Below are 115,343 nucleotides of genomic sequence, written 5' to 3'. Positions count from 1 at the left end.
CGCATGACGCGCCTGCAAGGCTTGCCGTTTCAATGGGCCATGACGTTGCGCATGGGCGCCGTCGTGCTGGCGCTGACCGGCGCCTTCCTGTGGTTCGTCCTGGGGCGCGCGCAAGGCCGGATCGAGCAGAGCGGGCGGGAGAACTTCCGCCACCTCGCCAGCCACGCCTTTGATCAGTTCGAAGCGCGGACGCAATCGCACCTGCACTACCTCGACATCCTGGCGCAGTTGCTGCCGCAGTTGACCGACCTCGATGCCGAATCGACCGTCAGGGCGCTCGGATTCACGTTTCTCACCCACCCCGGCGCCAACGCACTGGCAATCACAAGCCCGTCGGACGACATGCTGTACTTCCTCAAGCACGACATCGAAGCGCCGCCGGAAAGTCGCCTCACGATCGGGCGCCGCCACCCACAGGCCGACGACGGCCGTGCAATCGACGCCACGTACTACGCCGCCGACGGCCGCGTCGTCGAGCGCCGGCATTTCGTCGTTCCGGCGCGCGACGGCCCGCAATCCGAGTGGCACCAAGGCGCGCTGCGCCTGCGCGGACCGTACATGAGCCCGCCACACCGCATTCCCGGCCGTGATTCTCTGGGCATCTCGCTGGCCGTTCCGTCCGACGGCAGCGTCGTCAAGCTGGTCACGCCGATAGAGCTGCTCGACGACTTTCTCGCCGGCCTCAACATCAGCGCCAACGGTGCGGCGCTGCTGCTCGACGATCGTCTGCGCGTCGTGGCGGCCAACACGCGCGGTGCGCTGGCAAAGCCCGAAATCGCCATCGACAGCCAGCGCCTGGTGTCGCTCGGAGAACTCGGCGATCCAGTGCTCTCCGAGGCGGCCGGCGCGACCGCCCGCCTCGCAGAAAACGAAACCAGCATGGTCCAGCTCGGTGGTTCGCCTTACCTGCTGGCCTGGCACGGCACAACGCCGACCTTCGGCACGCGCTATCGCCTGCTGCTGATCGCACCGCTCAGCGATCTGTCCATCGTCGCAGAAAGCGCGCGCCGCGAGGCCTGGCTGATCGCGCTCGCCGGCCTGGTGGTCCTGTTGCCGCTGAGCTGGTTCGGCGCCGCGCGCATGGCCCATGTGCTGCAGCAACTGGTCCACAGCTCACAGCGCATCGCGCGGATGGATTTCACCGCGCCGGAGCAGCTCCATTCAGCGGTGCGCGAGGTGCAGGCGCTGGTCCAGGCCCAGGATGTGATGCGCGACGCCCTCGCCGATCACGCCCGCGCACTGGAACGCGTCTCCGCGCATCTCGCCCGGCTGGTCGATACCGGCATCCGCCTCGGCAGGGAGAAGCATCGCAAGGCCTTGCTCAATGAAGTGCTCAGCGCCGCGTGCAATATGGCCGGCGCCTCGGCGGCCATCGTGTTCATCCGCCATGACAACCTGCTGCAGCCGGTGGCAACGCTCGGCCTGCCGTACCCGGAGCGGCTGGTGGAGCTCGACCTGAATCAGGTCGAGGCGCAGCGGCGGACCATCGCCGCCAACACCGTGCTGCATGGCGCGACGATCGTCATCGACGACATCCAGACCGACAGCCGCGAAGAGCTGCAGGGGTTCCGCGAGGTCAGCCACCACTTCGGCCTCGACATCAGCACGGCAGTCTCGCTGCCGCTGCGCACGCCGGACCGGCGCATCATCGGCGCCATGCAGGTCGTCAACGCCTGCGACCCGGAGACGGGTGCCGTCGCTGCGTTTTCCGCGACGCAGCTGCGTTACCTGGAGGCGCTCGCCTCGCAGGCCGCGGTCGCGCTGGACAACCAGCAGCTGATCACATCGCAGACACAGCTGCTCGAGACGCTGGTTCGCACACTCGGCGACGCCGTCGATGCCAAGAGCGCCTATACCGGCCGCCACTGCGCGCGCGTGCCGGAACTGGCGATGATGCTCGCGCGGGAAGCACACGCCGAGAGCAGCGGACCGTTGGCGACATTCGCATTCCGCAGCGAAAACGAATGGCGCGAGTTCCGCACCGGCGCCTGGCTGCACGACTGCGGCAAGATCACCAGCCCCGAGCACGTCATGGACAAGGCGACCAAGCTCGAAACGGTCTACAACCGCCTGCACGAGGTCCGCATGCGCTTCGAAGTGCTGCTGCGCGACGCGCGCATCGAGGCACTGCAGGCGCGGCTCGACGGCACGATGGACGCGGCTGCGGCGGAGGCCTTCGTGACACGCCGAGAGAAGACCCTGCGCGATGATTTCGCGTTCATCGCCGGCTGCAACGTCGGCGGCGAGAAGATGGCGGCGGCGGACATCGCTCGAATCCGCGACATCGGCCGGCAACAATGGTGGCGACACTTCGACGATCGCCTCGGCCTGTCCCACGAGGAGCTTGAACGCCGGCAACGCATTGACGAGCCCGCGCTACCCGCCGTCGAAACGCTGCTGGCCGATCAGCCCTGGCACCGCATCGAACGACCCGACGAGCAACGCGCGCTGCTCACGCAGGGCTTCCGCATGAAGGTGCCGGAGCTGCTGTATCACCACGGCGAGCTGTACAACCTTTGCGTGGAGCGCGGCACGCTCAATGCCGAGGAGCGCTTCAAGATCAACGAGCACATCATCCACACGATCCGCATGCTCGAAGGCGCGAACTTTCCGCCGCACCTGCGGCGCGTCCCCGAGTACGCCGGCACGCACCACGAGACGCTGGACGGCAAGGGCTATCCGCGCGGGCTGACGGCCGCCGAGCTGTCGATCCCGGCGCGCATCATGTCGATCGCCGACATCTTCGAGGCGCTGACCGCGTCGGACCGCCTGTACAAGCCGGCCAAGCCGCTGTCCGAGTCGCTCTCGATTCTGCAGCGCATGAAACAGAAGGGCCTGATCGACCCGGACCTGTTCGAGCTGTTCCTGCGCAAGGGCGTGTACCTGCGCTACGCGCAGCGCTTTCTGACGCCCGAGCAGATGGACGTCACCGACGTGACGCCGTATCTGTCGTGAGGCCCGAGGGCCTGTTAACGCTATTCGGGTCGTCGGGCGATCCGAATAGCGTTAACAGGCCCTAACGGGCGCGCTCGCGCTCGCGGCCGATCAACACCGGCGCCGCTACAGCGCCCGGCGCCGCCGGCTTGCCGCTGCCGCGCGGATAGACGCTGAACTGCATCATGCGCAGGCGCAGCTGCGCACCCGGCTTGAAGTGAGGCACATCGTGGTGCAGATGCGGCAGCTCGATCGACAGCGGCGCCGGCGTACCCGAGAACTGCGCGCTCGCGCGCACAATCGGCCCGGTGCGCTGCACCGTCTGCACCTGCACATCGAAGCCCGGCAGGCCGCCCTCGGTCACGCGCAGGTCGCCCGGCCGCACATAGACATCGACCGGCCCACTGGCACGGCCGCTGTCCGCCAGCGTCGCGATCTCGGCCTCGCCAAGAACAACCTTGCTTCCGCGCAGCTCCGCGGGGATGACGTTGGTGCTGCCAAGGAAATCGAAGACGAACGGCGTGGCGGGATGTTCGTAGACCTGATCGACCGTGCCGACCTGCTCGATCGCACCACGGTTCATGATGACGACGCGGTCGGCGAGTTCCAGCGCCTCTTCCTGGTCGTGGGTCACGAAGATCGTCGTGTAACCGGTGCGATTGTGCAGATCGCGCAGCCAGCGGCGCAGGTCCTTGCGCACCTTGGCATCGAGCGCGCCGAACGGTTCGTCGAGCAGCAGCACGCGCGGGTCGATCGCCAGCGCACGCGCCAGCGCGACGCGCTGACGCTGGCCGCCGGACAGCTGGGTCGGATAGCGCGATTCGAGGCCGTTGAGCTGCACCAGTTCGATCAGCTCCAGCACCTTGCGCTTGATCTCGGTCTCCGACGGCCGCTCCTTGCGTTCGCGGACGCGCAGGCCGAAGGCGACGTTCTCGAACACGGTCATGTGCTTGAACAAGGCGTAGTGCTGGAACACGAAGCCGACGCGGCGCTCGCGGATCGGATGCAGCGCGATATCTTCCTGACCGAACAGGATCTGGCCGTGGTCGGGGAACTCCAGACCGGCGATCACGCGCAGCAGCGTCGTCTTGCCCGAACCGGACGGCCCGAGCAGCGCGATCAGTTCACCCGACTCGATGTCGAGGTTGACCTGATTGAGCGCCTGGAAGCTGCCGAAGAGCTTGTTGATGCTGCGGATGTGGATATCCATGTTCTGAAAACCTGCTGTCTGCCGCTTGTTTTTGAGTAGCGCGACCATCGACGGCCGCGTTCTTTATCAGAGGACGAATCAGTGCCGGCGCGTTGCGGCGAGCTCGTCGCCATGCCGCCATTCGAGATAGCTCTTCAAGGCCAGCGTGATCAGTGCGAACAGCGCCAGTACGGAGGCCACCGCGAACGCGCCGGCAAACTGATACTCGTTGTAGAGAATCTCGACGTGCAGCGGCATCGTATTGGTCTGGCCGCGGATGTGACCGGACACGACGCTGACGGCGCCGAACTCGCCCATCGCGCGCGCCGTGCACAGCAGCACGCCGTACAGCAGCGCCCACTTGACGCTCGGCAGCGTGACTTTCCAGAAGGTCTGCCAGCCGGTCGCGCCGAGCGACATCGACGCCTGCTCGTACTCGGTGCCTTGCTCCTGCATCAGCGGAATCAGCTCGCGGGCGATGAACGGGAAGGTCACGAACACGGTCGCCAGCACGATGCCCGGCAATGCGAACACCACCTTGATTTCGTGCGCTTCGAGGAACGGCGCGGCCCAGCCCTGGCGGCCGAAGATCATGATGTAGATCACGCCGGCGACGACCGGCGACACCGAGAACGGCAGGTCGATCAGCGTGATCAGCATCGACTTGCCGCGGAACTCGAACTTGGTGATCGCCCACGCCGCGCAGACGCCGAACACCAGATTGAGCGGCACCGCGATCGCGGCCGCGACCAGGGTCAGGCGGATCGCCGCCAAGGCGTCGGGTTCCAGCAGCGCGTCCTTGTACGTCACCCAGCCGTTGCGCAGCGCCTCGGCGAACACCGAGATCAGCGGCAGCAGCAGGAAGCCGACGAGAAACAGCAAGGCAATCGCGATCAGCGTGTTCTGCGCCCAACGGCTTTCGCTGATCGCCGAGTTGCGGCGGATCAGCGGGCCTTCCGGCGAGAACTCGGGCGGCAGCGGCCGGTTGTTGTCGTCGGTCGATGAATGATTCGAGGTGCTCATGGTCCTAGCTCTTCTCGCGGCGGCTGCGCGCCCAGATCTGCAGCGCGTTGATCGTCAGCAGCAGCACCAGCGACAGCGACAGCATCGCGACCGCGACCGCACTGGCGCCGGCGTAATCGAATTCCTCAAGCTTGATGATGATCAGCAGCGGCGCGATCTCGCTGACCATCGGCATGTTGCCGGCGATGAAGATGATCGAACCGTACTCACCGGCGGCGCGCGCGAACGCGAGCGTGAAGCCGGTCAGGATGCCCGGCAGGATCGTCGGGCCAATGACCTTGAGGATCGTCTGCAGGCGCGTTGCGCCCAGAGAAGCCGCGGCTTCTTCAAGCTCCTTCTCGGCTTCCTCAAGTACCGGCTGCACGGTGCGCACGACGAACGGCAGGCCGATGAAGGTGCAGGCGACGATCACGCCCAGCGGCGTGTACGCGACCTTGACGCCGAGCGGTTCGAGGAACTGGCCGATCCAGCCATTACCGGCGTACAGCGCGGTCAGCGCGATGCCGGCGACCGCGGTCGGCAATGCGAACGGCAGATCGATGATCGCATCGAAAAAGCGCTTGGCCGGAAACTTGTAGCGCACGAACACCCAGGCGACCAGCGTGCCGAACACGGCGTTGATCAACGCGCCGATCAGTGCCGCGCCGAAGCTGAGCTTGAGCGCGGCGAGCACGCGCGGCGCGGTGACGACGTGCCAGAAGCCGGCCAAGCCGAGGTCCGCTGATTTGAAGAACACGCCGGCGAGCGGGATCAGCACGATCAGGCTCAGATAGAAGATCGTGAAGCCCAGGGTCAGCCCGAAACCGGGAATGACCGATGCGCGTCGCGGCAGCCGTGTACCGGCGGGTAGGGACTGTGAAGTCATGGCAAACGATGGGGTTGAAAAGGCCTGGCAGCAGCCGTCGGGCGCGTATTCTGACCTGATTCGGGTCGTCGGGCGATCAGCTGGAGAAATTGACGTCCTGTGCGCTGTAGTCGCGGGCCTGTGGCTGCGGCGCGTCGTGCAACGGGAACAGGCCACGGTCGATCCAGCGGGTGCTGCTGAGCCACAGCCCCTCGAACTCCGCGCCATGAGCGCGATTGATCAGGACGATGCGGCGCTGCAAGCGGTCCAGCAGCGCGGCCTTGTTCTGCGGCTGCAGACCCAGCTCCAGCACGCGGACGAAAGCCTGGTCGCTGAGCAGGCCCGGATGGCGCTGCGCCAGCGGGCGCAGCACGTCATGGACGAAGTGCCAGGTATCGGAACGGCCGGGCACACGCTCGGACAGATCCAGCGTGCCGTTGTGCATCAGCTCGATGCCGTTGATGACGCGGAACGGATGGACGTTGTCGAGCCCGCTGCCGCCGCGGGTCTGCTTGCGCAGGTGCAGCGCGTACTCGGCGTCGCGGTACTGCGCCTCAAGGTCGAGCAGGGAATCGATGTCGACGATCGCTTCCTTGCGCACGAAGACCCGGCCGTTGCGCTCGAAGCCCATCACGCCCCAGCCGTCCGCGTTATGCAGGACTGCGGCGCGCAGCAGTTCCTGCGGAATCCGCAGGCCGGCGGGTTTGTGGATGATCAGGCACATGGGAGCAGGAATCTTTGCAGCCGGAAACCGGGTTAAAGACCGTGCCGGCGGGACTCCAGCTTTTGGGCGCTGCCTGGAAGACAGAACTGGAATCCCGCCCGCACGGGAGGAGAGAGGCTTGGGCTCAGGTCGCCAGCTTGGCGACCATCACCTCGGTGGCCTTGAACAGCGCGAGCGCTTCGTCGCCGACGCGCAGGGACATCCGCTCGATGGAGCTGGTCGTGACGATCGCGCTGACGATGCCGCCGGCGGTTTCGATCTCGATCTCGGAAACGACCGGGCTGCGGTTGATCGCAACGACGCGGCCCTTGAACTGGTTGCGGGTGTTGATGCTGGAAATCGTCATGCTGCTGGCCTTCCTTGAAATGCCGCTGCGGCGCGGGGGCGCCGTGCGGACTATTGCTTTGTATAGATGCGGTCGAAGGTGCCGCCGTCGGCGAAGTGGCGCTTGAAGGTCTCGTCCCAGTTGTCGACGCTGAACAACTTGACGTTGGCGAAGTCCGGATGCCGTGCCAGCACCTTCTCATCGACCGGACGCAGACCGTTGGCCGCGAAGATCTCCTGCGCGGCTTCGGTGAAGTGGAACTGCGCATAGGCCTGCGCCGCTTCGCTGGTCTTCTTCTTCGCCGCGACTTTGTCGACGACCGCGACCGGGTTGTCGGCACGGATCGACAGCGAAGGCACGACGATCTCGTAATCGCTGGCGCCGAATTCCTTGCGCAGCAGCACCAGTTCGTTCTCGAAGGTCAGCAGCACGTCGCCGATGCCGCGCTGGATGAAGGTCGTCGTCGCGCCGCGACCGCCGGTGTCGAGCACCGGCACGTTGCCGATCAGCGACGTGACGAAGGCCAGCGCCTTGTCGTCGTTGCCGGCAGGCTGCCCGAGTGCGTACTGCCACGCGGCCAGATAGCTGTAGCGGCCGTTGCCCGAGGTCTTCGGATTCGGCAGCACGACGCCGATTCCAGGCTTGACCAGATCGTTCCAGTCCTTGATGCCCTTGGGGTTGCCCTTGCGAACCAGGAACAGGATCGTCGACCACGACGGGCTGGCCTGGTGCGGCAGCTTGGTCGCCCAGTCGGCACCGAGCAGCTTGGCCTTGGCCACCGCATCGACATCGAGCGGGTTGTTGGTCGCGAGGAAATCCGCTTCCAGCCCGTCAATCACTGCGCGCGCCTGCTTGCTCGATCCGCCATGCGACTGGTCGACCTTGATCGTCTTGCCCGGATGGGCCTTTTCCCAGCTGGCAATGAATGCCGGGTTCAGATCCTTGTAGACGTCGCGCGACACGTCGTACGCGGCGTTGAGCAGATTGACATCCGCGGCGTGGCCGGTCGCGCTCAGCGCGAGCAGAGAGAGTGCCGTCAGGCGGCGCAGTGACTGAAGATGCTTCATCGGGTTCCCTTCCTTGAGATTTTGTTTGTGTCGTTTAGTTTTTCAGGTAGATCTGGTCGAAGTAGCCGCCGTCGGAGAAGTGTTCCTTCTGCGCCTTGGTCCAGCCGCCGAAGGCCTGATCGATCGTGAACAGCTCTACCTTGGTGAACTGGCTGTCGTACTTGGCCTTGGCCTTGGCACCGGTCGGACGATAGAAATTGCGACCGGCGATGTCCTGGCCTTCGTCGGAGTACAGGTACTGCAGATAGGCTTCGGCCACCTTGGCGGTGCCCTTCTTCTTGGCCACCTTGTCGACGACCGAAACGGTCGGCTCGGCGAGGATGCTCAGCGACGGCACGACGATCTCGAACTTGTCGTCGCCGAATTCCTTGAGCGCGAGGAAGGCTTCGTTTTCCCAGCTCAGGAAGACGTCGCCGATGCCGCGCTGGACGAAGGTCGTCGTCGAACCGCGGGCGCCGGTATCCAGCACCGGCACGTTGGCGAACAGCTGCTTGACGAAGTCTCGTGCTTTTTCATCGCTGCCGAACTTGCGCTTGCCGTATTCCCAGGCCGCGAGGTAATTCCAGCGCGCGCCGCCGGAGGTCTTCGGGTTGGGCGTGATCACCGACACGCCGGACTTGGTCAGATCGTTCCAGTCCTTGATGCCCTTGGGGTTGCCCTTGCGCACGAGGAAAACGATCGTGCTCGTGTACGGGGCGGAATTGTGCGGCAGGCGCTTCTGCCAGTCGGCCGGGATCAGCTTGTTGGTCGCGAGCGCGTCGACGTCGCCGGCGAGCGCCAGCGTCACGACGTCGGCGTCGAGGCCGTCGACAACCGCACGCGCCTGCTTGCCGGAACCGCCATGCGACTGGCTGATCGTCACGGTGTCGCCGGTGGTTTCCTTGTAGTGCTTGGAAAACGCGGCGTTGTAGTCCTTGTACAGCTCGCGGGTCGGATCGTACGACACGTTGAGCAGCTCATAGCTGGCAGCGTGCGCGGACACCGACAGTGTGAGCGGCGCCGCGAAAGCGGCTGCAGCGATGAGCGATTTGAGTTTCATGACAATCTCCAAATTCCTTGGTTGATCTGCTGAAGGTATTGCCTGACGCGGCGCATGGTGCCGCGACGCGCCAGGCTTGGTAAGGGATATCCTTAGAACGAGAGCTGCAGACGGGCGAAGATCGACTTGTCGTCGTCCGGATCGGTGCCCGAGAACGCCTCGTACGAGGTCAGGTTGTAGTTCAGGACGGCCTTGACGTTGCTGTTCAGGTACCAGTTCACGCCGAGGCCGATGTTCTGGATCGACTGGACCGCGGTCTTGACGAACAGCTTGTCGGCTTCGATCGCCGCATCGTCGGCTTCGAGCTCGCCGATGCGCGCTGCAACTTCGAAGGCGCCCCAGCCCGGCTCGCCGATGACAAACGGCTTCTTCGGCTTGACGCCCTTGTAGCTCGCGTCTTCACCGGTCAGCACGTAGGTGGTCACGACCTGCCAGGCGGTGTTGCTGATGCTGCCTTCGGTCGCGATGGCCGGCGCCGTGTCGGTCGCAGCGACATTGCGGGCCAGTTCCTGGTCGGCGATCACGTATTCCGCGAGTGCGCCGAACGAACCGACGTACGCATAGCCCTGCGGCGAGATGCGCGTCTGGGTGCCGTCGTAGACGGTGCCCGACTGGTACGAGATGCGGCTGATGCGATCCGGCGTCGAGTAGCTGCGCGGGGTTTCCGCACCGCCACGCTTGCTGCCGTACGAACCAGCAACGCCAAAACCAATGCCCGGCGTCGGTTCGTAGAAGATGCGCGCAGCGACTTCCTTGCGGCCGTCGTTGTCGTTGTCGTTGGCGTCGGCACCGTCACGCGTGCCGTTGAAGTAGCCAACGGCGTAGCTCAAGGTCTTCTCGGCGAACACACCCTGCAGCTGGACGCCGATGTCGCGGTTCGACACCAGTTCGGTCGGCAGGCCGCGCTCGACGAAGGTGATCGCGCCGCCGCTCTGCAGGCGCTCGAGGCCGACCGGGCTCTTGAACTTACCGACGCGCACCGAAGCCGCCGGATCGAAATTCAGGTCGAAGTAGGCATCGACAATCGTCGCGTTGCCGACCGACGTGCTGTTGCCGCCGGCGAATTCCGGCGTCAGGCGCCAGTTGACGAGCTTGCCGAGCGAACCCTGGAACGTCGGGCGCAGGCGGCGCAGCAGGAAGGTGTCGCTGGTCTGCGGGACGGTGTCGCCGGTGAACCAGCGGCCGTCAAACTGCACGAGGCCGTTGAACTTGATTTCGTAGTCGCCGAGCTTGATGCCGTAGCCCTTCTCGGAAGCCGCCGGCACTGCCGTCGTCTTCGCCTTGGCGTCGGCCGCTTCCTTTTCGATCTCGAGCTTGCGCTCGAGGATGCGGATGCGCTGATCGAGATCCTGCGTCGTCACGGTTTCAGCCGCAGCGGCGGCGGACCAGAGACCCAACAAGCTACCCCCAATAACTGCGGCTCCAGCCAAGCCAGCGCCCTTGAAACCCGTGATGTTCATTAAAGCTTCCCTGAAGAAAAAGTGATTGATGTGTTGCAGGAGCTGCCGTGGTTCCGGTCAGCCGATCTCTTGTGCGGTGCTGCGGTCAGCAGATGCGGAATTCGATGCGCGGCCCGGACCGGAATCCGGAATGCGCAACTTCTCGCGGCGCTCGATCTGTACGATGCGGCCGTGGTGGACAGTGATTTCTACGGTGCCGAATGACAGTCCCTCCAGCGCCTGCTGGATGTGCTCGATGGCGCGAGCCGGACCGGCGTCGGGCGTGCTCTGACGGCTATTCAGTGCTGTGGTCATCGTGTGGTTCCCCGTTTGGCAAAACGCCTGCTCATGCAAACGTTATGGAATAACTAATTCCACGATCCGTGCCAATTTGGAATAAACAGACAAGCCTATGAATAAACTGTTTATTCCATCCCAGGCTTTGTATAGTTCGGACCTGATCCGTCATATATTGCGTCTATTCCGTTAAATACCGCGTGCGTTTCCACCAAATATGACGAACTCTGAACGCGACATTCAGCCTGAAGAGCAGGCCGAGGCCCGCTGGCGCGCTGCGGAAGCAGATCGGCAGTCGCTGCTCGCGCGCCTCGGCCGCGCCACGCTCAACGAAAACGTCATCGGCGCGGACCTGGGCCTGCGCCGCGTCATGCAGCGCGTCGACCAGGTCGCGCCCAGCGACGCGACGGTGCTGATCCTTGGCGAGACCGGCGCCGGCAAGGAGGTGATCGCCCGCGCGATCCACGAACGCTCGGCGCGCGCGCAAGGGCCGTTCGTTCGCGTCAACTGCGGCGCGGTGCCGCCGGATCTGATCGACTCGGAATTGTTCGGCCACGAGAAAGGCAGCTTCACCGGCGCCCTCGCGACCCGGCGCGGCTGGTTCGAACGCGCGGACGGCGGCACGCTGTTCCTCGACGAGATCGGCGAGCTGACGCCCGCGGTGCAGATCCGCCTGCTGCGGGTGCTGCAGGACGGCATCGTCCAGCGCGTCGGCAGCGAGCGCGACATCGGAGTCAACGTGCGCGTCATCGCCGCGACGCACCGCGACCTGCCGCTGATGGCGCAGGAAGGCCGCTTCCGCGAAGACCTCTGGTATCGCCTCGCGATCTTCCCGGTGATCCTGCCGCCGCTGCGCGAACATCCTGAGGACATTCCGCAGCTCGCTCTGCATTTCATCCAGCGCGCCGCCAACCGCCTCGGCGTGACGGTGCCGCCGCTCAAGCCGCGCGATATCGAGCTGCTGCAGGCCTACCGCTGGCCCGGCAACGTGCGCGAACTCGGCGCCGTGCTCGAACGCGCGGTGATTCTCGGCCAGGGCCTCACGCTGGACCTCGAAGCGGCACTCGGCATCGCGCCGGCGTACGGCGCACGACCGCGGATGCCGGCCTTCGACGAGCCGCTGCGCCGCAGTGGCGAGGCCGTGCTGCCGACGGAGATCCAGCCGCTCGATGTCGTCATCGCCGAGCATCTGCGCCGCGCCCTGCAGGCAACCCGCGGCCGTATCGACGGCCCGCAGGGTGCCGCCCGCATGCTCGGCCTCAACCCGAGCACGCTGCGGGCGAAGCTGCGCAAGCTGGGCATTAGGGCCTGACGACGCCTGCCCGGCAACCAGAGAGACACAATCCGGCACTAGAATCCGCGACCCACCGCGCACAGGTTCGGCACCCATGGCATCGCGTCGCGACATCCTCAAAGGCATCGGCGCCGTCGGCGCCAGCAGTTTGCTGCCGGCCTGCGGCAGCAGCGACGGCTCTGGCGATGGAAGCACGCCGCCGCCCGGCGCCGAGTTCGACTACCCCACAGGGCACGCCCTGCCCTTTGCGCATGGCGTCGCCAGCGGCGATCCGCTCGCCGACCGCGTGATCCTGTGGACCCGCATCACCGAGATCGCGCCGAGCGCGGCCGCCATTCCGGTGAGCTGGACCGTGTCGCTCGCGCCGGACATGAGCCAGCCGCTTGCGAGCGGCACGCAGAACGCCGTGGCCGCGCATGACTGGACGATCAAGGTCGATGCGATCGGCCTGACACCGGCGACGACGTACTACTACCAGTTCAGCGCGCTCGGCGCCGTCTCGGCGATCGGCCGCACGCGCACCGCGCCGGCGACCGATGTCGGCCAGATCCGTCTCGCGGTGCTCGCCTGCTCCAGCTACTGGTCCTCGCACTGGAGCGGCCTGTCGCACATCGCCGCGCGCAACGATCTTGACCTCGTCATTCACTGCGGCGACTACATCTACGACTTCGTCGACGAGGACGAGACCGTCCGCGCGCGCGGCGATCGCTTCGACACCGGCTACGTCGACTATCGGGACTGGCTCAACCTCGACGAATGCCGGCGCCGTTACGCGCTGTGGCACAGCGATCCGAACCTGCTGCGCGCGCACCAGCAGCATCCCTGGATGATCGTCTGGGACAACCACGACATCTCGACCGGCTTCGGCAACGAACTGCCGGTCACTGCCGAACTGCCGCCGGAAACGACGACACTCGATGACGTCTGCCGCGCGTTCTACGAGTGGACGCCGACGCGACCGGTCAAGGCCGACGGCAGCGGCGAATTCCATCTCGTCGACGACGGCAGCTATCCGGAGCCGCCGGACGTGCGTCTGGTCTGGCGCAAGCTCGACTATGGCCCGATGCTCGACATCTATGGCATCGACACGCAGATCAACCTGCGCGACGACGTGGCGATCGACAGCAGCCATCTGCCGGAAGGCACGCCGAGTCTGTTCGGCCGCGCGCAGTACGAATGGCTGACAACGCAGATGCTCGCTTCGCAGCAGGCCGGCAAACGCTGGCGTCTGGTCAACAACCAGACCTGGATCGCACCGTGGAACATCCCCGGCGTGCTGCAGGACATGCCACTCAACTCGCCGATCGCGACGCGCTGGTCGGACTATCGCGGCGAACGCGCGCAGCTGTTCCGCTTCCTGCGCGGCGACAACGATGCGGGGCTGCGCATCCGCAATAACGTCTTCGTCTCCGGCGACATGCACGGCAACTGGGCGTCCGACCTGATCGAGGACAACGCGCTCGTCAGCGGCTACGTCTCCGGCCTGCCGCTGCCGAACCTGCGCGCCGGCTCGACGATCGAGAACCAGCTCGCCGGCTACGTGCGAGCAACGACCGCCAACGTCGGCCCGCTGAACCTGCGCGCCGATTCGGTCGGCGTCGAGTTCGCGCCGTCATCGATGGGCCGCGGCGGCGGCGACGAGATCATCGCGAACGCGGCGCCCGGCACGCCGTTCGCCGCAACGGTGCTGGCGACGCGCGTGCTGGAACTTGCGAGCCTCACGGCCAACAAGAACGTCCAGTTCCAGGAATGGGTCGACCACGGCTACGGCATCGTCCATCTCGAAGCCGGGCGCGCGCTGTTCGAGTTCTGGTGGCAGGACAAGCTCACGCCCGATTCGCCGGACGTGCTCGGCTGCCAGATGGTGTGCTTCACCGAAGATCAGCCGCTGGCATTGCCGTCGCCGCACTACGCCGATCAGATCGACGTTGTCACGCTGCATGGATTGGCAACGACGCCGAGCACCGGCACCCGTATTGCCGAGCCGGCGCCCGCGGCGGAGTTTGTCGCCGCCTAGAAGCCGGTCGGCTCGGGCACGCCTTTGGAGCGCAGCGCCTTCTCGGCCGGCGCCTTTACCGGGCAGCTGTAGCCGCGCCAGTGCGCGGCGCGAATCCTGCTGCTCTTCGGATCGACGATGAAATACGTCACGCAGTTCGGGTCCGAGGACTTCGCGAACGCAAGGTCGAGTTCCGCGTTCGACGGCCCGGCCGCCTTGGGAATCCGCTGCTGATAAACCTGATACTCGTAGCCGTTGCTGGCCTTCTCCGTCCGCGCCGGCGGCCCCCACGACTCCCATAGCGCCGACACGTCCTGGCCGACCCAGGTATTGATCACCTGCGTCTGGTAAGCCTGCGGATATGGCGTGGTCATCGTGGCGCAGGCGCTGGACAGGCCGGCGCACAGCAGCGCAATCATCGTCTTGTAGCTGTTCACAGAACCCCCATCGATCGCACTCGCGAAACAGCGTGGCGCGCATAGGCTACGCCAGGCACCGGGGCAGCAAGTGAGACGTACCTCTCGGACGTCCGCCGCAGCCGGCGCCGGGCGATCAGTCCGCGCTGCGCTCGCCGCATCCTGCTTGCCGGAACGCTTCGATGTCCAGCGCGTCGGCGATCGCCGCATAACCCTGCGGATTCGGGTGCGTGAAGTCGCCGGAGTTATATGCCGGATTCCACAATTGCTCGCTGAGCGGCAAGCTGACCGCGCGATTGATGTCCAGCACGCCATCGATCGCCGGACTGCTGCGCACCCACTCGTTGACCCGCGCGGCGGCTGCAGTGCCCGGCAGGCCGCTGCGCGGCACGATCGTCGTCACGAGGACGCGCAAGCCGCGTGCATGGAACTGTTCGATCAAGCCTTCGATGTTCTCGATGATCTGCGCGGCGCTGTTCAGCCGCGTGGCATCGTTGGTGCCGACGCCGAGGATCACGTCGGTGATGCCGGCCAGGTCGAACACGTCGTGCTCGATGCGTGCGCGAACGCCGGTGGCGGTATCGCCGTTGACGCCCTGGTTGATCACCGCCGCCGCGATGCCGGCTTCGGCGAGACGGCGCGCCAGCGCATCGGGGTAGCGCTGATAGCGGTCCATCATCGGATCATCGAGCGCACCGGCCAGATCGCCGTCGGTGATCGAGTCACCGATCGCCACGATCGCGCGAGGCGCCGTCGTCCGCACTTCAACAGCATCGAGCCAGGGCAGCGGTTCCTGGACTTCCGTATAGGCCGCGCCGGATTCGTCGGCGCTGCGATCGCCCGCATTGGCGCGCGTGTGAAACTGCGTGACCAGCGATTGCGCGTGCATCGTCAGCGCGCTCGGCTCCGGCACGTGCAGACTCACGGCGAGATCTTCGAGTGCCACGACTTCGTAGCTCAGAGGATCGCTGCGCGCACTCCCACCGGGCGGGATGACCAGATCCGCCTGCCCGGCAAAGAACACCTGGCGTTGACTACCCGCCACGACGTCGGCACCGGATATCGCTCCGGCCAGATTCGATGCCGCCTCGCCCTGACGACGGCCGACGTAAACACTGGCGATATGCAGAGGCTCGCGGCCATCTGCGTTGTTGAATCGCAGGCGCAGCGCATCGCCCGACACCGTCGGCCGCACGATCAACCGGTAGCTGGCATCGACGGGAGACGGGATGCCGACGATGGACGGATGCTGCGCCCAAGGCGTGAGCACAATGTCGCCCGCCGGTGAGTTCGCCCATGCGGCCCGCCACGCGGGGCCCTGCGCGCAGCTCTGACCCAGCGGCGGCGAATCGCCGCATGCGATCAGCAGCAGCGTCAGCGCCAGGCATGCCAATCGCAGCGGCCTTATCCATTGGCCTGCGCCGGCGCCAACTTCGCATGTGAAGTCCCGGACCGGCTCCACGACGACGCCCGGGTCGCCCTGCATGGATTTGTGATGGCCATCTTTCATGTCAGGACATACTGACAATGATGCCCGGCGTTTACAACCGGATCACGGGCAAAAAGGGCCTCGCCCGAATGCCTCTGTATATCCGACCTCACCCCGTAGTCGAGCAGTGCCGTCTTGTGGAATGTCCGCTTTGGAGCGGCAAATCCACGAAGGCGTACGACCGCTTAAGGCTGATCAGTGACGGCCACCCATCAATCACTCGCGTTCAAAATCACCGTGCATGACTACTGCCAGGCATCGTTGGTGACGCGCACGACATAAAATCCGCTGTAAGTGTCGGTGTACCAAATCTCTTTGCGCTCCGGCACAAACGCGGGGCTCGATAACGCCCAATTGCTGGCGTCGGGCGGAAACCCGAGAGGCGGGACACCTGGCAGCAGCCTGGGCTGCACCGGGGCATTGAAGTAGGCAATCTCCTTGGGCCGCCGCGGATCGCGGATATCGAAAATGCGCAGCCCCGACAGGCTCATCGAGCAAGCGACGATGCCGGGGTCGGTACGGCTCGGCACGTTGCAATAGTGGGCGCAGTAGCCGCCTGAAAGATTGTCGGCGCCGGGATCATCGCGGATGGCATCGAAGTTTTCGGCGTTATGAACTTCGAGACGCAAGTTCGCAACGACCTCTGGCTGGGTCTCGTCGGCGATATCGATGATGCGCGCGGCCCCGACCTCCCTCAGCGAGCCGAATTCGTCGAACTCGATGACATAAGGATGGCCCTGAATGGTGACTGGAATGACACCCTGCGGAACCGAGATGGGTCTCCAGGTAAAGCGACTGACCTCACGAATCGCCGGAAGCGGCTTCTCGCGGGCTTGGACCTCGGAGGTATCGAGGATGAGCATCACCGGCGGCGGAATGTTGAGCGGCGTGTAGCTCAATACGTTCGTTGCGCCGGCCACGTAGGCGCGATTGCCGTCGTCGCTCAGTTCAAGCCCATGCGTGTAGTAGTTGGTGATGTTCAAGGTTGCCGGCTGCGAGGGATTCGAGATGTCCACTGCCGTCAACGTGGAAATGAAGTTGGACGAGGAATAGAACGTCTTGCCGTCTTTCGACAGGCCGCTCTCATGGCCCAGAAAGCCCGTCAACGATGAAGACTGCCGTTCCGGATAGCGGCAGTCCTGACTGACGTCGTAGACGTCCAGCACACCCGGCGCTGTGATCGGATTCCCCATGACGGCCACCAGCAGTCCGCGCTCCTGGTTCAGCACCAAGGATTCATGCGGCGACAGCATGGCTGGACTGATCAGCCGGGTGGTCAGAACCGGATGCGCTGGATCGGCCATGTCCAGTACGTTGACGCCGGCCTCGCCGCTGACGGCATTGAGGGGGAACAACAGCGTGGTGTCGTAGTACGCGCATTCGTGGCCGGCGGCATCCACGTAGCGAAGCACCTTGATGCCGCCGACCATGCCAATCGGGTTGGGAACGACGCGGCTGCCAACCAGTTCCGTATTGCAGGTGAAGCCCTCCGCGGCCCGGCCGCTCTCATGATCTGCACGGCTCACTTGTCCCTGAAGCCCGGACTCCGGTCGTGAGCCTGGGCCGCACGTTGCTCTGGGCGTGGCGTCGACCACGGAGGGCGGAGAGACGACGACTGGCGTCTGCTCGGGAGCTTGCGAGTTGCCGCAGGCCACCAGACAGCACGCCCATGCGATGACGGCGGCAGGACCTTTGCGGTGCATGGCGAAACAGCTCTCGAGGTGGATGTCGGTCAGATCATTAGAACTCACCGATTTTTCGAGTTCGACTGACCCGTTTGGGAGGGGCGTCCGCGCGCCGACAGCGCCACGAGCCTGGCGGCGCCGTCAGTTCAGAAAGTCGAGCACTGCGGCGTTGAAGACGGAGGGCGCCGACAAGTTCATTGCGTGACGTGCGCCGGAGATCATGACGCGGCGCGAGTCCGGCAGATGGCGTTCGAGCAGCTCCAGCAGTTGCGGGAACGGCTTCGGGGACAGGGCTCCACCGATGAGCAGCGTCGGTGTGCGCATGGATTCGAGATCCGCGCGGGACACCTCCTTGCGGTGCTCTCGCGCTTGCCCGAGCAGCGTGTAAGCGTTGTCCAGAGCCATGCGCTTGAAGGCCGGCACCGTTCTTTTCCAGATATCAATGCCGCTGACGCCATCGATGAACAGCTGTACGCCGCCTTCCACATCGCCGGCAGCGATCCGCGATGCCGCCGTGCGAGTCCAGGTTTCGGCTTGCTCGCGGTCCAAGCCCGCAATCTCGACAAACGATGCGTCGGGTATCGTCCCGGGCTCCGCAAGCACCAGCTTTCGCACCAGCTTCGGCTGCTCCTGAGCAAGCCGGAACGCAACGAGCCCACCCCGCGAATGGCCAATCAGATCGATCTCGCCGGCATCGAGACTTTCCATGAAGGACACAATATCTTCGACGTGCCGCTCAATGCTGTACCCATCTCCGGCGCCATCCCATTGCTCTGGCCAACACCGGCGAAGACTCACCGCAATGGCTCGGCGATGGGCCGCGAAAGCGGACATCTGGGGCGCCCAGTAGCGGTAGTCGCAGAGAGAGCCATGAATCATCAACAACGGCCTGCCGCTGCCCGCCGCTGAGAAAGCGAGACCATCGCGACTGAAACTATGAAGGAGCATCTGGACGACTATACCGTCTGGACATCCGACGAGCTAAGTCACTCGAACCCTCGCGAGCGCAGATGTGCCCCATGAGGACGCGAGTCTGCGCTGCCGCGCAGCACGCGCACTCATCGCGCGACGGCTCGGGCGCGATCGACATCCGGGCTGCGATAGGTCGCCTCCTCGATCTTGCCCAGGCGCGACGGGTGCACCTGGCCACGAGCAAGACCGTAGAACTTCTGAAAGCTCATGATCAACGGATTCCAGCGATCGGGATCGATGCGGTTCTCGTGGCCCTCCATGAGCAGCGTCGGGTGCACGTGCACGCGCTGGATGCGCACCTCGAAAACATGAATGCCGACCTTCCAGACCGGGTCGTCGGCCATGAATCCGTTCTGCGCGACGAGCACGGCTTCGAGTTGCACCGGGCATTCCAGCGCGCGAGGCGGAGCGATCGTTTCGGACGGGACCGGCGTCAGGCCCGAGGCCTCCCACTTCTGCTTCTCGTGCGTATAGCCGCGCATCTGCTTGGCGTCGGGAATGGGATTGGACCCCGTGGTCCGCGCGATGCGATCCACGGCGCCAACCTCGTTGACCGAGGGCAGATTGAGGACGCACTCACGGGTGCGGATCAGGTTCTCGGTGGTCTTCGAAGAGGCGTCCAGGCCAAGGATGCAGCGCCAGCCGAGCCAGAAGGCGGATGACATCGGTGCGAGATTCGACGTGCCGTCGTCATTGAGCGTGCTGATGAGCACGACCGGGGTCCCGAAATAAAGGATGGCGGGTTCTATGGAGACGGTGCCGGGATGGCTCATGGCGGACTGCCGATCGGAGATGGAGTCCACAGCTTGCCGCCGCAACGCTCAGTGGGAACTCCGGTTCTTGCGGACAAACTCGACGGGTGGCCAACAAGGCTGCGAAGTGGCGGCCCGCCCAACGACGAGGCGAAACGCGAACGCCCCGCACTGGGCGGGGCGTTTGCGTTGGACAAGCAGCGCAGATTTACTTCTTCGATTCCTGCGCCAGCATGCCCGCCATACCCTGCTTCGGCGCTTCGCCCGCCGCCGGTGCAGCCGGACGCGGTGGCATGCGCGGCATGCCGGCGAAGCCGATCGCGAACTGCTCTTCCATGGTCTTTACCTGTTCTTCGGTGTAGCCCATGTCGGCGAGGATCGTCTTGGTGTGCTCGCCGACCAGCAGCGGCCGGCCCTGGATCACGCCCGGCGTATCCGACAAATCGACGAGCAGGCCGATCTGGTCGAGCTTGCCGACGACCGGGTGCGGATAGCTCACAACCCACTTGCGCTTCTGGAACTCGGCGTTGTCGTGGAGCTTGCGCGAGAACTCTTCGTCGACAATTTCGACCGGCACGCCGGCCGCATCGAGTTCGGCGAACCACTCCGCCGCGCTCTTGGTCTGCAGACGTCCGGCGATGAACGACGCGAGCTGCTTGTCGTTCTTGGTGCGCGCTTCAAAGGTCGCGAAGTGTTCGTCGATCGTCAGGCGCGGCGCGCGCAGGACGGTGAACAGTTCGTCCCAGTGCGACTGCTCGACGAGGACGAAGCACAGCCAGCGGCCGTCCTTCGCGGGGTAGATGCGATGGCCGGGCGAGTAGCCGACCTGGTCGCCGCCGATGCGCGGGCGCTCGAAGCTCTTGCCGTCCGGTGTCGCCACCGCGTAGCTGGTGTTGAGCAGCGCGGCGTTGATGATCGACGTGTCGACGAACTGGCCTTCGCCGGTGCGGTCGCGGTGGTAGATCGCGTTGATGATTGCGGTCGCCGACAGGAAACCATTTCCCGTATCACCGAAGCTCGTGAAGCTCCACAGCGGACGGCCGACTTCGCCGTGCTCGCCCGGACGCGCCATGCCGCCGTCCTCGAACTGGATGCCGGACAGGCAGGCGCCGGTCTGGTCGTTGCCCGGCAGGCCGGCGCGCACGCCGCGCTCGAAGCCGCGCGAGTGGGCGTAGATCAGCTTGGGGTTGAGCTTCTTCAGCGATTCGTAATCGATCTTCAGGCGCTCGGCGGCGTCGTAGCGCATGTTGTGCTGCACGACGTCGGCCTTGGCGACGAGATCGAGCAGGATCTTCATCGCACGCGGGTCCTTGAGGTTCAGCGTGATCGACTGCTTGCCGCGGTTCGCCATGTAGGCGATGTGCACGCGATGCCAGAACAGATCGAACAGGCCGTTGACCTTGATGACCGTCGCGCCCAGATCGCTGAGCAGCTGCGTACCGAACGGACCGGCGATCGCGAGGCCCAGGTCGAGCACGACGATGCCTTCGAGCGGCGCTTTGATCTTCTTGCCGCTCGCAGCCGTTGCAGCCTTGGCCTCGGCGATGATCTTCGCCGCTTCCGCCTTCACTTCAGCGGTGTTCGCACCGACAGCGACCGGCGCGTGGCCGGGCTTGCCCTGCGTGAGGCTCATGTTGAACGCGTTGCCAACGGTGCGGATCGTGCCGAGTTCGCTGTCCTTCACTTCGGTGACGCAGCCGTCTTCGAGGAAGGCCGGATCGGCGAGCGATTCTTCGATGCTGCGCACCGGCTGCATCGTCATCTCGGCGGTCACCGCGGCGTCGATCCAGTCCTTGACCGGGAATTTCGCGACGGCTTCGGCGAGGATCGGCTGGTAGTGCGACATCACGAGGATTTCTTCCGGGCCCGTGCCGAAGCGATCCGGATCGTTCTGCACCGTGAGGTCCGGCGAGGCATTCAGCGTGTCGCCTTCGGCGGCTTGCAGGATGAAGCGCGGGTTCGGCACCCAGTTGTGCAGCCAGTGTCCGTCCTTCGCCTGGAAGTGGCCCTTGGGCGAACGGTTGCCGAGAATCCAGGTGTCGAATCCCGGCGCGTCGATCTTCTCGGCGCGCTGCCAGACACCGGCGGCGCCCGCGAGGGCGCCCTGCAGCAGCGAGGCTTCGACCCACTGTCCCTTGCCGGTCAGCTCACGCGCACGCAGCGCAGCGGCAATGCCCATCGACGCGGTGAAGAACGCACCGAGGCTCGGCCAGTGCGAGGCGACGAACAGCGGGCCTTCACGATCAGCACCCTGCACCCAGTCGTTCGGGATTTCGAGATCCGGATACGGGTCCGGCTCGCCGTTCATGTGATTGAGCGCGCCTTCCGCCCAGCCGCGCTGTTCGAACATCAGGCCGGTGCGCGCCTGCACGAGCGCGTCGTAGGCCGGACGGTTGCTCAGCTCATTGTCGCGACCGTAGCCGGTGATCGAGCAATAGACCAAGCGCGGATTGAGCTTCGACAGCGTCGCGAAATCGATACCGAGCTTGGTCGTCGTGCCCGGCGCATACGATTCGACGAGCACGTCGGCAACGCTGGCGAGCGCGAGGAAAGCCTTCTTGTCGTCGGCATTCTTCAGATCGAGGATCGCGCTCTTCTTGCCGCGCTGCCAGACCTTGTAGCCGAGCTGGTTGCGGAACGGATCGCCGCCCGGCGGTTCGATCTTGGTGACCTGCGCGCCGTTGTCGGCGAGCAGCATCGTCGCCATCGGACCGGCGATGCCCCAGGTCAGGTCGAGAACTTTGAGATCTTTGAAAACAGCAGCCATTTGAAACTCCGTAGATAAATCAGCCGAGACCAAAGGTCCGCAGCGCGTTGCCGGAAGTGATTTTCATGCGATCGGCGGCCGGAATGCCGGCCTCCTTGAACTGCGACACCACCTGCTTGCGCGAGTTCGGCCAGCAGGTCGCCGGATGCGGAAAGTCGGTCGACCAGTACAGGCAGTCGGGACCAAAGTAGTCGTAGCAGGCCTTGAGGCCGGTCGGCTCGTACATGAACGTCGCGCCGCACTGCTTCTTGAAGGTTTCCGACGGCGGCTGCTTCACGCCGGGGAACTGGTAGTGCTGGTGCATGCGCGGATCGAGCAGCGTCTCGAAGAACCACGGCAGCCAGCCCAGGCCCGGCTCGACGAACAGCACCTTCATCTTCGGGTACTTCTCCAGCGTGCCGGTCAGAATCCACATGCAGATCGACTCGGCGAGCGGCGCCCACGGCAGCGCGGTGAAGATGCCCTTCTGCGGCGTCGGATCGCGGCGGAAGACGTCCCACAGCTCTTTCTTCAGATCGAGATGATTGAGGATCGTCAGGCCGGTTTCCTCGATCAGCGACCACAGTGGCGCATAGCGCTCGTGATAGAAATCCGGCAGGTCGAGATCCGACGGGAACGGCGTCAGCTGCACGCAGCGCGCCTTCTTGTCGCGTGCGAGGCGCTCGACTTCCTTCATCGCGAAATCGATGTCGTACAGCGGCAGCTGATACGCCGTCATCAGGCGCACCGGATCATGCGCGGCGAAATCGGCCATCGCGTTGTTGTAGCCCTGGAAGACTTCCTTCCAGTCGTTGCCCATCAGGTTCGGGTTGATGATCTTGGCGCCGGCCAGCTCGGGAAAGATCACCTCGGCATAAACGCCGTCGAGGTCCATGGCTTTCAACTTGCCTTCCGGATTGAAATGCCCCGGGTCCTTGGACGCTTCCGGATCGACGAAGTCTTCCAGCTCCAGCTGCTTCTGCCCGCCGCGCAGCACCTTCGCCGCATAGACCTCGGCCTTGGCATTGGCCTCGTCCCAGACCGCGTGCATATCCTTGCGCAGCCGCGCTTTCACCCATTCGTCGGTGAAATGGACATGCGAGTCCACGGATACCAGCTTTTCGGTGGCCAGCTCGCTCATGACAGGGCTCCTCGAATCTTTTTTAGTCTGCCGACCTTAGGCGGCAGACTGGCGTGGCGCCTGCTTCAAATGGGTGAGTTTGTGAAAGGGCTTCGGGAACTCGGCGTCGGCCCCATGAAAAAGGGCGCCTCGCGGCGCCCTTTTACTCCCTGACGCTCCCCAGAACTCAGGCCGCGGACTGCTTGCGGAAGAACCAGGCACCGAGCGCCGGCAACAGGCAGATGGCGCCGAGCATGTTGACGAGGAACATGAAGGCCAGCAGCAGACCCATGTCGGCCTGCAGCTTGAGGGCCGACAGGGTCCAGGTGCCGACGCCGATCGCCATCGTGATCGCGGTGAACACCGCGGCACTGCCGCGTTCGCGCATTGCCGCCTCGAAGGCTTCGGCGAAGCTCGCCCCGCGATCGCGCATCTCGTGCTGAATCTGCTCGAACAGGTAGATGCCGTAGTCGACACCGACGCCGACGCCGAGCGCTACGACCGGCAGGGTCGCAACCTTGAGACCGATGCCAAGCAGCGCCATCAGCGCGTTGCAGGCGATCGACACCAGCGCCAGCGGCACCAGCACGCACAGCGTCGCCTTGAACGAGCGGAACGTGATCAGGCACAGCAGCGCCAGGGCGCCGAAGATCGCCAGCAGCATCGTCTCCTCGGCCTGGGCAACGGCTTCGTTGGTCGCCGCCATGACGCCGACGTTGCCGGTCGCCAGACGCAGGTTCACGCCCGGCGTCGGATTGTCGGCGATGAAGCGCTTGATCTCGCTGACCACGTGCGCCACGGTCGTGCCGTCGTGGTTGTTGGTGAAGATCATCACCTGGATCGCCTTGCAGCCGTCGTTGTTGAGGCCGAGGTTCGGATCGAAAGCCTTGGAACCGGTCGACAGCCCGGTCTGCGAACGCGGCAGCGCGCGGTAGCGCGGATTGCCTTCGTTGAATGCCGAGATCACCAGCTTGCCGATGCCGGCGACACTGGTCACCGAGCGCACGCCTTCGACGCCGCGCAGGTACAGCTCGAAGCGATCGATCAGGCCGGTGACTTCATAGTGCAGGCAGGAGTCGCCCTGGAAATCCTTGGCCTCGGCGATCACGGTCAAGAGATCCGTGCCGATGTCGTAATTGCTGCCGATGACGTCGTTGTCGAGGTTGTAGCGCGAGTCGGGACGCAGTTCCGGCACGCCGCGGCCGAGATCGCCGATCACCATGTCGCGTGACAGGATCGTCGCGCCGAGCAGCAGCACGAGGCTGATCGCGAACACGCCCAGCGCCGGCTTCGGCTCCGCGCACTTGGCAATCAGCTTGAAGACGCCGCCGAATGGACCGCTGCCCATCTGCTTCTTGGTCGCGTGATGGCGCTTGCAGCTTTCCTCGAGTGCCACGCGCGTCAGGATGATCGGCAGGATCATCTTGTTGGTGATGATCATCAGCAGCACGCCGATGCACGCCGTGATGCCGAGTTCATGGACGATCGGAATGTCGATGAACATGATCACCGCGAAGCCGAGCGCGTTGGTCAGCAGCGCGACGGCGCCGGGAATGAACAGCTTGCGGAACGCCGAGTGCGCGGCCTGCACCGAATCGGCACCGTGAACGACCTCGTGGCGCCAGGCGCTGGTCATCTGCACTGCATGCGAGACGCCGATCGAGAAGATCAGGAACGGCACCAGGATCGACATCGGGTCGACACCAAAGCCAATCAGCGGCAGCGTGCCGAGCAGCCACAGCACCGGCAGCAGCGCAACGACCAGCGCGACGACGGTCAGGCGCACCGAGCGCGAGTAGTAGTACAGCAGCACCAGCGTGATCAGGAACGCGAGGCCGAAGAACGCGAAGACGCCGAGCAGGCCCTTGATCACGTCGCCGAGCAGGCGCGCGAAGCCGATGATGTTGACCTCGATGTCGGCGCTGTACTCGGGGTTATCGACCACTTCGATGTCGACATCGCCGCCGGCTACCGTGACGACCTGCGCCGAATCCGAGCCCTCGGCCTTGACCTTGGTCTTGAAGGTCTGCATCGCCTGCATCAGGCCGTGATCGACATAGCCCTCCGCAACGACATCGCCGGCTTTCAATGGCGCCTGGTCGGCCTTGAGCTTGTAGACGTACTTCTTCGGATTCTCGAAGCGCCCGCGAATCTCCTCCAGGCGGTTCTGCACTTCCCAGTAGTCGACGCGCTGCTCTTCCTGCGGCTTGTCCGGGTCGTAGTCGAGCAGGTTCGCGCGGATCAGCGCGGACTTGCCATTGTTGGCGACCAGCAGGCCGATCTGGCCCGACAGCTTGACGTTGTGGCGGACGCGGTCGAGCTCTTCCTGCTGGTTCGAGAACTTCGCCGGCACGACCGGCTCGCCCTTGAAGCCATCTTCGGTGATCTCGATGAAGTAGGTGCTCGGCGTGAAGATCGACGACACCGCGGTGCGATTGATGCCGGGGATGAAGAACACTTCATCGGTGGCCTTGCGCATCGCATCCATGAAGACCGGATTGTAGATGTCGCCCTCGCCCTTCCAGCGCAGGTTAACGAGCACCATGTTCGCGCCCGAGAAGTCCTTCATGTAGGACATCATCGTCTGCATGTACGGGTGCTTGATCGGGATCAGCTTGAGGAATCCCGGATCGAGGCGGATGCTCGTCGCGCTCCACGCGAAGAACAGCGTCATGGCGATGAACAGCGCCGACAGCGGCTTGCGCCAGCCGAGCAGGATCTCGGAGCTGCGATTGACGAAACGTTCCATGCCGCTCATGAAGCGTCTCCGGTGGCATTGGCGGCAACGGGCGCAATGACGAGCACGCCGCCGTCACCGGCGGTGAGCCAGCTGCCGGACGGCAGCTCGATCAGGTCGGCAAGGCCGTTGCGGGACAGTTCCGCGGCGACCGTGAACGTTGCGCCGTCGTCGGCCGAGCGCAGCACGGTGTTGCCGGCACCGGCCAGCACGGCGTTGCCTTTCGTATCGACGGTGCCGCCGAACAGCGAGTTCTCCAGCGGCACGGTCGATTTCTGCCAGCTTTCGCCCAGATCGGTGCTGCGGAACACATTGCCGCGCATGCCGAAGGCGATCAGCGTCTTCGACGGCAGCGACAGCACGCCGAAGAACGAACCGCCGTAGACCTCGGGCAGGCGCTTCCAGGTCTGGCCCTTGTCGGCGGACTTCAGCAGCAGGCCGCGTTCACCGACGAGGATCAGTGAACCGTCGGCGGCCTGCGTCATCGCGTTGAGGTGGCCGGCACCGCCGACCGCATCGCCGTCGAAGTTGGCGAACGGATCTTCGCCGGCATTGGCGAACGGATCGGCAAACGGATCCGCGTTCGGATCGACCGGCGGCGCTGTGGCTTCGCCAGCACCCTGGCCAGCGCTTCCAGCGGCAGTCTCACCGGCAATGTTCAGCTCGATCTTCTGCCAGGTCTGGCCCTGGTCGTCGGAAGCCATCAGCAGGCCGAACGCGCCGTAGGCGTAGTAGCGGCCATCGAACGGACCGGCAATGCCGAGCAGCGGATCGCTCTCGGCAGCGAAGGCGGCTTCCTTCCAGGTCTTGCCGCCGTCGGTGCTGCGCAGGATCCAGCCGTCATGGCCGACGGCGATCGCCAGATCGGCCTGCGGGAATACAAGATGGGTCAGCGTCGAGCCGCGCTGATTTTCGACCGTCGCGCCGGTCCAGGGACCCTCGGCAGCGTTCGCCAGCAGAATCTGGCCCTGCTCGCCGACGACGACAAATTGCGTGCCCTGCTGGGCCACGCCGTTGGCGAGTACCCGCGTCGCGGAAACCTGCGTCGCCGGAAACTCCGGCTGCGAGCGCGGCGAAAATGCATAGACCGCCGAGCCGATCACGAGGACCGCCACCAGCAGCGAAGGCCAGCCATCGAGCACCGAGGTCGATGTGGCCGAATTCCCCGCCCCCGCCGTCGTGGTGTTTCCCTTGTTGTTCATTCTTCTTCTCCTCTCTTGCTGGCGCGCCCGATCTGTCGCCGGACTGCGGTGAATCCGCGGCGCTGAAGGCGCCGTCGGAAGAATGTGACGGGTCAGTGCCTCAGCCGAGATTGACCTCGAACAGGCCAGCCGCACCCATGCCGCCGCCGATGCACATCGTGACGACGACATAGCGCACGCCGCGACGGCGGCCTTCGATCAGTGCGTGCATCACCATGCGCGCACCGGACATGCCGAACGGATGGCCGATCGCAATCGCGCCGCCATCGACGTTGAGACGGTCATGCGGAATGCCGAGCTTGTCGGCGCAGTAGATCACCTGTACCGCGAACGCTTCGTTGAGCTCCCACAGGCCGATGTCTTCCATCTTCAGCCCGGTCTGCTTGAGCAGCTTGGGAATCGCGAACACCGGGCCGATGCCCATCTCGTCCGGCTTGCAGCCGGCAACGGCGCAACCGCGGTAATAACCCAGTGGCTTGATGCCGCGCGCCTTGGCCTGGCCGGCGTTCATCAGCGTGACGACGGCGGCGCCATCCGACAGCTGCGAGGCATTGCCGGCAGTGATGTGCTGGCCCTGCTTCACGAAAGCACCGTCCTTCCAGACCGGCTTGAGCGAGGCCAGGCTCTCCAGCGTCGTGCCGCGGCGGTTGCCTTCGTCGAGCTCCAGCGTGACGCTCTGCTTCTCGGTCGGATTGCCTTCCTTGTCGAACAGCTGCTTGTCGACCGTGAGCGGAACGATCTCGTCCTTGTAGCGGCCGGCCGCCTGCGCAACCTCGGTACGGCGCTGGCTCTCGACCGAATATTCGTCCTGACGCGCCCGCGAAATGCCGTAACGCTCGGCGACGATCTCGGCGGTCTCGATCATCTGGATGTACGCGGTCGGCTGCGCCGCGAGCACCGCCTGCGAGATGAAGCGGTAGCTGTTCTTGTGCTTGTTCTGCACCAGCGAGATCGATTCCAGACCGCCGGCGACGACGACGTTCTGCTCGCCGGCCATGATGTTCTTGGCGCCGATCGCGATGCTCATCAGACCCGACGAGCACTGGCGGTCGAGCGTCATGCCGGACACGGTATCCGGCAGACCGCCGGTATACGCACACAGCCGGCCGAGGTTGTAGGCCTGGGTGCCCTGCTGCGCGGCGCAGCCGAGGATGACGTCATCGACCTCCGCCGGATCGACCCCGGCGCGGGCAACCGCCGCGCGCACCACATGTCCCCCGAGCACCGGCGCCTCGGTATCGTTGAACGCGCCACGGAAAGCTTTGCCGATTGCAGTGCGTGCAACGGACACGATGGCGGCTTCGTTCATGCTGGCTCCGGTTCTGATGCTGGGACGGGGACCGGCGCGCACGGCGACCGGGTCTCCCCTAATTCCTGGCTAGGCTAGCCCCTGGTGCGGCGCAGCACTTCATTCAAAAGTAGTAGCGCGACACCGTATCGGCCACACAGGCCGGCTTGGCCTCGCCCTCGATCTCCACCGTAACCCGGATGACCGCCTGCACGCCGCCATCCTTGGTCGCCTCGGCGGCCACCAGCTGGCCCACACCGCGGACGCGGCTGTTGACCTTCACCGGCGACGGAAAGCGCACCTTGTCGCAGCCGTAGTTGACGCCCATCTTGATCCGCGCGTCGATGATCTGCGGCAGGAAGTCAGAGATCAGCGACAGCGTCAGGTAGCCGTGGGCGATGGGGGCGCCGAACGGCCCTTCCTTGGCCTTGACCGGATCGACATGGATCCACTGATGATCGTTGGTCGCATCGGCGAACTGGTTGATGCGCTCCTGCTCGATCTTCAGCCAGTTGCTGGTGCCGAGCTGCTGGCCGACGGCGGCGACGATCTGTTCGACGGATGTGAAAACCTGGCTCATCGTGGGCTCTCTATGCGTGTTGTGAAGATGCGGAGAGCGTCTCTCCGACGAGGTACGAAGCGTAGTCCGACGCCAGGAAGACCATGATGTTGGCAATCTCCCAGGCTTCGGCACCACGGCCGAAAGCCTCGCGTGCGGCCAGCTCCTTGAGCAGCGCTTCCGGCGCGCTCTTGCGCAGGTGATCGTGGAACACGATCGACGGCGACACCGCGTTGATGCGCACGCCGAAGTCCGCAGCCTCCAGCGCGCTGCAGCGCGTCAGCGCCATCACGCCGGCCTTGGCCGCCGCGTAATGCGCCTGTTCCTTCTGCGCGCGCCAGCCGAGCACCGATGCGTTGTTGACGATTGCGCCGCGCCCGCGCGGCTGCATCTTTCTGAGCATCGCGCGGGTCATGCGGAAGGTGCCGGTCAGCGTCACGTCGAGCACCTTCTGCCACTCGTCGTCGGTCATGTCGACGACGCGCTTGCTGCCGCCGAGACCGGCGTTGTTGATCAGCACGTCGACGCCACCGAGCTGGTTTTCGGCCGCGTCGATCAGCGCCTGCACATCGGCCTCGACCGCGACGTTGCCGACCTGGCCGAACACCTGCGCCTGCGGAAATTCCTTCGCCAGCGTTTCGGCGGCCTCGGCGGTGCGGCGCGGATGAATGTCCGACAGCATCAGCGCCCGCGCGCCTTCCTCAAGGCAGCGCTTGGCCGCGGCGAAACCAATGCCGCCACCGGCAGCGGCGGTGATCAGGACCGATTTGCCCTTGAGCAAGCCGTGGGCAGGCACATACGGCGGCGCGGCGGTGGGTGAACTCATACGCGGATCATCCTTCGGATTCGATGAGCGCAGAGTGTCACGAAATCAGGGGTTTGTGACTTCGCCCGGAAAGACTAGGGCTGCAACTCCCGCCCCTGGGGACATCGTAGGCTGGGATGCAATCCCAGCACACTGCCGGCTGACGGGCTCTGCTGCTGGGATTCGCTACGCTTCATCCCAGCCTACGGCGTCAGCCCTCATTCCGCGAGAGACGGGAAGGGCCGTCAGGCCGGCCTTACTTCCCTCGGCATCCCCAATCCACGTTCCGCGATCAGGTTCAGCTGGATCTCGTTCGTCCCCGCATAGATCGTGTCGGCACGCGAGAAGAAGAACAGCTGCTGCAGCGGGCGGATAGCGTCGTCTTCGGACATCACATCGCCTTCGGCACCGAGCACGTCCATCGCCAGCTTGCCGAGGTCGCGATGCCAGTTGGACCAGTAGTACTTGTAGATCAGCGCCTCGCGGCGCAGGCCGGCATCGGCACTGTCGGCCAGCATGCGCACGGCGTTGTAGCGCATCACACGCAAGCCGCACCAGGCCTGCGCGATGCGCGCGCGAATGGCGCTGTCCCTGATCGCGCCGTTGCGTGCTGCCGCGGCGATGACCAGATCGAGTTCATGGGTGAAATGCATCTGCTGGCCGAGCGTCGAGACGCCACGCTCGGACTCAAGCAGACCCATCGCGACCTTCCAGCCGTCGCCGGGCGCCCCGACGATGTGATCCGCCGCCGCGACGGCACCGTCGAAGAACACTTCATTGAACTCGGACCCGCCGCCAAGCTGGCGAATCGGCCGAATCTCGATACCCGGCTGATCCAGCGGCAGCAACAGGAAGGCCAAGCCCTTGTTGCCCTTCGAGCCGGGCTCGCAGCGCGCGAGCACGAAGATCCATTCCGACTCGTGCGCCAGCGAGGTCCAGATCTTCTGCCCCTGCACGCGCCAGCTGCCGTCGGCCTCTTGCCAGCAACGGGTCTGCACATTGGCCAGATCGGAACCGGCGCCGGGCTCGGAATAGCCCTGCGCCCAATACTCCTGACCGGCAACGATCTGCGGCAGGAAGCGTTGCTGCTGCTGTGCGCTGCCGAAGCGGATCAGCGCCGGACCGATCAGGCCTTCGCCGATATGACCCATGCGCCCGGGCCCGCCGGCGCGTGCGTACTCCTCGTGGAAGATCACCTGCTGGGCGATCGACAGACCGCGCCCGCCATGCGCCTGCGGCCAGCCGACGCAGGTCCAGCCGCCGGCCGCGAGCTCGCGCTCCCAGTCCTTGCGCAGCGCCGGATCGGCCTCTTCATCGCCGGGGCCGCCGCGATGCTTGATCGCTGCGTAGCGACCGGTCAGGTGTTGCTGCATCCAGCCGGCAATCTCGGCACGGAAAGCCCGGTCCGCCGGATCGGCATCGGGTGTTGTTGCCTTCGCCTCGTTTCCGCCGACCAGTGCGGTGGCCAGTTGTTCGCGCAGCGCATCGGCATTGCCGAGCCAGTGGCTCGAAGCCTGCGCGCGCTTGAAGTACAGCTGCGGATCGTATTCCCAGGTGAAGCCCACGCCGCCATGCAGCTGGATCGCTTCCTGCGCACAGTAGAAGAAGGTTTCGGCGGCAAGCACACGCGCCGCGGCGCATTCCATGACCAGCGCTGCATCGTCGCCAGCGCCGGCCGCCGTCGCTGCGGCGCCGGCGACCATCGAGCGCAGCGCTTCGATGCGCACCATCATCTCGGCGCAACGATGCTTGACCGCCTGGAAGCCGGCGACCGCGCGACCGAACTGTTTGCGCGTCGCGGTGTAGGCCACCGTCAGATCGAGGCACTGCTGGGCGCCACCGAGCTGCTCGGCGGCGAGGTAGAGCTGCGACAGCGCGAAAGCGCGCAGCCATCCGGCCTGAGCCGACGCGGGGTCATCGACACGGATGGCAGCGTCGACCTTCTTCAGCGATACGCGGCCAAAGCGCCGCGTCGCATCCCAGGTCTGCGCCGGCGTCACCGTGACGCCGCCAGCATCGCTCGGCACCGCGAACAGACCTTGGCGGCCTTCGGCAACGGTGGCGGCAATCAGCAACCATGGCGCCGACGCCGCATCCACCAGCAAGCCGGCATCGCCATCGAGCTGGCCGGCAGCATCGGCCTGCACCGACGACGGCGCCGCGCTCAGCGATACCGCCATGCGCAGATTGCCAGCGGCGATCTCCGGCAGAAACCGCGCCTGCGCGGCTTGATTGCCGAGCTGCTGCAGCCAGCTGGCGGCCACGCAGACCGTGGCAAAGAACGGTGCGCACAACAGGTGACGCCCGGCCTGCTCCTGAATCAGCGCCAGTTCAACCGGCCCCAGGCCCATACCGCCATGCGCTTCGTCGATCGCGATACCGCACCAGCCGAGCTCGGAGCCCAGGCGCTGCCAGACCGCTTCGTCGTAACCCAGCGGCGACTCCATCGCCTTGCGCACGGCCGCGCTCGCGCTGACATCGCCGAGAAAGCTCTCGGCGGCGTCGCGGATCATGATCTGGTCTTCGGTCAGGCTGAGATTCATGCCGGCATTATTCCGGCACGTCTCTCTGGAGGCTTCATCCGTTGGGAGTAACGCCGCCGCGCAGCTATTTGAACAGCTGCAACAGGATCAGGATTTCACCGGCAGTCCCGGCAAAGAACGCCAGTGTGCGCAGATACACCAGGCCGCTGGCGTAGATCAGCGTGTGGGCGATACGCGCATAGAAGAACAGCGAAGCGCCGAGCGCGGTCATCTCATTGGCCTTGCCGGCAACATGGGCAACGAGCACAAGGATCGCGAACAGCGCGAGGTTCTCGGTCAGGTTCTGGTGGGCACGCACGGTGCGCTCCACCCACGGTGCGGCCGGCAACGGCGTCTCGCGATTGCCGAAGGCCCAGCCGATGCCGCCCGGCACCTGGAAGCGCCCTACCGCGTAAATCATCGGGATCAAGGCGCCCCAGAAACCGGTTGCCACCAGCATCCACAGATCAGTCGTCATCGCGATTCCCCCTGTTGTCCTGCCGTCGTTCCGAGCTGAAATCCTTCAATGCACTTCAAGCGTCCTGAGATGCTCGAGCTTGGAGGCGTAGATCGCGCGCTGGCTGCGACTGCCGCTGTTGCGCATTGCCAGTGTCAGATGCTCCCGCGCTTCCGGCACTTCGCCTTGCTTCAGCTCCGCGAGCGCGATGGCGAAGTGCAGCTCGTGATCGTAGGGGATGCGCTTGAGCTCCTTGCGGAACAGGGCGAGCGCCGCATTGGCGTCATCTGCGGCAAGCGCATCCTTACCGCGGTCAAGGAAGAAGAACGGCGGATACTGCTCAAGGGTCGCAAGGCGCTGCCTGACCCCATCGGCGTCGCTGTCGCGCCCCGCCAGCGTCAAGACCTTGACCAGGTTTGTCAGCATCTGCGGATTGGCCGGCTCGCGTGCAAGCGCCACATCCAGCACCCGTTCTGCCGCGCGGAGTTCGCCCTTGCGCAGGTAGATGACCGCGAGGGTGTTGTAGGCGCTGAGATAGCGTGGATCACGCCGCATCGCCGCACGAACGAACCAATACGCAGCGTCGAGATGACCGGACACCATCAGCTCGGCGGCACGGTTGTTGAGAAACATCGCGACGATCGTGTTCTCGTCGATAGGGCGTGCGTGCGAAACCGTCTTGCGCGCGTCTTCTACAAAATCGATGACCATCTCGCGCTCGAAGGCCGCGACACCGAAGCCATCCAGACGTGGATGCGTATCGAGCACCAGATTGACGTGCCCGCTGAGAAACGCCGTGCCTTCACTGCGGCTCCAGGTCTCAAAGCCGGAGATGCTCTGATAGGTGGTCGGCAGCTCGAGCTCGCGGGCCAGGGCGCCAGTCAGCACCACCAGGGACAAGCAGTTCCCGGCGCGGGCTTCGAAGGCCTGCTGGGCAGTGCGCGTGACCGCAGTGTCGTAGTCGAGCTTGAGATCGTTGTGGACGATGTCGTAGAGCGCGAAGGCCGGACTGCGATTCCCGCGCAGACGGCGACCGACTGCTTCCTTCAGGTACTCGCGCATCTCCGGCGTCAGCGCGAAGATCTCGTCGGCATCCGGCACTTCGACTCGGGCCGGGAATTGCCGGTCGACAAACAGGCGCTCGGCATCGACAACCGGCGCCGTCGTCGCGCAGGCAGTCAGGCCCAAGGCAGCAAGCAGAATCAGTCCGCGCTTCATGGCATCCCCTCCAGCGGCGCTATCGGCCTACTGTACGCCTGCGCCCTTGCCGCCGGAAGCGGCCCCGATCGGGCCTGGATTCAAGCCAGGAAAGGGCTCAGCGCCGCGCGCTCTTCATCGTTGAGGGCGACCTTCTGGCGGGTCTGCGCGTCGATGCGGACGACGACCGTCAGCGCCGTGGCGTGGCAGGTCTCGCCGCTGAAGATGCCCAGCCCGACCGTGAACGAGCTGCCGCCGACGCTGAGCACGCGCAGGCCGACGCGGATGTCGGCCGGGTAGTTCAGCTCCTGCAGGTAATTGATCTCCAGCCGGATCACCACGCCCTGCCGGCGCGACTGCATATCCCACAGGCCGGTGTGACGCAGAAACGCCGCACGGCAGCTCTCTGCGTAGGTGCAGTAGGCCTTGTTGTTGACGTGACCGATCAGGTCGAGGTCAGCAAAGCGCACACGCTCATCGACCCAATAGCGGTAGCTGTCCTGCTGCGTTGCGCTGAGATCGGTTTCTGCCATCAGAACTTTGAGCCTGAGAGGGGTAAATCCCCGCTTTCGCGGGGATGCATGGCCCCTTCGCGAAGCTCAGGTGCCATACACCTTCTGCGCCGGCGGTTCCGTTGCGATCAGGCCTTCGATGACCTCGGTCAGATCGGCCGGATTCCAGCGCGCCTTGTTGTCGCGGATCGTGCCGGTCTTCCAGCCGTTGCCGATCGACACCTTGCCGCCCTCGACCTCGAACACCTTGCCAGTCGCCTTCGCCGACAGCGGGCTGCACAGCCAGACGACCAGCGGCGCGACGTTCTCGGGTGCGTAGTAGTCGAAGCTGCCGTCTTCCGGCTTCTTCATCAACGCGCCGAACGGGCCTTCGGTCATGCCGGTGCGCGCCGCCGGGGCGAGCGCGTTGGCGGTGATGCCGTAGCGGCCGAGCTCGGCGGCCTGCACCAGTGTCAGCGAGGCAATGCCGCCTTTCGCCGCGACGTAGTTGCTCTGGCCAACGCTGCCCTGCAGGCCGGCGCCGGAGCTGGTGTTGATGATGCGCGCATCGACTTTCTGGCCGCTCGCCTTGACCTGATCGCGCCAGCGCTGCACCAGCTTGCTGGCGATGCAGAAATGGCCCTTGAGGTGAACCTTGATGACGAGGTCCCATTCGTCCTCGCTCATCGACGCGAACATGCGGTCGCGGACAACGCCGGCATTGTTGACGACGCCATGCACGTCGCCGAACGCCGCGACGCCGGCGTTGATGATGCCGTCGGCGCCGGCCATCGAGGTGATGTCGCCGACTCCGGCGACGGCCTTGCCACCGGCGGCCCTGATCTCGGCGACGACGGCATCGGCCGCCGCGCTGTTGATGTCGTTGACGACGACGTTCGCGCCTTCGGCGGCGAGCGCCAGCGCGTAGGTGCGGCCGAGGCCGGCTCCCGAGCCGGTGACGATGATCGTGCGGTTGTCGCAGATACCCATGACACTCTCCCTAATTTGGTCCTCCCTCTCCCGCCTGCGGGAGAGGGACCGAGGGAGAGGGCGCTTGCGCAGCAAGCATCGGCGCTGTGCGCCGCCCTCTCCCTAACCCTCTCCCAGAGGGAGAGGGAATTGCTGACTACAGCCGCTCGATGATCGTCACGTTGGCGACGCCGCCGCCTTCGCACATCGTCTGCAGGCCGTAGCGGCCCTTGGTGCGCTCCAGCTCGTGCAGCAGCGTCGTCATCAGCTTGGTGCCGGTCGCGCCCAGCGGATGCGACAACGCGATCGCGCCGCCGTTGACGTTGGTCTTCTCGTGCGGATAACCGGTTTCCTTGAGCCAGGACAGCGCGACCGGCGCAAAGGCTTCGTTGATCTCGACCAGATCGATGTCCGACATCTTCATGCCGGTCTTCTTCATCGCGTAGGCCGTGGCCGGAATCGGCGCGGTCAGCATGAAGATCGGATCGTCCGAATACACGCTGATGTGATGGATGCGCGCACGCGGCGTGAGGTTGTACCGCTTCAGGGCTTTCTCGGAGACGATCAGCACGGCCGACGACGCGTCGCCGGTCTGGCTCGATACACCGGCAGTGATCGTGCCGCCCGGCGCGAGCGGTTCGAGCGCGGCCATCTGTTCCAGCGTCGAATCGCGCACCGTCTCGTCGACCTTCAGGCCGTTGCATTCGATGATCTCGCGATCAAAGCGGCCTTCCTTCTGCGCGACGCGCGCGCGGCGGTGGCTCTCCAGCGCGAACTTCTCCATGTCCAGGCGCGAGATGTTCCACTTGTCGGCGATCATCTGTGCGCCGACGAACTGCGAGACCGGCTGCGTACCGAAACGCTCGACCCAGCCCTTGGAGCCGGAGAACGGATCGGAGAACCCCAGCGGCTTGGCGCAGACCATCGCCGAGCCGATCGGGATCTGCGTCATCGTCTGCACGCCGCCAGCGATGACGACGTCCTGCGTACCCGACATCACCGCCTGCGCGGCGAAATGCACAGCCTGCTGCGAGGAACCGCACTGGCGATCGATCGTCACCCCCGGCACATGCAGCGGCAGCCCGGCGGCGAGCCAGCTGGTGCGCGCGATGTTGCCGGCCAGCGGGCCGATGGCGTCGAGGCAGCCGAAGATCACGTCGTCATAGTCTTCCGCCGGAATCGCATTGCGGCCGACGAGCGTCTTGAGCGCGTGCGCGCCGAGATCGGCGCCGTGGATCTGCGAAAGACTGCCCTTGCGCTTGCCGGTCGGGGTGCGCAGCGCGTCTACGATGAATGCTTCTGCCATGTCTTTATTTCCGTTGGTGATTCTTTGAGCGTTCGGGAAGGCGAAGTTTACTTCACGCGAAGGTTTCACCCGGACCCAGGCTTGCGCCTTCGGTCAACAGGTACTGCGCGACACGCGTCTTGTGAAACAGGCTGTCACCCCAGGTTGCGTTGAGCACCCAGGCGCGCTTCATGAACATCTGCAGGTCGGCTTCCCAGGTGTAACCCATCGCGCCGTGCGCCTGCGTGCTCTTGCGCGCGGCAAGCAGGGCCGCTTCGCCGGTCAGCAGGCGCGCCTGCGATACGTAGACCGAGGCCTTGGCGTCGCCATGCGCGAGCGCATAGGCGGCGCGATGCACGACCGGTTCGGCGAACTCGATCTTCACCGCGACATCGGCCATGTGGTGCTTGACCGCCTGGAACGACCCGACCGGCTTGCCGAACTGCTTGCGCTGCGCGGCATGGTCGACGCCGAGGTCGAGCATGCGCTGCGCGAGGCCGAGCAGCTGCGCGCTGATCGCCAGGCCGGCGCGATCGACAACCGCCGCGGAGAGACGCTTGCCGATCTGCGCCTTGCAGATGCGCGTGGCGTCGGTCGGCGTCCAGTTCACCTTGTACAGCCGGCGCGACTGGTCGATGCTCTCGTTGGCCTGCAGCGTGACCTGATCCGGCGTCAGCGCGTGCAGTTCGTCTTCGTGGAACAGGAACAGCAGGTTCGCGTTCTTGGCGTCGGCAACCATCGGATTGATCGGGTGACCGACCGCGATGCGCGCCTCGCCCGACGCAATCTTCGGCAGCCACTCGCGCTTGAGCGTGACGTCGGCCGGCAGATGCGTCAGCAGATAGACCGCGAGATAAGCGGTGGCGGTCAGCGAATCCGGAATCGCGAAGTAGCCGAGCTCCTGCTGCACCAGCGCCCAATCGAGATCGCCGAGATTGATGCCGCCAAACTCCTCCGGCACCGACAGCGCGGTCAGGCCCTGGTCGGCGAGCTTCGCGCGCAGCGCCGCGGAACGGCCGCTCTGCGTGGTTTCCCAGATTTCGCGCAGCATCTCCGGCGCCGCTTCCACCATCAGGAACTTGCGGATCGCGTCGCGGAAAGCGAGCTGCTGGTCGTCGTAAGTGAAGTCCATTTCAGTGCCCTTACGCGCGAGGAAGGCCGAGCATGCGCTCGGCAATGATGTTGCGCTGGATCTCGTTGGTGCCGGCGTAGATCGGCCCGGCCTGCGCGAACAGGAAACCGTCGAGCCAGTTGCCGACGTCGCCGGCGTCCGGCGCATGCGGCATCAACTCGGCGCGCGCACCGAGGATCGCCATCGCTGTCTCGTGCATCAGCAGGTCCAGTTCCGACCAGAAGATCTTGTTGGTGCTCGCTTCGGCGCCGATGTGCCCGCCTTTGGCGAGCCGGCTCGCGGTGCGGTAGGTCGCCAGCGCATAGGCTTCGGCACCCATCCAGCTGCGCATGACCGCGTCGCGGATCGCCGGATCGGCATCGGCACGCTCGCGGTTCGCCATGTACAGGTCGACCAGCTGCTTCGCGGTCTGCTGGAAGCGCGCCGGCGAACGCAGCATCAGGCCGCGCTCGAAACCGGCGGTCGCCATCGCGATGTTCCAGCCGGCGCCCTCGTCGCCGAGGCGATTCTCGACCGGCACCTTCACATCGTCGAAGAAGATCTCGGCGAAGCCCGGCAGGCCGTTGAGCTGCTTGATCGGCCGGATCGTGATGCCCGGCGTTTTCAGCGGCAGCAGGATGAAAGTCAGGCCGTGATGACGCTGCGATTCCGGATCGCTGCGGAACAGGCCGAACAGCCAGTCGGCGTAGACCGCGCGCGTCGACCAGGTCTTCTGGCCATTGATGACGTAGTGGCCGTTCTGGCGGATTGCCTTGCAGCGGATCGCCGCCATGTCAGAACCGGCGCCCGGCTCGGACCAGCCTTGTGCCCAGGTGTCTTCGGCGGTCGCCATGCGCGGCAGGAAGCGCGCCTTCTGCTCCGGTGTACCGAACTCCATCAAGGTCGGCGCGAGCAGGAACACACCGTTCTGATTGACGCGCAGCGGTGCGCCGGCGCGCCAGTACTCTTCCTCGAAGATCAGCCATTCGATCAGGTCGCTGCCGCGACCGCCGAGATCCTTGGGCCAGGTCACGGCGCTGAAGCCCTTCTCGCTGAGCTTGCGTTCCCAGTGTCGGTGTGCCTCGAAACCTTCAGCGGTGTCGAAACTCTCGAGCGGCTGCTGCGGCACATTGGCCTTCAGCCACTCGCGGACTTCCTGGCGGAACTTGTTCTGTCGATCTGTGTATTCCAAACGCATGGCAGTCCTCAGAACTTGGCGTCGCGCTTCTCGACGAAGGCGCGGCGGGTTTCGGCGGAGTCTTTTTCCGAATACGCCTGCAAGGTGAAGCCCTGCTCCCAGCGATACTTGTCCTCGAGGTTGCCGTCCTCGATGCCGTTCAGCGATTCCTTCGCCAGCTTGATCATCGCCGGACTCTTCGCTGCGATCTTCACGGCGATTTCGAGCGCGGCGGCGCGCAGCTGATCCTTGGCAACGACCTTCTCGACCGCGCCGAGACGATGAGCTTCAGCAGCCGTGATCGGCTCGCCGGTGAAGTACATCATGCGCACCTTCTGCACCGGGAACAGGCGCTGCAGATGCGCGCCGCCACCCATCGCACCGCGGTCGACTTCCGGCACGCCGAAGGTCGCATCCTCGGACGCGACGACGATGTCCGCCGCGCCGGCGAGGCCGATGCCGCCGCCGAGCACGAAGCCATGCACCGCGACGATGACCGGCAGCGGATTGCGATGCACTGCCTTGAAGCTGCGGTAGTTGCCGGCGTTGACCGAGACGATCTTCTCCGGATGCTTGTCGAGTTCCTTGATGTCGACGCCGGCGCAGAAGCCGCGGCCTTCGGAACGCAGCACGATGACGTGCGCGCCCGGGTCCTTGCCGATGCGTTCGATCTCGTCGGCCAGCGCATGCCAACCCGCATCGTTCAGCGCATTGACCGGCGGCCGGTCGATCACCAGCTCGGCGATACCGTTGTGGATCGTCGTCGAGAATCCGTGACTCATGAGTTCTGCCCTGTGCGAAGTCGTTCCAGCGCCTGGATGCGCTGATCGGCTTCGGAAATGATTGAGGAGATGAGATCAGCCACGCTCGGCAGCGTCGTCAGCACCGACGCCACCTGGCCGCTCGGCAGCACGCCTTCGTCGGGCTTGCCTTCGACCATCGCGCGCTGGATCAGCACCGGTGCGTTCGCGGCCATCATCGTCTGGATCGCGCTATCGCCTTCCTTCAGCGCACCGAAGAAGGTCTTGATCATGTGCGCGATCGTCATGCCGGTATGCGCGCGCCAGGCCCAGGCGCTGTTCAGCGCGACGAACAGGCGGCGCAGCAAGCCGCCGCGTTCGAGCTTGAGCAGATACGGGTTGTCGATCATGCGCTGTGGCATGCCATCGACCGCCGTCGATGCGCGGATCTGCGCCGGATCGTTGACGGCGATGTACTTCGCGAGTGTCGCGCGCGGCACCGGCGACTCCTCGCTCATCAGGAAGCGCGTACCCATCGCGATGCCGGCAGCACCGTAGGCCAGCGCCGCCGCGAGACCGCGACCGTTGTGGAAACCACCAGCCGCGACGACCGGCACCTTCACGGCTTCGAGCACCTGCGGCAGCAGCAGCGACGTCGGCACCGAGCCGGTGTGACCGCCGCCTTCCTGGCCCTGGATCGTGATGATGTCCGCGCCGAGTTCAACGGCTTTTTGGGCATGCTTCAGCGCGCCGACCGTCGGCATGCAGAGGATGCCGGCGTCCTTGAAACGCTTGATCGTCTTCGCATCCGGGCCACGGCCATAGGACACCGCACGAATGCGGTCCTTGTTCGCGATCACCGTGTCGATCACTTCGGCGGCGTTCGGCTGGAACATGTGGAAGTTGACGCCGAACTGCGCGTTCGTCGCCTTGCGCACCGCGGCGATCGCATCCTTGAGCTGCACGGTCGACATCGTTGCGGCGGCGAGGAAACCGAAGCCGCCGGCATTGCTGGTCGCTGCCACGAGCTTGGCGTCGGCGATCCAGCCCATCGCGGTCTGCACGATCGGGTAGCGGCAGCCGAGCAGCTGCGTCAGCGGTGTCTCGAAACGACGGTTGGTATCACTCATGGCTGGCGGACTTGTTGGCGGCGGCCATCGCTTTCGCGTCGAGGCCGGCAAGGTTGTTGCCAGTCATCAACTGGTTGTGCGCGTGCGCGAAGTGATGCCAGCCGAAGGCGCTGTCCATCGCCGCACGCTTGCCCTGCAAGTCTTCGACGTGATTCAGCGATTGCTTGACCAGCGCGAGCGCGAGACGCGGCTGCGCAGCAATGCGCGCGGCGATCGCATAGGTCTGCGCTTCCAGCTCGTCGCGCGCGACGACGCGGTTGACCATGCCCATCTGGTAGGCGCGCTCGGCGCTCATGCGCTCGCCGAGGAACAGGAATTCCTTGGCGATGCGCGGATTCAGCTCGTAGCCGTGCGCGAAATACTCGACACCCGGAATGCCCATCTTGACGACCGGATCGCTGAACCAGGCGTCGTCGCTCGCGACGATCAGGTCGCAGACCCAGGCGAGCATCAGGCCGCCGGCGATGCAGGCGCCCTGCACCATCGCGATCGTCGGCTTCGGCACGTCGCGCCAGCGACGGCACATGCCGAGATAGACCTCTTGCTCGCGCACCAGCTGCGCCTCGGCGCCGGGCTTGCCGACGTGGTCCGGCCACAGCATCTCGCGCTCGAAGGTCAGGTGCGCGTCGCGCTCTGGTGTGCCGATGTCGTGGCCGGCCGAGAAGTTCTTGCCGGTGCCGCGCAGCACGATGACCTTGACCGCATCGTCGTCGACCGCGCGCCGGAAGGCGGCGTCGAGCGCGTAGGTCATCTTCGAGTTCTGCGCGTTGTGATACTGCGGCCGATTCATCGTCAGCGTCGCAACGCCATCGCGCGCTTCGTAGATCACGACGTCTTCGCCCACCGCCAGTTTCTCCGCCGTGTTCATCGTTTGACGATCACCGAGGAGCCGTGGCCGAACAAACCCTGGTTGGCGGTGATGCCGACCCTGGCGTTGGCAACCTGACGCGCGCCCGCCTGGCCGCGCAGCTGCCAGGTCAGCTCGCAAACCTGAGCCAGCGCCTGTGCCGGCACAGCCTCGCCGAAACAGGCCAGGCCGCCGGAGGCATTGACCGGAATGCGGCCACCGACCTTGGTCGCGCCTTCGCGCACCAGCCTTGCACCCTCGCCGCGCGCACAGAGCTGGAGATCCTCGATCCAGTCGAGTTCCAGCGCCGTCGACAGGTCATAGACCTCGGCGAGGCTCATGTCCTTCGGGCCGATGCCGGCTTCTTCATAGGCCTTTTTCGGCAGCGCGGCGCGGAACGACTGTGGCGCGCAGGCAACCGCCGAATCGGTCGCGATGTCTGGCATCTCGACCAGTTCCGACGCGAAGCTCGGCGTCACGGTGGAAATGGCCGCAATGCGCGGTGCGTTGGCCTTGCCGAGCTTCTTCGCGTAATCGAGGCTGGAGACAATGATTGCCGCAGCGCCGTCGGACACCGCGCAGACATCCATCAGGCGCAGCGGATCGGCAAGCATCGCCGACGCCGCGACATCCGCCGCCGTGAACTTCTTGCGATAGCGCGCGTTGGGGTTCTCGAAGCCGTGCTCGGCGTTCTTGACCTTGACCAGCGCGAAGTCGTCCTGGGTGTCGCCGTACATTTCCATGCGGCGCCGCGCATACAGCGCGAAGTAGGTCGGGTTGGTGATGCCGAGGCGGAAACGCACCCAATCCGGATCGTCCGGACGATCGCCGGGCGCCGGCTTCAGAAAACCTTTCGGCGTGGTGTCGGAGCCGATGACCAGCGCCACTTCGCATTCGCCGGAAAGAATCTTCGAGCGCGCGGCGGCGAGCGCCTGCGAACCCGACGCACAGGCGGCATACGAAGTGTTGACCTGCGCGCCCTGCCAGCCGAGCGCCTGCGCGAACGTCGCGCCGGCAACCTGGCCCGGATAGCCGTTGCGGATCGTCGCGGCGCCGGAGACGAAGCGCACATCGCGCCAGTTCACACCGGAGTCCTTCAGCGCGTCGCGCGCGGCCTTCACACCGTAATCGACGAAGCTCTTGCCCCACTTGCCCCAGGGATGCATGCCGACGCCGAGGATCGCGATGTCGCGGTTCGTGCTCATGCGCTAGCACCTGCGGACATCACAAAGGCCCGTTCGTCTCGAGTGCGCGCGCAGCGCGTGTATCGAGAGACCAGAGCTGCGGATTCAGTCGCGCGTCTCGATACACCGCGCTGACGCGCGGCACTCGACGTGAACGGTGAGTTGGAGACCAGGAAGAAAACAAAACTCATGCTGCCACCCGCCACTTCCACGTCAGCTTCCCGTCATCCAGCGGCTCCAGCACCAGCTCCATCGCGGTACCAGCCTTCAGTGCCTTCAGATCGGTGCCCTTCGCGAGCTGCCCAAGCACGATCATCTTTTCCTTCGCCAACTCGACCGCGCCGATCCCAAACGGCTGATACGGCTCGCTCGCGATGTACGGCTCGGGCGGCTGGTACGCGGCGTTGGTGAACGACCACAGCGTGCCGGTGCGCGACAGCGGCGCGTCCTCGAAGGACTCGCTCTCGCAATCCGGGTTGCGGCAGTAGCCGGTCTTCAGCTGCGGGAAGTAGTACGTCCCGCAACGCGTGCAGCGGTTGCCGAGCAGATGCGGCTGCTCGTCGAGCGTGAACCAGCCTTCGAGGACGGGAACCTTCGCGGTCATGCTTTCGCTCGAATTCCGGGCGGGTTGTCCTTCAGCTGCTTGCCGCGCATGTCTTTCGGATCGAGCTTGCGGATGATGGCCAGCTGCTCCGCGGTCGGATGCGCGGTCTCGCCCAGGTCCGGCGCCTTGAGCAGCGGGAAGCCGGTGGCGGCCTGCACCTGCTCGAACGTCACACCCGGATGCAGGCTGACGACGCGCACCGCATGGTCCGGCCCGCCGAAGTCCATCACGCAGAGGTCAGTGACGATCTGGTGGATGCCCATGTAATCGTTCTTGACGCCGGCCGGCCAGCGCTCCTTGCGGTAGCCGACCGAGCAGACCAGATCGACTTCCTTCTCGACGAACACGCGCGTGCCGTGGTTCGGCACGAAGAAGGAGTTGACGTGGTTGATGCTGTTGCCCGGGAAGCCGCGCAGGCCAAGCATCTGCCGCTTCGGCTTGGAGAATTCACCGATGCAGGAGATGTTCGCCTGACCCCAGCGGTCGACCTGCACCGGACCGACGAGCGCATGACGCTTGCCGCCCCAGACATTGTCGAACACGCGCGAGTACGGCATCCAGCCACCGTAGGTACGGCCTTCGTGATTCTTCGCGCCAATGACGACCGGCTCCTCGACGAGATAAGCCTCGCCGTCGGTGATCATCAGGCCCGGGCTGTGCGTGAGCTTGGCGAGCCCCTGGGCGAGGCGCGGAATGATGCCGATGCCGGTCGCGAGCACTTCGCCTTCCTGGGCCCAGACATCGGCGCAGGCGCAGATCAGCAGTTCGGCAAGCGTGAATTCAGTGGTGGTCGTCATGATCAGAAAACCTGGCGCGGCAGTTTGACGATGGCGTCGAGGCCACCGACGGCTTGCTGATAGGCAGCCTCGTCACCGTTGAGGAATTCCTCGGCGTACTTGGCCCAACCGCCCTCTTCCTCAGCCGCCGCGCAATAGCGTTTGATGTGCGTCGCGTCCCATCCATAGCCGCCACCCTGCACCGCGACGTTCGAGGTCGGGTGCGCGCCGCCGCGGATCTGCGCGACGCCGGTGACGAGATTGCGCTCGAAGGGATTGCACTTTGCGTCCTGCTCGTCCGAGTCGATGCGATCGACCAGTTCCTCGCAACTGACGAAGGTGCGATCCGCGGCGCGCACGAACCATTCGTCGAAGAACGGATCCGGCGCGTACAAACGCACGTTGCCGAGGCGATCGGACTTGTGGACGTGCACCAGCGCGACATCGAGCTTGATCGCCGGCATCGCCAGCAGCACTTCGCCGTCATCGTAGGGGGACGTGACGGTACGGAACTGCGGCGTGACCTTGCTCAGCTGGTCGGTCGCGAGGCCGATGCGGGTCGGCAGGAACGGCAGGCGCATCGCCGCCGCACGCAGGCCCCAGTGCAGCTGGCCTTCGTCGAGCTCCATCGCCTGGATCGTGCCGGCTTCGCGCGCGATGCGGAAGAACGGTTCAAGCGGAATGAAGTCCAGCGAGACGAAGCCGTAGATCAGCCTCGATACCTTGCCGGCCGCGCACAGCATGCCCATGTCGGCGCCGCCGTAGCCGACGATCGTCAGATCCTTGAGGTTGGAACGCAGGATCTCGCGGACCAGCGCCATCGGCTTGCGCCGCGGACCCCAGCCGCCAATGCCGATGGTCATGCCGTCGCGCAGTGTCGCGACGACCTGGGCGGCCGTCATTTCCTTGTTGATTTTCATGATTGAAGTTTTGCGTTACTGAAAGCCGACCGAGAAATCGTGGCCCCAGATCGAGACCTGCTTGGTCTCCGTGGTCTGCCAGGTCTTCGGATCGACCGTGATGCCGCCCCAGCCGTACTCGATCGCGAAATTGCCCGGCGTGAGCATGTAGAACGAGGTCATGCGGTCGTTCTCGTGCTCGCCCAGCGTCGCCATCAGCTTGACGTTGTGAGCAGCGCGGCGCTCGCTGGCGAGGCCCACGTCGGTCATCGTGTTGACCTCGGCCATGATGTGCACGCAGCCGGCCGGGTTCGGCATTTCGGCGAGCGCGATGCTGTGGTGACGGCCAGCGCCGGCATGCAGGAAGTAAATGCGCATCACCGGCGCGTCCGGGCCCGGCTGGAAATTGAACTTGTCCGACAGACCGAAGCCGAGCACGTCCTGGAACAGCTTGAGCGTCGCGTCGAAACCCGGCGCCGCCGGCAGCACGGTGTGACCCATGCCCTGCGTGCCGGTTTTGAAGCCCGCCACGCCGATCGGCGAGACGAACGGCGACTCGCCGCCGTTGTAGCCCTGCACCAGTTCGTGACGGTTGCCGGCCGGATCGCTGAACACCGCCAGGCGATCGAACAGGCGCGACTGGCGCTCGGCGTCGCTGCCGTCCTGCACCGCCACCCCGGCGCCCTTGAGCGCGGCGACGGTCGCATCGAAATCGGCGCTGGAGCTAACTTCCCAGCCGGAGGCGATGTAGCGGTCCGTCGCGCCCGGCACGATCACCATGCGCTGCTTGCGCTCGTCCATCTTCAGATACAGTCCGCCGCCGGCCGCGGCCGAGGTCGACATGCCGAGCACCTGCTCGCCATAGTGCTGCCACTTGCCGATATCGGTGGATTCGGCGACCACATAGGCCAGCGCTTGAATCTTCATCGCTCTACCGCCCGGTTTTTATAGAGATATCAGCATTATCCGAAGCGGGGGCCTCAGCAGCTTCATCCGTTGGGGTGAAGATCGCTGGTCCCTGCGCGCAAAACCCTCGTCCGCTTGCGGGATGCCGGCCGCCGCAAACAGCGTCGATGCTGCGGCAATAACGAGGGGAACCGCGTGAAAGCACAGGATTGGCAGGCCTGGGGTCTGCAGGTCGAAGCGCCGCTGCGCATCGACGATGTCGAACACTTCGATTTCGCCGAAAGCGCGGATCTGGTCGTCGTCGGCCTCGGCGGCGCCGGCGTGGCGGCGGCGCTCGAGGGCGTTGAACGCGGCCTCGACGTGCTTGCCCTGGACCGCTACGACGGCGGCGGCTCCAGTGCAGCCAATGGCGGCGTGTTCTATGCCGGCGGCGGCACCGCCGTGCAGCGCGAAGCCGGCGAGACCGACACGCCGGAGGAGATGTACAAATATCTCAAGCTCGAAGTCGGCGACGTCGTCAGCGACGCCACGCTGCGCCAGTTCTGCGACGAGAGCGTCGAGACCGTCGACTGGCTGATCAAACATGGCGCGCCGTTCAACAGCAAGGTCTGGAAGGAAAAGAGCTCCTATCCGCCGCTCGATTATTTCCTTTATCACCCCGACAGCTCGCTCGCCGCGCCTTACATGAAGCACGCCAAGCCGGCGGCGCGCGGCCATCGCGGCTTTACCACCAACGGCAAGAAGGCCTGGGGTCTCGGCGGCGCGATCTACGATCCGCTGCGCGATGCGGCACTGAAGCGCGGCATGCGCTTCCACAAGTACGCGGAAGCCCGCCAGCTCGCGGTCGATGCGCAGGGGCGCGTCGTCGGCGTCCGCGTATTGCAAATTGCAGCGAACAGCGAAGAGGCGACGCGCTTCGGGCGCTTCATCGCGCAGGCCTCGAAATGGATTGCCGCGCTGCCGCCGAGCTTTCCGCTCGCCTGGCTGACCTATGCGATCGGCCGCTGGTATCTGAACCGCGCACAGAAGATCGAGAACACGCAGAGAACGTCGCGCTGGATCCGCGCGCGCAAGGGCGTGCTGCTGTCGGCCGGCGGTTTCATCATGAATCCGGCAATGGTTGCGCACTACGCCCCAAAATACAGCGCCGGCCTGCCAAACGGCACGCTCGGCGACATGGGCAGCGGCATCGTGCTGGGCGCCAGCGCCGGCGGTACGCTGGGGCTGATGGACCGCATCAGCGCCTGGCGCTTCATCAATCCGCCGAAGGCCTGGGCGCAGGGCATGCTGGTCAACGCCCGCGGTGCACGCTTCGTCAACGAGACGCTGTACGGCGCATCGCTCGGCGACGCGATCGTCGAGAAGCAGGATGGCAAGGCCTGGATCGTCCTTGATGCGAAGCTGCGCGCAGACGCCTACGCGCAGGCCAAGGATCCGAAGATCGTGCCGTTCCAGCGCGACGTCGCGGTGCTGAACCTGATGTTCAATGCGACCAAGGCCGCGACGCTCGACGAGCTCGCCAGCAAGATCGGCTTCGACGCGGCAACGCTCAAGGCCACCGTCGACGCCAACAACCGCGCCGCCCGCGGCGAGATCGAAGACGCGTTCGAGAAACGTCCGAACGAGATGGCGCAGATCGGCGCTGGCCCCTATTACGCGATCGACGCGTCGATCGACAGCAAGCTGCTGCCGATGGTGACGATGACCGTCGGCGGCCTGCGCATCGACGAATCCAGCGGCGCGGTTTTCGGCGAACAGGGCGGCGTCATCGCAGGCCTGTATGCCGCCGGGCGCAACGCGATCGGCATCTGCTCCAACATCTACGTCAGCGGCCTGTCTTATGCGGACTGCGTCTATTCAGGGCGGCGCGTTGCGCGGCACCTGGCCGGCGGGGGGCGCTGAAGCCGGCGATCGGCATCGGCCCGGCAAGCGCGCAAGCGCCGCTGGGATATTTCGCTCCGGACCGGTCACGCGCTCGACGAAAGCGGCGGCACTGCGGTATATCCGAAGCCTGAAATCTCGATCACGGCGCACTGCGGGAGATCGCCCGCAGCCGTGTCACGCGCAAGGATAGGCTGGCCATGACGGAAACCGTCACATCGGTGGCGCTGGTGCTGGGCATCTACATGCTGGCCGAGCTCCTGCTCGGGCGCTTTCCGCTGCGCAGCGTCTCACGCCGTAACAACGGCCTGGACGTCGCCGCCTTCCTGCAGGCCTCGGTGCTCGTCGGCCCGCTGATCGTCTACGGCGCGGCGGCGATCGAACGCTACATCCTGCCGGACATGGCCGACGCCTGGATCGACACGCCCTGGTGGCTGCAGGTGCTCGCCTTCCTGATCTTCGAGGACATGGTGCAGTACTGGTATCACCGCATCAGCCACCACCGCTGGCTGTGGCCGTTTCACAAGTTCCATCACACGCCGGAGTACATGGGCGCGCGGATCGTGTTCCGCAACAGCTTCTTCTACGACCTGTTCATGCCGAACCTCTGGCTCGCCAGCGTGCTGGTCTATCTTGGGTTCGGCTACGTCTATTTCTGGTACTACCTGGTCAAGCTCGTCGTCACGATCGGCGCGCACAGCGAAGTGCGCTGGGACAGCGTGCTGTACCGCTACCGCGTCCTGCATCCGCTGGCCTGGATCGTCGAGCGCACGATCTCGACGCCGGCAACGCACTTCGCCCACCACGCCTATACCGAGTCCGACGGCGTCGGCCACTACAACGGCAACTTCGGCAACCTGCTGTTCTTCTGGGACGTGCTGTTCGGCACCGCGCACATCACACGGCGCTACCCGGAACGCTTCGGCGTCGAGAACGAGGCGCGGCCGGACCCCTGGCATGTGCTGATCTTCTATCCACTGTTCCGCAGCAGACCGGACAAGGATTCCTGACCGCGCAGACTGCGTAGCCCGGATGAAATCCGGGATCAGCGCTTTCCGGCTGGGCACACCCCGGATTTCATCCAGGCTACGGGCCGATCTCTGAATCCGTTGTGCCGCGAGCGAAGCGGCAGCTGCGCGTAGTCAGCTGCCGCTGCCACGCTGCGCTCATCTGGCCGCAGCGCGCTTGCCGGAGACCGGCTCACCATCGATCGCCGCTTCGGTCATTTCCTGTACGTAGCCGAAGGCCGCTTCTTCGCGGATCAGCAGGCCGTTGTCGACGCCGAGCCAGATCGTACCGCCGGCGTCGGGGTCACCTTTCTCGCTGAAACTGAATTTGCAGGTCGCGAACCGGCCGGCGGGCACCGTGATCGTCTCGCGGCCGAGATAGCGTGTCGTCCGGGTGGTCCTGAAAATTGCGGGACTGCCGCTGGCTCCACCGCAGGCTGCAGTGCTGCAGGCTTGCCTGGTGGAGAAGGTCTGGACGTACTCGTCGCCCGGCTCCAGATCGAACCGGAAGACCGCCGCCGGCTCGTTGTACCAGCTATAGCCCTCATCATCGACGTCACCGTAGCCCAGGCGTTGCTTGCCATCGCTTGAGAGGCGGACGTATTCGTAGATCGTTTCTCTGAAGACCTCGGCGCCTTCGGTCTCTTCGATCAATGTCTTGAGTTCGACGACCATCTGACCATTGAACGAGGTCTCGCGCGTCGCGAGCACGTCGTAGCTGGATCGATACTCGTCGCCTCCGTCGTTGCCGACCGCCGTGCGTGCCGCTCGGGCGCCCACTTCATACAGCCGGGGATTGAGGCAGGCCATCGCAGACGAATCGGACGCGGGGGACGGGGTCGGTGTCGCAGGCGGCGTCGGGCTCGCCGTGAACGTCGGCGTCGGGGTCATCGACGGCTCGTCTGTCATCGTCGGTGCCGGAGTCATCGACGGCTCCACGATCATCGTGGGCATCGGTGTCATCGTTGGCGTTGGCGTCGAAGACGGATCGGGGGTCACTGTCGCCATAGCAGTCGGTGTCGCAGCTGTGGTCGGCGTCGCGGTGGCCCTAATGCCGAACACATCGCTATCCCCTCCATGGGAACAGGCACTCAGCGCCATTGCAGCCACCAGCGACACCGCCGCCGACCTTCCTGGAGTAATGGGGCGCACGGCCGCGGCGCCGGCATTGTTGACGGATCTGAACATGGGAACCTCCCTGATGAAGCTGTTTTTTTGAACCGCTGTTTGAGCAACAGTCATCGTAACGACCCCGGCTCCGCCCTCCCAGCCCACAAATCTCCTAGGTAGAAAGATCTACATGCTCCCCGGCGGCCTTCCCGTGACTCCCCGTCGCCCGGCGCGAGCTAGTCAGGACGGACGAGGTTTCTGAAGCCGATTTACAAATAATCGCGGTACTCACCGCACCTTCTGGAAACCGCGTCCCAATGACCGCTGCCAGCGCAGACGGCACCCTGCCGATTGATGCCCCCGTCCGCGTCGACAGCGCTGAGCGCGCGCCGTGGGAGCAGACCGTCGACGTGCTCGTCGTCGGCTGCGGGGCAGCCGGCAGCGCGGCGGCGATCGTCGCCCGGGAAAACGGCGCCGAGGTGTTGGTCGTCGATCGCTTCGACGGCGGCGGCGCGACAGCGAAGAGCGGTGGCGTGGTCTACGCCGGCGGCGGTACCGCGCATCAGCGCAAGGCCGGCTACAACGACACGCCGGTGGCGATGACGGCCTACCTGAGCCAGGAGACCGGCGACGCGGTCAAGCCCGACACCCTCGCGCGCTTCTGCAACGACAGCGTGGCCCTGATCGAGTGGCTGGAGTCGATCGGCGCGGACTTCCGCTCCGACGCCACGCCGCCGAAGACCTCGTATCCGAAGGACGGCGTCTATCTGTATTACTCCGGCAACGAAGCGGTTCCGGCCTACGCGAAGCACGCCGAACCGGCGCCGCGCGGCCACCGCACGCGCGGTAGCTGGCTGTCCGGCAAGGCGCTGTACGAATTCCTGCGCGCGCGCATCGATGCGCTGCGGATTCCGATGCAGACGCAGTCCGCGGTGCGGCGCCTGATCGTCGATGCGGACAACCGTGTCGTCGGTGCCGAAGTCTGGCGCCTCGTACCGGGCTCCGCGGCGGCGCGCACGCACCAGAAGCTGATCGGCCGCGCCGAGGCGCTGCACAACTTCGCGCCGGCCTATGCCGACGGCCTGCGCAGCAAGGCGCTGGCGATCGAGCTGGAACATGCGGAGCGCGTCCGCGTGCGCACGCTGCGCGGCGTGATCCTGTCCGCCGGCGGCTTCATCTTCAACCGCGAGATGGTCAAGCGCCACGCGCCGAAGTACCAGCAGACGATGCGCCTGGGCACGACCGGTTGCGACGGCAGCGGCATCCGCCTCGGCCTGTCGGCCGGCGGCGTCGCGGCACGGATGGAGAAGGTGTCGGCCTGGCGCTTCATCAATCCGCCGACGTTCTGGCCCAAGGGCATCGTCGTCGACGGCAACGGCGAGCGCTTCTGCAACGAGCAGGTGTACGGGGCAAAGCTCGGTGTCGAGATGTGCGAGGCACACCAGGGCCGCGCCTGGCTGATCCTCGATCGCAAGCTGCGCTGGGCGGCGATCAAGGAAGCCCTGTTCGGCGGCCTGTGGGCGTTCCAGAGCGTGCCGGCGTTCTTCCTGATGCTGTTCGCGCCACGCGCGAAAACACCGGCGCTGCTTGCCGCCAAGCTCGGCATGCCCGCGGCGGCGCTCGAACAGAGCATCAGCCGCTACAGCGCGACCGGACCGACCGGCGAAGACTCGCTCGGCAAGGCCGAAACGATGCGCGCGCCACTCGATACCGCGCCGTACTTCGCGCTGAACATCTCGGCCGACAGCAAGACCTTCCCGTGCCCGGCGATCACGCTCGGCGGCCTGCGCGTCGACGAGGCCAGCGGTCTGGTGCTCAACGAGCGCGGCGAAACGATCGAAGGTCTGTACGCCGCCGGCCGCAACGCCGTCGGCGTCGCATCGAATTTCTACGTCAGCGGCCTGTCGATCGCCGATTGCCTGTGGTCCGGCCGCCGTGCCGCGGCCCACGCAACGGCGCGGGCCGCTGGCTGAACACTCACATCACAACAATTCCGAGGAGCGCAGCATGGGCAGAGTCAGCAACAAGGTCGCGATCATCACCGGTGCGGCCAGCGGCGTCGGCAAGGAAGACGCGATCCTGCTCGCGCGTGAAGGCGCCAACGTCGTGCTCACCGACGTCAACGAGGAAGCCGGCCGCGCGGTCGCCAAGGACATCGGCGACGCGGCGATCTTCATCAAGCACGACATCTCCTCCGAGCAGGGCTGGAAGGACGTGATCGCACAGACCAAGGCGAAGTTCGGCGGCGTCGACGTGCTCGTCAACAATGCCGCGATCCTCGCCCAGGCGAATATCGAAGACACGACGCTGGAGCTGTGGGAGAAGATCCAGAAGATCAATTCCGACGGCTACTTCCTCGGCTGCAAGTACGGCCTCGAAGCGATGAAGGAACGGCCGAACGGCTCGATCGTCAACATGTCGTCGATGGCCGGCATCGGCGGCCAGTCGTCGTTCTGCGCGTACAGCGCATCGAAGGCCGCGGTCGCCGGCCTGACCCGCTCGGTCGCCGCGCACTGCCGCGCGCGGCTGTACAAGATCCGCTGCAACTCGATCCACCCGGACGGCATCGCGACGCCGATGGTGTTCAACCTGCACAAGGAAAAGGGCGCGCCGACCTCGCACGCCTATGTGCGCGAAAAGGATCCGAAGCAGCTGCAGGCGCGCTTCGCGCAGCCGCAGGACATCGCCAATCTCGTACTGTTCCTGTCGTCCGACGAGTCGAAGTTCATCAACGGTGCGGAGATGCGCATCGACAACGGTTATCTGATGTGGGCGGATTGAAGGCTCATTGTCATTCCCGCGAAGGCGGGAATCCAGGGCGGAGAGCGCAGCAGTGCATTCCCTGGATTCCCGCTTTCGCGGGAATGACGGTTCTGCGGAGCGCATCGATATGAGCAATACAGTCCCCAGCGCGTTCGCCGCCTCGGTCCAACGCCACGCCTCGCGCACCGCCGTGATCGGCGAGGACGGCAGCGAGCTGTCGTACGCCGAGCTCGACCAGCTGCGCATCTACGCCGCGCGCGCGCTACTCGCGCTGGGCGTGCAGCACGGCGACCGTGTCGCGATCTGGGCGCCGAACAGCGTCGAGTGGATCGTCGCGGGTCTGGCGATCCACACCGTCGGCGCAGCGCTGGTGCCGGTCAACACGCGCATGAAGGGCGCGGAGGCCGGCTACATCCTCGAAAAGAGCGGCGCGCGCGTGCTGTTCTGCGCCGGCCATTTTCTCGGCCAGCATTTCCCGACGCTGATTGCCGAGCACTGGCCGAAGACGCTGGAGCACGTTGTCGTCATCGGCGATGCCCATGAAACCGACGTCGGCTGGCGTGCCTTCATGGCGAAGGCCGACCAGTCGCACACCGAGGATGTCGTCGCCGCGCAGGCCAAGGTGCAGCCGACCGACCGCCTCGACATCCTGTTCACCTCGGGCACGACCGGCAAACCGAAAGGCGTGGTCACGACGCACGAGCAGAACCTGCGCGTGATCGCCGCCTGGTCGAAGGCCGTCGGCCTGAATCCGGACGACCGTTACCTGGTCGCCAATCCGTTCTTCCACTCGTTTGGCTACAAGGTCGGCTGGCTAGCCGGTCTGCTCGCCGGCCTGACCGTGCTGCCACATGCGATCTTCGATGCGGCCGCCATCCTCAAGCGCATCGAGAAGGACCGCATCTCGGTGCTGCCCGGACCGCCGACGCTGTTCATCTCGCTGCTCAACGATCCGGCGCGCACGACGACGAACTTGTCGACGCTGCGCGCGACAATCACCGGCGCCGCGGCGATCGCGCCGTCGCTGATTGAACGGATCAGGGCGGAGCTCGGCTTCAAGGTCGTGCTGACCGGCTACGGCCTGACCGAGACCTGCGGCGTCGTGTCGCTGTGCGAAGCCAGCGACGATGCCGAGACGATCGCGCTGACCAGCGGCAAGGCGATCGAGGGCATCGAGCTGCGCTGCGTGAATGAACAGAACCAGGCGGTCGGCCCTGGCGAGTCCGGCGAGATCGTCGTGCGCGGCTACAACGTCATGCAGGGCTATCTCGACAACGAGGCGGCGACTGCGGAAACCATCGATGCCGACGGCTGGCTGCACACCGGCGATATCGGCAACCTCGACGCGCGCGGTTACGTGCGCATCACCGATCGCCTGAAGGACATGTACATCACCGGCGGCTTCAACTGCTATCCGGCGGAGATCGAGCGCATCATGGCCGCGCATCCGGCGATTGCGCAGGTCGCGATCGTCGGCGTGGCGGACGAGCGCATGGGCGAGGTCGGCAAGGCCTACGTCGTGCTGCGCCCCGAGCAGACGCTGGACGAGAAGGCGCTGGTCACCTGGTGCCGCGAGCAGATGGCGAACTACAAGGTGCCGCGCAGCGTCGAAATCGTGACGGCACTGCCGACGAATCCGTCGGGCAAGGTGATGAAGTTTCAGCTGCGGAAGTAAACAAAACGGACCGATATTCTCCCTCTCCCCTCGTCGAAGGGAGGGGGAACACAAACTTTGAGGAGTCGTGAGATGAGCACAGATCTGAAGGATGTCGTCGCCGTCGTCACCGGCGCCTCGCGCGGCGCGGGCAAGGGCATTGCGATTGCGCTCGGCGCGCATGGCGCGACGGTCTACGTGACCGGCCGCTCGCTGAAGGAAGGCGACGCCGCATTGCCGGGCACGATTGCCGCGACCGCGGAAGCGGTGACCAAGGCCGGCGGCAAGGGCATCGCCGTCGCCGTCGACCACAGCAAGGACAGCGACGTGAAGGCGCTGTTCGACAAGATCAAGGCCGAACAGGGCCGCGTCGACATCCTCGTCAACAACGCCGCATACATCGACGACACGCTGATCGAGAAAGGCGGCTTCTGGACCAAGCCGCTGGCCCAGGTCGACATCCTCGACGTCGGCCTGCGCTCCGGCTACATCGCGAGCTGGTACGCCGCGCCGCTGATGGTGCCGAACAAGCGCGGCGTCATCGCCTTCACGTCGAGCTTCGGCGCAAGCTGCTACATGCACGGCCCGGCCTACGGCGCGCAGAAGGTCGGTGTCGACAAGTTCGCCAAGGACATGGCGGTCGACTTGCGCGCGCACGACGTCGCCGCGATCTCGATCTGGATGGGCATGCTGCGCACCGACCGCACCAAGCGCGTGATGGATGCGGATGCACAGAAATACGCCGGCTTCTGGGAGATCGCCGAAACACCGGAGTTCACCGGTCACCTCATCGCCGCGCTGTACAAGGACCCGAAGCGCATGGAGAAGTCCGGCCAGGTCGTCGTCGGCGCCGAGCTGGCGCAGGAGTACGGCCTGACCGACGAAGGCCGCCAGCCGCCGTCGCACCGGCCGATGCTGGGCGGCCCGACGCAGGCGCATCCGGCGATCGTGGAGTAATTCCCCTCGACCGCGGCACGGCTTGCTGTAGCCCGGGTGCAACCCGGGGGTCTGCGCCCGCCGATGCGGCGACCCCGGGTTGCACCCGGGCTACGAGGTCTGCTGATCCGGTCTTCACCCGGCCCCGTCGTCGACAGTGCTTCCCCTACAATGAGGCATGACCGAAATTGCCTCATTGCCTGTGCTGCTGGCTGTTGTCGCCCTGATCGGCGCCCTGCTGGGCGCTTGGCTCGGCGCTTGGCTGTTTGCACGCAAGGCCGATAACAGCGAGTTGCTCGACGGCCTCAAGGCCTTGCTGGCAAACCAGGAACGCGGCGAACGTGCGCTGCGAGAAGAAGCCGCGCAATCGCGTCAGGAACAGTCGGTTCACGCCGCGGCTCAGCGCGCCGAGCTTGGCGACCGCATCCAGCAGTTCCAGCATCAGTTTGTCGGGCAGCAGCAGGCGCTGGTCCAGCAGCTGACCGCGCGGCTCGAAGCCTCGGCCGCGGCACTCAACCAGGGCCGCGGCGAGCAGCTCGCCGCGCTGAACGCGTTCCGCGAGGAACAGCTGCAGCGCGCAAAGGAGCTGCGCGAGGGCGTCGAAGGCTCGCTGACCGCACTGCGCGGCGAGAACGCCGAGAAGCTCGAGCAGATGCGCCGCACCGTCGACGAGAAGCTGCACGAGACGCTGGAGCGGCGGCTCGGCGAATCTTTCAAGCACGTCAGCGAACGGCTTGAGCAGGTGCATAAGGGCCTCGGCGAGATGCAGGTGCTGGCGACCGGCGTCGGCGATCTGAAGAAGGTGCTCAGCAATGTGAAGTCGCGCGGCGGCTGGGGCGAGGTGCAGCTTGAAGCGCTGCTGGAGCAAACGCTGACCGCCGAGCAGTTCTCCAAGCAGGTGATGACCAAGCCCGGCAGCCGCGAGGTCGTCGACTGCGCGATCCGCCTGCCCGGGCGCGGCGACCACGACGCGCCGGTCTGGCTGCCGATCGACGCCAAGTTCCCGATCGAGGATTACGAGCGCCTGATCGACGCGCAGGAGCGCGTTGACCTGGAGGCGATCAAGGCCTGCGGAGTGCAGCTGGAGCGCGCCGTGCGCCTGCAGGCGAAATCGATCAGCGACAAGTACATCTCGCCGCCGAACACGACCGACTTCGCGGTGCTGTTCCTGCCCAACGAGGGCTTGTATGCCGAGATCATCCGCCGGCCGGGTCTGGTCGACAATCTGCAGCGCGAGCAGCACATCGTCATCGCCGGACCGACGACGCTGACCGCGCTGCTCAGCAGCCTGCAGATGGGCTTCCGCACGCTGGCGATCGAGAAGCGTTCGAGCGAAGTCTGGCAGGTGCTCGGCGCGGTGAAGACCGAGTTCGGCAAGTTCGGCGACGTGCTCGACAAGGTGCGCAAGAAGCTCGACGAGGCGACCAACCAGCTCGATGCCACCGGCGTGCGCACGCGCGCGATCACGCGTCAGCTGAAATCAGTGCAGGAATTGCCGGGGGTCGAAGCGGAGCGCCTGCTCGGCCCCGCGGACAGCAGCGAGCCCGACGAGGAGTAAAACCCTGCGTCATCCCCGCGCGAGCGGGAATGACGGGATTCCTGTTCAGGCTTGCCGACTCAGAACGGCACGCGGAAGCCGACGCGCAGCGTGCTGAACTCGACATCGGGGCTGCCGTTGTCCTTGCCGTTCAGATTAGCCCAGCGGAATTGGGTAAAGAAGCCGTAGTTGTCTGGTACCCAGTGAAAACCCACCGTGAATTCGGTGCCGTCGACATCTTCGAGATCCAGGTAGCCGACCGAGGCGTCGATGCCGAAGCTGCCGGCAATATCCTGTTCGGCCTGCAGATGCACGCCGTAGCCCGTCTGATTGTCTTTCACCGTGGTGAGTGTCGCTACCGCGCCGTCGACAACGAACTCCTCCGAGTTGGTGCGCAACGAGACATATTCGGCCTTGAGCTGCAGGAAACCGATGTCACCAAACGCCGGCAGGCCATAGCCGATGCCGCCGCGATAGTTCTCGATGTCGAGATCGTTCGTCGTGACGCCAGCATCGAGTTCGCTCGGAATGTATTCGGCCTGCAGATCGCCGAACAGACCGACACGCCGTCCTCCCACGATGCGCAAGCCACCGCCAATACCGTCGTAGTTGTCGCTCGATCCCGGCGCATCCAGCTCACCGTAAGAGCCGAAGAATTCCACGCGCTGGAACTTGCCATCGGCCATAGCCGATGTGCTGGCGGCCAAAGCAGCGAACGCGGCAAACCCACCCAGGTATTTTTTCATTGTTGTCTCCCAAACAGTGCCGCTGGCTCACGGCTGGATCGGCGCATTGTGCCCAGTTTTTCGGAGGCTCTGCAAAACCGCCGGCATCAAAAAAGGCCGGCCCCGAAGGGCCAGCCTTGTCTGACGCCGCAATGAGTTACCAGCGCACCGTGCCGGAAACCCCGAAAGTGCGCGGTTCCTCGAAGTTGGCCACCGTCAGGTTGCCGAAGCCGGGGCCGAAGTCGATGAAGTTGGTTGCGGTATCGTCGTCGAGCGCGTTGCGGGCCCATAGGGCGATCTCGCCGATGCTGCGTTCACCCAGCGGGATCTCGCCGATGCCCAGGCGCAGGTTCAGCAGGCCATGGGCATCGACCTGTGAATTCTCGGCCAGCTGGACCGCCGGATTGGTCTGCGTCAGCTGGTACGGATAGGTGTAGAAATCATCCGTCCACGCGTAGTCCACGACCAGCCGCAGCTTGCCCCACGACCGGCTGAGCAGTTCGCTGTCGAGCACGACGTTGAAGCTGTTTTCCGGTGCATGGACGAACGCGCGATTGTCGGCCACGTTGACGCCACCGTCGAGAAACTCGTCGTACTCGGGATCGAGAAAGGCGTAGTTTGCGCGCAACTGCGTGCTGCTGCCGAGCATCAGCGCCGCTTCCAGCTCAAAGCCCTGAATCGTCGCCTTGCCGGCATTGCGCACGACAGTCGCTGCCGCGCCCGAGCCGAGGAAGATCGAAGCCTGGAAATCCTCGAGCTTGTTGTGGAACAACGCGGCATTGAGCGCGAGATTGCCATTGAGCAGATTGGCCTTGGCGCCGATCTCGAAGGACTTCTGCTTCTCCGGCTTGAATGGCGTCTTGGTCTCGGCGATGTTCAGTGCGATCAGTTCGCCGAATTCCTCCGGCGATTCGTTGCCGGTCGGTGGCTGGCTGAACTCGCCATTGAAACCGCCGCTCTTGAAGCCTTCCGCATAACGGAAGTAGACGTTGAGCTGCTCGTTGAAGCGCCAGGCCGCGGAAAACATCGGCGTCGTCGCGTCGAAGGTTTCCGAAGCGCTCGTGCCTTCCGGGATGAGGTAGAAGAACTCTCCCGCCGGATCGTCCTTGAGGCCGAACGCGCGGTCGATCTCCTTCTTCTCGTTGGTATAGCGCGCGCCGACACTCAGCGTCAGCGGATCGAGCGGGCGGTAGTCGACCTGGCCATAGACCGAGTACGCCGAGGTCTTGGTGCCGTAACGGGAATCGAAGTAGACATCGCCTTGCGGATTGAGGGCGAAGAAGCTCTGCGGGTTGTCGGTCTCGCCGTCATCGCCGAAATAGTAGACGCCGGCAACGGCATTCCAGCTGCCCATGTCCGCGAGCCACTGCAGATCCTGAGAGATCTGGTCGTAGTCGGTGAAGCGCTGGGTGAAGGCAACCGGCAGCGCCGAACCATCGAGATCGAGCGAGTCGTCCCAGTCGAGGCGGCGATAGCCGGTGATCGACTTCAGCTGCTGCCCATCCGCAACATCCCAGGTCAGCGTGAACGAATGGCCTTCGACTTCCGAGCGCTCGAAGGACGGCGCATCAACCGCCGCACGCTCCTGTCGTTCGGTGGACGGCACAAGTCCGGGAATCGGCAGATCGGAACGATACAACTGATCGAAGTTGTTGCTCTGGTTGACGTTGGAATGATCGTAGCGATACGCGCCCTGCAGGCTGGTCGAAAAATCGAAGTCCGCGGCGATGCGGTAGCCGTCGTTGCGGCGGTCGTTGAGCTCGTCGACGCTGCTCGTGCGCGTCGTGTCGATCCAGCCGTCGCGGCGTTCGCTGCGTGCGCCGATCGAGATGCTGGCGATTCCTAGGCGCGGCAGATCCACCGAGGCCTTCTGCACAAAGGAATTGTAGTTGCCGATCTCCAGGCTGGCGCTGCCGCCGAACGTGCCGGTCGGCGCGCGCGTCACCAGATTGATCGCGCCGGCCAGCGTATTGCGTCCGTACAAAGTGCCCTGCGGGCCGCGCAACACCTCGACACGATTGAGATCGACGAGATTGAAGATGCCGCCCTGCGCCTTGCCGATGTAGACGCCGTCGAGATAGATGCCGACCGCCGGATCCCAGTAGATCGCCGGGTTGATCTGGCTGGCGCCGCGGATCGTCACCTGCGAGATCGTCGTGTTGGACGGCGTCTTGCTGATCTGCAGACCCGGTGCGAGCGCATTGAGATCGCTGATGTCGTCGATGCCGCGCGCTTCGAGTTGCGCTTCAGGAAAAGCGCTGACCGCGATGGGCACATCCTGCAGACGTTCGACGCGGCGTTGGGCCGTCACTTCGATATCGCCGATCGCCGTCGGCTTGTCTTCTTTCGCAGGGGCCGCCTGCGGGGCTTCCGTCGTCTGCGCACCCGCAGACAGCGTGAACATCAGGGGCACCAGGCCGCTCAGCGACCAGGTGCGAATGCCTTTCGGTGTACGCACGTGCGATTTCTCCTCATCACCTTGACTTTCGTGGCAGCGGATACGGGATGAGATCGGGCTCCTCCTCGTCCGCTGTCTGTCCCCTTTGAAGCAGGGTGTTGTATGGATACTCCCGTCGGGCAGTGGCGGTCGTCGTCCATAGGGGTGAGCCTCTACGCCCAGAGATCGAGACGGGCAAGCATGCTGCTCCGCAGCAATCAGCGACCGAACGCAGGCAAACCTGCCCACGCGGCGCACCGTCATGCGTTCGGGTGATGTGTCCTTGATGCCGGCGCCGGATTATCCAGTGCAAAGCGTCTGCAGAACATTCTCCACGGGACAAGCCGATGAACCGACTCAAGGGCAAGGTTGCGATCATTACCGGCGGCGCGCGCGGCATGGGTGCCGCAACGGTCAAGCTGTTTGCCGAGCAGGGTGCAAAGGTCGTGATCGCCGATGTGCTCGACGCTGACGGCGCCGCACTGGCCGGCAGCATCGGCAACAACGCGCTATTCGTCCATCACGACGTCACCGACGAGAACAGCTGGTCCGCGCTGATCGAGCGCACGGTTTCGGCATTCGGCGCGATCGACATCCTCGTCAACAACGCCGGCGTGCTGCTGTTCAAGACGATCGCCGAAACGTCTCGCGCCGAGTTCGAGCGTGTCATCAACATCAACCTGGTCGGCTGCTTTCTCGGCACCAAGCTGATCGGCGCGCAGATGATCGCGAACGGCCGCGGCTCTATCGTCAACATCTCTTCGGCAGACGGCATGAAGGCCGCGAACGGCCTCGGCGCCTACTGCGCAAGCAAATGGGCGGTGCGCGGCTTCAGCAAGGTCGCGGCGATGGAATACGGCCACAAGGGCGTGCGCGTGAATTCGGTGCATCCGGGCGGCATCGACACGGTGATGGGCAACCCTTATGCCGAACAGAAGGCCGAAGTGAACAAGCGCTACACGATGGTGCCGATGCAACGCGTCGGCGATCCGTCCGAGGTCGCGTACACCAGCCTCTTCCTCGCCAGCGACGAGTCCTCGTACCTGTGCGGCGCGGAGATCGCTGTCGACGGCGGCATGCTGACCGGCCAGTACTACGTCGGCTTCCCCGGCGCGCCCGGCGTGTGAAGGACAAGTCCGCCGCAACGTCGACCGACCGCGTCAGCCCGACGGCGCACGCGACGGGTTATCTGTGGTTTCGCAACGGGCTGTCGAATCCCGCGCTGGTCACTGCACGCGGCAAGCGGCTCGACCGCGCGTTCCGTGTTCTGACGCGGACCACGCAGCTGCTCAGCGGCATCTCCCTGGACGCGATGATGCTGGCGCGCCACAAGGGCATCGACGCCGTACTGAACCGGGCCATCGAGGAAGGCCGCGTCACGCAGGTGATCGAGATCGCCGCCGGCCTTTCGGCGCGCGGCTGGCGCATGCGTCAGCGCCACGGCGATCGCATCACTTACATCGAGACCGATCTTCCCGACATGGCACGCGTCAAGCGTGAACTGCTCGGCGATGCCGGCCTGCTCGGACCGCGTCACCAGGTCATCGAGCTTGATGCGCTGGCCACCCGCGGCGCGCGCTCGCTGGCGGCGATCGCGAAGACGCTGGATCCGCAACAGGGCACGGCGATCATCACCGAAGGCCTGATGAACTATCTGGCACCGGACACCGCGACGGGTTTCTGGAAGCGCGCCGCCAAGGTGTTGCGCGGCTTTCCGCAGGGCACGTATCTGGCGGACGTCTATCTGACCCAGGACAACCGCAATCTGGCGATGCTTGGCTTCGGCGCCATCCTGCAGGTCTTCGTCCGCGGCCGCATGCATGTGCATTTCCATTCCGAGCCGCGCGCGGTGGACCGCATGGAGAGCGCCGGCTTCGGCAGCGTGACACTGCACAAGACCACCGCGATCCCTGAAACCGTCGAGCACGCCAAGGTCCGCGGCGGCGCGCTGGTGCGCATCCTCGAAGCACGGACGAAGTGAGCGTGCGGGCGGCGCTGCAAGGCCTGGTCGGAACACGCCCGCTGCAGCTGCTGTGGATCGCGGCCATCGTCGTCGCCCTGCTCTTCACGCTGCCGCCGATGCCGGAACAGGCGCCGCGCTTCGCGCACTCCGACAAGCTGTTTCACGCCGGCTACTTCGCGCTGCTCGGCCTGCTCGCTGCGTTATCCCAGCGGCGGCGCAGCGCCGCCCGCAACGCGGCGCTCGGCATGATCGGCTTCGGCATCGCCATCGAGCTGATCCAGTGGTTCCTGCCGTGGCGCAGTTTCGAAGGATTTGACATCGCAGCAGACAGCCTCGGCGTCGCGAGCGGCTATCTGATCGCGTTACGCCTGCGCACTCAACCGGCCCACAAGTAGATCGCGGCCAGCGACCGGTAGGGTCGCCAGGCTTCGGCCATCTGCAGCAATTGCTTCGGCGACTCAGCCCCCGCGGCGCGAATCAGGCCGACATCGGTTTCCGGAAAGGCATCCGACTCGCGGCCGAGGCGGATCGCCAGATACTGCCGCGTCCAGGGGCCGAAACCCGGCAGCGCGCGCAGGGCCGCGTCGATGGCCGGCCATTCGACATCGAAGCGCAGCCGACCATCGGCAACTGCTGCTGCGAGCAGGCGCACCGTCTCGACGCGCCGGCCCGGCATGCCCATGTTCGACAGGTCCGCAGCCAGCACCTGGGCCGGCGCAATCTGTCCGCAGCGCTCGACGAAGCGCCCCATCAGCGTCGATGCGGCGGCCACCGTGACCTGCTGGCCGAGCACCGTGCGCACGCACAGTTCGAACGGGTCCCAGCAGCCCAGCGGGCGCAGCCCCGGCGTCCGCACGATGCGCGGTTTCAGCACCGCACTCTTGCGCAAATGGCGGACTGCCCTGCCGTGATCTTCATCCAGCGCAAACAGCCGCGACAGACGTGCGCCAGCCTCCGCCGCGTCGATCGGCACGTCGGCTTCGATGAGCAGGCGCTGCGCTTCGCCGTCGAGGCTGGCGCGAACCGAGCCCGGCCCGACGCGGCGCGTATAGCTGTTCGCGTCGACCTGCTCGATCGCCGGAATCAGACGCGGCGCCAGATAGGACAACAGCAGATGCCAGGGCAACGGCGCCGTCAGCGCAATCTCGGCGAGCGGCTTCATTCGCGACCGCTGCGCTCGGCGTCGATCAGCGCGCGCTTACGCGCCAGACCCCACTTGTAACCGCCCATGCCGCCGTCGCCGCGAATCACCCGATGACAGGGCACGAACACGCCGACGCGGTTGCGCCCGCACGCGCTCGCGACCGCCCGCACCGCCCTGGGCTCGCCGATCGCCGCGGCAACTTCGCTGTACGAGCGCAGCTCGCCGCTGGGAATCTGCTGCAGGTAAGCCCAGACCTTCATCTGCAGAGCGGTGCCGCGCAGATCCAGCGGCAGTTCGGCAGCCTGCGGCGCGCCGACCAGATGCGCCGACAAGGCCTGCATCCAGCGCTCGAACTCCGGCCGCATCGGCTCCGCCATCGGCGCAATCTCCGCCTCCGGGTATTCCGCCCGCAGCATCGCGATCAGCTCGGCTTCGCGGTCGGCGAACTGCACGAAGCAGAGCCCCCGATCGGTGGCGCCCATCATCACCAGGCCGAGCGCGCAGGGCGCGCTGGCGTAGGAAATCTGCGTACCTGCGCCGCGCGCACGATACTGCCCCGGCGTCATGCCGAGCCGCGTCGACACCTTCTCGTACAAACGGCTGCCGGAACCGAAGCCCGCATCGTGTATCGCCTGCGTCACTGTTTCGCCGGCCTTGAGTTCGCCGCGCAGCGCGCGCAACCGGCAGGCCTCGATGAACTGCTTCGGGCTGACGCCGATCGCGGCCTTGAACTGACGCTGCAGATGAAACGGGCTCATGTGCGCCTGGGCACCGAGTGCTTCCAGCGTCAGGGATTCGTCCGTGTGCGCCTCGATGTAACGGCACAGCGCATGCATCTGCGCGGCGCGCTGATCGCCCGCCGATTCCGCGTCCGGCCGGCAGCGCTTGCAGGGCCGCAGACCGCTGGCCTCGGCCTCCGCCGTGCTCGCGAAAAAGCGGACGTTCTTGCGCAGCGGCAACCGTGAGCTGCACGACGGCCGGCAATAGATCCCGGTTGTCAGCACGCCGTACCAGAACCGGCCATCCTGATCCGCGTCACGCGCCTGCACCGCCTGCCAGCACTGTTCTTCGTTCATCTTCATGCTCCACCTAGTGTATCGGTGGCGTCATGTTCGCGGCTGGCAGGTCCGGCAACACTCCGGTTCTTGCGGTTCGATTGCCGGAAACGAAACAGGCGGACTCCGGAGTCCGCCTGTTCAGAACGGCGGCGTAGCGATCTAGCGCGCCGACTGCAATGGCGGGCCGAAAATCGACGGCGCGCGATCGTAGGACTTGAAGACCTGCCCTGCGGCGGCGCGCGATTTGGCGGCATCCAAAGGCACGCGATCGTAGAACATCGGCGCGTTGAAGCGGAGCCTCACCGCGCCGGTGTCGCTGTCGATGAACTCGCGGCGATCGAGGACATAGAAGCGCTCGCCGACACGGGCGATCGGCACGAAACGGCGTGCATCAAGCTGCTCGCAATCCTCCGACGGCTCGCCGCAGCCGGCGGCAACGTCCCCGGCGTTCTGATAGCGCCTGAACTCCAGCTCACCGTTGCCTTCGACGCTCCAGCGCACCTTGTAGGAAGATTCCGAAACGACGACTTCGCCGGCGCTGTCGACATCGTCCTCCTCGACGGCACCCTTGCCGCCGGGATCGAGGCGCAGACGAAGCCCCTGCAGCCGCGGATCGTCGTCGAACTCGTTGCCGACGCCCAGATAGAAATAACGCCCCGGCACTTCTTCCGTCGCGAAAGCGACGAAATCGTTGCCGGCAAAGGCCCGCGCCACGGTTACAAAGCGCTGTCCCGCGTTGCTGAAATCCGCCAGCAGCAGTTTCGCGCGACCGTCGATATCTCTGGCGACGCGATAGCGCCCGACCGCATCGTCGCCATAGGAAAGCTGCAGGCGTCCGTCGGCAACCGACCACGTGGCATCGTCCACCACGTAACGGCCACTGGCCGCGGAGCTGTCATCGAAGCTGATCACGTCCGGCTCGAACTGCACATCGAAGGCGCCCTGCGGTTCTGAACTCAGCTTCAGGATCGGCAGCACATATTTCTGCCCTGCGAACTGCGCGGCCGTCACCGGCTCCGTATTGCTGTCCGTCAGCAGCGTGCCCGCGACCGTCGTTCGTACAGTTCTGACGGGGCGGCTCGGGCAATCCGGCGACACCAGGCGGGCAACCCGCGTTGCGCTGACCGCTGTATCGGACAGCATCACGAGGTCGTAGCCGACATCCCGTCTGACGATCCTTTGCGTATCGTTGACCCCGTCGCAAGATGCGAACTCACCGAACTCCGTCTCGAACGGCGTCGGGAACCGCACCTGCAAGACCGTGCCGATGCGCCGCCAGGTCGTGTCCGTACCGACGAAGTCGGCGAAGAACGTTCCCGTACCGTCGGCGTTGAAACCGAATCCGCTGGTCCGGTACGAGCAGCCGTAGCACAGCGCCAGCGGAGCACGCTCGTCTGCCTTGTCGCCGCCGAATATCGAAACGATCATCTCGGCCGGCGGCGCAATGGGCTGCGCGCCAACGACATCCGCGTCGATCAGGATCTGTTCCTTGGCCGATTCCAACGCCGCTGCTGCGGCGACCTTGATGCCCAGAATGAAACGATCGCGCGCCGTCGCATCACGTGCGAGCGCCAGTGTCGTCGCGGTGCCTTCCGGCAACTCGAAGGCTTGCGGCTGGGTCACCGCGAGCTGTATCGCCGCAGCCAGCGTCAACGCCTCGTCGGGATCGACGCCCGCACCGAACTCGAACGCCTTGCCCGAATCCATACCGGCGGCTTCTTCCGCCAGCACCGCATCGGCCGTGCTGAGGCTGCTGACATTGGCGCGGATGTTCTCGTCGGCAGTCAAGGTCTCGTCATCGCCCGCCGCGGCGAGCAGGCCGCCGAAGGCGCCGAGATTGCTGCTCAGCTCGACGAACGAGCGATCGGCAGCGAGCTTGCCTTGGATTGCCACCGGCGCGTCGGCATTCGAAGAACGGACTTCGATCTCGAACTTGCCCTCGTCGTCCGCCTGCACGACGTATCGCTTGTTGCCGACAGCCACCGTGACTTCCGCGGCGCCGGCGGCCGGCGCGATGATCTTGCCGGACAGAGTGATGGGCTGACCGTCGGAGCCGCCGTTGTCGCAGGCGGACAATCCAAGCAGCGCGACGGACAACACAACCGCATGCAAACCCGTGATTCCTTTCATCGAAGAGTGCTCCCGAACATGGCGACATTCAGATGACCGGCAGGCTACACCAGCTTTTCCGGGAGCGCTGCCCCCGAACGCTCCGGTGCGAAAGCGGCAGTGCGCAGTCGGTCACGTTCCGGGCCGGGCTTACAGGGCCGCAGGCCTCGATCTCTGCCGCGCTCAAGAAAGCGGAGTTTCCTGAAGCTGCCCCCATGAAAGAAGGGCGGACCCTCGCGGCCCGCCCTCCGGTTTGCTCGCAAATCCAGGCGGCGAACACTAACCCTCCAGCGGCACCCGGTCGTAGAAGCGGGCATCGCTGCTAAAGGGCACCGATGTGTCGGTGTTGAAACGGCGGCGCTCGATCCAGTAGTAACGCTCGCCGACCCGATTCATCGGCACGATCACCCGGGTGTCGTACAGCGTGCAGGCATTGCTGCTGGCAGGATTGCACGCGACAGGCTGATTGTTCTCTTCGTAGTAGCGGCGCAGAAGCAGATTGCCGTCGGCCTGCAGGCTCCAGACGAAGAAGCGATTGTCGACCACCTGCGGCGTTCCATCGGGACTGGTGGCGTCGTCCTCCTGGAAGCCGGTACGGTCCGCCTCGAATCGCAGGCTGAAGCCCTCGCGGCCCGCGGCGGTGCTCCGTTCGTCGCCGATACCGAACTGGAAGTAGCGCGCGGGGATCCCCGCTTCGCTGAACGCCGCACCGCTGCCGCTGGCGAATCCGATCAGCAGATCGGCGTAGCGGCCCGACGGACTGTCGATATCCGCAGCGAATGCCCGTGCAACACCATCGATCTCGCGGACGACGCGATAGGTGCCGACCACATCGTTGCCGAACGAGACGCTCAGCGCGTTGTTCGTCAGCGTCCAGGTGAAATTGCCGGCGATGAATCCGCCGCTGCCGGTGCCGTCGGCGTTGAACGTCAGGCGGTCGACATTGATCGGCTGCGGCAACTTGGGATTGGCGACATTGCCGAGTACCGGCAACGCGTAGGTACCGGCCGTCAGCTCGGCCGTGCTCAGCGGCAGCGTCGTCTCAGCGTTGACGGCGAGCCTGCCGCGGGTCGTCGTTGCTGGTGCCTGCCCGCTATCGCAAGACGCATAGGTCGTGGTCACGCTGACCGCGCGCGGCGAGATGCGCACGATCTCGAACTGCGATTCGCGGAAGCCGGCGGCTGGATCTGCGCAGGGAATCGGCGATGACTTCGCAGCGCCATCGGCGACTTCGACGATCAGCCGGTTGCCATCGCGGCTCCACTGCATCGCATTGGTCTGCGTCGCATTGAAGTAGCGACCGCTGCCGTCGGCATCGAACTCGAAGCCGGCGATCAGCGACGAAGCGAGGAACGGGTAGTCGTTCTCGCGTCCGGCCAGCGCCGCGAGCAGGTCGGGCGGCACGCCGGATTCGGTGTTGTTGCCGACAACATCGCTGTTGCCGATCAGATTCTGCTTGGTCTGCTCGAGGTTCTCCGGGGCACGCTGCTCGATGTCCTCGGCAAACGCGCTGCGCAGCGTGGCACTACGCGCCAGATCCAGCGTCGTGGCGGCGCCTGCCGGCAATTCGAACTCGTCCGGATCGTTGATCGCCAGGTCGATGACCGCCGCAAGCGTCAGTGCCTCGTCGACATCCACGCCTTCACCGAACGTGAACGACTTGCGATGCACCTTGCCTTCCTCATCGGATTCCTCAAGCAGCGCGGCCTCGGCAGTGCTCAGGCTGGTCACGTTGGTGCGGATGTTCTCGTCCGCGGTCAGCGTGTCGTCATCGCCGGCCTCGGTCGCGAGATCGCCGAAACTGCCAAGACTGCCGGTCAGCTCGACGAACGACACGCTGCCGCTGAGCTTGGTCAGCAGGGTCACCAAGGCATCGGCATTGCTGGAGTCGATCGCGATCCGGAAGTTGCCGTCCTCGTCGGCCTTCGTCGTGAAGGACTCTTCGCCGACGGTCACGGTGACATCGGCACCGTCGGGCAAGGGTGCGACGATCTTGCCTTCGAGCGTCAGCACGTCGACCGTACTGCCACCGCCACCACCGCCGCCACAGGCACTCAGCAACGACAGGCCGGCCGCCAGCGCGAACTTGCGCAGCACAACGCTTGTTTCCATGGTTCGCTCCCCCGAGCTCCGATATCGCCTGTCCCCCAGGCTACATGGGAATTCTGGCATGCCACAGCCCCGCATCCAGGGGGAGCAGACCCGCCACTGTGCGACCGGTCACGCAGCGCCGGGCTTGCCCTCGACGAACGCGACCCCACCCGGCATCGGCCCGCCGCGCAGCACGCGCCAGGCCGGCGGGAACTCAAGCACGATGGTCGCGAGCACGCCCAGGATAGTCAGCACCAGGGCGGTCTGGTCGGCGAGCAGGCTGAACGACAGCCGGGTCGCGTAGACATAGACGACGATGCCGCTGGCGACGAAGCCGCCGAGCGACATCCACAGGAACTGGCGGTTGTCGTTGAGGCCGGTGTCGAAGCGGAACAGGAAGACTTCGCCGATCCCCGCTGGCAGGTGCACAACGCTGCGGCTGGCCAGCGCGCCGAGCAGATGGCCCCATTCGTGCAACAGGTAACCGGTCACCGCAAGCATGACGCCGGCGAGCAGCGACACCGGCACCCGCCATGCGGAAGCGCCGGCCTCAAGCTGATGCGCGAGCAGCAGCAGGGCAACGGCGGCGGCGATCAACAGCAGATCGCGGATCAGTACCTTGAACGGAATCTGTGTACGGGTTCCCATTTCAGCGCTCCAGTTCTCGATAACGTACGCCGGTCATCTGTTCGCAGACGCTCCACAGCCGCTGGCGCGTGGCCGCGTCGAGTGCGGGCGCAGAGGGTTTGACGCGCTTCGGCTCGCCGGCGAACTCACCGAAACCATCGGGCCCGTAGAACTCGCCGCCTTGCGCCTGCGCATCCGCCGCGGCGAGCAGAATCGGCCGCGCGCCGCGATCCTGTTCCTGGCTGAACCAGCGCATCGCAATCCAGAAGCCGATGTCGGCCAGCTTGTCGACCAGCTTGAGCCGCGGCTGGCCGTTGCGGCTCGCGCCGAGAGCCGTGCGGGCAACGCCAGGGTGCGCGGCCAGCGCCGCGGCAGGCAGGCGCGCGCGTTCGAAGCGCGCCTGCATCTCCATCGCCAGTACCAGGCAGGCGAGCTTGGCCTGGTTATAGATGCGTTGATGCTGGTAGCGCTTCTCGGCGTGCAGATCGTCGAAGTCCAGTACGCCATTACGGTGCACGAGACTGGAAACCCAGACGACGCGTGCGGCCGGCGCGGCGAGCAGGGCCGGCAGCAGCAGACCGTTCAACGCGAAATGGCCGAGCACGTTGACGCCGAACTTCAGCTCGAAGCCGTCGGCCGTCGTGCGCCGCTGCAGCGGCGGCAGGATGCCGGCGTTGTTGATCAGAATGTCGAGCGGCCGGCCGTCGTCGAGCAAGCTCGCGGCGAAGGCACGAATGCGCGCGAGTTCGCCGAGATCGAGCTCGCGGAAACTCACTGAAGCCGACGGCTGCAACGCACGAATCTTCTCAACCGCGGCCTGGCCGCCGGCGACGTTGCGATCAGCAATGATGACTTCGGCGCCGCGCACGGCCAGACCAAGCGCGGTTTCCAGTCCCAAGCCGCTCGCCGCACCGGTCACCAGCGCGCGCTTGCCGTGCAAATCCGGCAGCGTCGACTGACTCCACGCGGCGGTCGTGCTCATGCCGCCGCGGGGGTTTGATTGAGCGTCACGTCGTTCTCGTCGCGCAGCACGCAGCGCGTGCCGCCCGGCGTGTACATCGAGGTCACGCAGTGATTGCAGGCGGTGCAGCCGGATACCGTCACGCTGCCGTCGCGGAACTTGTTGACCAGCTGCGGATCGTGAATCAGCGCGCGGCCCATGACGATCGCATCGAAGCCGTCGCTCAAGGCCTGGTTCACGCCAGCCACCGATTTCGCGCCGCCGAGGTAGGCGAGCGGCATCTTCACCGCGGCGCGAATCTTTCTCGAATACTCGAGGAAATACATCTCGTGGAACTTGAGCTTCGGTTCCCACAGGCGCATCAGCCGCGTCGCGAACTTGACGATCGGATTCTGGATCGCCTCGACTGCGGCGGCCGGCATGTTGCTGCCGAAGATCGCCCAAGGCGCTTCGACGTTCATGCCGCCGGACAGCACCAGCAGATGCGCGCCGGCGGCCTCGAGCACGCGCGCGACTTCGACGGCGTCTTCGACGCTGGCGCCGCGCTTGTGGCCTTCGGTCACGCAGATCTTGCAGGTCACCGCCATGCGCGTACCGACCGCGTCGAGCACGCGGCGCAGCACTTCCGCCGGATAGCGTGCGCGCTGTGTCGCAATGCCGCCGTACTCGTCCTTACGCCGGTTGTAGACCGGTGACAGGAACTGGCTCAGCAGATAGCCGTGGCCCATGTGGATCTCGACGGCGTCGAAGCCGGCCGCCTCGGCACGCTGCGCGGCGGCGACGAACTCGTCGCCGATGCGGTCCATGTCGGCACGCGTCATCGCGGTCTTGAACACACGGCCGCTGATGACACCCGCCGCGTTGAAACCACCGGACGCGCTGAGCGGGTACTTGGTCGTCAGCCGCGGCACGAACGTGAACGCGCCGCCATGTGTGATCTGCGCGCAGGCGAACGCGCCTTCGCGATGCACCGCGTCGGTCAGCGCGCGCAGGTGCGGAACGCTCGCATCGTCGAGCGTCACCTGATCCTCGAAGGTGCGGCCATCGGGGCTGATCGAGCAATACGCCACCGTCGTCATCGCGACGCCGCCGGCCGCCATCTGGCGGTGATGCTCGACCAGCAGCTTCGACGGCATGCCGCTCTTGGCCATGCCCTCGTTGGTCGCCGACTTGATGAAGCGGTTGCGCAAGCTCAACGGCCCGACGCGTAACGGGCCATAAGCGGAAGGATCGATCGCGGAAGGATTCACCTGGGACTGCTCGGCCTGGGTCATGCCCCATGATCCGGGCCCCTGCCACCGCCCGCCTCATCCGATAGAGGGAGCCGAAGGACCGTTCAGCCACCGCTGCGCGGAATGAAATCCGGGGTGTCGCTCTGTCCGCGAGCACAGAACCCCGGGTTGCACCCGGGCTACAAGGGTCGCGAACCGTAGCCCGGATGAAATCCGGGATATCGATCCTGCCTTGGAGACGCCCTGCGACAAGCTCATTCCATGGCCAGAATCTCCGGCAATGCCCGCTCGATCCGCTGTCGCAGCTCGACGGAGGCCTCGGTCATCGGCAGACGCAGCCCGTCGGAGATCAGCCCCATCATCGCCAGTGCCGCCTTCAGCGGTGCCGGATTCGGCTCGGCGAACAGCAGCCGGATCCAGGGCAACAGGGCGTAATGCAGCTGCCGCGCCGGCGCCAGTTCACCGGCGCGCACGTGGGCCAGCATTCGACGGTACAGGTCCGGCCGCACATGCGCTGCCGCAGCGATCGCGCCGTGGCCGCCCATGCAGGCGGTGGTGAAGATCAGCGCATCCTCGCCGCTGAGCACCTGCAGCGGCGTCTCGTGGATCAGGGCGGCGAGCTGATCCAGATCGTTGCCGGCGCTTTGCTTGATGCCGACGATGCGCGGGTTGCGCGACAGCGCGCGCAAGGTCGCCGTGTCCATCGCGACGCCACTGCGGTAGGGAATGTTGTAGAGCAGGATCGGCTTCTCGGTCGATGCCGCCAGCGCTTCGAAATGGCGGCGGATGCCCTCCTGCGAAGGCCGCGTGTAGTACGGCGTGCTGATCAGCCAGCCGCTCACCGGCTCGCGCTCCAGCGTACGCAGACGCTCAAGCATCGCCGCGGTGTCGTTGCCGCTGATGCCGAACACCAGCGGGCAACGACCGCCGGCAACTTCGTGCACGGCAGCCAGCACGCGCCGCTGCTCGTCGTCGGACAGCGTTGCCGGCTCGCCGGTCGTGCCGCAGACGATGAAACCGTCCACGCCCTGCTGCAGCAGGTGCGCGGTCAGGCGCTGCAGCGCGGGCAGATCGGGTTCGTCGTTGCGGAAGGGGGTGATCAGCGGTACCCAGATTCCCTGGAATGCCGTCATGTGTCGCTCCTGGTGTTGATGGATGGTGGGCGTCGGCAACGCGAACCATCGGCTCAAGGCCGGCGGAGGGACTGCGGGGAGGCAACTAAGGACAGCGAGCAGGCATTCCGTCGGCATCGACCGACGGAACAGCGTCCCGTCAGGCGAGAGGCTGTTTTTTGGATTTGCTGCTGCTGGATGCCGGAATCGCGCAGGCGCGGACCGTCACGCTGCGGAGCAGCGCTGTGCAGGCGAAGACGGTGGCTTGCGGACTCATGGCGGCGCGCAAGATAGACGATTGCGCGGCCGGCCGCAAAGCCGGTTGCCGGCCGGCACGCGTCGCTATACTCGCCCTCGCCGCCCGCCTGGTCTCACCGACACCGTGATCGTCCGCCCCCGCTCGCATTGGTTGCGCATGCTGTTCGTCTGGCGCGGTTCGGTGCTCGCGCGCATCCTGCCGCAGCTCGGCCTGACGACGCTGCTGTCGGTCGCCGTCGTCCTCAACCAGGACTTCCTGCACCGCCACGGCCTGATCCTGACCGCCGTGCCATTCACCCTGCTCGGCATCACGCTGGCGATCTTCCTCGGCTTCCGCAATACCGTCAGCTACGACCGCTACTGGGAGGCGCGCAAGCTCTGGGGCGAGCTGCTCAACGACAGCCGCAGCCTCGCGCGGCAGGTGCTGACGCTGGTCGGCGCCGACATCGACGAGCGGCGCCGCTTCGTTCATGCGCAGATCGCGGCCGTTCATGCGCTGCGGCACGAGCTGCGCGGCAGCGAGGCCGGCGCGGACCTGCGCGCGCTGCTGCCGTCCGAGTGGCAGGCGCAGTGCATCGGCGCGCGCCACCCGTCGACGATGATCCTGCTGCGCCTGGCCGAAACCTTGAGCCGCTGGCGCGAGGCCGGCACGCTGCAGCCGGTACTGGCCGCCGAAACCGAGCGCAGCCTGGTGCGTCTGACCGAGGCGATCGGCGGCTGCGAGCGCATCGCCAGCACGCCGCTGCCGTTTGCGTACTCGGTGCTGCTGCACCGGACAATCTACCTGTACAGCTTCCTGCTGCCGTTCGGCCTCGTCGAACTGATCGGCGTCATGACGCCGCTGATCGTCGCGTTCATCTCCTACACCTTCTTCGCGCTCGAAGCGCTGGCCGAGGAAATCGCCGAACCCTTCGGCCTCGAGCCGCACGACCTGGCCCTCAACGCGATGGCGCGCAACATCGAGATCAGTCTGCGCGAGATGCTCGGCGAGCAGCCGCTGCCGGACGCCCTGCTACCGCAGGACTACCTGCTGCAATAACCCTCGTTGGCATCGTAGGCTGGGATGAGCGCAGCGAATCCCAGCGCAACAGGTGCGACAGGCAGCGCTGCTGGGATTCGCTGCGCTCATCCCAGCCTACACAGCTGCGGGGAGCGGCCGATCAAATCGCCTGCAGCCCCGGCGGCAGCGCCCAACCGCCGAACTGTTTCTCCAGCGCCTGCGCGACCGCAATCGTCACCGCATCGTTGCCGGGCACGCTGACCACCTGGGTACCGAGCGGAAGGCCGTGCTTGTTCAAGCCCAGCGGCACCGTCGTCGCCGGGAAACCCAGCACGTTGAAGATGCCGCAGTAGGCGAAGTCAAACGGCGTCGTCAGCGGCCAGTTGTGCTTCGGCGCGGCGCGCGAGTACGGCGGCATCAGCAGCACGCCGTTGGGACCGAGATCCTCGATGATCTGCGCGCGCAGTTCCTGGCCCATCTTCACGTAGCGCGCATGGTTCATCGGGAAGGCCTCGATGCCGGCCAGCACCAGCGCCGGGAAGGTATGCACCGACCGGCCGAACAGGTTCTTCAGCAGTTCCCGCCCGACCGCGATCGGCTTACCCTCGCCAAGCTGCGACGCAAACGTCTCGGGTTCGGCGGCATGCATCATCGCGCTCCAGATCTCGAAGCTCTTCGCGATCTTCGGCCAGCTCGGCGTCTTCAGCTCGCGGCACTGCGTGCCCAGCCATTCGGCGGCGACGCGCTGCGCGGCACGCAGATCGGCGGCGACGCGCTGGCGGCCGTTGTGCTCCAGAGACAGCACGCGGATGTCCTTCAGGTTGACCTGCGCCGGATCGCCTTTCAGCGTGCCAGCCTTGCAGATCGGGTCATGCCCGTCCGGGCCGGCGAGGATGTTCAGCAGCGGCCACAGGTCTTCGGCTCGCCGCGCGAGCGGGCCGGTCACGCAGTTGTAGGCCATCTGCCCCTGCGGCTCCGGATGCTGGCCGCTGTTCGGCACGATGCCCGGCGTCGGCTTGTGGCCGAACACGCCGTTGAAGAACGACGGAAAACGGATCGAACCGCCAACGTCGGCCCCGAGGCCGAACGGCGAGCCGCCGGAACCGATCACCGAGCCTTCGCCGCCACTCGAACCACCGGTCGTGCAGGCCGGGTTGTAGGCGTTGCCGGTGCGGCCGTAGACGTTGTTGTTGGTCTCCATCCACATGCACAGCTCGGGTGTGTTGGTGAAGCCGAGCACGATCGCACCGGCGGCACGCAGGCGCGCGACGGTCGGCGCATCGTGTTCCGCCAGACGCCCGCGCCGCGCGACCAGGCCCGATACCTGCGGGAACCCCTTGAACGCGAAGTTCTCCTTGAGCGTGCAGGGCACGCCGAGCAGCGGCGGCAGGCTCGCCTTGTCGGCGCTCTGCCGCAAGCGCTCGTCGGCCGCATCGGCCTCCTTGCGCGCCGCGTCGAAGCGCTGCTGCACGACCGCGTTGGTCTGCGGGTTCACCGTTTCGATCCGCGCGATGTGCGCGTCGACCAGCGCGCGCGAAGTGATCTGTCCGGCGCGCAGCGCGGCGGCCATCTGCATTGCGGACATGCGCAGCGGTTGTAGCTGCAGCGCGCTGAGACGGTCGTTGTCGTAGGCCATGATGAATCCCCTTCCCCAATGGAACTGCCGAAAGCCTAGCGCGATCCCCCAGCTACGGCTCTGGCAAATATGACCCCTGGGCCGGGCGCCCGTCCGCTGGCCGGACCAGCGGCATCCGCGCTACTGTAACGACTCGTCGCCGCTACAGCGGCAGGCGGACTGAAAAGGCGCGCAGATCGATAACGACTAGCCGCGCGAGGGAGTGCAAGACGATGACTTTTCGCGCGGGCATGCGGATGCGCATGCGCTTTTTTCTCAACCGTGTGCAGGAGCGGCTGTGGGTCAAACCGCTGCTGTACTGCCTGTTATCGGTGGCCGCCGCATTTCTCGCCGAGCTGATGGACCATCTGGTGCATCGCTTCCAGCTGCTGAACCTGATGCCGCGCATCAGCCTCGAGTCGGTGCAGACACTGCTGTCGATCATCGCCGCGAGCATGCTCGGCATGGCGGTGTTCGCGGTGGGTTCGATGGTCTCCGCGTTCCAGGCGGCCGGCGCCTCGGCAACGCCGCGCGCCTTCTCGCTGATCATTGCCGACGATGTCTCGCAGAAGGCGCTGTCAACCTTCATCGGCGCTTTCATCTTCAGCGTCGTCGGCATCAGCGCACTGTCGAATGGCTATTACGACGCCTCCGGACATTTCGCGCTGTTCCTGATGACGCTTTTCGTGCTTTTGCTGGTGATCCTGCGATTCCTGCAATGGGTGGACCGCATCGCCCGGCTTGGTCGCGTCGGCGAGACGATCGCCAAGGTCGAAGCAGCCACCGCACCGACGCTGCGCGCCTTGCGCCGGCACCCGCGCATGGGCGGCGCCGCCATCGACGACCGTGGCGGGCTGCCGCTGGAAACGTCGCGCGTCGGCTATCTGCAGCGCATCGACATGGCCGAGCTGCAGGACATCGCCGAGCGGGAAGACCTGCATCTGCGCGTCAAGCTGCTGCCCGGCAGCCTGGTCGCACCGGGACGCGGCCTGGTCGAGGTGCTCGACACCACCGCAGCACCGTCCGACGACTTGCGTGCGCGCATCGAGCACGCGTTTGTCATCGGCGATAAGCGGACCTTCGATGAAGATCCGCGCTTCGGCCTGATCGTGCTGTCGCAGATCGCCAGCCGCGCCTTGTCGCCGGCGGTCAACGATCCCGGCACCGCGATCGACATCCTCTGCAGCCAGCTGCGCCTGCTCACGCTGTGGGCGCGCACCGGGATCGTTGCGGACAGCGCTGACAGCAAGCCAGCGGAGATCCATGATCGCGTCAGCGTACCGCTGTTGCCGGCCGGCGATCTGCTCGACGACGCCTTCAATGCCATTGCCCGCGACGGTGCGGCGCTGGTCGAGGTGGCCGTGCGCCTGCAGCAGGTCTTGCGCAGCCTTGGCACGCTGCCGGACGCGGCGCTGACCGCGGCGGCCGTCGAACACGCCCGCTTTGCCCGCGATCACGCCCGGCTGGCGTTGAAGCAGCCGCGCGAGCAGGCGACGCTGGACGATGCCGCCCTCTGGATCGACACACTCTCACGACCCGAGGAGCCTCTGATCTAGCACGTAGCCCGGGTACAACCCGGGGTCTGCGCCTGCGGAGAACGCGTGAACCCGGATTGCATCCGGGCTACGGGGCTACGGATGTGAATCGGAGCTTGCCTAACGCTTCTGCATGAGGTTGTTGCCGCCGGAGCAGCGAATAATTCCGCGATCCGCAGACCGAGGCGATGCCATGAGCCGCTGGACCCACAACGACATTCCCGACCTCAGCGGCAAGACCGCGCTGGTGACGGGCGCCAACAGCGGGCTGGGCCTGGCAACCGCGCAGGCGCTGGCCGCCAGGAACGCGCGGGTGATCCTGACCTGCCGCGGCGCGGCCAAGGCCGAAGCGGCGATGGCGCAGATCCGCGCGGTGACCCCGCAAGCGCAGCTCGAGTATCTGGAACTCGACCTGTCGGACCTGCAGTCGGTGCGCGATGCGGCCGCGCGCTTGAAGGCGCAAGCGCAGCCGCTCGACATCCTGATCAACAACGCCGGTGTCATGGCCGTGCCGCTGAGGCGCACGCGCGACGGCTTCGAGCTGCTGTTCGGCACCAATCATCTCGGCCACTTCGCGTTCGCCGCGCAAGTCTTCGAATGCCTGCGCGCCGCACCGCAGGCGCGCATCGTCAGCGTTGCCAGCAATGCGCACCTGACCGGGCGGCTGGCGCTGGACGACCTCAACTGGGAGAAGCGCAGCTACAGCAAGGCCGGCGCCTACAGCCAGTCGAAACTGGCCAATCTGATGTTCAGCCTGGAGCTGGCGCGGCGCCTCAAGGCGGCGGGCAGCCCAGCCGTCAGCGTCGCGGCCCACCCCGGCTATGCCGTGACGAACATCTTCTACGGCGCCGGCGGGGCTCAGCCCTCGCCGCTGCGCAGCCTGTTCAATAACGCGGCCCTGCTGGGCGCCGCGATGCTCGGGCAGCCCGCGGCGCTGGGCGCGCTGCCGATCCTGTATGCGGCAACAGCCGGCGATGTCGACCCTGGTGCGTACTACGGCCCGAATGGCTTCCTGGAGATGCGCGGCCACCCGGCGCGGGCGCGCATCGCCCCGCAGGCACGCCATGCCGAACGTGCCGCTGCGCTGTGGGCGGAGTCGGAAAGATTGACTGGTGTGCGCTGGGCGTTCTGATTGATTCCCTTCTCCCCGCACGCGGGGAGAAGGGAGTCTTCGCTTATCCCAGATACGCCTGCCCGCCATCCACGCCGATCGACTGGCCGTTGATGTAGCGCGACTCGTCCGAGCACAGCGACACCACGTAGCGGCCGATGTCTTCCTCGCAGGCGCCGACGCGGCCCTGCGGCACGGTGGCGATGAACGCTGCCGCTTCTTCCGGACGCTCGCGCGTCCACCACTGCATCGCCGGCGAATCGGCGAGCGGCAGGATCGCGTTGGTGCGGATGCCGTCCTTGGCCCATTCGCAGGCAGCGGCGCGGGTCAGCTGGCGGATTGCCTCCTTGACCGCGGCGTAGGCGCCGTAACCGGCGGCGTCCCAGCGCTTCGCCGCCGACGAGCCGAAATTTACGATGCAGCCGTCGCCCTTCAGGTACGGATGGCACAGTTTCATCAGGCGAAAGGTTGCGAGCGGACCGGACTCCCAGCCGGCGGCGAATTGCTCGTCGGTGACGCCGTTGAGCGGCCCTAGCGGCACTTCCTGCGCGTTGTTGACGAGGATGTTGAGCTTGCCGAGCTTGGCGATCACGGTCTTGACGCAGGCTTCGACCGAAGCGGCGTCACGGACATTGCACTCGATCGCCAGCGCCTTGCCGCCGCGCTGGGTGATCTCCGCAACAGTGGCTTCCAGCTTCGACAGCGTGCGCCCGGTCACAGCAACCGTCACGCCCTCGGCCGCCAGCGCGAATGCGATGCCCTGACCCACGCCCTGTCCCGCGCCGGTGATCAGCGCGACCTTGCCCTGCAGCTTCGCCATCGTCGTTCCCCTCGTTGTCGTTCGTGGCGCTAGTGTGCAAACCGGGGCGCGGACGCGCCTAACCCTTGCGGGGTAGAAAAAGCGTCGACGCGTTAGGCTTGTCGCATCTGAAATCGCGAGTGCCCGCATGAGTCACGCCGAAACCCACCGCTCCCACCGCGCCGGCTGGCTGCGTGCTGCCGTGCTCGGCGCCAACGACGGCATCGTCTCGACCTCGAGCCTGCTGATCGGCATCGCGGCAGCGGGCAGCGCGCATGAGAACGTCCTGATCAGCGGCGGCGCGGCACTCGTCGCCGGCGCGATGTCGATGGCCGCCGGCGAGTACGTCTCGGTCAGCTCGCAGGCCGATGCGGAGCGCGCCGACCTGGCGATCGAGCAGCGCTCGCTGGAATCGGACCCGCGTGGCGAGCGCGACGAACTCGCGCGCATCTACGAAAACCGCGGACTTGCCCCGGCGCTGGCGCTGCAGGTTGCCGACCAGCTGATGGCGCATGACGCGCTCGGCGCCCATGCGCGCGACGACATCGGCCTGTCGGAGAGCATGCCGGCGCAGCCCGTCCAGGCCGCGTTCTCGTCCGCAGGCAGCTTCGCCGCCGGTGCCGCCTTGCCGTTGGCGGTCGCCTGGCTGATGCCGGCTTTCCTGGTGCCGGCGGTCGCGGCCACGTCGCTGTTCTTCCTGGCCCTGCTCGGCGGTGTCGCGGCCTGGGCCGTCGGCGCATCGACCGCCACCGGTGCGCTGCGCGTGACCTTCTGGGGCGCCCTGGCGATGGCGCTTACCGCCGGCATCGGCAGTCTGTTCGGCGTCGTCGCCTAGGGCCAGTCATAATCGCCGCATGGCACTCACCGCAACGCTGCACACTTTCACGATCCAGCTCGCCGACATGGACCGCAGCGTCTATGCGGACTTCGAGCTGCGCGTCGCCCAACAGCCCTCCGAGACGGCCGAGTTCATGCTGGTCCGCGTGCTGGCCTACTGCCTGGAATACGAAGAGGGCATCGCGCTGACCGAAGGCGTTGCCGCGGTCGACGAACCGGCGGTACTGGTGCGCGACCTGACCGGCCGCATCACCGCGTGGATCGAAGTCGGCGCGCCGGATGCCGAGCGCGTGCATCGCGGCAGCAAGCATGCCGGCCGTGCCGCGGTGTACTGCCATCGCGATCCGCAGCAGCTGCTCGCACAATACGCCGGCAAAAAGATCCATCGCGCGGAGTCGGTGCCGGTGCACAGCTTCGGCCGCGAGTTCGTCAGCGATGCGGCGAAGCGCCTGCAGCGGCGCTCGAAGCTGGCGATCTCGGTGACGGAGCGGCAGCTGTACATGGATATTGACGGGCACAGCTTGAGCGCGACGATTTTGAGTCAGCCGGCGGGCTAGCTTCGTCGCGGCATCTCGATACACCGCGCCGTAGGCGCGGCACTCGATGCGAACGGGGTTTGTTGTTCGGCCGCTACAACGAAGGCCCGTTCGCATCGAGTGCCCGCGCAGCGGGTGTATCGAGATGCCGCAGCAGAACGATCAGTCGATCGTCCGCACCCGGAACTTCTTGCCCTTGATCTTACCCTGCTGCAGCGCCTTCAGCGCCTTGCCGGCCTGCTTGAGGTCGATGGCGACATAACTGCGCGTGTCGTAGGTGTTGATCTTGCCGACCGCCTCCTTGACCAGGCCGCCGCCGACGGTCAGCGCGCCGAGGATGTCGCCGGGACGCAGCTTGTCGAGGCGGCCGGCGTCGATGCAGAGCGTCGTCACGGTCGGCGGGCGCGGGTTGTCCGGCTCGAATTTCGTGGGCAGCTTCTGCAGGCGGATTTTCTTGCCGCGCTTTTCTTCGAGTGCTTCCACCCGCTCCAGCTCGCGCGGCCCGACGAGGTGCATCGCCAGACCGCTGCTGCCGGCGCGTCCGGTACGGCCGATGCGATGGACGTGCGCGTCGGCTTCCTTGGCCAGCTCGAAGGAGATGACCGCTTCGAGATCCTTGATGTCGAGCCCGCGCGCGGCAACGTCGGTCGCGATCAGCACGCGGATGCTGCCGTTGGCGAAGCGCACCAGCACTTCGTCGCGTTCGCGCTGATCGATGTGGCCGTGCAGCGCCAGCACCGAATAGCCGCGCTCGGCCAGCGCGTCGCTGAGGTCCTGCGCGTCGTGCCGCGTGTGGCAGAACACCAGCGCCGACTGCGGCCGGCGCGTGCTCAGCAGATGGGCGAGCGCATCGGTGCGGGTGTCCGGATCGACTTCATAGAACACTTCCTCGAGCTGCGTGCTCGGCGCAGTGATGTCGATCGTCGCCTCGACCGGGCGCCGCTGCAGGCGACGGCTGAGGTCGCGCACGTTGTCGGGAAAGGTCGCCGAGAAGAATAACGTCTGCCGCGTCTTCGGCGAGCGCGCCACGATTTCGCGGCTGGCGGCCTCGAAGTCGCTGTCGAGCATGCGGTCGGCCTCGTCGAGCACGAGCACCTTGAGCGCATCGAGCTTCAACGCGCCTGCTTCGATGAGTTCCAGCACGCGGCCGGCCATGCCGACGACGATGTGCGGATCGTGTTCCAGCGACGCGAGCTGCGGCCGCTTGTCGATGCCGCCGCTGAGTACGGTCAGCTTGATGTTCGGCATGAAGCGCGCGAGGCGGCGGATCTCCTTGGCGATCTGATCCGCCAGCTCACGCGTCGGGCACAGCACCAGCGCCTGGACTTTCGTCAGCGCCGGATCGAGTTGCGACAGCAGGCCAAGACCATACGCGGCGGTCTTGCCGCTGCCGGTGCGCGCCTGGCCGATGACATCCTTGCCTTCGAGCATCAGCGGCAGGCTGAGCGCCTGGATCGGCGTCATCTGCTCGTACTTAAGCTGCTCAAGCGCCTGCAGCAGCGCCGGGTTCAGCGGCAGATTCGAAAAGCTGTTTGGGGATGTCGGGTGCACGTGCTGATCTCGTTGGCCCCGCGCCTGGGCCGGTGCGGCGGCATATTGTGACGCCTGCAAGGCAGAACTGCGAAATGCACGCCGCGCCGTGCAACATGACCGACACGCTGCAAGCTGCTGTCACCCTGCCGTCACGTTCGGGAAACATTCAGCCGCGGAGCGCCATGGTCGACGCCTGTTCAGGGATCAGGCCGTCATGTTCGATCAGGGAATTTCCAAGGATTGCCTCGCAAAGCGAGCGCGCTGCACGGCCGCCTTGCTGCTCGCGCTCGCGTGCGGGATGGCCCGTGCCGAGGACGATCCCAAGCTCGACTCCAAGGCGCAGAAAGTGGCGCCGACGGCCTTTGCCGACGAGAAGCCCAGGCCGGTGCTGAACTGGGGCGAAGGCGACGGCAAGAGCTACTGGGTGCCGGCTGCGGACATCGTGATGTTCGACGTGCTGCTGAACCTGTTCAATCGCCAGTTCTCCGGCATCGAGGACTACGACGCGACGCTCAATTCCTGGCAGGACAACCTGAGCCGCAAGTGGGAGTACGACAACGACCCCTTCGACATCAACCAGTTCGGCCATCCGTACCAGGGCTCGCTGTATCACGGCTTCTCGCGCTCCGCCGGCCTTGGCTACTGGGAAGCCTCGGCGTACACGATCGTCGGCAGCGCGGCCTGGGAAGTCCTCGGCGAGATCACCGCGCCGTCGATCAATGACCAGATCACGACCGGCTTCGGCGGCAGCTTCCTCGGCGAGCCGCTGTTCCGCATCGCCAGCCTGCTGCTGGAAAGCGGCGATGGCGGGCCGCCCGGCTTCTGGCGCGAACTCGGCGCCGCGCTGATCTCGCCGTCGACCGGCTTCAACCGCCTGGCCTACGGCGATCGCTTCGACGGCGTGTTCCGCAGCCACAACCCGGCGGTCTATACGCGCATCGGCATCGGCCTCAACGTCGATTCCAGCGTCGACTCGACCGTCAATCGCAATGTCGACCCTGAAGGCGAGTCGATCCCGCAGAGCTACGACACCGGCGAGACGATCGGCGATTTCACGATCGCTTACGGCCTGCCCGGCAAGCCGGGCTATCGCTACGACGAGCCGTTCGACTACTTTCACATGCAGTTCACCGCGGCGACCAGCAACGTGCTGGAGAACGTCATCGTGCGCGGCCTGCTGGTCGGCACCGACTACGAGATCGGCGACAACTACCGTGGTATCTGGGGCCTGTACGGCACCTACGACTACATCGCGCCGCAGATCTTCCGCGTGTCGACGACCGCCGCGGCGCTCGGCACGACCGGCCAGTGGTGGATGTCGAAGACCGTCGCGCTGCAGGGCACGGCGCTCGCTGGCGTTGGCTACGGCTCGGCCGGCACCATCCGCGGCGTCGGCGAGCGCGATTACCACAACGGGGTCACGCCGCAGGGCATGGCGGCGCTGCGCCTGATCTTCAGCGACCGCGCGTCGCTCGACATGACCGCGCGCCACTACTACGTCAGCGACCTGGGGTCCGACGAGAAAGGCGGCGAGGAGAACATCTCGCGCGGCGACGTCGCGCTGACCGTCCGCGTGCACAACCTGCATGCACTGGTGCTGACCTACACCGCGTCGCGCCGCGACTCCAGCTACGAGAACCTGCCCGATACGCGGCAGGAAGTCGGCACCTTCAGCATCGGCTACGCCTATCTCGGCCAGACCCGCTCCGGCGCCGTCGACTGGCGGCCGAAGCGCGCCGGCGGCCCGTAGACCCTTTTCCTCAGGAGCAACAAGATGGTCGGATCAATCAAGTCGTGCATGCTGTCTGCAGCGCTGGGCGTGGCGATGCTGGCGCAAGCCGGCAGTGCCGCCGCGATGGAAGAGGAACTGCCCGCAGACATCGTCACCGGCCTGCTGCCGCTCGCCGCCTACGGCTTGATCAAATACAAGGATGACGACGAAGGCGAAGGCCAGTTCCTGCGCAGCGTCGGCTTCACGCTGTTGATCAATTCCTCGCTGCGCTATGCGCTGAAGGACACCGACTGGTCGGAACGGCCGAACGGCAGCCCGTATGGCTTCCCGTCCGGACATGCCGGCTTCGTCGTCTCAAACGCCGCGTTCCTGTCCGAACGCTACGGCTGGAAGTACGGTCTGCCGGCGTATGCGGCCTCCGCGTATGTCATGTATGTGCGAGTCGACACCGATCACCACCGCTGGCGCGATGTCATCGCCGGCGGCCTGCTGGCCTATGGTCTGTCGCATCTGTTCGTGACACCGGTCGATGCGACCACCATCGCGCCGGTCGTCGGGCCGGATTATCTTGGCATCCGCCTCGGGAAATCGTTCTAAAGGTTCTCGCTCAAGGTTTGCGATCCGGGTCCGCGACGAAGTGCTCGCGGTTCAGCACGTCCATGACCATATCGCGCAGAGACGCATAGCGCTGCTCGCAGCCGCGCAGGAATTTCTGCAGCTCCGGCTCCGGCTCCTCATCGGCCATCGCCTGGCATAGATGGCTTTCATGGTTGAGTGCGTTGGACGTGCTGACCAGCATCGTGCGCTCGTACTCGAGCTGGCTGGCGCCGCTGAACGGCAGGAAATGGATCACCCGATCCTTGGCGATCGCGTTGCGCTTGCGCTGCTCCATCACCGGCAGCGGGTCCAGATCCAGGCGCACCGCCGGGTAATTCTTCTCGATGCGTTCCAGGCCGTCCTTGAGCTCGCCGCCATAGGCGCTGATCTGCTTGATGACGCCGTCGAAGCTGTCGGACTCGAGCTTGGCAAGCAGCACCAGCTTGGCGAGGCCGATGCTCGACGCGTCCTTGTACAACATGCTGTAACCCTCATTGAGGATCAGGCGCTGCTCGCTCTGGGCGGCCGCCTTGTCCTCCTTGGATTCGGCCCGGCTGCAAGCGCCGGCGAGCGCCGCCAGCAGCGCCGCCGCCAAGACAAGGTGGTTTCTGGTTTGCATGGTTTCGAGATCCGCCGCAATGTTCGAAGACCACTGTGTCGACTAAACTCACTGAATGATCCGTGAACTCCTCCGCATGGGCGATCCGCGCCTGCTGCAGATCTCCGCCCCCGTCGAGCGCTTCGGCACGCCGGAACTGCTGGCCCTGCTCGAAGACATGCGCGACACGATGGCCGACGCCAACGGCGCCGGCCTCGCCGCGCCGCAGATCGGCGTGCCGCTGCGCGTCGTGATCTTCGGCGTGACGAAGAACCCGCGCTATCCGGACGCCGAGGAAGTGCCGTTCACCGTGCTCTGCAATCCGCTGATCACGCCGCTGACCAGTGAAACCGAAGACGGCTGGGAAGGCTGCCTCAGCGTGCCCGGCATGCGCGGCCTGGTGCCGCGCGTCACGCAGCTGCGCTATCGCGGTTTCGACGAGCACGGCACCTCGATCGACCGCATCGCGACCGGCTTCCACGCCCGCGTCGTCCAGCACGAGTGCGACCACCTCGACGGCATCCTCTACCCGACGCGGATCCGCGATCTGCGTCAGTTCGGGTTTACCGACGTGCTGTTTCCGGGGCAGGTGATCGTCGACGACTAGTCGGCGCGTTCACTGCTGCGCGCAGCGCGAACCCGGCGGCGGCGTCTTCCAGCGCGGATCGTCGACGGCATAACTGCGTACGACCAGGTAGTCGTCCGGATCGCGCAGGTAGTCGAGCTCGGGCGGATACTCCAGTCCTTCCAGCGCATTGCGCCACTGCACCTCGTATGCCGCCGCGCCGCCACCGACGACCGGCGCCCAAGCGTCGTGGTGACTCGGCAGGCTGACGTGCGGCCGCGCGCTGTCGACATACAGCGTCGAGTCGCGCAGGCCGCTGGTGACCATGCCGAAGCCGACGATCGCACCGACATGCACGTCGACGCAGCCCGGCAGGTTCGCCAGCGCCGCCTGCACCTCGGGGCCGCCCGGTTCGCCGTCGCCGATCGGGCCGGTCGAGTCATGCCACAGCAGGCTGAAGTCGCCGCTGCGCAGGTGATAGGCCCAGGTACCGCCGGCCGGCTGGCCGAGCAGGCCGTCGTCACCGAGCGTCTGTGCGAAGCGCAGGATTTCCTGCGGATCGGTATTGAGATATTCGAGATAAGTCAGCACCTCGGGCACGAAGACCAGCGGCAGGCCGCCAGTCAGCAGGTCGGTCGGATCGACCGCCGAATGCACGTGCTGAATCACCTGCACCTCCGGCAGATCGCGCCAGATGCGGATCGCCTGCACCGCGCCGGGCCCGGGAGATTCGCGGGTGCCGAGAATCAGGCACGGGAACGGCTGCGTCGCGTCGAACTCCGCCGCGCGCTCACGCGCCGTCGCGCAGACCGTCGCACCGGCGACCAGCGCCGCGCCGCTGCGGCCGGCGATGTAGCCGGCATCCGCCGCGTGATCGAAATGGCCGTGGCCGATGAAGATCGCCTCCGGCTGGATCGCGGCAAGTTCCTCACGGCCGATCGGCACGTAGTCCTTCTGCACGCCGACCGGCTCCCAGGCGTCGAACAGAAACAGATGGCCGTTCATCGTCGCGATGAAACTCGACACGCCGACCCACCACAGCTTTACCTGCGTGGGATCGGTGGCATCGGGCCCGAGGATGCGGTCGCGCTCGGCCTGCACTGCGGCGCTGACCGCCGTCGCTGCCGGCAGCGGTCGCCAGTCGGCCGGCGCGACGTCGCCGACGTTGAGCGCCGGCGTGCCGGGGCCGGGCCCCGCGCCGGGCGCTTCGGAATCGCCGCACGCAGCTAGCACTGCGGACAACGCGAGCAGGAACAGCAGTTCGCCGATCTTCTTCAAGGGAATGACCATCCAGTAGGAATGCCGCAAGAGTAAGCGGCCCGTGCCAGAGATCAAACCCCGAATCGAATCGAGCACTCCCTCTCCCCGCATGCGGGGAGAGGGTCGGGTGAGGGGCATTGGCGCAACCGACCTGTTCAGCCAACCCACGCGCCCCTCATCCGCCCTGCGGGCACCTTCTCCCCGCAGGCGGGGAGAAGGAACAGTTAGCGTCCCTTTAAGCCTAAGGGCGCCAATCCAGCGGATACATCCGATGCACGCCGCTCAAGCCCTTCAGCTCGGCGCTGCGGCTTGCGCTGAACCCGAACTGCGCATCATCAGCCACCACGCGATGCAAGTCTTCCGACACCAGCACCTCGCCGCCCTGTGCCTGCGCCGCGATCCGCGCGGCGAGGATGACCGTGATGCCGAAGAAGCGGTCGCCTTCCTTGATCGGCGTGCCGCAGTGCAGACCGATGCGTACGCGGATCGGTGTGTCCGGATGGCGGCGGCTGTACTCGGTGCACTGAGTTTGGATCGCGGTCGCGCAGCGCAGCGCCTGCGCGGGATCGGCGAACGCGAGCAGGAAGCCGTCGCCCTGCAGCTCGACTTCCTGGCCGCCGTGGCCGCGGATCGCGCGGCGGACGATGTGGTTGTGCGCCTTGATGACCTGATGCGCGGCTTGGTCGCCGAGACGCTGGGTCATCGCGGTGAAGCCTTCCATGTCGCTGAAGACGATCGTGACCGTACCGTCGGCGGCGGTCGATGCGCTGAAGTCCGGGCGGCGTTGCTCGACGGCCGCGATCATCGCGTCCAGCGAGCCGCGCACGACGCGCTTGGCGACGCCTTCGGCTTCCGACTTGATCGACAGCGCGAGATCGGTCGCGCGGCGGATGCCGAGTGCCGCCGATGCATTGACGAGCCCGCCGAGCAGTTCGGTGACGCTCTGCGCTTCCATCGGCGCCTCGACTTCAAGCGGCCATGTTTCCTCCGGCAGCAGCCACGCGGCGATCTGCTTCGCCATGGCCGCGAACGCGAGCCCGCCGAGCAACGGCACCAGCGCGACGAGCGACAGCTGCGCCAGCGGCGCGAGCGCGCCGACCGCGATCAGCAAGCCGGTCAGCACGACGATCCAGCGCGGTAGCGGCTCGGGCAGGCGCTGCCCGTCCAGCGCGAGACGCTCGACGAAGTGCGCCGCCAGATTGTCGGCGGCGAACCACAGCGCGAACACCGTGATGAGCAGCGCAGCGGCAGCGGCAGCTGTGCCGACGCTGCGCTCGATCACTGCGGCAGCAATCAACGACAGCACGGCGAGCGCCATCGCCAGCGCGAGCAGGCGGCAGCCGAGCACGGTGAACGCCTGCGCATCGATGCCGGCACGCGCCGCCATCGGCTTGCGGCGCACTGCGCTCAGGGCTGCACCACGACGCGGCCGTCCGCGTCGGCGACGACGATGCCGCGATACTGGCATTTGCCGACGCCACGCTGGAACGCGGTGTTCGCAATCAGCCACACCGCGACGATCTCGCGCGGCAGCTCGCCGCCGATCGCGCGCCGGTAGTCGGCGATCAGGTCGCGCTTTTCGTTGAGCCACTGGCCGAGTTCCTGCGTGCCGCTGCGCACGACCCAGTGGGTCTCGCGTTGATCCCACCAGGGCAGCGGGCACTGGAAGATCGTGTCGACCGGCAGCGCCGCGCTCCACATCCAGGTGAGGTCAAGACCGTTATCGAATTCGACCGCGATCGACAGGTAGTCGTGGGTCGGCTGGATGTGCTCAGCGAGCTGCGACGGCAACTGCTCGACGCACCAGGCCCAGGACAGCGTCGATGCCGAGGTCAGCGCGCGGCGCAGCGGGAAGCGCAGGATGCCGACATCGGCATGCGTATCGCAGCACAGGGCGCGTCCGTCGTCGGCGGGCCGGTAGATCTCGCCGTCGCCGAGGCGCCACAGATACTGCCAGCCGGCCGGCGCGGCCAAGGACTTCTGGCTGCGGCGCAGCACCGGGCCGAACAGGTCTTCATCCTGTGCGGCGGCGGCCTGCAGCGACTGCTGCGCATCGCCGCGCCAGCGGATCACCGCAATCGCGAACTCGCCGGCGAGCGGTGCGCGAGCGATCGATGGATCGAAATTGCCCTGCTCGTCGGCAAACTCTCCGGACGGCTTGCAGGTGAACTGCAGCGGGCCGCCGGCGCCGGTATCGACGCTGCAACCCTGGCCGAGCAGCTTGGCGACCGGCGCATCGCCGATGCGATACCACAGGCCGACCTGCGGGCCGAAACCGACATCAAGACCGCGCGACACATAGACGCGGCCGTGCGCGAGCACGGTGACGCGCTCGCCGGCGCGCAGCAGCACACCGGCCGGCTTCCAGTCAGGCTCTGCGCCGGACAGCGTGATCCAGTCACAGCGTTCGATCAGCGCGGAGAGTTTCGCAGCCGCGGCATCCACCCGGCGCCGGAATGCGGCGGCGTCGGGCACATCGACCTGGCCACGCCAGCGGCGCCGCAGCCTTGAGGCCATGAAGCGAAGCGTGGTTGGCAGCGCGGAGGGCGCGTTGCGGGTCGGCATGGAACTCTCGATGGCGGGATCGAAGCCACCGTACACCAGCGCTGCGTCGGCTGGGAATGCTCAAGATGGGTAGGTATCGGCGCCCAGCCGCCGAGCTCAGAACAACCGCGGCAAGAACCGCGGCGTGTGCCGCTGGTATTCCGGGTAGTCCGGATACTTGTGGTTCTGCACCTTCTCGCCCAGCTTGCTGCTGCCCTGGAAGATCAGCATCAGCATCAGGCAACCCGCCACCGTCCAGTTGAGCTGGCCGGTCGCCGCGACGCTGAACAGGAAGAACACGATCCACAGCGACTGCTCGGCGAAATAGTTCGGATGCCGCGAGCGCGACCACAGGCCGCTGGTGATGAAGCCGCGCGCGTAATCGCCATCCACCCGTTCGCCGGCCTTGAGGCGGCGCTTCTTCTCGTTCTGGAATGTCTGCTGCTGCTCGTCGGCCACCGTCTCGAAGATCACGAAGCCGAGGTACGCAGCCGCAAGCAGCCAGTCGAAGAGGCCGAGCGGACGCGGCGCGTCGGCGGCGAGCACGATCGGCAGCGCCAGCGCCATCAGCAGGATGTTCTGGTAGATGCAGATGAAGCCGAGATGGAATGCGGTCCACACCAGGCGATGTTCCATGAACGGCATCTGCCGCACATGCGCCCAGCGATAATCCTCGTTGCCGCTCCAGAACTTCCAGCTGTAACCGCCATGACGCGCGAAATTGAACGTCAGGCGGATGCCCCACACTGTGGCGACCGCGGACATCAGCACCATGCGCGGTTCGTAGCCGGCCTTGGCCGTCAGCAGCCAGGCATAGATCGGCGGCAGCAGACTCCACAGCTTGTCGACCTGCGAAATATTGCCGGACAGCTCGCCAAGCACGAAGCACAGCAGCGAGAAACCGAGCATGACGACAACCGCGTCGTGAACGAGCGTGTGCTGCAGCGGCGTCAGCGGCTGGTCATAGAACCACACCGCGAACGGCAGCAGCGCCAGCGCGCAGACCAGCACCGCAGTCATGCGCCCCAGCGAGACGACCATCAGGCAGCCTTGACGGTATTTGCAGCCTGCGCCATGTCCATCGCCGCAACATAGGCGAAGGTCATTGCCGGTCCCAGGGTGGAGCCGGCGCCGGCGTAGGTCGGCCCCATCACCGCAGCCGAGGTGTTGCCGACGGCGTAGAGCCCGCCGATGACGCTGCCGTCCTCGCGCAGCACGCGCGCCTGCGGGTCGACGTTGAGGCCGCCCTTGGTGCCGATCTCACCCGGATACATCGGCACCGCGTAGAACGGCGCCTTCTCGATCGGGCCGAGGCAGGTGTTCGGCTTGACGCTCGGATCGCTGTAGTAGCGGTCGATCGCGGTCTCGCCCTTGTGGAATTCAGTGTCGACGCCGGTCTTTGCGAAACCGTTCATCTTCTCGACCGTCTTCGCGAGGTTCGCGGCATCGACGCCGATCTTCTTCGCGAGCGCGTCGACCGTGTCGGCCTTGAAATAGACCTTGTCGAGCCAATCCTTCGGCAGGCTGGAATCCGGTTCGATCTGGCCGGGCAGGAAGATGCCCATCGGGTACTTGTAACGGAAGGTCGCGTCGAACACGAGCCAGGCCGGCACGCAGCCATTGCCCTTGGCGTCGTCGACGTACATCGCGTTGCGGAAGTCCGGATACGCGGCGGCTTCGTTGACGAAGCGCAGGCCTTTCTTGTTGACCGCGACGCAGCCCGGCATGCCGCGCTCGACGAACAGCGTGATCTGCTGCGCGGCGCCCGGCTTGGCAACGGTCGGCGAGCCCCAGACCTTGTCCATGTGCTTGACCGCCGCACCGATCGCCTGGCCGGCACGGATGCCGTCGCCATGGTTGATCGGCGGTGCCGCGGTCCATTCGACCTTGGTCGGCTTTGCCAGGTACTGCTCGCGCATCTGCTGGTTGGATTCGAAACCGCCGGAAGCCAGCACGACGCCGCGGCGTGCGCGGTAACGCAGGGCCTTGCCGTTGTGCTCGACGACGGCACCGGTGACGCGGCCGCCTTCTTCGATCAGCGACGACAGGCCGGTCTTCAGCTGCAGCGGGATATTGTTCTGCAGCATCGCGTAGCGCAGCGTCGAGACCATCGCCTGGCCGAGCACCTGGCGGCGATCGCGATGCGTGCGGCGGCGCCAGCCGATATCGAGCCAGTACTTGAGCAGCATCTTCACGGTCAGCCAGATCCAGCCCTTGCCGCGCGAGAACAGCGTGTGCGCCTCGATCTGGTCCATGCCGATGCGGCCCATCAGCAGCGTGCCCTTGAACGACTCGCGCTGGTTGTCGAACTCCGCGCCGAGCCGCTTGGCGTCGAACTCCTCGGGCTGCATCGAGCGCCAGCCTTCCTTGCCGCCCGGCTTGTTCGGGTAGTAGTCCGGATACTTCGGCACGTTGTGATAGACCACGCCGAATTTCTTGGCCATGTAGCGCACCATTTCCGGCGCGTTCTTCAGGTAAGCCTCGATGCGGTTCTGCGGCACTTCGTCGCCGATCACCGTCTTCAGGTAGGTCAGCGCTTCTTCATACGAATCGCTGCCGCCGGTCTTGGCGATGTCGTCGTTGCAGGGAATCCAGATGCCGCCGCCGGACACCGCGCTGGTGCCGCCGTACTTGTCGGCCTTCTCGACCAGCACCGTCTTCAGCCCCTGCGCATGCGCGCACAGCGCCGCGGTCATGCCGCCACCGCCCGAGCCGATGACGACGACGTCGTATTCCTGGTCCCACTGCTGTTCGTTCATGCCCACACCGTACTCCTGCGTTCTTTACTCCCTCTCCCCGCATGCGGGGAGAGGGTCGGGGTGAGGGGCCTGCGGAGAGCGCTGCTGTCCCGGCCCGCCCCTCACCCTAGCCCTCTCCCCGCCAGCGGGGAGAGGGAACACTGTCGTTGAATCCTTCCTCGTCCCGCTCGCGGGCAGAGGAGATGGTTTCGCTTAGATGAAGTAATCCGTGTTCTCGCGCCCCAGCATGAAGCCGCCGTAGTTGCGACCGAACTGCTCGGGGTTGTTCGCGTAATGGCCGCGCGCCGCCATGATGTCGAACATATAGCGGTGCAATGGGAAGTCGACAAAGATGCCGCGGCCGCCGCAGGCCGAGAACAGCTGATACGCGTGCTTGGCGCTGCGCTCGACGACCTGCGAAGCCTGGTGACGGAAGTGCAGGCGCTGCTGGATGTCGTCGAGCGGCTGGCCGGCGCGGATCTTCGCCTGCAGCACGTCGAAGTTGCGGTTCAGCACCAGCTTCATTTCATCAATCGCGAGCGCCGCTTCGGAAGCAGCGAGCTGTGCCGGCGCCTGTTCCGAGGTCTTGTTGCCCATGTCGCCGACGCGGACCTTGGCGAAGTCGAGGAAGGTATCGAGCGCGCCCTGCAGGCCGCCGATCGCCGCCGAAGACACCGCGCGCACGAAAATCTGGCCGAACGGCAGCTTGTACAGGTCCGACGTGAACGTGTTGCGGCCGGGATTGGTGCCCATGAAACCGTCGGTCGCCTTGTGCGTGCGGTATTCCGGCACGAACACATCCTTGACGACGATGTCCTTCGAGCCGGTGCCCTTCAGACCCATGACGTGCCAGGTGTCGACGACTTCGTAGTCGCTCTTCGGCAGCAGGAAGGTGCGGTACTCCGGCGGCTGGCCTTCGGTGAAGATCAGGCCGCCGAGGAACACCCAGTCGCAATGGTCGATGCCGCTGGAGAAACCCCAGCGACCGGAGAAGCGGAAGCCGCCTTCGACCGGCTTGACCTGGCCCTTGGGCATGTAGGTCGACGCGATGCGCACGTCGGTGCTCTTGCCCCAGACGTCTTCCGAAGCCTTGGGATCGAACAGCGCGATCTGCCAGTTGTGCACGCCGATGACGCCGTAGATCCAGGCGGTCGACATGCAGCCTTCGGCGAGGGTCATGCAGACGTTGTAGAACACCTGCGGGTCCATCTCGTAGCCGCCGTACTGCTTGGCCTGCAGCACGCGGAAGAAGCCGGCTTCCTTCATCTCGGCGACGGTCTGGTCCGGCACCTTGCGGTCGGTTTCGGTCTGCTTGGCGCGTTCTTTCAGGCGCGGAATCATGTCGCGCGCGCGCTGCACCAGGATTTCCGGCGTGACCGTCGTGGATTTGGTTTGCACAGCATTCTCCTCACAACAATGGGGGACGGCAGACGGGGCGAAACCCCACTGCGCATGGCGCAGCCTTTTTCACAGAATTCGCCGGTTTGGGCTTCACCCGAAGTGACTAGCCAGCGTGACGGGGCCTGACCAACCCGCTAGGCTGCGAACCGCGTCCCGCTAGAGGACGGTCGTGGTTTTTGGTGCGAGCAGGGGAAAACATGAAGATGAGGACACTGGCTGTCGGCGTGCTGCTGACGGCTGCGAGCTTTGCGGCGCTGGCCGTACCCGAAGGCCCGGAATACAACAGCGCCGAATGGCGGACACGCGATCTCGCAAACGTGGCCCGCGCCGTCGAGTCTCCGGTCGAGCTGCTGACCGATCCGGTCTTCGTTCTGCGCTGGCAACAGCAGAGCCTGGCGAACATCCTTTCGCTGACCCAGCGCAATCTTGCCGACCCGAGCTGGCTGCTGATTCCCAACCTCAACACGCCGGTCACGCCGCTGTGCACGAGCTGGGCGGAGCCTTGCAGCGGCGATCCGTTCCGATATCCCGAAGCGCCCGGCCCGGACGGCGCGCCGTTCTATGAGCAGGAAGCCGAAGTCATTCCGGTCGTCTACTACGACCGCGACTGCGCGCGCATTTCCGGCCATGTGTGGGCGCCACGCAACAACCGCAACGGCCTGCCTGCCGTCGTCATCGAGAACGGCTCGGTGCAGGCGCCGGAACCGATCTACTGGTGGGCAGCCCAGGCCCTGGTGCGCAGCGGTTACGTCGTCATGACCTTCGACCCGCGCGGCCAGGGCCGCTCCGACTGGCAGACGCCGAGCGGCGGTCAGGGCGGCAACATCGACTCCAGCGTGTTCTGGGACGGCCTCGTCGACGCGATCGACTTCTTCCGCTCCAGCAGCGCCCAACCGTACCCGCACAACGAAAGCTGCGCGGACACCTATCCGACCGAGGTCGCCGCGTTCAATCCGCACATCGCGCGCATCGATCCGACACGCCTCGGCCTGGCCGGGCATTCGCTCGGCGCGCGTGGCGTCAGCGTCGTGCAGAGCTACGGCGCGCCCGGTGCGGAACCCTGGCCGGGACTGATCGACCGCGACAATCCGGTCGACGTGATCGTCGCCTGGGACAGCCTCGGCACGCCGGGCGGAGAAGGCCGCACCGCCGTCATCCCGCGCGTCCCGGCGATGGGCCAGACCAGCGAATACGGTTTCACGCCGCTGCCGGCGACGTCGGAACCCGATCCCGAAGGCGACAAGTCCGCATTCCTCGGCTGGCAGGAAGCCGGAGTACCGGTATTCCAGTTCACGATCCAGGGCAGCTCGCATTTCGAGTGGTCGCTGATTCCGGGTTTTCCATCGTCGTCCTGGTGCGCGGATACGTCGGCCGGCACCTGCGCCGGCGGCTGGGGCCGGCCGCTCGCCGAGCACTACACGATGGCCTGGCTCGACCGCTGGCTAAAGAAATCCGGCGAAACCGGTTACGACACTGCTGATGCGCGCCTGCTGGCGGATGCGGACTGGAGCGAACGCTTCAGCTTCTACAAGCGCGCGGCGCGTGATTTTCCGACCCGCGATGGCAAGGCGCAGGTTTGCGACGACATCCGGGCGGGCTGCGCAATCAGCGGTGGCGATGGCGGCAGTGCCGGTGCAGATGATGGCAACGGCGGCGGCAGCCTGGGCTGGTTGAGCGTGCTGCTGGGCGGGCTTGCCGCATTGTCGCGGCGCCGCCTCGGGTAGCGGGTGAAACCCGGGTTCGCGCGTGCCGATATCGACGCTTCCCGGATTTCATCCGGGCTACGGGACTGAACACGAACGGTCGTGTCGCATTCGTAGGCTGGGATGAAGCGGTGGCGAATCCCAGCGAGGCGACGCCAGCTGCTGGGATTCGCTGCGCTTCATCCCAGCCTACGGCACTCAGCGGGAGACGCGAACCACCACCTCCGCCGCCCCCGCCTCATTCTCCAGCGTCAACAACGCCGCATCCGCCGCTGAAGTCACCCGCGCACCCGTGACCTGCACGCTGTACCCGTCCGGATAGTGCAGCGCTACCGGCACGAAGATCTCCGTCGGCCCGCTCGCCGCACGCGGCGTATAGCGATACTCGAACGCCGCGCTGTCCGGATCGAAGGACAGTGACAGCGGAATCCCTGCGGTCGCCTGCGGATACGTACGGCTGAGCAGCTTCAGCTTCTCGACCTTCACCGTCGACAGGTCGGTGTCGTCGGTGAACAGGCTCTGCGCGCTGCTGCCTTGCGATTCGGTCGTCGGATCGTTGAAGTTCTTGTACTGCCAGTACTGCCAGCCGATCAGCAGCTCGTCGGCTTCGGCGGCGACGTCGCGCATGACCTGCAAGTCATCGGTTGCGCCGAATTCGGTCAGCAGCTCCACCGCCTGCATCTTGTCCGCCTGCGCGCGCGCCTCGGCGAAGGTGCGATCACCGAACGGGCCGCAGGTGTCCTCGAGGCCGATCGGCAGCGCATCGAGCAAGCCGAGCTGCAGCGCGTTGCCGAGCGTATTGAGCGGGCAGTAGTAGTGGAACGAGTAGCCGAGCTGATCTTCTCCCGGAATCGCCTCAAAGCCGCTGGCCGGCGCGCCGGTGCTGATCATCGGCTGCGGCTCGAACCAGACGAGGTTGTCCGGATCGACGGTGCGGATACCGACGCGGGCGTGTTCGAAGAACGGCTGCAGCTCGTTGCGCTCGTGCGATTCGCAACCGAGGATCGGGATCAGGCAGGTCGGGTACTCAAGCCCGGCCCAGGGTTCGTTGAGCAGGTCGTAGCCCATCGAGTACGGCTGGTCGCGCCACTTGCGCGCCACCGCGATCCAGGCGTCGCGGAAGCCGTCGCGCACCGGGCCGTTCTCGGACCACAGGTTGTCGTAGGCCTGCGACAGCTGCGGCGTGAAGTAGTTGAACGGAAAGCCGAAGGCCGGCGGGCCGAGCAGCGTCGTCAGCGAACCCTTGATCGGCTCGACGGCCCAGTCCGGCACGCCTTCGCCCTGATAGTCGTGATTCAGCAGGTCCTGGTGGAAGTCGAACAGCATCCAGATACGCCGGCTCGCGAGCAGCTGGATCACGCGATCCCATGCGTTGAGGTAGTCCTGATCGATCACCCCCGGCGCGTCGGGCGAAACGCCGACCCACAGCGTGCCGATGCGTGCCGAGTTGAAGCCGTTGTCGGCGAGCCAGTCGGCGTCGCGAGCGGCGAAGCCCTCGGCGCTCGCCGGCGGCACGTAGGGTGCGAGCTTCCAGACCAGGTTGACGCCATGCGTGATGACGACGCGGTTCTGCGGATCGACCAGCCAGCGGCCGTCGCGGCGCAGCTGCGGGGCGCCCTCTGCACCCGGTTCCGCGGCGGTCTTGTCGCTGCCGCCGCAGGCGGCAAGCCCGAGCAGCAGCAAGCCGGCCAGCGCCAGCTTCAGTGATGAATTTGGCAAATCTCTCTCTCCGTCGCGTTTCATTTTTTGTTCAGCTGCACGCTAAGGCTGCGCCGCGGCATCAACTTCATGCAAATGGATGATGCGACGCAGGGGTGGGAGTTCCCAAACTGCCGCCATCGCCGGGAGTCCGGCCACCCGCTTTTCCGCCGCAGCATTTGCGGCACCGGAGTATCAGATGGCAACAACCAAGGAATACGGCCTCGGCGAGTTCACCTTCCCGCGCGGCTGGTTCATGGTCGGCGAGTCCGCGAAGATCACCGACAAGCCGCAGGGCGTGAAGTTCTTCGGCCAGGAATTCGCGCTGTACCGCGGCAAGCAGAGCGGCAAGGTCATCCTGCTCGACGCCTACTGCCCGCACATGGGCACCCACCTCGCGCGCAACAGCACTTCGTACGTCGCGCAGGACGGTCCCGTCGAAGGCGATTCGATCCGCTGCCCTTACCACGCCTGGCGCTTCGGCCCCGATGGCAAGTGCAACCACATCCCCTACTCGACCGGCCCGATTCCGCCGGCGGCGCGCGTCAAGGCCTGGCAGGTCGAGGAGCACATGGGCGCGGTGTTCGTCTGGCACGACCCGGAAGGCGGCGAGCCGGACTACGACGTGCCGGTGATCCCGGAACTGAAGGACCCGGCCTGGGTGCCGATCGCGTTCGATGACCTGGGCATCGTCAACTGCCACACGCAGGAGATCGTCGACAACATCACCGACGTCGCCCACTTCGGCCCGGTGCATGGTTCGATCACCAAGTACTTCGAGAACGAGTTCAAGGGCCAGGTCGCCGTACAGCGCATGGGCGGCGGTCACCGCACGCTGACGACCGCCGACGGTCCGATGCTGGAGACCGAAGCGGTCTACACCGGCCCGAGCATCCTGATCACCAAGATGATCGGCACGCACGATTCCTACATCTACATCGCGCACACGCCGGTCGACGACGGCAGCGCCTATGTCTGGCACGGCCTGATGGTCAAGTCGCCGACCGGTCAGGCGGTGGCCAACGAACAGGACGTCGAGATCGCGCGCCAGTACCAGGCAATGGCGCTTGCCGCGTTCGCGCAGGACTTCGAGGTCTGGAAGCACAAGAAGCCGTGCTTCAAGGGCCTGTTCGTCCAGGGCGACGGCCCGTTCCTCAAACAGCGCCAGTGGTACAAGCAGTTCTACAACCCGCGCGCGCAGCGTGAGGAAATCCTCAAGCAGGTGGACGGTGTGCACCTGGCGCGCGGCATGGAAGGGAAGCCGGCAAAGGCTGCGTAAAGCTTCAGCTGGGTTTCGAAAGGCCATGCCGCAAGGCGTGGCCTTTTTTGTTTGGGGTCGCCGCTAGTTTGGCGCGGGTCTCTCGATACACCGCGCTGCGCGCGGCACTCGAGACGAACGGAACCTTGTTCTAGTCGCTTAAAACACAGCCCGTTCGCATCGAGTGCCTGCGAAGCAGGCGTATCGAGATGCTAGAGCAGCAGCGAACAACTCTGCCCCACATCCAGCACCCGCGGCAGCCGCCCCGCACCGAGCCAAAGCGCACAGCAGGTCCCCAGCTCGACAATCTCAGCGTCATTGAACTCCGCATGCATCCGCGCCCAATACGCCTCGTCGGCGTTCAGCGCGAGATGATCGCGCGCAAACCGCTCGGCGAACTCCGCCGCGAGCCGCTCACGCGAAGTCAGGTTCGACGCAGCACGCCAGTCCAGAGACTGTGCATACAGATCTTCAGTAACGCCCTGCTCGGGCCCGACGACGCGCCGCGTGCGGATGCAAACCCCGCACTGGTTGATATGCGCAATCACCATGCGCGCCAGCTCGCGCTCGCGCAGCGACAGCTTGGTCGCCTTGCCGTACACCGCTTCGCTGAACGCGATCAGCCCCGCGGTCAGTTCCGGATGCAGGCCCATCCAGCTCGAAACATCGTCGGCAACATCGATACGCGGCATGTGGCTCTCCTGGTTCTTTCCTTGCTGATTCAAGTAGCCCGGGTGCAACCCGGGATCTGCGCTCGCCGAGCGCAACCGCCCCCGGATTGCATCCGGGCTACGATTTGGCGACGTCCCGCGCCAGCGTCAGCGCATCGCCAAGCATCGTCACGCCGTCGAGCGCATGTAGCGGCGCCTGCCATTCGCGCAGCACGTCGCGGCTGATGACGATGCGGCCGGTCTGCGTACCGCCGATCAGCAGGTAAGCCGCCTCGGCCATCATCTCGACCGGCTCGACCCAGTCCGGGTGCACCCCTGACACCGCGCGTGCAACGGCGTCCGCCGCCTCGGTGTGCGCGATCTTGTACGGCAGCACGGCGTTGACGCCGATGCCGGTGCCGTGCAGCTCGGCGGCGAGTCCTTCGGTGTAACGATCCAGTGCAAGCTTCGCGGCGCCGTAGACCACCAGCCGGTGAATCTGCTTCGCCGGCCCCGGATACGGCACCGGCGGCTGCTCGCGCATCTGGCTGCTGAGATTGAGCACGCGGCCCCAGCCGGCGGCGCGCATCGCCGGCAGCGCCTGCTGGATCAGGTCGATCGGTGCGTGCAGGTCGATCTCGAACAGCGCCTGGCGCGCGGCAAGATCCATCTCGCTCGGCGGCGCGTAGACCGGGATCGCCGCGGCGTTGTTGACGAGGATGTCGATCGCGCCGAACGCGGCGCCGGCACGCGCGACGAGATCGCTGCGCTCCTCGGCATCCGCGAGATCGGCGGTGACCGACGCGGCACGACCGCCCGACTGCGTGATCAGCCCGACGGTCTGTGCGAGCGCCTCGACCGAACGCGGCGACGCGCTGACGACGACGCTGGCGCCGTGCGTGGCAAGCCGCTGCGCGATCGCGCGGCCGATGCCGCGGCTGGCGCCGGTGACGAGGGCGCGGTGTCCTGCGAGACTCTGGGCTGCGGAAGGCATGGCGATCTCAATCGGTGCTGCGACGCAGCGTGAATCATGCGGCGACCCGCGGACTCATCCGTTTGCGGCAGGCGACCCTGCCGGGGCACCGATAGCTTGGCCTGCGAGGGGCAAAAACATAACGAGGGGACCGCATGCGCGCGCAGAGCAGCCTGTTGGCATCACTGCTGGGTTTGACGTTGAGCTGCACCGTCAGCGCCCAGGAGTCCGAGGCAACACCCGAAGCCGAGGTGGCGACCGACGCCAGCATTCCGGTCGAGCCGCTGCGCGAGGAGGCGCCGGCACCGACCGCGATTCCTGGGCCACCGCAGACGACGACGCTCGAGGAGATCGTCGTCACCGCCGAGCGCAAGTCGGCGAGCCTGCAGGACACGCCCATTTCGATTGAAGCCTTCAATGCCGAGGCGATCGAGTTGCGCGCGATCAAGGGCGTGCAGGATCTCGGCGGCAACGTGCCGGGCCTGACCATCGAACCGTTCCCGACCCATAACGCGACGCTGCGCGTGTTCATCCGCGGCGTCGGCATCAACGACGCGCAGCTGACGCAGGACCCGGCGGTCGGCATCTACATGGACGGCGTCTACATCGCGCGCTCGGTCGGCCTCGCGCTCGACGTCGCCGATCTCGAACGCATCGAAGTGCTGCGCGGTCCGCAGGGCACGCTGTACGGCCGCAACACGACCGGCGGTGCGATCAACCTGATCACCAAGCGCCCGACCTCCGGCGACTTCTCGATGTCGCTGCAGGGCAGCGCCGCGAGCCGAGAGAACTATCTGGCGCGCGGCAGTTTCAACCTGCCGGTCAGCGACACGCTCGCGTTCGGCGCAACGCTGCTCGCAACGCGGCGCGATGGCTTCGTCGAAAACACCGGTCCCGGTGGCGACTACGGCGACCGCGAGGAATTCGCTGGCCGCCTCAGCGCACGCTGGACGCCGACGCACTGGCTGACCGCGGACTACGCCTACGACCGCAGCGACATGGACTACTACAACCTCGCGTTCCAGCCGGTGTCGCTGCCGACGACGAACAAGGGCCAGGCCGAACTGTTCAAGCCGTACGCGGTGTCGCAGAGCGTCTATTCGACCGACCGCCTCGAAAGCCTCGCGACCGGCGCGCCGCTGGAAGAATCCGGCACGCGCATCGACGGCCATTCGCTGACGCTGACCGTGCCGCTCGACGGCGCGGAGGTGAAGTACATCGGCGCCTGGCGCGACCTCACCGACCGCCAGTACGCGGATCTGGGCGGCGGCGCCGGCTCGACGACCTACCGCCTCGACAGCAATGCCTACGATGGCCCGGCGGCGGACGTCGCCAATGGCGGACCGACGCCGCTGGTGATCCCGACCGTCACGCAGACGCAGTGGTCGCATGAGCTGCAGCTGCTCGGCACGCTGTTCGACGATTCGGTCGACTACGTGCTCGGCGCGTACTACTTCAACGAGGAAGGCCGCGAGAATCGCCGCCGCCTCAATCATCAGCTCAGCTCGGCAATCTCGCTGAACCAGATCGATGAGCTGTCGCCGGAGATTCCGGAACTCGGCGGCGTGCTCGATCTGCTCGCGCCGCTGGTCGGCGTCGTCGATCAGGTGCGGCTCGTCAACTTCGTCGGCTTCGACTGGACGATCGACAACGAGGCGACCGCGCTGTTCGGCCAGTTCACCTGGACCCCAACCTGGGCCGCGCTCGACGAGCGCCTGCACCTGACAGCCGGCTACCGGCATTCCGAGGACAAGCGCGCCGCGGTGAAGTACCGCCTCAGCGAGACCTACATCGAGATCAACCAGAACGGCGTCGGCACCGCAGTGCCGCTGCCGGCCAGCGAGGAGTTCTTCGACGACATCCCCGCATCGCGCAAGTTCTCCGACGATGCGCTGAGCTTCGTCGCTGCGTTCGATGTCAGCGACCACGTCAATGTCTATGTGAAATCCGTCGAGAGCTACAAGAGCGGCGGCTTCAACGTGCGCGATCCGAACGTCTCCGGCGCGACCGCCGATCCGATCTACGGCATCGGTTTTACCGACGGCTTCGCGCCCGAGTATGTCGAGTCGCTGGAAGCCGGCATCAAGAGCGAGTGGTTCGACCGCCGTCTGCGTCTCAACGCGGCGCTGTACGAGGCCGACTACGACGACATGCAGATCAACTTCCTGATCCCCGGCTCGATCTCCGACACCAAGGTCATCAACGCCGGCAAGGCGCGCATGCGCGGCGTCGAGGTCGACATTACCGCGATGCTGACCGCCGATCTGGTCGTGCTCGCCGACTACGCCTACCTCGACGCCCGCGTGCTCGAGGCGCTCGACCCCAACGGCGTCAACCAGGCGAGCCTGTACCCGTTCACGTCGGCGCCGCGCCACAGCGGCAATGCCGCGATCGACTGGACCGCCTGGCGCGGCGACTGGGGCGACCTGCGTGCGTTCGTCTCGTACAGCTACACCAGCCTGCGCGACGGCACCGTCATCAGCGAAGAGCGCCGCGGGCTGACATCGATTCCGGCGTATGGCCAGTGGAACGCGCGGATCACCGCCGGCAACATCCGCTTCGGCGAGCGCGGCTCGCTCGACGTCGCGCTGTACGGCCGCAACCTCGCCGACGAGATCTATCCGCTGATGGCGATCGACAACGTGCCGCATGCGAACCGCGCCGTCGCCTGGGGCGACCCGCGCAGCGTCGGGCTGGAGCTGATCTACCGCTTCGGCCACTGAAGCCGGGCGGTCACGCACGGGCGCCGGGCCGGCGGGATAGAATCGCCGGCCCTCAGACCACCTCGCGACGGATGAGGGGCTTCCGGCCCCGGGCCTTCACGCGCGCCTTCGAATGACCATCACGCTTCTGAACATCGTCGCCGGCTTCGGCGTCGGCATCATCGTTGGCCTGACCGGCGTCGGCGGCGGCTCGCTGATGGCGCCGATCATGATCCTGATCTTCGGCGTTGCGCCGCACACGGCCGTGGGCACCGACCTGTGGTTCGCCGCGATCACCAAGATCTTCGGCGGCTGGATTCACGGCAAGAAGGGCACGATCGACTGGCAGATTCTGCGGCGCCTGTTCATGGGCAGCCTGCCGGCGTCGCTGGCGACGCTGTTCTGGCTGCACGAGACCGGCGCCAGCCAGACGCACAGCAAGGTCATGATGCAGACGCTCGGCATCACCCTGATCCTGACTTCGATCGCCGCGCTGTCGCGCGCGCGCATTCATGCGTTCGGCGAGAGCCTGCGCGGCAACAAGCCGCAGGCGTTCAAGGCAGCGCAGCCGGCGCTGACCGTGCTCGGCGGCGCGATCCTCGGCTTCCTCGTGACCTTCACGTCGATCGGCGCCGGCGCGCTGGGCGCGGTCATGCTGCTGTATCTCTATCCGCGGCGGCTGACGCCGCTGGCGCTGGTCGGCACCGATATCGTCCACGCGATTCCGCTGACGATTCTCGCCGGCACCGGCCACCTGATCATGGGCAATGTCGACGGCGGCTTGCTCGGCAACCTGCTGATCGGTTCGATTCCCGGCATCGTCATCGGCTCGCTGCTCGCGATGCGCGCGCCGGAACAGGTCGTGCGCACCGCGATCACGATCGTGCTGGCGCTGGTCGGCCTGAAGATGGCTACGTCTTGAGCTGCGGCACCCGCACCATGACGATCAGCGCCGCGGCGACAAAGGCGGTGCCGAAGAACACCTGGAACGCGAAGTCGTAGCTGCCGGTGCGGTCGAAGACCTCACCGATGAAGCGGATCGCGATGATCGAGAACGGCATGACGACGAAGTTCATCGTGCCCATGACGACGCCGAAGGACTTCGAGCCGAAGCAGTCCGCGGTCAGCGTCATCCACAAGGGATAGGTCCCGCCGATCGCCAGGCCGATGATGCTGCAGGCAATCATCAGCGTCGCGAAGCTGGGGCTGCTCATCAGCACGACGAGAAAGCTCAGGTTGCAGGCCGCAACGGCGCAGAACAGCCAGCGCTTGTCGATACGGTCGGCCAGCATGCCGATGACGAACTTGCCGAAGATCGCCGAGAACGTCAGGCACGACACCAGCAGGGCCGCCTTCTGCGCACCGAAGCCAGCGTCGACACCGTAGGGAATCATCGACGCCAGCAAAGCCTGATCGGCCGCAAGCAGGATGCCGGTGCCGAGCGCGATCAACCAGAAGTTCGGCGTTCCGAGCAGCTGCGGCAGCGTCCAGCTCTGCCCGTCGCGGGCGGCGGCGGTGGCCGTCGGCGATGCCGGCAGGCCGTCGGGCAGCAGGCCCAGATCGGCCGGCCGATCGCGCACGATCAGGCCGACGCTGAGCACCACGATGACCAGCACGATGATGCCGAGCGCGGCGATCGCACCGCGCCAGCCGAGCTGCTCCATCAACAGTGCCGCGAGCGGCGGCAGCACGAAACCGCCGGCCGAGGTGGCGATCGCGAGCAGGCCCATCGCCCGGCCGCGATGAGCGCTGAACCAGCGCGCGGTCAGCGTGTTCGCGGCGAGCGCGCCGCAGGCCACGGTGCCGAGCGAGATCGGGCCGAGCACGGCGAGGCCCATCATCATCGGCGACTGCAGTTGCGACAGTGCCAGCGCGCCGAGCGCGAACAGCACGCCGCCGCCGATCATCACGAGCCGCGCCGGCAGGCGGTCCATCAGACGCCCGATCACCGGCCCCCAGACCGCGAAGCCGACGAGCAGGAAGATGAAGCCGCCGTTGGCGTCGGCCCGCGACAGGCCGAATTCCTGCGACAGCGGCGCGACGAACAGGCCGAACGAATACGTCGTGCTGCCGATCGCCAGCATCGTGCAGATGAAACCGGCGGCGACGATCCACCAGCCGTAGTACAGCCGCGTTGCTGACATGGGCGCTCCCCGGCTACTTCTTCAGTGCCTTCTTCATCCACTCAGGCATGTTGAACTCGTAGCACTTCTCCTCGGAGCGCCGGCTCATGCGCCAGCCATCGGCGGTGCGGACGTACTCGTCGAGATACCAGAGGCCGAGGAACATCGTATCCGTGCCGCTATCCGGCTGCGGCACGACCATCGGATTGAAGCAGGCGATGCGCCCCGTTGCGCGATCGCCGTCGATCTCGAACTCGGCGTTGCCGGTCATGTGCATGAAACCGGGGAAATGCCCGAGCGCCTGCGGCAGCCAGGCCTTGACGGCTGGATACGGGCCGTCGATACCGCCCATCGCGCGATAGTCGATGTAGGCGTCCGGCGTGAACACCGTGTCGAGGCGTTCGAAATTGCGCGTGTCGATCGCATTGGCGTAGCGCACGACCAGATCGTTGAGCTCGATCCGGTCGGCGAGTCGCTGCAGATCGACAGCACTCACGATTCGAGCACCATGTCCGACTTGCCCCAGTACGCCTTCATCGAGCTGACCTTGCCGGCGTCGTCATAGGTGAAGACGTCGATGACCTGGATATGCGCCTTACCCTGCGGCATGTTGAGGCGGACGTTGAAGGCCATTGCCGAGGCATTGCCGTGCGAGGCGCGGATCGGCGCCGCCAGTTCCAGCCGCGCGCCCGTGGCGACGGCCATCTTGTAGAACGCGGCGATTTCCGCCTTGCCGGTCTTGAGCGGGCTGCCGACCGGGTCTTCGACGGTCGCGTTGTCGGCGTAAAGGTCGGCGATGCCGGCAGGATCTGCTTTGTTGAACAGGTCGATATAAGCCTGCATCGTCGCTTTCATTTTCGCTTCGTCGGTCATCTTGGGCGCCCGTGAACTGGAATGAGGAATGGTCCCGGATCATCGGCGAGGCGTCGCACCCCAGACTCCCCCATCCGGACGATACGAGGCCTGGGCGGCGAGGTTACTGTCCCGTTCACGCGTGCCAGCCCGGAAGCCAGCACCCCTTCTCCGCTGTCCGCCAACTTATAAACGCCAAAAGTCCGAAGGAATTCGGGCTTTTAAGGCGTATTTCTGCTTGACGGCGTGAGCGTATCCTCCTATTGATACACGCGCCCCAAGCCCGTCACCGGTTCAATCCGCCGCGAGCCAGGGCCATGCACCCTGCCGCAGGCATGGCGCAGAGGAGAGAGAACAATGGCCACCACCGCCAAAGTTTCAAACATCAGCAGTGCGCGCGCCCGTGACACGGGCGGGAGAGACCCGATGGCAGCTACCCGAAAGGAAGCCGCATCAACGCTGGAATTGGAGCAGATGGACCGCCTGCTGGGCGCCATCTACGAAGGTCCGATGGAATCGCCGCCGTGGAATACGGCGCTGCAGATGATGCGCGACTACCTCAAGGCGGCTCACGTCACCCTGATGCTGCGCCCGCCGTCGAACGACAGCGCCGGCGTCATGATCAACACCGGCGCGGTCACGACGCAGGGCCGCGAGTCCTATGAAACCCAGTACTTCGCGATGGACCCGTTCGTGCGCCTGCCCGAAGGCGACGTCGTCACCGCCGAGGAACTGATCGGCCGCCAGTGGCTGCAGAGCGCGGTCTACCTCGACTATCTCAAGCCGCTCGACATCCGCCACCTGCTCGGCGCCGACATCAACACCAAGGAAGGCATCGAATGCCGCCTGCGCGTGACGCGCTCGCACAGCGCCGGCGCCTTCTCGGCCGACGACAAGGCCGCGGTGCGCTTCCTGCTGCCGCATCTCAAGCGCTCGATCCAGCTGCATGCGCGCCTGGATTTCCTCGAGTGCGAACGCCAGCTGTTCGCCGGTACCGTCAACCGCATGCTGCTCGGCATGATCAGCATCGCGCAGGACGGCACGATCATCGAAACCAATCAGGAAGCGCGCCGCATCCTCAACGAGAAGGACGGCATCTGGCTGTCCGGCAACACGCTATGCGTCGACAGCAGCCACGAAAGCCGCGACCTGCAGCGCATGATCCGCGCCGCGCACAGCGAGAACGGCGCCGCGCCGGTCGAAGACACGGAAGACGGTCCCGCCGTCATCGAGGCGATCTCCGTCTCGCGCCCGTCCGGCCGCGCCAAGATCGGCGTGCTGGTGCGCGCGATCCCGATGGGCCAGTGGTCGGAGAGCAAGCAGCGTCCGGCCGTCGTCGTGTTCCTGCGCGATCCGGAATCCAACGCCGCCCAGCCGTCGCAGGAACTCGTGCGCCGCCTGTTCGGCCTGACCCGCATGGAAGCCCAGCTCGCCCTGCTGCTCGCCGAAGGCCTGACGCTCGACGAAGCTGCCGAGCAGATGAACGTGCGGCGCAACACCGCACGCACGCACCTGCGTTCAATCTTCTGCAAGACCGGTGTCACCCGGCAGACGATGCTGGTGCGTCTGATGCTGAACAGCGTGCTGTCGCTGGGCTAGGAGCCAGGCGTAGCTTGTTGCACTGCCGTCAGCTGCGATGATGGCCTGATGACCTCCATGGTCATCTGCTAAGAGCGCACCTGGCCGAACGAGGGTGGGACAATGAACTTCAGGATTCTAGGCGCAGTGACCTGCGCCGCGGCAATGCTGTGTGGATGCGGCGGTGGCGGTGGCAGTTCCGGCCCAAGACTGACGCTCAACGTGAGCGAGTTGAGCTTGGGCAGTTCCGCGAACGACGGAAGCTCGCCGCAGGCCACGATCACAGGCCGTCTGAGCGGCAATCCCGGCTCGCTGTTTCTGTTCATCCAGCACACGGATTTAGGCATTGCGGCGGTCGGTTCACCTACTATTTCGGGCAACACCGGCAGCAGTGCCGTTCAGATGCGCCCTGGAACTTCGCTCGGCCACGGCACCTACAAAGACACGATTGTTGTCACTGCCTGCGTCGACAGCTCCTGCAATCAACAGTACGAAGGCAGCCCCGCGCAGATCGCAGTGACGTACACCGTCGGCATTCCCGTCAATCGCGAATCGGTGGCGCTCACAGTCGTAGAAGGAGAAGCCCGCGATGCTGGCGCACTGAGTTTTTCGCATTACGCTGGCTCGCAAGCCTGGGGCATCCAATCTTCTCGCGACTGGATGACGACAACACCTGCTACGGGGAGCACGACACCGGCTGAAACCGTTGTACACGTCGCCTCGCAGCCGGTCGGACAGCACGAAGCGGCGCTGACAATCACTGCCGGCTCGGAGCAGCGCGCCCTACCGGTGAGCTATACGGTGCTGCCATTGCTGGAAGCAAGCTTGGCCGGCCCGATATCGGTAACAAATGCCAATGCCTACGGCGCAATTTCATTCGAGACCACCGTTCGTTCGCGCGTCGCCGCGCGCCAAGCGGACTGGCGCGCTGCCGTGGAAGGCCTGCCATGGGTCACGCTCACACGAGCATCCGGGGACACGAACAGCGCAAACACGGTATCGCTGACGATAAGTCCTGAGGCATTGCGCTCGCTGTCCAACGGCACCTACCAGGGCGCCGTGCTGATCAGCTCGACCACTCCAGGTGTTTCGTCAATCTCGGTACCTCTAAAAATCGTCGTGGATCGCTCGATCGTCAATGTTGCGGCACCTCATGCCATCGCTGCAGATCGCGCCGGCGATCTGATTCTGAGCGGCGAGCGTCTGAACGAAATTGGAGAGATCGACGCTGTGCTGCTGGGCGATATTCCGGCCACCCGCATTGCAGTCGAAGGTGGGATCAGAAGGCAACTGCGCATCAGCTACCCGCCACTCGGCGCAGGCAGGCACCCGGTTGCACTGAGTGCGAACGGGCGTCGGATCGCAAGCATCGCCAGCATTGTGGCAGTCACGTCGGCAAACTTCGTCGCAGCCGGACAGAGTCCGGCGCTCGACATATCACCTCCACTCATACCGTGGGTCTACGACGCGACGCGCCAGGCGCTATACCGCTTCCCCTCCTTGGAGGAAGGCCCCATCCAGGCGGTGCGCCTGACTCCGTCCGGTTGGATTTCCCAACAGTCTGGCACTAGGTTTGATGGCTTTATCGATGCGGCGCTGAGCCAGTCAGGCAGCGAGATTCTTGCACTCAGCGCTGACCGTCAGATCGTCAGCATCGACCCGGAAACGCTGGCCGTCCGTTCATCGACTCCGCTGAATTTGTCGATGTCTGCAACACTGCTCTTCAATGGCGCCGCAGGCGCGCATGACGGCTCCTACTGGGTCCCGGCAGATGCGGCGTTGCTTCGCTACGACGAGATTTACCGTTCAGTAAAACCCATCCACGAAGATGCACCTGAGCTCGCCCTGGCGCCCAGCGCTACTGGCAATGTGCTCCTGCACTACGCACCGATTTCGGAAGGCAGCAACATCTATCGTGTCGATGCCCTGAGTCGGGCACGTACGCTGTTTCTTCCCAACGTCCAGACGAGCATCACGAAGATCTTGGGCGACCGGTTCGGTGACCGTTGGGCCCTGATCGGCGAACCCAGCCATAGCGATGGGCATGTCGAGATTCGCTCCGGAGACGCCAACCTGCTCGGCATTGTGGATCCACGGCCAAACTCGTATGTCGATGCGCTACTCACGCCGGACGGCGACCAGCTAATCCTGACTTTCGAGAGCTACAACGGGCGACTCAATCCATCGCTGGAGATTTATGATTTGACTGCAACACCCGCCGATGGCCGCTTCCCGCGGACGGCAACACTGCCATTCGACGGTCAGGATTTCAGCATCATTGGAATTACACCCGACAATAGAGAGCTTTTGATGGGATGCTGCGATCGCGTAACTGCGATTGCACTACCCTAGACAATCAGGAAATCGAAACAACCTCCTGACAAAACCCTCAGCGGCAATGCACGTAATGATCGACGTCGTTGCGATTCAGTTCCGCAAGCCGCTGCGTTGCCTTTGCTGCCGCCGGTGAATGCGGAAAGGCCGCGGTGAATTCACCCAACTCCTTGCGCACGCTGTCGACATCGCCGCAGGCGCAGGTGCCCAGTTCGACGACTTCTTCCAGATCGCGCAGCACCTGCGTCGTGAAGTCCGCATAGTTCGGCGCATTCGCGGTCCAGTACGCCCACCACTCGCGATACAAGGGTGCGACGATGTTGTCGCCGAAGCGTACGCAGGGCGACTGCCCGGAACCGAGGCTCAGGTACTGCGGCATCAGCTCGGCGCTCCAAAGCCGCGCATAGAGCTCGAAGAACGCCTGGTCTTCGTTGCGGCCATGCGCTTGCGCCAATGCGTTCAGGAACTTGCCATCGGGCTGGGCATAGACGTCGTGACCGCGCGACAGCTGCAGTCCGCGCAGCTGCTTGCGCAGCGTCGCGTAATCTTCGTCGCTGAGGGTTTCCTGCCAGGCCTGGTCGCTGTTGGGCTGGATCTCCATCAGCTTGTCCTGCGCAGCGCCGGCGGCGGCCAGCAAGGGTTCCAGCGAGACCGGTGCATCGGCCTTCTCTACGGCGGACAGCGCCTGCAGATAGGCGTCAAGCTCGGCGGGAAGATTGGCGAGCTTCGCCTGATGACAGGCACTGAGACCAATCGCAAGAACAAGAACGAGTGCGCGCATGGGATGAACGTTTTTCGACGGCGGGGGCCCATCCTAGCCGCCCGCCGTCGAACGCGCCTGAACCGTCGTTGACTCAGGCCGCCGGCGGCAGCTGCTTGCCGTGCTTGGCGAGGTAGTGGGCGGTGATGTTGGGCGGCTCGGTGAACGGCGTGACGATCTCGAACACGCGCGTGTAGGTCGCGCGCTTGATCAGCCATTTGCCGTTCTGCTTGACGTAGGTGTCGCGGTACAGCGACGAGCCGTCGGTGTAGATCTTGTTGCGCAGATCGCAGAACCAGTCCTTCAGATACCAGACGCCGGTCGCCTCGGTGTCCGAGGTGACGGTGATTTCCGGATGATTGACGTGATGGAACGCGATGGCCTCGGCGTGGAATGCGTATTCCAGCGCCTGCAGGATCTTGTCGCGGCCTTCGGCTTCGAACAGATAGCTGCCGCCTTCGTAACGCACGCTGGCGTCTTCGGTGAACAGTGTCTTCAGCTCGGCGATGTTGGCCGTGTCGATGCAGCGGCAGTAGGCGTACTTGAGCTGCTTGATCAGCTCGATGTCTTCAAGGCGCAGGGTCATGTTGGTTCGATCCGCTCAGATGCCAAAACCGCCGGACACATTGATCTGCTGTCCGGTGACGTAGCCGTTGGTGGCGAGGAACACCGCCGCGCTGCCGATTTCCTCGGGCTTGCCCCAGCGCTTGATGCACAGCAGCTTCTGCGTCTCGTCGGTCCAGGCCTGGTCGAACACGCCGCGCTTGATCAGCTCGAGGAACATGCCGGCTTCGATGACGCCGACAAGGATCGAGTTGGCGCGGATGTTGTACTTGCCCTCTTCCTTGGCGATGCCCTGGATCAGGCCCTCGTTCGCCGCCTTGGGTGCGACCGACAAACCATCCTTCGCCGGCCACCAGGCATGCCCGGCGGAGCCGAGGTGCACGTAGGAGCCGCCGCCCTGCTCGCGCAGATGCGGGATCGTCGCCTTCATCGCGTTGAAGAAGCCGTGGACCTCGATGTCGACGGACTGGCGCCACAACTGTTCCGAGGTATCGGCCAGGTGCACCTGCTCGACGACCGGGCCGGCAGCCCAGACGACGGTGTGGATGCGGCCGTGCGCGGCGATCGCCGCCTTCACGGCTTCGGCAACCTGTGCGGACTCGCGCACATCGGCAGCGTGGACCGTCGCCTTGCGGCCGCCGGACGCAATCTCGCCGGCCACCTTGTCGGCAACGTCCTTCTTCGAGCGATAGACGATCGCAACGTCGGAGCCGGCCTTGCCGAAGCTCTTCGCGACTTCCTGGCCGATGCCTCCGCTGCCGCCGAACACCAGCGTCGCGCCCTTCGGAAAAGCTGCCTGCGTCATCATCGTCCCCTCATGTCTGTGTCGTCGCATTCTCCGGGTGCGACGCCGGGTGGAGCATCATCCGTTGGGACGACTGGACCGAAAGCGGGGCGGTCAGGATCGAGGGCCGCTGCGCCTGGCCAGCGCCAGCACGGTCAGCAGCCAGAGCAGCATGGGCGACAGAGCCCCGCCGCCGCCACCGCCATCGTTGTCCTTGATCTGGATCGTCTTGCGATTGAAGAAGCCGATCGAGCCCCCCGCGGACACGGAGGAGATCGTCACAGCAAAAGTTTCCAGGTCTTCCTTCAAGTCATCGTCGACGATCGACAGCGGCAGCATGATGATCTCCTGGCCGCTGGCAAACACGACGCTCTCGCCGACGGAGAAATCGACGCCGGACTCTGCAGTCTGGCTCTCGACTGCAAAGCTGGCGGAGACACCGCCGAGGCAACCCTGGGTCCGGACGATCGCAACCATCGGCGCAGCATCCGATTCCAGAATGGGCGGCGTGATCGGTGAGAACTCGATGAGTCCCGGCTTTGCGACCAGCGTGGAATCGGAGGCGCTGTCGTTTGCGGAACTCGCATCTGCCTGAAAACTCGTGGCCAGGACCGTCGCATCGGCTTCGTCGCACTGGCGATCCGGTCGGTCCAGCTTGAAGCTCAGCTGGCGCTCCGCGCCGGCCGGCAAGGGTTCAACACTGCGGCAGATCGCGCCGTTGCAGTTCCAGCCCGGCGCAGTGACGCCCGAAAGAACATGGTTAGCCGGCAGCTCGAAAGCGACGACGACCCCGGCGGCCTGGCCCAGTCCGCGCCCGGCGGTCGCCGGATGTGCGTTCCTGACCGTGAGCTGATAGGACGCCTCGGTCTGCGCCGCCGCCTCGGTCTGGTTATCGGTTATCGAAATCTGGACATCCACGTCTTCGATGCCGGCCAGTCGCTGCAGGAGACCCACGCGCTCTCCGCCCCCACCATCAAGCCGGATCTTCTGCCACACAACGACCGGATCCCCGTCGGAATCGACTGCCACCTTGGGCTCTTCCGAGACGAAGTCCCCCGCTACGTTGTCGGACAGCATGATCGGATCGGAGCTGCTTTGGCCGTCCGCCTTGAAATACTGCGCCACGATGACGGGCCGGTTGCTCTGCATCCAGGCGATAACCGTGTCGCCATCTTCATCGACGGCAATGCTGGGCCTTCCGGACGGCCCGTTGTAGATCGTGACCTCGCCTTCCATAGCGTTGCCGCTGCTGTCGAAGCGTCGGCGCACAACCTGATTCAGCGGCTCACCAGACCAGACGACCGTGAACTGACCGGAGGCATCAATCGCAGTGTCGACCAATGCTGTCGCCGGCACCGCCGTTTCGTCGACTCTCCTGATGGTGCCCAGGACATTGCCGCCGCTCACGGTTCTGGCTCTCACCTTGCCAGCGGTCTGCCATGCAACGACTGAATTCCCCTGTCGGTTCGTCGCGACAGCCAGGAAGCTGAGGGACTCATCGGCGGCCGGCGCAAACACATCGAAAGGAGCGGCGGCAACTGTCGCCCCGGCATCGAGCCGGATTGCACGTATACGCCCCGCAAACGTCTCGGCCCAGACGATCAGTGCCTGCCCGCTCGCCGACACTGCGACTTCCGGCGTACCAATGCTTTCGGCGCCGACATCAAGACTGCCGACCGCACCCAGCCGCGTGCCGCTCTTGGAGTATCGGACATAACGGATCCGCGACGAAGAATCACCGGGAAGCGCTTCCAGCCACGCTGCGGTTGCAATGCCAGCATCGTCGATCCCGACGCCGACCTTCGATGTCCCTACGCCAGGCTCGACTCGATTGAGCGTCAGCGGCTCTCCGAACGGCGCGCCGTTGGCCCGGTAGAACCTGAGATACGCCTGTGCAGCGGCCACGCCGCCATCGCGCGGATACTCCCTCCAGACCACCGCCGTATCGCCACCAGCGGAAATGGCGACCTCCGGCCACAGCATCTGGCGCGTGCTGTCGGCCAGCAATGGCTCGGGGGCGCCGACCCGGGAGCCGGGCTCAATGGCGCTGACAACCTGTGGCGCCAGCCCGATGATGAAGATGGCAATCCCTGTACCTAGCTTCATGCAGCGTCCCCAAGTCGATCGCTGCTGAGTTATACCGCTGCGGGCGACAGGGAGCCAGCTGCACCTCGCTCCCTGTCGATGCTTGATCTCCGGCGACCGTTTCGGGCCGGATCAGCGAAGAAGTCCGGCACCAACTCAGGCTGTATCAGCATCGTCGAAGATGACGCTGCGCATCTCCTCCTCGACCTGCCGCGCCGCACAGGCGATGGCCGCCTCGTGACCATCGGCTTCGTAACAGATCATGGGGGCGTCGGCATGCACGTAGGCAACTGCGGCAGCCTGCAGTTCGCCGGCCTCAGCCATTCTCAGCACTTCCCGCAGCATCGAGATCAGGTCCTGATTGACCTTGGGCTCTCTACTGCGACTCCGGACGAGTTCAACGACCATACTCGATTCTCCAGTCGGGCCTTCGGCAGCGGGGACCCGTCGACGACGAATGCGCCCGCAAGGGACATACCCGCAAGCCAACGGCAAGGACGGGCTCTGAATGGACCACACGCGGCGGCAGGGCGCCTGGAAAGCGGGGCGCGGGCAGCCTTTCTGACAGCCTTGGATGGCAACTGTCAGCCACTTTTATTGCAGGGAATCGTCCCCAGCCTGAACGGCAGCGCGCCCTGGCATCAACAAGCGGACGCAAGCCCCTGATCGGTGGTCAGTTAACGACCAGAACGGGGTCAGGACCCGGGGGTGGCCGTGAAGCAGGGCGGCGCTTCCAGGCGCAGGTCGGCCGGGACACTGAGCATCCCGGCATGGCGGCCTTCGAGGGTGAAATTCCGCTCGCTGGCGCTGGCAATCTGCAGGTCGCCGGCCTGCGGTCTGACGACCACGGCGCCGCTGTCCGGCGCCACCGTCACCGTCGTGGCAGCAGTGATGCGCTGCCCCTCGTCCAGCGTGAAGCCGAGACGCCAGACCGGCACCACCCGGTCGCTGAGATTGGCGATCCTCACCGTTGCGGAAAAGGCATCGCCGGCGATGCTGTCGTAGCGGAAATCGACGGTGCAGCTCGGCACGGTCGAGAAGCCGTTGATGATCCAGGCCGCGATATCGCGCGCGCAGTCGTCGACGCATTCCTCAGGATTGCGCAGCGGCATCGCTTCGTCGATGCGCTCCCACAGCGTGCTGAAATCCTCGCAGGGCGGACAGCTGGCGGTATTGGTGAGCGCCGGACCGTAACCGCCAGCACCATTGGCCTGGTGGCAGCTGACGCACAGCTGGTTGTAGAGCATCTCTCCTCGCGCCAGATCGAGCGCCCAAGGGCCGGCATCGGCCGTCGGCGGTGTCGGCGCGGGCGTTGGGGTCGGGGCCGGTTCGCCCGCGGACGAGCCGCTGCCGCCGCAACCGGCGAGCAGGACCGCAACAGCCATCGGCACGATGAGACGCAGCATCCCCGCAGACTGCCGCGTCCGCGTTACGGGACGGTTGCAGCGCGGGGTCCGACTGGTCGATCAGTTGCCCAGATAGAAGCTCTTCGGATTGAACAGGCGCGCCGGCAGTTCCGGCCCCGGCTCAGCGGTGACCAGGCGGATCTGCGTCGTGCTCTTGTCCTTCAGATCTTCCAGCTGCAGCGCGGACAGGTACCAGTGATCGCCGGACTGGCGCAGCGCTTCGGCATCGCCGCTCAAGCGCTTGCGCAGCTTGCCGTTCTCCATGAACTCGACCTGCAGCGGCACGCAGGTTTTCTGATCGATCCACAGGCGCACCAGGCTGTACTGGGTGCCCGCCGCGCCGGTCGGCGTATAGGTCATCACGTAAACCGGACGGTCCTGCAGCTTGTCGTCGCGCTCGCGGGCCGCGTTGGCATCGCCGACCGCATGCTGCATCTGCTTGAAGTCGTAGTAGCTGATGTTGGTGCCAAGCAGCGGGCCGTCGGAGAACTCGCCGCTGATGCGGCGCACGCGCTTGACCGAAGGCAGGAACACGTACATGCCGTCCTGACCGGGCGACTCGGACTGACGGACCAGATACGAAGCGCCCGCCAGATACTCGGGCGAGGCAATGCGCAAGGTCGCGCGGAC

Annotated in this window: 99 protein-coding genes and 2 pseudogenes (1 of these 101 running past the window's edge); 29 read left to right on the top strand and 72 right to left on the bottom strand. The window is 65.6% G+C overall.

Translation table 11 applies throughout. The features are described from left to right. Positions 1-3: 3 nt before the first annotated feature. Positions 4-2,955: an HD domain-containing phosphohydrolase gene (locus AC3WUF_RS17690; RefSeq protein ID WP_492428033.1), complete on the top strand. Its 2,952-nt coding sequence runs from the start codon at positions 4-6 to the stop codon at positions 2,953-2,955. Between the two features lie 61 nt (positions 2,956-3,016). Here the strand turns inward: AC3WUF_RS17690 and AC3WUF_RS17685 are convergent, their stop codons facing one another. The 9 genes and pseudogenes from AC3WUF_RS17685 to AC3WUF_RS17645 all read right to left on the bottom strand — a co-directional run. Then, the gene (locus AC3WUF_RS17685; RefSeq protein WP_492428031.1) at positions 3,017-4,144 is read right to left on the bottom strand and encodes a sulfate/molybdate ABC transporter ATP-binding protein; all 1,128 of its coding nucleotides are present in this window, start codon (positions 4,142-4,144) and stop codon (positions 3,017-3,019) included. Positions 4,145-4,222: 78 nt separating this feature from the next. Further along, complete coding sequence (gene cysW, locus AC3WUF_RS17680; RefSeq protein WP_492428029.1) at positions 4,223-5,146, bottom strand: sulfate ABC transporter permease subunit CysW; 924 nt, start codon at positions 5,144-5,146, stop codon at positions 4,223-4,225. A 4-nt stretch (positions 5,147-5,150) separates the two neighbouring features. Beyond that, on the bottom strand, positions 5,151-6,011 hold the full coding sequence (gene cysT, locus AC3WUF_RS17675) for a sulfate ABC transporter permease subunit CysT (protein WP_492428027.1): 861 nt from the start codon (positions 6,009-6,011) through the stop codon (positions 5,151-5,153). Between the two features lie 76 nt (positions 6,012-6,087). Further along, positions 6,088-6,714, bottom strand: coding sequence for a class II glutamine amidotransferase (locus AC3WUF_RS17670; RefSeq protein WP_492428025.1), 627 nt, complete (start codon positions 6,712-6,714; stop codon positions 6,088-6,090). A 124-nt stretch (positions 6,715-6,838) separates the two neighbouring features. After that, on the bottom strand, positions 6,839-7,060 hold the full coding sequence (locus AC3WUF_RS17665; RefSeq protein ID WP_492428023.1) for a TOBE domain-containing protein: 222 nt from the start codon (positions 7,058-7,060) through the stop codon (positions 6,839-6,841). Between the two features lie 50 nt (positions 7,061-7,110). Continuing rightward, positions 7,111-8,106: a sulfate ABC transporter substrate-binding protein gene (locus tag AC3WUF_RS17660; RefSeq protein ID WP_492428021.1), complete on the bottom strand. Its 996-nt coding sequence runs from the start codon at positions 8,104-8,106 to the stop codon at positions 7,111-7,113. A 34-nt stretch (positions 8,107-8,140) separates the two neighbouring features. Continuing rightward, entirely contained in the window at positions 8,141-9,145 is a 1,005-nt protein-coding gene (locus tag AC3WUF_RS17655) for a sulfate ABC transporter substrate-binding protein (protein ID WP_492428019.1), read from the bottom strand. 92 nt (positions 9,146-9,237) lie between these two features. Further along, entirely contained in the window at positions 9,238-10,542 is a 1,305-nt protein-coding gene (locus tag AC3WUF_RS17650) for an OprO/OprP family phosphate-selective porin (RefSeq protein ID WP_492428017.1), read from the bottom strand. A gap of 192 nt (positions 10,543-10,734) precedes the next feature. Continuing rightward, positions 10,735-10,899 (bottom strand): annotated as a pseudogene (locus tag AC3WUF_RS17645) (YezD family protein); the annotation flags it as partial. A gap of 199 nt (positions 10,900-11,098) precedes the next feature. On the opposite strand from AC3WUF_RS17645, the gene AC3WUF_RS17640 reads away from it, so the two are divergent. Both AC3WUF_RS17640 and AC3WUF_RS17635 read left to right on the top strand, forming a co-directional pair. Then, positions 11,099-12,193, top strand: a complete 1,095-nt coding sequence (locus AC3WUF_RS17640; protein ID WP_492428015.1) for a sigma-54 interaction domain-containing protein — start codon at positions 11,099-11,101, stop codon at positions 12,191-12,193. A gap of 76 nt (positions 12,194-12,269) precedes the next feature. Then, positions 12,270-14,192 (top strand): alkaline phosphatase D family protein, encoded by a 1,923-nt coding sequence (locus AC3WUF_RS17635; RefSeq protein ID WP_492428013.1) that lies wholly within the window; start codon positions 12,270-12,272, stop codon positions 14,190-14,192. Here the strand turns inward: AC3WUF_RS17635 and AC3WUF_RS17630 are convergent. The 29 genes and pseudogenes from AC3WUF_RS17630 to AC3WUF_RS17490 form a co-directional block, all read right to left on the bottom strand. Next, positions 14,189-14,608, bottom strand: coding sequence for a hypothetical protein (locus tag AC3WUF_RS17630; RefSeq protein ID WP_492428011.1), 420 nt, complete (start codon positions 14,606-14,608; stop codon positions 14,189-14,191). The two genes, AC3WUF_RS17635 and AC3WUF_RS17630, sit on opposite strands and share 4 nt — an antisense overlap. Positions 14,609-14,723: 115 nt before the next feature. Beyond that, positions 14,724-15,980 (bottom strand): GDSL-type esterase/lipase family protein, encoded by a 1,257-nt coding sequence (locus tag AC3WUF_RS17625; RefSeq protein WP_492428009.1) that lies wholly within the window; start codon positions 15,978-15,980, stop codon positions 14,724-14,726. A 341-nt stretch (positions 15,981-16,321) separates the two neighbouring features. Further along, positions 16,322-17,827 carry an LVIVD repeat-containing protein gene (locus AC3WUF_RS17620; protein ID WP_492428007.1) on the bottom strand — a complete coding sequence of 502 codons (1,506 nt, stop codon included), beginning with the start codon at positions 17,825-17,827 and terminating at the stop codon, positions 16,322-16,324. Between the two features lie 75 nt (positions 17,828-17,902). After that, positions 17,903-18,640 (bottom strand): alpha/beta fold hydrolase, encoded by a 738-nt coding sequence (locus tag AC3WUF_RS17615; RefSeq protein ID WP_492428434.1) that lies wholly within the window; start codon positions 18,638-18,640, stop codon positions 17,903-17,905. A gap of 179 nt (positions 18,641-18,819) precedes the next feature. Then, a complete protein-coding gene (locus tag AC3WUF_RS17610) occupies positions 18,820-19,506 on the bottom strand; it encodes a flavin reductase family protein (RefSeq protein ID WP_492428005.1) in 687 nt (228 codons plus the stop codon). Between the two features lie 187 nt (positions 19,507-19,693). Then, the gene (locus AC3WUF_RS17605) at positions 19,694-22,252 is read right to left on the bottom strand and encodes a CaiB/BaiF CoA transferase family protein (protein ID WP_492428003.1); all 2,559 of its coding nucleotides are present in this window, start codon (positions 22,250-22,252) and stop codon (positions 19,694-19,696) included. Between the two features lie 19 nt (positions 22,253-22,271). After that, the gene (locus AC3WUF_RS17600) at positions 22,272-23,372 is read right to left on the bottom strand and encodes an amidohydrolase family protein (protein WP_492428001.1); all 1,101 of its coding nucleotides are present in this window, start codon (positions 23,370-23,372) and stop codon (positions 22,272-22,274) included. A gap of 166 nt (positions 23,373-23,538) precedes the next feature. Further along, entirely contained in the window at positions 23,539-26,109 is a 2,571-nt protein-coding gene (locus AC3WUF_RS17595; protein ID WP_492427999.1) for an efflux RND transporter permease subunit, read from the bottom strand. After that, complete coding sequence (locus AC3WUF_RS17590) at positions 26,106-27,290, bottom strand: WD40/YVTN/BNR-like repeat-containing protein (protein WP_492427997.1); 1,185 nt, start codon at positions 27,288-27,290, stop codon at positions 26,106-26,108. The genes AC3WUF_RS17595 and AC3WUF_RS17590 overlap by 4 nt, the downstream gene beginning before the upstream one ends. Positions 27,291-27,390: 100 nt before the next feature. Then, complete coding sequence (locus AC3WUF_RS17585; protein ID WP_492427995.1) at positions 27,391-28,599, bottom strand: acetyl-CoA C-acyltransferase; 1,209 nt, start codon at positions 28,597-28,599, stop codon at positions 27,391-27,393. Positions 28,600-28,702: 103 nt separating this feature from the next. Then, positions 28,703-29,158 carry a MaoC family dehydratase gene (locus tag AC3WUF_RS17580; protein WP_492427993.1) on the bottom strand — a complete coding sequence of 152 codons (456 nt, stop codon included), beginning with the start codon at positions 29,156-29,158 and terminating at the stop codon, positions 28,703-28,705. A 10-nt stretch (positions 29,159-29,168) separates the two neighbouring features. Further along, the gene (locus AC3WUF_RS17575) at positions 29,169-29,963 is read right to left on the bottom strand and encodes an SDR family oxidoreductase (RefSeq protein WP_492427991.1); all 795 of its coding nucleotides are present in this window, start codon (positions 29,961-29,963) and stop codon (positions 29,169-29,171) included. A gap of 224 nt (positions 29,964-30,187) precedes the next feature. Then, positions 30,188-31,399 (bottom strand): acyl-CoA dehydrogenase family protein, encoded by a 1,212-nt coding sequence (locus AC3WUF_RS17570; RefSeq protein WP_492428431.1) that lies wholly within the window; start codon positions 31,397-31,399, stop codon positions 30,188-30,190. A gap of 9 nt (positions 31,400-31,408) precedes the next feature. Beyond that, a pseudogene (locus AC3WUF_RS17565) lies at positions 31,409-32,485 on the bottom strand (acyl-CoA dehydrogenase family protein); the annotation flags it as partial. Between the two features lie 64 nt (positions 32,486-32,549). After that, positions 32,550-32,942, bottom strand: a complete 393-nt coding sequence (locus tag AC3WUF_RS17560) for an MAPEG family protein (protein ID WP_492427989.1) — start codon at positions 32,940-32,942, stop codon at positions 32,550-32,552. A 45-nt stretch (positions 32,943-32,987) separates the two neighbouring features. Continuing rightward, positions 32,988-34,139: a tetratricopeptide repeat protein gene (locus tag AC3WUF_RS17555; RefSeq protein WP_492427987.1), complete on the bottom strand. Its 1,152-nt coding sequence runs from the start codon at positions 34,137-34,139 to the stop codon at positions 32,988-32,990. 80 nt (positions 34,140-34,219) lie between these two features. Further along, positions 34,220-34,651 (bottom strand): acyl-CoA thioesterase, encoded by a 432-nt coding sequence (locus tag AC3WUF_RS17550; protein WP_492427985.1) that lies wholly within the window; start codon positions 34,649-34,651, stop codon positions 34,220-34,222. A gap of 66 nt (positions 34,652-34,717) precedes the next feature. Next, positions 34,718-35,599 carry an SDR family oxidoreductase gene (locus tag AC3WUF_RS17545; protein ID WP_492427983.1) on the bottom strand — a complete coding sequence of 294 codons (882 nt, stop codon included), beginning with the start codon at positions 35,597-35,599 and terminating at the stop codon, positions 34,718-34,720. 136 nt (positions 35,600-35,735) lie between these two features. Continuing rightward, a complete protein-coding gene (locus tag AC3WUF_RS17540; protein WP_492427981.1) occupies positions 35,736-36,884 on the bottom strand; it encodes an acetyl-CoA C-acetyltransferase in 1,149 nt (382 codons plus the stop codon). Between the two features lie 52 nt (positions 36,885-36,936). Next, positions 36,937-37,995 carry an acyl-CoA dehydrogenase family protein gene (locus AC3WUF_RS17535; RefSeq protein ID WP_492427979.1) on the bottom strand — a complete coding sequence of 353 codons (1,059 nt, stop codon included), beginning with the start codon at positions 37,993-37,995 and terminating at the stop codon, positions 36,937-36,939. A 10-nt stretch (positions 37,996-38,005) separates the two neighbouring features. Beyond that, complete coding sequence (locus tag AC3WUF_RS17530) at positions 38,006-39,172, bottom strand: acyl-CoA dehydrogenase family protein (RefSeq protein WP_492427977.1); 1,167 nt, start codon at positions 39,170-39,172, stop codon at positions 38,006-38,008. Positions 39,173-39,180: 8 nt separating this feature from the next. After that, complete coding sequence (locus AC3WUF_RS17525) at positions 39,181-39,933, bottom strand: enoyl-CoA hydratase family protein (RefSeq protein ID WP_492427975.1); 753 nt, start codon at positions 39,931-39,933, stop codon at positions 39,181-39,183. Next, positions 39,930-41,021, bottom strand: a complete 1,092-nt coding sequence (locus AC3WUF_RS17520; protein ID WP_492427973.1) for an NAD(P)H-dependent flavin oxidoreductase — start codon at positions 41,019-41,021, stop codon at positions 39,930-39,932. The genes AC3WUF_RS17525 and AC3WUF_RS17520 overlap by 4 nt, the downstream gene beginning before the upstream one ends. After that, entirely contained in the window at positions 41,014-41,889 is an 876-nt protein-coding gene (locus tag AC3WUF_RS17515) for an enoyl-CoA hydratase (RefSeq protein ID WP_492427971.1), read from the bottom strand. Before AC3WUF_RS17515 ends, AC3WUF_RS17520 begins: the two co-directional genes overlap by 8 nt. Further along, entirely contained in the window at positions 41,886-43,073 is a 1,188-nt protein-coding gene (locus AC3WUF_RS17510) for a lipid-transfer protein (protein WP_492427969.1), read from the bottom strand. The genes AC3WUF_RS17515 and AC3WUF_RS17510 overlap by 4 nt, the downstream gene beginning before the upstream one ends. Before the next feature lie 166 nt (positions 43,074-43,239). Further along, complete coding sequence (locus AC3WUF_RS17505) at positions 43,240-43,656, bottom strand: Zn-ribbon domain-containing OB-fold protein (RefSeq protein WP_492427967.1); 417 nt, start codon at positions 43,654-43,656, stop codon at positions 43,240-43,242. Continuing rightward, positions 43,653-44,453 carry a CoA-transferase subunit beta gene (locus AC3WUF_RS17500; RefSeq protein WP_492427965.1) on the bottom strand — a complete coding sequence of 267 codons (801 nt, stop codon included), beginning with the start codon at positions 44,451-44,453 and terminating at the stop codon, positions 43,653-43,655. The genes AC3WUF_RS17505 and AC3WUF_RS17500 overlap by 4 nt, the downstream gene beginning before the upstream one ends. A 2-nt stretch (positions 44,454-44,455) precedes the next feature. Beyond that, the gene (locus AC3WUF_RS17495; RefSeq protein WP_492428429.1) at positions 44,456-45,346 is read right to left on the bottom strand and encodes a CoA transferase subunit A; all 891 of its coding nucleotides are present in this window, start codon (positions 45,344-45,346) and stop codon (positions 44,456-44,458) included. Between the two features lie 21 nt (positions 45,347-45,367). Continuing rightward, positions 45,368-46,258 (bottom strand): VOC family protein, encoded by an 891-nt coding sequence (locus AC3WUF_RS17490; protein WP_492427963.1) that lies wholly within the window; start codon positions 46,256-46,258, stop codon positions 45,368-45,370. Positions 46,259-46,432: 174 nt separating this feature from the next. On the opposite strand from AC3WUF_RS17490, the gene AC3WUF_RS17485 reads away from it, so the two are divergent. Beyond that, a complete protein-coding gene (locus AC3WUF_RS17485) occupies positions 46,433-48,139 on the top strand; it encodes an FAD-binding protein (RefSeq protein WP_492427961.1) in 1,707 nt (568 codons plus the stop codon). A gap of 179 nt (positions 48,140-48,318) precedes the next feature. Further along, complete coding sequence (locus tag AC3WUF_RS17480) at positions 48,319-49,128, top strand: sterol desaturase family protein (RefSeq protein ID WP_492427959.1); 810 nt, start codon at positions 48,319-48,321, stop codon at positions 49,126-49,128. A gap of 156 nt (positions 49,129-49,284) precedes the next feature. Here the strand turns inward: AC3WUF_RS17480 and AC3WUF_RS17475 are convergent, their stop codons facing one another. Beyond that, on the bottom strand, positions 49,285-49,905 hold the full coding sequence (locus AC3WUF_RS17475) for a hypothetical protein (RefSeq protein ID WP_492427957.1): 621 nt from the start codon (positions 49,903-49,905) through the stop codon (positions 49,285-49,287). Between the two features lie 16 nt (positions 49,906-49,921). Between AC3WUF_RS17475 and AC3WUF_RS17470 the strand changes: the two genes are divergently transcribed. From AC3WUF_RS17470 to AC3WUF_RS17445, 6 genes are all read left to right on the top strand, one after another. Further along, the gene (locus tag AC3WUF_RS17470; protein WP_492427955.1) at positions 49,922-50,344 is read left to right on the top strand and encodes a hypothetical protein; all 423 of its coding nucleotides are present in this window, start codon (positions 49,922-49,924) and stop codon (positions 50,342-50,344) included. Positions 50,345-50,552: 208 nt separating this feature from the next. After that, entirely contained in the window at positions 50,553-52,208 is a 1,656-nt protein-coding gene (locus AC3WUF_RS17465; protein WP_492427954.1) for an FAD-binding protein, read from the top strand. Positions 52,209-52,242: 34 nt separating this feature from the next. Further along, positions 52,243-53,016, top strand: coding sequence for an SDR family oxidoreductase (locus AC3WUF_RS17460; protein WP_492427952.1), 774 nt, complete (start codon positions 52,243-52,245; stop codon positions 53,014-53,016). Between the two features lie 109 nt (positions 53,017-53,125). Next, on the top strand, positions 53,126-54,673 hold the full coding sequence (locus AC3WUF_RS17455) for a FadD3 family acyl-CoA ligase (RefSeq protein ID WP_492427950.1): 1,548 nt from the start codon (positions 53,126-53,128) through the stop codon (positions 54,671-54,673). A gap of 72 nt (positions 54,674-54,745) precedes the next feature. Continuing rightward, positions 54,746-55,609 carry an SDR family NAD(P)-dependent oxidoreductase gene (locus AC3WUF_RS17450; RefSeq protein WP_492427948.1) on the top strand — a complete coding sequence of 288 codons (864 nt, stop codon included), beginning with the start codon at positions 54,746-54,748 and terminating at the stop codon, positions 55,607-55,609. 157 nt (positions 55,610-55,766) lie between these two features. After that, complete coding sequence (locus AC3WUF_RS17445; RefSeq protein WP_492427946.1) at positions 55,767-57,146, top strand: DNA recombination protein RmuC; 1,380 nt, start codon at positions 55,767-55,769, stop codon at positions 57,144-57,146. Between the two features lie 59 nt (positions 57,147-57,205). Here the strand turns inward: AC3WUF_RS17445 and AC3WUF_RS17440 are convergent, their stop codons facing one another. Together AC3WUF_RS17440 and AC3WUF_RS17435 are read right to left on the bottom strand one after the other, a co-directional pair. Then, on the bottom strand, positions 57,206-57,871 hold the full coding sequence (locus AC3WUF_RS17440; protein WP_492427944.1) for an outer membrane beta-barrel protein: 666 nt from the start codon (positions 57,869-57,871) through the stop codon (positions 57,206-57,208). 136 nt (positions 57,872-58,007) lie between these two features. Further along, positions 58,008-60,308: a TonB-dependent receptor gene (locus AC3WUF_RS17435; protein ID WP_492427942.1), complete on the bottom strand. Its 2,301-nt coding sequence runs from the start codon at positions 60,306-60,308 to the stop codon at positions 58,008-58,010. Positions 60,309-60,634: 326 nt separating this feature from the next. On the opposite strand from AC3WUF_RS17435, the gene AC3WUF_RS17430 reads away from it, so the two are divergent. The 3 genes from AC3WUF_RS17430 to AC3WUF_RS17420 are packed head-to-tail and all read left to right on the top strand — an operon-like array spanning position 60,635 to position 62,645. Beyond that, on the top strand, positions 60,635-61,414 hold the full coding sequence (locus AC3WUF_RS17430) for an SDR family NAD(P)-dependent oxidoreductase (RefSeq protein ID WP_492427940.1): 780 nt from the start codon (positions 60,635-60,637) through the stop codon (positions 61,412-61,414). Next, on the top strand, positions 61,411-62,268 hold the full coding sequence (locus tag AC3WUF_RS17425; RefSeq protein ID WP_492427938.1) for a class I SAM-dependent methyltransferase: 858 nt from the start codon (positions 61,411-61,413) through the stop codon (positions 62,266-62,268). The genes AC3WUF_RS17430 and AC3WUF_RS17425 overlap by 4 nt, the downstream gene beginning before the upstream one ends. 2 nt (positions 62,269-62,270) lie before the next feature. Beyond that, a complete protein-coding gene (locus AC3WUF_RS17420) occupies positions 62,271-62,645 on the top strand; it encodes a VanZ family protein (RefSeq protein WP_492427936.1) in 375 nt (124 codons plus the stop codon). On the opposite strand, the gene AC3WUF_RS17415 is transcribed toward AC3WUF_RS17420, so the two are convergent. The 8 genes from AC3WUF_RS17415 to dapA form a co-directional block, all read right to left on the bottom strand. Beyond that, positions 62,627-63,412, bottom strand: a complete 786-nt coding sequence (locus AC3WUF_RS17415) for a DNA-3-methyladenine glycosylase family protein (RefSeq protein WP_492427934.1) — start codon at positions 63,410-63,412, stop codon at positions 62,627-62,629. The genes AC3WUF_RS17420 and AC3WUF_RS17415 overlap by 19 nt on opposite strands. Then, the gene (ada, locus tag AC3WUF_RS17410; RefSeq protein WP_492427932.1) at positions 63,409-64,470 is read right to left on the bottom strand and encodes a bifunctional DNA-binding transcriptional regulator/O6-methylguanine-DNA methyltransferase Ada; all 1,062 of its coding nucleotides are present in this window, start codon (positions 64,468-64,470) and stop codon (positions 63,409-63,411) included. The genes AC3WUF_RS17415 and ada overlap by 4 nt, the downstream gene beginning before the upstream one ends. Before the next feature lie 141 nt (positions 64,471-64,611). Continuing rightward, the gene (locus tag AC3WUF_RS17405; RefSeq protein ID WP_492427930.1) at positions 64,612-66,582 is read right to left on the bottom strand and encodes a hypothetical protein; all 1,971 of its coding nucleotides are present in this window, start codon (positions 66,580-66,582) and stop codon (positions 64,612-64,614) included. Positions 66,583-66,840: 258 nt separating this feature from the next. After that, complete coding sequence (locus tag AC3WUF_RS17400; RefSeq protein ID WP_492427928.1) at positions 66,841-68,673, bottom strand: hypothetical protein; 1,833 nt, start codon at positions 68,671-68,673, stop codon at positions 66,841-66,843. 108 nt (positions 68,674-68,781) lie between these two features. Beyond that, positions 68,782-69,300, bottom strand: coding sequence for a hypothetical protein (locus AC3WUF_RS17395; protein WP_492427926.1), 519 nt, complete (start codon positions 69,298-69,300; stop codon positions 68,782-68,784). Between the two features lies 1 nt (position 69,301). Beyond that, complete coding sequence (locus tag AC3WUF_RS17390; RefSeq protein WP_492427924.1) at positions 69,302-70,261, bottom strand: oxidoreductase; 960 nt, start codon at positions 70,259-70,261, stop codon at positions 69,302-69,304. After that, positions 70,258-71,514 (bottom strand): NADH:flavin oxidoreductase, encoded by a 1,257-nt coding sequence (locus AC3WUF_RS17385; RefSeq protein WP_492427922.1) that lies wholly within the window; start codon positions 71,512-71,514, stop codon positions 70,258-70,260. The genes AC3WUF_RS17390 and AC3WUF_RS17385 overlap by 4 nt, the downstream gene beginning before the upstream one ends. Positions 71,515-71,726: 212 nt before the next feature. Continuing rightward, positions 71,727-72,605, bottom strand: a complete 879-nt coding sequence (gene dapA, locus AC3WUF_RS17380; RefSeq protein ID WP_492427920.1) for a 4-hydroxy-tetrahydrodipicolinate synthase — start codon at positions 72,603-72,605, stop codon at positions 71,727-71,729. A 158-nt stretch (positions 72,606-72,763) separates the two neighbouring features. Between dapA and AC3WUF_RS17375 the strand changes: the two genes are divergently transcribed. Both AC3WUF_RS17375 and AC3WUF_RS17370 read left to right on the top strand, forming a co-directional pair. Then, a complete protein-coding gene (locus tag AC3WUF_RS17375; RefSeq protein WP_492427918.1) occupies positions 72,764-72,970 on the top strand; it encodes a hypothetical protein in 207 nt (68 codons plus the stop codon). Further along, positions 72,967-73,881: a bestrophin family protein gene (locus tag AC3WUF_RS17370; RefSeq protein ID WP_492427916.1), complete on the top strand. Its 915-nt coding sequence runs from the start codon at positions 72,967-72,969 to the stop codon at positions 73,879-73,881. The genes AC3WUF_RS17375 and AC3WUF_RS17370 overlap by 4 nt, the downstream gene beginning before the upstream one ends. A 121-nt stretch (positions 73,882-74,002) precedes the next feature. On the opposite strand, the gene AC3WUF_RS17365 is transcribed toward AC3WUF_RS17370, so the two are convergent. Continuing rightward, positions 74,003-75,478 carry an amidase gene (locus AC3WUF_RS17365; protein WP_492427914.1) on the bottom strand — a complete coding sequence of 492 codons (1,476 nt, stop codon included), beginning with the start codon at positions 75,476-75,478 and terminating at the stop codon, positions 74,003-74,005. Positions 75,479-75,690: 212 nt separating this feature from the next. Between AC3WUF_RS17365 and AC3WUF_RS17360 the strand changes: the two genes are divergently transcribed. Next, positions 75,691-77,013, top strand: coding sequence for a DUF2254 domain-containing protein (locus AC3WUF_RS17360; RefSeq protein WP_492427912.1), 1,323 nt, complete (start codon positions 75,691-75,693; stop codon positions 77,011-77,013). 172 nt (positions 77,014-77,185) lie between these two features. After that, entirely contained in the window at positions 77,186-78,124 is a 939-nt protein-coding gene (locus AC3WUF_RS17355; RefSeq protein WP_492427910.1) for an oxidoreductase, read from the top strand. 43 nt (positions 78,125-78,167) lie between these two features. On the opposite strand, the gene AC3WUF_RS17350 is transcribed toward AC3WUF_RS17355, so the two are convergent. Next, the gene (locus AC3WUF_RS17350) at positions 78,168-78,923 is read right to left on the bottom strand and encodes an SDR family NAD(P)-dependent oxidoreductase (RefSeq protein ID WP_492427909.1); all 756 of its coding nucleotides are present in this window, start codon (positions 78,921-78,923) and stop codon (positions 78,168-78,170) included. A gap of 127 nt (positions 78,924-79,050) precedes the next feature. Between AC3WUF_RS17350 and AC3WUF_RS17345 the strand changes: the two genes are divergently transcribed. Next, a complete protein-coding gene (locus AC3WUF_RS17345) occupies positions 79,051-79,737 on the top strand; it encodes a VIT1/CCC1 transporter family protein (RefSeq protein ID WP_492427907.1) in 687 nt (228 codons plus the stop codon). Between the two features lie 19 nt (positions 79,738-79,756). Further along, a complete protein-coding gene (locus AC3WUF_RS17340) occupies positions 79,757-80,296 on the top strand; it encodes a YaeQ family protein (RefSeq protein WP_492427905.1) in 540 nt (179 codons plus the stop codon). Between the two features lie 141 nt (positions 80,297-80,437). On the opposite strand, the gene dbpA is transcribed toward AC3WUF_RS17340, so the two are convergent. Next, positions 80,438-81,826, bottom strand: a complete 1,389-nt coding sequence (gene dbpA / locus AC3WUF_RS17335; protein WP_492427903.1) for an ATP-dependent RNA helicase DbpA — start codon at positions 81,824-81,826, stop codon at positions 80,438-80,440. A gap of 196 nt (positions 81,827-82,022) precedes the next feature. Between dbpA and AC3WUF_RS17330 the strand changes: the two genes are divergently transcribed. Beyond that, a complete protein-coding gene (locus tag AC3WUF_RS17330; protein WP_492427901.1) occupies positions 82,023-83,558 on the top strand; it encodes a DUF3943 domain-containing protein in 1,536 nt (511 codons plus the stop codon). A 24-nt stretch (positions 83,559-83,582) separates the two neighbouring features. Further along, complete coding sequence (locus tag AC3WUF_RS17325; protein WP_492427899.1) at positions 83,583-84,137, top strand: phosphatase PAP2 family protein; 555 nt, start codon at positions 83,583-83,585, stop codon at positions 84,135-84,137. 10 nt (positions 84,138-84,147) lie between these two features. On the opposite strand, the gene AC3WUF_RS17320 is transcribed toward AC3WUF_RS17325, so the two are convergent. After that, positions 84,148-84,756, bottom strand: a complete 609-nt coding sequence (locus AC3WUF_RS17320) for a hypothetical protein (protein WP_492427897.1) — start codon at positions 84,754-84,756, stop codon at positions 84,148-84,150. Positions 84,757-84,811: 55 nt separating this feature from the next. On the opposite strand from AC3WUF_RS17320, the gene def reads away from it, so the two are divergent. After that, on the top strand, positions 84,812-85,342 hold the full coding sequence (gene def, locus AC3WUF_RS17315) for a peptide deformylase (RefSeq protein ID WP_492427895.1): 531 nt from the start codon (positions 84,812-84,814) through the stop codon (positions 85,340-85,342). 9 nt (positions 85,343-85,351) lie between these two features. On the opposite strand, the gene AC3WUF_RS17310 is transcribed toward def, so the two are convergent. From AC3WUF_RS17310 to AC3WUF_RS17285, 6 genes are all read right to left on the bottom strand, one after another. Next, positions 85,352-86,590 (bottom strand): MBL fold metallo-hydrolase, encoded by a 1,239-nt coding sequence (locus AC3WUF_RS17310; RefSeq protein ID WP_492427893.1) that lies wholly within the window; start codon positions 86,588-86,590, stop codon positions 85,352-85,354. A 211-nt stretch (positions 86,591-86,801) separates the two neighbouring features. Beyond that, the gene (locus AC3WUF_RS17305; RefSeq protein ID WP_492427891.1) at positions 86,802-87,962 is read right to left on the bottom strand and encodes an adenylate/guanylate cyclase domain-containing protein; all 1,161 of its coding nucleotides are present in this window, start codon (positions 87,960-87,962) and stop codon (positions 86,802-86,804) included. A 5-nt stretch (positions 87,963-87,967) separates the two neighbouring features. Then, positions 87,968-89,125 (bottom strand): DUF3047 domain-containing protein, encoded by a 1,158-nt coding sequence (locus AC3WUF_RS17300; protein WP_492427889.1) that lies wholly within the window; start codon positions 89,123-89,125, stop codon positions 87,968-87,970. 96 nt (positions 89,126-89,221) lie between these two features. Beyond that, on the bottom strand, positions 89,222-90,145 hold the full coding sequence (locus tag AC3WUF_RS17295; protein WP_492427887.1) for a DUF1295 domain-containing protein: 924 nt from the start codon (positions 90,143-90,145) through the stop codon (positions 89,222-89,224). Further along, positions 90,145-91,863, bottom strand: a complete 1,719-nt coding sequence (locus AC3WUF_RS17290) for an FAD-dependent oxidoreductase (RefSeq protein WP_492427885.1) — start codon at positions 91,861-91,863, stop codon at positions 90,145-90,147. Before AC3WUF_RS17290 ends, AC3WUF_RS17295 begins: the two co-directional genes overlap by 1 nt. A gap of 192 nt (positions 91,864-92,055) precedes the next feature. Then, positions 92,056-93,183 (bottom strand): flavin-dependent monooxygenase, encoded by a 1,128-nt coding sequence (locus tag AC3WUF_RS17285; RefSeq protein WP_492428427.1) that lies wholly within the window; start codon positions 93,181-93,183, stop codon positions 92,056-92,058. A 257-nt stretch (positions 93,184-93,440) separates the two neighbouring features. Between AC3WUF_RS17285 and AC3WUF_RS17280 the strand changes: the two genes are divergently transcribed. After that, positions 93,441-94,967, top strand: a complete 1,527-nt coding sequence (locus AC3WUF_RS17280; protein WP_492427883.1) for an alpha/beta hydrolase family protein — start codon at positions 93,441-93,443, stop codon at positions 94,965-94,967. A gap of 177 nt (positions 94,968-95,144) precedes the next feature. Here the strand turns inward: AC3WUF_RS17280 and AC3WUF_RS17275 are convergent, their stop codons facing one another. Further along, complete coding sequence (locus AC3WUF_RS17275) at positions 95,145-96,665, bottom strand: cellulase family glycosylhydrolase (RefSeq protein ID WP_492427881.1); 1,521 nt, start codon at positions 96,663-96,665, stop codon at positions 95,145-95,147. Positions 96,666-96,843: 178 nt separating this feature from the next. Here AC3WUF_RS17275 and AC3WUF_RS17270 point away from each other — a divergent pair, with 178 nt between their 5' ends. Beyond that, complete coding sequence (locus tag AC3WUF_RS17270; RefSeq protein WP_492427879.1) at positions 96,844-97,923, top strand: 3-ketosteroid-9-alpha-monooxygenase, oxygenase component; 1,080 nt, start codon at positions 96,844-96,846, stop codon at positions 97,921-97,923. Positions 97,924-98,114: 191 nt separating this feature from the next. Here AC3WUF_RS17270 and AC3WUF_RS17265 read toward each other — a convergent pair whose 3' ends face one another. Together AC3WUF_RS17265 and AC3WUF_RS17260 are read right to left on the bottom strand one after the other, a co-directional pair. After that, positions 98,115-98,594, bottom strand: coding sequence for a carboxymuconolactone decarboxylase family protein (locus AC3WUF_RS17265; RefSeq protein ID WP_492427877.1), 480 nt, complete (start codon positions 98,592-98,594; stop codon positions 98,115-98,117). 97 nt (positions 98,595-98,691) lie between these two features. After that, on the bottom strand, positions 98,692-99,546 hold the full coding sequence (locus AC3WUF_RS17260; protein ID WP_492427875.1) for an SDR family NAD(P)-dependent oxidoreductase: 855 nt from the start codon (positions 99,544-99,546) through the stop codon (positions 98,692-98,694). Positions 99,547-99,680: 134 nt separating this feature from the next. On the opposite strand from AC3WUF_RS17260, the gene AC3WUF_RS17255 reads away from it, so the two are divergent. Together AC3WUF_RS17255 and AC3WUF_RS17250 are read left to right on the top strand one after the other, a co-directional pair. Then, positions 99,681-102,248 (top strand): TonB-dependent receptor, encoded by a 2,568-nt coding sequence (locus tag AC3WUF_RS17255; RefSeq protein ID WP_492427873.1) that lies wholly within the window; start codon positions 99,681-99,683, stop codon positions 102,246-102,248. A gap of 112 nt (positions 102,249-102,360) precedes the next feature. After that, positions 102,361-103,149: a sulfite exporter TauE/SafE family protein gene (locus tag AC3WUF_RS17250; protein ID WP_492427871.1), complete on the top strand. Its 789-nt coding sequence runs from the start codon at positions 102,361-102,363 to the stop codon at positions 103,147-103,149. Here the strand turns inward: AC3WUF_RS17250 and AC3WUF_RS17245 are convergent. Genes AC3WUF_RS17245 through AC3WUF_RS17235 form a run of 3 tightly spaced genes read right to left on the bottom strand, consistent with a single transcriptional unit; the run spans position 103,139 to position 105,205 of the window. Continuing rightward, positions 103,139-104,371: an MFS transporter gene (locus AC3WUF_RS17245; protein ID WP_492427869.1), complete on the bottom strand. Its 1,233-nt coding sequence runs from the start codon at positions 104,369-104,371 to the stop codon at positions 103,139-103,141. The two genes, AC3WUF_RS17250 and AC3WUF_RS17245, sit on opposite strands and share 11 nt — an antisense overlap. Before the next feature lie 13 nt (positions 104,372-104,384). Next, positions 104,385-104,846 (bottom strand): nuclear transport factor 2 family protein, encoded by a 462-nt coding sequence (locus tag AC3WUF_RS17240; RefSeq protein WP_492427867.1) that lies wholly within the window; start codon positions 104,844-104,846, stop codon positions 104,385-104,387. Further along, entirely contained in the window at positions 104,843-105,205 is a 363-nt protein-coding gene (locus AC3WUF_RS17235; protein WP_492427865.1) for a nuclear transport factor 2 family protein, read from the bottom strand. Before AC3WUF_RS17235 ends, AC3WUF_RS17240 begins: the two co-directional genes overlap by 4 nt. Positions 105,206-105,628: 423 nt before the next feature. Here AC3WUF_RS17235 and AC3WUF_RS17230 point away from each other — a divergent pair, with 423 nt between their 5' ends. Both AC3WUF_RS17230 and AC3WUF_RS17225 read left to right on the top strand, forming a co-directional pair. Continuing rightward, positions 105,629-106,801 (top strand): helix-turn-helix transcriptional regulator, encoded by a 1,173-nt coding sequence (locus AC3WUF_RS17230; protein WP_492427863.1) that lies wholly within the window; start codon positions 105,629-105,631, stop codon positions 106,799-106,801. A 102-nt stretch (positions 106,802-106,903) separates the two neighbouring features. After that, the gene (locus tag AC3WUF_RS17225) at positions 106,904-109,132 is read left to right on the top strand and encodes a BACON domain-containing protein (RefSeq protein WP_492427861.1); all 2,229 of its coding nucleotides are present in this window, start codon (positions 106,904-106,906) and stop codon (positions 109,130-109,132) included. 37 nt (positions 109,133-109,169) lie between these two features. Here the strand turns inward: AC3WUF_RS17225 and AC3WUF_RS17220 are convergent, their stop codons facing one another. The 7 genes from AC3WUF_RS17220 to AC3WUF_RS17190 all read right to left on the bottom strand — a co-directional run. Then, positions 109,170-109,895: a hypothetical protein gene (locus AC3WUF_RS17220; protein WP_492427859.1), complete on the bottom strand. Its 726-nt coding sequence runs from the start codon at positions 109,893-109,895 to the stop codon at positions 109,170-109,172. Between the two features lie 73 nt (positions 109,896-109,968). Beyond that, positions 109,969-110,460, bottom strand: a complete 492-nt coding sequence (locus AC3WUF_RS17215) for a nuclear transport factor 2 family protein (RefSeq protein WP_492427857.1) — start codon at positions 110,458-110,460, stop codon at positions 109,969-109,971. 15 nt (positions 110,461-110,475) lie between these two features. Beyond that, complete coding sequence (locus AC3WUF_RS17210; protein ID WP_492427855.1) at positions 110,476-111,243, bottom strand: SDR family NAD(P)-dependent oxidoreductase; 768 nt, start codon at positions 111,241-111,243, stop codon at positions 110,476-110,478. A gap of 93 nt (positions 111,244-111,336) precedes the next feature. Further along, complete coding sequence (locus AC3WUF_RS17205; protein WP_492427853.1) at positions 111,337-113,328, bottom strand: Calx-beta domain-containing protein; 1,992 nt, start codon at positions 113,326-113,328, stop codon at positions 111,337-111,339. Between the two features lie 135 nt (positions 113,329-113,463). Beyond that, on the bottom strand, positions 113,464-113,715 hold the full coding sequence (locus AC3WUF_RS17200; protein ID WP_492427851.1) for a hypothetical protein: 252 nt from the start codon (positions 113,713-113,715) through the stop codon (positions 113,464-113,466). A 287-nt stretch (positions 113,716-114,002) separates the two neighbouring features. Continuing rightward, positions 114,003-114,713 (bottom strand): c-type cytochrome, encoded by a 711-nt coding sequence (locus AC3WUF_RS17195; RefSeq protein ID WP_492427849.1) that lies wholly within the window; start codon positions 114,711-114,713, stop codon positions 114,003-114,005. A gap of 60 nt (positions 114,714-114,773) precedes the next feature. Next, on the bottom strand, positions 114,774-115,343 hold the 3' portion of the coding sequence (locus AC3WUF_RS17190) for an outer membrane lipoprotein-sorting protein (RefSeq protein ID WP_492427847.1). Its footprint extends 243 nt past the window's final position; the window shows 570 of its 813 coding nt (coding positions 244-813); its start codon lies beyond the right edge, outside the window — the gene reads right to left on this strand; it ends in the stop codon at positions 114,774-114,776.

Source organism: Fontimonas sp. FW305-C-3 (genome assembly GCF_058783185.1).
Note: the sequence above shows the minus strand (reverse complement) of the source record. Positions and strands in the feature narration are given on the sequence as shown.

Coding starts and splice junctions, on each gene's coding strand:
- AC3WUF_RS17635 (WP_492428013.1), top strand. CDS start 12,270: ATGGCATCGCGTCGCGACATCCTCAAAGGCATCGGCGCCGTCGGCGCC.
- AC3WUF_RS17330 (WP_492427901.1), top strand. CDS start 82,023: ATGTTCGATCAGGGAATTTCCAAGGATTGCCTCGCAAAGCGAGCGCGC.
- AC3WUF_RS17670 (WP_492428025.1), bottom strand. CDS start 6,714: ATGTGCCTGATCATCCACAAACCCGCCGGCCTGCGGATTCCGCAGGAA.
- AC3WUF_RS17665 (WP_492428023.1), bottom strand. CDS start 7,060: ATGACGATTTCCAGCATCAACACCCGCAACCAGTTCAAGGGCCGCGTC.
- AC3WUF_RS17555 (WP_492427987.1), bottom strand. CDS start 34,139: ATGAAGCGCGGACTGATTCTGCTTGCTGCCTTGGGCCTGACTGCCTGC.
- AC3WUF_RS17490 (WP_492427963.1), bottom strand. CDS start 46,258: ATGAAGATTCAAGCGCTGGCCTATGTGGTCGCCGAATCCACCGATATC.
- AC3WUF_RS17415 (WP_492427934.1), bottom strand. CDS start 63,412: ATGAAGCCGCTCGCCGAGATTGCGCTGACGGCGCCGTTGCCCTGGCAT.
- AC3WUF_RS17445 (WP_492427946.1), top strand. CDS start 55,767: ATGACCGAAATTGCCTCATTGCCTGTGCTGCTGGCTGTTGTCGCCCTG.
- AC3WUF_RS17310 (WP_492427893.1), bottom strand. CDS start 86,590: ATGGTCATTCCCTTGAAGAAGATCGGCGAACTGCTGTTCCTGCTCGCG.
- AC3WUF_RS17455 (WP_492427950.1), top strand. CDS start 53,126: ATGAGCAATACAGTCCCCAGCGCGTTCGCCGCCTCGGTCCAACGCCAC.
- AC3WUF_RS17610 (WP_492428005.1), bottom strand. CDS start 19,506: ATGAGCCATCCCGGCACCGTCTCCATAGAACCCGCCATCCTTTATTTC.
- AC3WUF_RS17390 (WP_492427924.1), bottom strand. CDS start 70,261: ATGAGCACGACCGCCGCGTGGAGTCAGTCGACGCTGCCGGATTTGCAC.
- AC3WUF_RS17535 (WP_492427979.1), bottom strand. CDS start 37,995: ATGGACTTCACTTACGACGACCAGCAGCTCGCTTTCCGCGACGCGATC.
- AC3WUF_RS17225 (WP_492427861.1), top strand. CDS start 106,904: ATGAACTTCAGGATTCTAGGCGCAGTGACCTGCGCCGCGGCAATGCTG.
- dapA (WP_492427920.1), bottom strand. CDS start 72,605: ATGACGGCATTCCAGGGAATCTGGGTACCGCTGATCACCCCCTTCCGC.
- AC3WUF_RS17550 (WP_492427985.1), bottom strand. CDS start 34,651: ATGGCAGAAACCGATCTCAGCGCAACGCAGCAGGACAGCTACCGCTAT.
- AC3WUF_RS17270 (WP_492427879.1), top strand. CDS start 96,844: ATGGCAACAACCAAGGAATACGGCCTCGGCGAGTTCACCTTCCCGCGC.
- AC3WUF_RS17605 (WP_492428003.1), bottom strand. CDS start 22,252: ATGGCTGCTGTTTTCAAAGATCTCAAAGTTCTCGACCTGACCTGGGGC.
- AC3WUF_RS17615 (WP_492428434.1), bottom strand. CDS start 18,640: ATGATTCATGGCTCTCTCTGCGACTACCGCTACTGGGCGCCCCAGATG.
- AC3WUF_RS17360 (WP_492427912.1), top strand. CDS start 75,691: ATGACTTTTCGCGCGGGCATGCGGATGCGCATGCGCTTTTTTCTCAAC.
- AC3WUF_RS17290 (WP_492427885.1), bottom strand. CDS start 91,863: ATGAACGAACAGCAGTGGGACCAGGAATACGACGTCGTCGTCATCGGC.
- AC3WUF_RS17205 (WP_492427853.1), bottom strand. CDS start 113,328: ATGAAGCTAGGTACAGGGATTGCCATCTTCATCATCGGGCTGGCGCCA.
- def (WP_492427895.1), top strand. CDS start 84,812: ATGATCCGTGAACTCCTCCGCATGGGCGATCCGCGCCTGCTGCAGATC.
- AC3WUF_RS17510 (WP_492427969.1), bottom strand. CDS start 43,073: ATGAGCACGAACCGCGACATCGCGATCCTCGGCGTCGGCATGCATCCC.
- AC3WUF_RS17325 (WP_492427899.1), top strand. CDS start 83,583: ATGGTCGGATCAATCAAGTCGTGCATGCTGTCTGCAGCGCTGGGCGTG.
- AC3WUF_RS17245 (WP_492427869.1), bottom strand. CDS start 104,371: ATGTCAGCAACGCGGCTGTACTACGGCTGGTGGATCGTCGCCGCCGGT.
- AC3WUF_RS17220 (WP_492427859.1), bottom strand. CDS start 109,895: ATGCGCGCACTCGTTCTTGTTCTTGCGATTGGTCTCAGTGCCTGTCAT.
- AC3WUF_RS17200 (WP_492427851.1), bottom strand. CDS start 113,715: ATGGTCGTTGAACTCGTCCGGAGTCGCAGTAGAGAGCCCAAGGTCAAT.
- AC3WUF_RS17540 (WP_492427981.1), bottom strand. CDS start 36,884: ATGGCAGAAGCATTCATCGTAGACGCGCTGCGCACCCCGACCGGCAAG.
- AC3WUF_RS17560 (WP_492427989.1), bottom strand. CDS start 32,942: ATGACGACTGATCTGTGGATGCTGGTGGCAACCGGTTTCTGGGGCGCC.
- AC3WUF_RS17430 (WP_492427940.1), top strand. CDS start 60,635: ATGAACCGACTCAAGGGCAAGGTTGCGATCATTACCGGCGGCGCGCGC.
- AC3WUF_RS17385 (WP_492427922.1), bottom strand. CDS start 71,514: ATGACCCAGGCCGAGCAGTCCCAGGTGAATCCTTCCGCGATCGATCCT.
- ada (WP_492427932.1), bottom strand. CDS start 64,470: ATGAACGAAGAACAGTGCTGGCAGGCGGTGCAGGCGCGTGACGCGGAT.
- AC3WUF_RS17520 (WP_492427973.1), bottom strand. CDS start 41,021: ATGAGTGATACCAACCGTCGTTTCGAGACACCGCTGACGCAGCTGCTC.
- AC3WUF_RS17355 (WP_492427910.1), top strand. CDS start 77,186: ATGAGCCGCTGGACCCACAACGACATTCCCGACCTCAGCGGCAAGACC.
- AC3WUF_RS17595 (WP_492427999.1), bottom strand. CDS start 26,109: ATGAGCGGCATGGAACGTTTCGTCAATCGCAGCTCCGAGATCCTGCTC.
- AC3WUF_RS17525 (WP_492427975.1), bottom strand. CDS start 39,933: ATGAGTCACGGATTCTCGACGACGATCCACAACGGTATCGCCGAGCTG.
- AC3WUF_RS17450 (WP_492427948.1), top strand. CDS start 54,746: ATGAGCACAGATCTGAAGGATGTCGTCGCCGTCGTCACCGGCGCCTCG.
- AC3WUF_RS17235 (WP_492427865.1), bottom strand. CDS start 105,205: ATGAAAGCGACGATGCAGGCTTATATCGACCTGTTCAACAAAGCAGAT.
- AC3WUF_RS17210 (WP_492427855.1), bottom strand. CDS start 111,243: ATGACGCAGGCAGCTTTTCCGAAGGGCGCGACGCTGGTGTTCGGCGGC.
- AC3WUF_RS17500 (WP_492427965.1), bottom strand. CDS start 44,453: ATGACGACCACCACTGAATTCACGCTTGCCGAACTGCTGATCTGCGCC.
- AC3WUF_RS17300 (WP_492427889.1), bottom strand. CDS start 89,125: ATGCCGACCCGCAACGCGCCCTCCGCGCTGCCAACCACGCTTCGCTTC.
- AC3WUF_RS17365 (WP_492427914.1), bottom strand. CDS start 75,478: ATGGCCTACGACAACGACCGTCTCAGCGCGCTGCAGCTACAACCGCTG.
- AC3WUF_RS17350 (WP_492427909.1), bottom strand. CDS start 78,923: ATGGCGAAGCTGCAGGGCAAGGTCGCGCTGATCACCGGCGCGGGACAG.
- AC3WUF_RS17400 (WP_492427928.1), bottom strand. CDS start 68,673: ATGGAAACAAGCGTTGTGCTGCGCAAGTTCGCGCTGGCGGCCGGCCTG.
- AC3WUF_RS17340 (WP_492427905.1), top strand. CDS start 79,757: ATGGCACTCACCGCAACGCTGCACACTTTCACGATCCAGCTCGCCGAC.
- cysT (WP_492428027.1), bottom strand. CDS start 6,011: ATGACTTCACAGTCCCTACCCGCCGGTACACGGCTGCCGCGACGCGCA.
- AC3WUF_RS17395 (WP_492427926.1), bottom strand. CDS start 69,300: ATGGGAACCCGTACACAGATTCCGTTCAAGGTACTGATCCGCGATCTG.
- AC3WUF_RS17255 (WP_492427873.1), top strand. CDS start 99,681: ATGCGCGCGCAGAGCAGCCTGTTGGCATCACTGCTGGGTTTGACGTTG.
- AC3WUF_RS17405 (WP_492427930.1), bottom strand. CDS start 66,582: ATGAAAGGAATCACGGGTTTGCATGCGGTTGTGTTGTCCGTCGCGCTG.
- AC3WUF_RS17440 (WP_492427944.1), bottom strand. CDS start 57,871: ATGAAAAAATACCTGGGTGGGTTTGCCGCGTTCGCTGCTTTGGCCGCC.
- AC3WUF_RS17655 (WP_492428019.1), bottom strand. CDS start 9,145: ATGAAACTCAAATCGCTCATCGCTGCAGCCGCTTTCGCGGCGCCGCTC.
- AC3WUF_RS17195 (WP_492427849.1), bottom strand. CDS start 114,713: ATGCTGCGTCTCATCGTGCCGATGGCTGTTGCGGTCCTGCTCGCCGGT.
- AC3WUF_RS17460 (WP_492427952.1), top strand. CDS start 52,243: ATGGGCAGAGTCAGCAACAAGGTCGCGATCATCACCGGTGCGGCCAGC.
- AC3WUF_RS17345 (WP_492427907.1), top strand. CDS start 79,051: ATGAGTCACGCCGAAACCCACCGCTCCCACCGCGCCGGCTGGCTGCGT.
- AC3WUF_RS17690 (WP_492428033.1), top strand. CDS start 4: ATGACGCGCCTGCAAGGCTTGCCGTTTCAATGGGCCATGACGTTGCGC.
- AC3WUF_RS17260 (WP_492427875.1), bottom strand. CDS start 99,546: ATGCCTTCCGCAGCCCAGAGTCTCGCAGGACACCGCGCCCTCGTCACC.
- AC3WUF_RS17505 (WP_492427967.1), bottom strand. CDS start 43,656: ATGACCGCGAAGGTTCCCGTCCTCGAAGGCTGGTTCACGCTCGACGAG.
- AC3WUF_RS17285 (WP_492428427.1), bottom strand. CDS start 93,183: ATGATTCCGCGCCTGAAAGAACGCGCCAAGCAGACCGAAACCGACCGC.
- AC3WUF_RS17515 (WP_492427971.1), bottom strand. CDS start 41,889: ATGAACACGGCGGAGAAACTGGCGGTGGGCGAAGACGTCGTGATCTAC.
- AC3WUF_RS17640 (WP_492428015.1), top strand. CDS start 11,099: ATGACGAACTCTGAACGCGACATTCAGCCTGAAGAGCAGGCCGAGGCC.
- AC3WUF_RS17660 (WP_492428021.1), bottom strand. CDS start 8,106: ATGAAGCATCTTCAGTCACTGCGCCGCCTGACGGCACTCTCTCTGCTC.
- AC3WUF_RS17685 (WP_492428031.1), bottom strand. CDS start 4,144: ATGGATATCCACATCCGCAGCATCAACAAGCTCTTCGGCAGCTTCCAG.
- AC3WUF_RS17585 (WP_492427995.1), bottom strand. CDS start 28,599: ATGAACGAAGCCGCCATCGTGTCCGTTGCACGCACTGCAATCGGCAAA.
- AC3WUF_RS17215 (WP_492427857.1), bottom strand. CDS start 110,460: ATGACCCTGCGCCTTGAAGACATCGAGCTGATCAAGCAGCTCAAGTAC.
- AC3WUF_RS17480 (WP_492427959.1), top strand. CDS start 48,319: ATGACGGAAACCGTCACATCGGTGGCGCTGGTGCTGGGCATCTACATG.
- AC3WUF_RS17530 (WP_492427977.1), bottom strand. CDS start 39,172: ATGCGTTTGGAATACACAGATCGACAGAACAAGTTCCGCCAGGAAGTC.
- AC3WUF_RS17230 (WP_492427863.1), top strand. CDS start 105,629: ATGGCAGCTACCCGAAAGGAAGCCGCATCAACGCTGGAATTGGAGCAG.
- AC3WUF_RS17265 (WP_492427877.1), bottom strand. CDS start 98,594: ATGCCGCGTATCGATGTTGCCGACGATGTTTCGAGCTGGATGGGCCTG.
- AC3WUF_RS17545 (WP_492427983.1), bottom strand. CDS start 35,599: ATGGGTATCTGCGACAACCGCACGATCATCGTCACCGGCTCGGGAGCC.
- AC3WUF_RS17575 (WP_492427991.1), bottom strand. CDS start 29,963: ATGAGTTCACCCACCGCCGCGCCGCCGTATGTGCCTGCCCACGGCTTG.
- AC3WUF_RS17320 (WP_492427897.1), bottom strand. CDS start 84,756: ATGCAAACCAGAAACCACCTTGTCTTGGCGGCGGCGCTGCTGGCGGCG.
- AC3WUF_RS17295 (WP_492427887.1), bottom strand. CDS start 90,145: ATGGTCGTCTCGCTGGGGCGCATGACTGCGGTGCTGGTCTGCGCGCTG.
- AC3WUF_RS17580 (WP_492427993.1), bottom strand. CDS start 29,158: ATGAGCCAGGTTTTCACATCCGTCGAACAGATCGTCGCCGCCGTCGGC.
- AC3WUF_RS17600 (WP_492428001.1), bottom strand. CDS start 23,372: ATGAGCGAGCTGGCCACCGAAAAGCTGGTATCCGTGGACTCGCATGTC.
- AC3WUF_RS17280 (WP_492427883.1), top strand. CDS start 93,441: ATGAAGATGAGGACACTGGCTGTCGGCGTGCTGCTGACGGCTGCGAGC.
- AC3WUF_RS17465 (WP_492427954.1), top strand. CDS start 50,553: ATGACCGCTGCCAGCGCAGACGGCACCCTGCCGATTGATGCCCCCGTC.
- AC3WUF_RS17590 (WP_492427997.1), bottom strand. CDS start 27,290: ATGAACAACAAGGGAAACACCACGACGGCGGGGGCGGGGAATTCGGCC.
- cysW (WP_492428029.1), bottom strand. CDS start 5,146: ATGAGCACCTCGAATCATTCATCGACCGACGACAACAACCGGCCGCTG.
- AC3WUF_RS17250 (WP_492427871.1), top strand. CDS start 102,361: ATGACCATCACGCTTCTGAACATCGTCGCCGGCTTCGGCGTCGGCATC.